96 protein-coding genes, 3 tRNA genes and 2 pseudogenes (1 of these 101 running past the window's edge) are annotated in these 115,343 nt (G+C 66.5%); 32 read left to right on the top strand and 69 right to left on the bottom strand.

Annotation, left to right across the window (positions count from 1 at the left end; genetic code table 11):
- The 14 genes and pseudogenes from cyoB to cysS all read right to left on the bottom strand — a co-directional run.
- Nucleotides 1–1,727, bottom strand: the 5' portion of a protein-coding gene (gene cyoB, locus C5F75_RS07655) for a cytochrome o ubiquinol oxidase subunit I (RefSeq protein WP_060966294.1). 280 nt of this gene lie to the left of the window's left edge; the window shows 1,727 of its 2,007 coding nt (coding positions 1–1,727); it begins with the start codon at nucleotides 1,725–1,727; its stop codon lies beyond the left edge, outside the window.
- A 3-nt stretch (nucleotides 1,728–1,730) separates the two neighbouring features.
- Nucleotides 1,731–2,618 carry a ubiquinol oxidase subunit II gene (gene cyoA, locus C5F75_RS07650; RefSeq protein WP_059608796.1) on the bottom strand — a complete coding sequence of 296 codons (888 nt, stop codon included), beginning with the start codon at nucleotides 2,616–2,618 and terminating at the stop codon, nucleotides 1,731–1,733.
- 285 nt (nucleotides 2,619–2,903) lie between these two features.
- Nucleotides 2,904–4,433 (bottom strand): complex I subunit 4 family protein, encoded by a 1,530-nt coding sequence (locus C5F75_RS07645; protein ID WP_059573654.1) that lies wholly within the window; start codon nucleotides 4,431–4,433, stop codon nucleotides 2,904–2,906.
- Nucleotides 4,434–5,028: 595 nt separating this feature from the next.
- Nucleotides 5,029–6,780: a ShlB/FhaC/HecB family hemolysin secretion/activation protein gene (locus tag C5F75_RS07640; RefSeq protein ID WP_373453008.1), complete on the bottom strand. Its 1,752-nt coding sequence runs from the start codon at nucleotides 6,778–6,780 to the stop codon at nucleotides 5,029–5,031.
- 65 nt (nucleotides 6,781–6,845) lie between these two features.
- A complete protein-coding gene (locus tag C5F75_RS07635; protein ID WP_081066511.1) occupies nucleotides 6,846–7,166 on the bottom strand; it encodes a hypothetical protein in 321 nt (106 codons plus the stop codon).
- Nucleotides 7,147–7,422, bottom strand: a complete 276-nt coding sequence (locus tag C5F75_RS37600; RefSeq protein WP_373453004.1) for a DNA/RNA non-specific endonuclease — start codon at nucleotides 7,420–7,422, stop codon at nucleotides 7,147–7,149. The genes C5F75_RS07635 and C5F75_RS37600 overlap by 20 nt, the downstream gene beginning before the upstream one ends.
- A 257-nt stretch (nucleotides 7,423–7,679) precedes the next feature.
- Nucleotides 7,680–8,150 carry a hypothetical protein gene (locus tag C5F75_RS36210; RefSeq protein WP_143328712.1) on the bottom strand — a complete coding sequence of 157 codons (471 nt, stop codon included), beginning with the start codon at nucleotides 8,148–8,150 and terminating at the stop codon, nucleotides 7,680–7,682.
- Between the two features lie 1,239 nt (nucleotides 8,151–9,389).
- Nucleotides 9,390–9,718, bottom strand: a pseudogene (locus C5F75_RS07625) (IS30 family transposase); the annotation flags it as partial.
- A 318-nt stretch (nucleotides 9,719–10,036) separates the two neighbouring features.
- Nucleotides 10,037–10,130, bottom strand: a tRNA-Ser gene (locus tag C5F75_RS07620).
- A gap of 110 nt (nucleotides 10,131–10,240) precedes the next feature.
- Nucleotides 10,241–11,494, bottom strand: a complete 1,254-nt coding sequence (locus C5F75_RS07615; RefSeq protein WP_012492698.1) for an aspartate kinase — start codon at nucleotides 11,492–11,494, stop codon at nucleotides 10,241–10,243.
- 342 nt (nucleotides 11,495–11,836) lie between these two features.
- Nucleotides 11,837–13,258, bottom strand: a complete 1,422-nt coding sequence (gene tilS / locus C5F75_RS07610; protein WP_059583391.1) for a tRNA lysidine(34) synthetase TilS — start codon at nucleotides 13,256–13,258, stop codon at nucleotides 11,837–11,839.
- A 46-nt stretch (nucleotides 13,259–13,304) separates the two neighbouring features.
- Nucleotides 13,305–14,276 carry an acetyl-CoA carboxylase carboxyltransferase subunit alpha gene (locus C5F75_RS07605; RefSeq protein ID WP_059583390.1) on the bottom strand — a complete coding sequence of 324 codons (972 nt, stop codon included), beginning with the start codon at nucleotides 14,274–14,276 and terminating at the stop codon, nucleotides 13,305–13,307.
- A gap of 103 nt (nucleotides 14,277–14,379) precedes the next feature.
- Entirely contained in the window at nucleotides 14,380–15,207 is an 828-nt protein-coding gene (locus tag C5F75_RS07600; RefSeq protein ID WP_059583387.1) for a DNA-3-methyladenine glycosylase family protein, read from the bottom strand.
- Between the two features lie 43 nt (nucleotides 15,208–15,250).
- Complete coding sequence (cysS, locus tag C5F75_RS07595; RefSeq protein WP_059583386.1) at nucleotides 15,251–16,648, bottom strand: cysteine--tRNA ligase; 1,398 nt, start codon at nucleotides 16,646–16,648, stop codon at nucleotides 15,251–15,253.
- 234 nt (nucleotides 16,649–16,882) lie between these two features.
- Between cysS and C5F75_RS07585 the strand changes: the two genes are divergently transcribed.
- From C5F75_RS07585 to C5F75_RS07570, 4 genes are all read left to right on the top strand, one after another.
- Entirely contained in the window at nucleotides 16,883–17,605 is a 723-nt protein-coding gene (locus C5F75_RS07585) for a tetratricopeptide repeat protein (protein ID WP_181035386.1), read from the top strand.
- A 39-nt stretch (nucleotides 17,606–17,644) separates the two neighbouring features.
- The gene (locus tag C5F75_RS07580) at nucleotides 17,645–18,220 is read left to right on the top strand and encodes a peptidylprolyl isomerase (RefSeq protein WP_059583382.1); all 576 of its coding nucleotides are present in this window, start codon (nucleotides 17,645–17,647) and stop codon (nucleotides 18,218–18,220) included.
- A gap of 88 nt (nucleotides 18,221–18,308) precedes the next feature.
- Nucleotides 18,309–18,800: a peptidylprolyl isomerase gene (locus C5F75_RS07575; RefSeq protein WP_059583381.1), complete on the top strand. Its 492-nt coding sequence runs from the start codon at nucleotides 18,309–18,311 to the stop codon at nucleotides 18,798–18,800.
- Between the two features lie 27 nt (nucleotides 18,801–18,827).
- Nucleotides 18,828–19,628: a UDP-2,3-diacylglucosamine diphosphatase gene (locus C5F75_RS07570; protein WP_089464936.1), complete on the top strand. Its 801-nt coding sequence runs from the start codon at nucleotides 18,828–18,830 to the stop codon at nucleotides 19,626–19,628.
- A 51-nt stretch (nucleotides 19,629–19,679) separates the two neighbouring features.
- Here the strand turns inward: C5F75_RS07570 and cysE are convergent, their stop codons facing one another.
- Together cysE and C5F75_RS07560 are read right to left on the bottom strand one after the other, a co-directional pair.
- Complete coding sequence (gene cysE / locus C5F75_RS07565; RefSeq protein ID WP_059583378.1) at nucleotides 19,680–20,453, bottom strand: serine O-acetyltransferase; 774 nt, start codon at nucleotides 20,451–20,453, stop codon at nucleotides 19,680–19,682.
- Between the two features lie 283 nt (nucleotides 20,454–20,736).
- Complete coding sequence (locus tag C5F75_RS07560) at nucleotides 20,737–21,561, bottom strand: RNA methyltransferase (RefSeq protein WP_104012030.1); 825 nt, start codon at nucleotides 21,559–21,561, stop codon at nucleotides 20,737–20,739.
- Between the two features lie 282 nt (nucleotides 21,562–21,843).
- Here C5F75_RS07560 and C5F75_RS07555 point away from each other — a divergent pair, with 282 nt between their 5' ends.
- Together C5F75_RS07555 and C5F75_RS07550 are read left to right on the top strand one after the other, a co-directional pair.
- Complete coding sequence (locus tag C5F75_RS07555) at nucleotides 21,844–22,647, top strand: inositol monophosphatase family protein (protein WP_059608913.1); 804 nt, start codon at nucleotides 21,844–21,846, stop codon at nucleotides 22,645–22,647.
- A gap of 304 nt (nucleotides 22,648–22,951) precedes the next feature.
- Nucleotides 22,952–24,574, top strand: coding sequence for an NAD(P)/FAD-dependent oxidoreductase (locus C5F75_RS07550; RefSeq protein ID WP_060310075.1), 1,623 nt, complete (start codon nucleotides 22,952–22,954; stop codon nucleotides 24,572–24,574).
- A 407-nt stretch (nucleotides 24,575–24,981) separates the two neighbouring features.
- Here C5F75_RS07550 and C5F75_RS36205 read toward each other — a convergent pair whose 3' ends face one another.
- Nucleotides 24,982–25,428: a hypothetical protein gene (locus tag C5F75_RS36205; RefSeq protein ID WP_146075173.1), complete on the bottom strand. Its 447-nt coding sequence runs from the start codon at nucleotides 25,426–25,428 to the stop codon at nucleotides 24,982–24,984.
- Nucleotides 25,429–25,540: 112 nt separating this feature from the next.
- On the bottom strand, nucleotides 25,541–25,774 hold the full coding sequence (locus tag C5F75_RS07540) for a hypothetical protein (RefSeq protein WP_059583372.1): 234 nt from the start codon (nucleotides 25,772–25,774) through the stop codon (nucleotides 25,541–25,543).
- Between the two features lie 344 nt (nucleotides 25,775–26,118).
- Between C5F75_RS07540 and mutS the strand changes: the two genes are divergently transcribed.
- Together mutS and C5F75_RS07530 are read left to right on the top strand one after the other, a co-directional pair.
- Entirely contained in the window at nucleotides 26,119–28,776 is a 2,658-nt protein-coding gene (gene mutS / locus C5F75_RS07535) for a DNA mismatch repair protein MutS (RefSeq protein WP_059583370.1), read from the top strand.
- Complete coding sequence (locus tag C5F75_RS07530) at nucleotides 28,757–30,028, top strand: hypothetical protein (protein ID WP_181035384.1); 1,272 nt, start codon at nucleotides 28,757–28,759, stop codon at nucleotides 30,026–30,028. Before mutS ends, C5F75_RS07530 begins: the two co-directional genes overlap by 20 nt.
- Here C5F75_RS07530 and C5F75_RS07525 read toward each other — a convergent pair.
- On the bottom strand, nucleotides 30,008–30,550 hold the full coding sequence (locus C5F75_RS07525) for an FKBP-type peptidyl-prolyl cis-trans isomerase (protein ID WP_059643952.1): 543 nt from the start codon (nucleotides 30,548–30,550) through the stop codon (nucleotides 30,008–30,010). The genes C5F75_RS07530 and C5F75_RS07525 overlap by 21 nt on opposite strands.
- A gap of 32 nt (nucleotides 30,551–30,582) precedes the next feature.
- Here C5F75_RS07525 and C5F75_RS07520 point away from each other — a divergent pair, with 32 nt between their 5' ends.
- The 3 genes and pseudogenes from C5F75_RS07520 to C5F75_RS37020 all read left to right on the top strand — a co-directional run bounded on the left by C5F75_RS07520 (nucleotide 30,583) and on the right by C5F75_RS37020 (nucleotide 32,299).
- Nucleotides 30,583–31,803 (top strand): cupin domain-containing protein, encoded by a 1,221-nt coding sequence (locus tag C5F75_RS07520; protein WP_104012028.1) that lies wholly within the window; start codon nucleotides 30,583–30,585, stop codon nucleotides 31,801–31,803.
- 56 nt (nucleotides 31,804–31,859) lie between these two features.
- Nucleotides 31,860–32,106: pseudogene (locus C5F75_RS37495) on the top strand (hypothetical protein).
- The gene (locus C5F75_RS37020) at nucleotides 32,036–32,299 is read left to right on the top strand and encodes a hypothetical protein (protein WP_021162672.1); all 264 of its coding nucleotides are present in this window, start codon (nucleotides 32,036–32,038) and stop codon (nucleotides 32,297–32,299) included. Before C5F75_RS37495 ends, C5F75_RS37020 begins: the two are co-directional and overlap by 71 nt.
- Nucleotides 32,300–32,413: 114 nt before the next feature.
- Here the strand turns inward: C5F75_RS37020 and C5F75_RS07505 are convergent, their stop codons facing one another.
- The 10 genes from C5F75_RS07505 to C5F75_RS07460 form a co-directional block, all read right to left on the bottom strand.
- Nucleotides 32,414–33,190 (bottom strand): MBL fold metallo-hydrolase, encoded by a 777-nt coding sequence (locus tag C5F75_RS07505; RefSeq protein ID WP_059583365.1) that lies wholly within the window; start codon nucleotides 33,188–33,190, stop codon nucleotides 32,414–32,416.
- Nucleotides 33,191–33,194: 4 nt separating this feature from the next.
- On the bottom strand, nucleotides 33,195–34,340 hold the full coding sequence (bamC, locus tag C5F75_RS07500) for an outer membrane protein assembly factor BamC (RefSeq protein WP_059583363.1): 1,146 nt from the start codon (nucleotides 34,338–34,340) through the stop codon (nucleotides 33,195–33,197).
- Nucleotides 34,341–34,451: 111 nt separating this feature from the next.
- Nucleotides 34,452–35,354, bottom strand: a complete 903-nt coding sequence (dapA, locus tag C5F75_RS07495; protein WP_059583362.1) for a 4-hydroxy-tetrahydrodipicolinate synthase — start codon at nucleotides 35,352–35,354, stop codon at nucleotides 34,452–34,454.
- A gap of 46 nt (nucleotides 35,355–35,400) precedes the next feature.
- Nucleotides 35,401–36,003, bottom strand: a complete 603-nt coding sequence (locus tag C5F75_RS07490; protein ID WP_059583360.1) for a class I SAM-dependent methyltransferase — start codon at nucleotides 36,001–36,003, stop codon at nucleotides 35,401–35,403.
- Between the two features lie 8 nt (nucleotides 36,004–36,011).
- Nucleotides 36,012–37,214, bottom strand: a complete 1,203-nt coding sequence (locus C5F75_RS07485; protein WP_006487046.1) for a tryptophan--tRNA ligase — start codon at nucleotides 37,212–37,214, stop codon at nucleotides 36,012–36,014.
- Nucleotides 37,215–37,222: 8 nt separating this feature from the next.
- Nucleotides 37,223–37,885, bottom strand: coding sequence for a site-2 protease family protein (locus tag C5F75_RS07480; protein WP_059583358.1), 663 nt, complete (start codon nucleotides 37,883–37,885; stop codon nucleotides 37,223–37,225).
- Nucleotides 37,886–37,932: 47 nt separating this feature from the next.
- A complete protein-coding gene (locus C5F75_RS07475) occupies nucleotides 37,933–38,565 on the bottom strand; it encodes an L-threonylcarbamoyladenylate synthase (RefSeq protein WP_059583357.1) in 633 nt (210 codons plus the stop codon).
- A gap of 72 nt (nucleotides 38,566–38,637) precedes the next feature.
- Nucleotides 38,638–39,468 carry a 3',5'-nucleoside bisphosphate phosphatase gene (locus tag C5F75_RS07470; RefSeq protein WP_041492088.1) on the bottom strand — a complete coding sequence of 277 codons (831 nt, stop codon included), beginning with the start codon at nucleotides 39,466–39,468 and terminating at the stop codon, nucleotides 38,638–38,640.
- Between the two features lie 82 nt (nucleotides 39,469–39,550).
- Nucleotides 39,551–40,441: an alpha/beta fold hydrolase gene (locus C5F75_RS07465; protein ID WP_059583355.1), complete on the bottom strand. Its 891-nt coding sequence runs from the start codon at nucleotides 40,439–40,441 to the stop codon at nucleotides 39,551–39,553.
- A 176-nt stretch (nucleotides 40,442–40,617) separates the two neighbouring features.
- Nucleotides 40,618–41,475 (bottom strand): ferritin-like domain-containing protein, encoded by an 858-nt coding sequence (locus tag C5F75_RS07460; RefSeq protein WP_104012027.1) that lies wholly within the window; start codon nucleotides 41,473–41,475, stop codon nucleotides 40,618–40,620.
- Between the two features lie 145 nt (nucleotides 41,476–41,620).
- On the opposite strand from C5F75_RS07460, the gene C5F75_RS07455 reads away from it, so the two are divergent.
- The 3 genes from C5F75_RS07455 to C5F75_RS07445 all read left to right on the top strand — a co-directional run bounded on the left by C5F75_RS07455 (nucleotide 41,621) and on the right by C5F75_RS07445 (nucleotide 43,635).
- Nucleotides 41,621–42,145 carry a gamma carbonic anhydrase family protein gene (locus tag C5F75_RS07455; RefSeq protein ID WP_034183575.1) on the top strand — a complete coding sequence of 175 codons (525 nt, stop codon included), beginning with the start codon at nucleotides 41,621–41,623 and terminating at the stop codon, nucleotides 42,143–42,145.
- Between the two features lie 25 nt (nucleotides 42,146–42,170).
- Nucleotides 42,171–43,121, top strand: coding sequence for an Hsp33 family molecular chaperone HslO (gene hslO / locus C5F75_RS07450; RefSeq protein WP_059583351.1), 951 nt, complete (start codon nucleotides 42,171–42,173; stop codon nucleotides 43,119–43,121).
- 148 nt (nucleotides 43,122–43,269) lie between these two features.
- Nucleotides 43,270–43,635, top strand: coding sequence for a hypothetical protein (locus C5F75_RS07445; protein ID WP_059583350.1), 366 nt, complete (start codon nucleotides 43,270–43,272; stop codon nucleotides 43,633–43,635).
- Nucleotides 43,636–43,724: 89 nt separating this feature from the next.
- Here C5F75_RS07445 and ftsB read toward each other — a convergent pair whose 3' ends face one another.
- The 9 genes from ftsB to C5F75_RS07395 form a co-directional block, all read right to left on the bottom strand.
- Nucleotides 43,725–44,150: a cell division protein FtsB gene (ftsB, locus tag C5F75_RS07440; protein WP_059583348.1), complete on the bottom strand. Its 426-nt coding sequence runs from the start codon at nucleotides 44,148–44,150 to the stop codon at nucleotides 43,725–43,727.
- Nucleotides 44,151–44,231: 81 nt separating this feature from the next.
- Nucleotides 44,232–45,515, bottom strand: coding sequence for a phosphopyruvate hydratase (gene eno / locus C5F75_RS07435; protein ID WP_006478406.1), 1,284 nt, complete (start codon nucleotides 45,513–45,515; stop codon nucleotides 44,232–44,234).
- A 106-nt stretch (nucleotides 45,516–45,621) separates the two neighbouring features.
- Nucleotides 45,622–46,476, bottom strand: coding sequence for a 3-deoxy-8-phosphooctulonate synthase (gene kdsA / locus C5F75_RS07430; protein ID WP_059583346.1), 855 nt, complete (start codon nucleotides 46,474–46,476; stop codon nucleotides 45,622–45,624).
- Nucleotides 46,473–48,131, bottom strand: a complete 1,659-nt coding sequence (locus tag C5F75_RS07425) for a CTP synthase (RefSeq protein ID WP_059583343.1) — start codon at nucleotides 48,129–48,131, stop codon at nucleotides 46,473–46,475. The genes kdsA and C5F75_RS07425 overlap by 4 nt, the downstream gene beginning before the upstream one ends.
- A gap of 179 nt (nucleotides 48,132–48,310) precedes the next feature.
- On the bottom strand, nucleotides 48,311–49,168 hold the full coding sequence (locus tag C5F75_RS07415) for an alpha/beta fold hydrolase (RefSeq protein WP_059583341.1): 858 nt from the start codon (nucleotides 49,166–49,168) through the stop codon (nucleotides 48,311–48,313).
- A 212-nt stretch (nucleotides 49,169–49,380) separates the two neighbouring features.
- Nucleotides 49,381–51,888: a DNA internalization-related competence protein ComEC/Rec2 gene (locus tag C5F75_RS07410; protein WP_059583339.1), complete on the bottom strand. Its 2,508-nt coding sequence runs from the start codon at nucleotides 51,886–51,888 to the stop codon at nucleotides 49,381–49,383.
- 57 nt (nucleotides 51,889–51,945) lie between these two features.
- Entirely contained in the window at nucleotides 51,946–52,734 is a 789-nt protein-coding gene (locus C5F75_RS07405; RefSeq protein ID WP_059583338.1) for a TatD family hydrolase, read from the bottom strand.
- 65 nt (nucleotides 52,735–52,799) lie between these two features.
- Nucleotides 52,800–53,495 carry a lipoprotein-releasing ABC transporter ATP-binding protein LolD gene (gene lolD, locus C5F75_RS07400; RefSeq protein ID WP_059583336.1) on the bottom strand — a complete coding sequence of 232 codons (696 nt, stop codon included), beginning with the start codon at nucleotides 53,493–53,495 and terminating at the stop codon, nucleotides 52,800–52,802.
- 58 nt (nucleotides 53,496–53,553) lie between these two features.
- Nucleotides 53,554–54,807 (bottom strand): lipoprotein-releasing ABC transporter permease subunit, encoded by a 1,254-nt coding sequence (locus C5F75_RS07395; RefSeq protein ID WP_060966326.1) that lies wholly within the window; start codon nucleotides 54,805–54,807, stop codon nucleotides 53,554–53,556.
- Between the two features lie 158 nt (nucleotides 54,808–54,965).
- Between C5F75_RS07395 and C5F75_RS07390 the strand changes: the two genes are divergently transcribed.
- From C5F75_RS07390 to C5F75_RS07370, 5 genes are all read left to right on the top strand, one after another.
- Nucleotides 54,966–56,042, top strand: a complete 1,077-nt coding sequence (locus tag C5F75_RS07390) for a hypothetical protein (protein WP_059583333.1) — start codon at nucleotides 54,966–54,968, stop codon at nucleotides 56,040–56,042.
- A gap of 13 nt (nucleotides 56,043–56,055) precedes the next feature.
- Entirely contained in the window at nucleotides 56,056–57,753 is a 1,698-nt protein-coding gene (recJ, locus tag C5F75_RS07385) for a single-stranded-DNA-specific exonuclease RecJ (protein ID WP_104012026.1), read from the top strand.
- 151 nt (nucleotides 57,754–57,904) lie between these two features.
- A protein-coding gene (gene prfB / locus C5F75_RS07380; protein ID WP_099316561.1) for a peptide chain release factor 2 occupies nucleotides 57,905–59,009 on the top strand; the annotation gives its coding sequence in 2 pieces (ribosomal slippage) (nucleotides 57,905–57,985 and nucleotides 57,987–59,009; 1,104 coding nt in all).
- A gap of 74 nt (nucleotides 59,010–59,083) precedes the next feature.
- Complete coding sequence (gene lysS / locus C5F75_RS07375) at nucleotides 59,084–60,610, top strand: lysine--tRNA ligase (protein WP_006478395.1); 1,527 nt, start codon at nucleotides 59,084–59,086, stop codon at nucleotides 60,608–60,610.
- 347 nt (nucleotides 60,611–60,957) lie between these two features.
- Complete coding sequence (locus C5F75_RS07370; RefSeq protein WP_059583328.1) at nucleotides 60,958–61,686, top strand: glycine zipper 2TM domain-containing protein; 729 nt, start codon at nucleotides 60,958–60,960, stop codon at nucleotides 61,684–61,686.
- A 155-nt stretch (nucleotides 61,687–61,841) separates the two neighbouring features.
- On the opposite strand, the gene iscX is transcribed toward C5F75_RS07370, so the two are convergent.
- The 12 genes from iscX to C5F75_RS07310 all read right to left on the bottom strand — a co-directional run bounded on the left by iscX (nucleotide 61,842) and on the right by C5F75_RS07310 (nucleotide 70,964).
- On the bottom strand, nucleotides 61,842–62,051 hold the full coding sequence (iscX, locus tag C5F75_RS07365) for a Fe-S cluster assembly protein IscX (protein ID WP_059583326.1): 210 nt from the start codon (nucleotides 62,049–62,051) through the stop codon (nucleotides 61,842–61,844).
- A 19-nt stretch (nucleotides 62,052–62,070) separates the two neighbouring features.
- Nucleotides 62,071–62,412, bottom strand: a complete 342-nt coding sequence (fdx, locus tag C5F75_RS07360) for an ISC system 2Fe-2S type ferredoxin (protein WP_059583325.1) — start codon at nucleotides 62,410–62,412, stop codon at nucleotides 62,071–62,073.
- An 88-nt stretch (nucleotides 62,413–62,500) separates the two neighbouring features.
- On the bottom strand, nucleotides 62,501–64,369 hold the full coding sequence (gene hscA, locus C5F75_RS07355) for a Fe-S protein assembly chaperone HscA (RefSeq protein WP_059583395.1): 1,869 nt from the start codon (nucleotides 64,367–64,369) through the stop codon (nucleotides 62,501–62,503).
- 54 nt (nucleotides 64,370–64,423) lie between these two features.
- Nucleotides 64,424–64,951: a Fe-S protein assembly co-chaperone HscB gene (hscB, locus tag C5F75_RS07350; RefSeq protein ID WP_006491598.1), complete on the bottom strand. Its 528-nt coding sequence runs from the start codon at nucleotides 64,949–64,951 to the stop codon at nucleotides 64,424–64,426.
- A gap of 96 nt (nucleotides 64,952–65,047) precedes the next feature.
- Nucleotides 65,048–65,371: an iron-sulfur cluster assembly protein IscA gene (gene iscA, locus C5F75_RS07345; RefSeq protein WP_011885413.1), complete on the bottom strand. Its 324-nt coding sequence runs from the start codon at nucleotides 65,369–65,371 to the stop codon at nucleotides 65,048–65,050.
- Between the two features lie 62 nt (nucleotides 65,372–65,433).
- The gene (gene iscU / locus C5F75_RS07340; protein ID WP_006478389.1) at nucleotides 65,434–65,841 is read right to left on the bottom strand and encodes a Fe-S cluster assembly scaffold IscU; all 408 of its coding nucleotides are present in this window, start codon (nucleotides 65,839–65,841) and stop codon (nucleotides 65,434–65,436) included.
- Nucleotides 65,842–65,908: 67 nt separating this feature from the next.
- Nucleotides 65,909–67,132 carry an IscS subfamily cysteine desulfurase gene (locus tag C5F75_RS07335; protein ID WP_059583323.1) on the bottom strand — a complete coding sequence of 408 codons (1,224 nt, stop codon included), beginning with the start codon at nucleotides 67,130–67,132 and terminating at the stop codon, nucleotides 65,909–65,911.
- Nucleotides 67,133–67,197: 65 nt separating this feature from the next.
- Nucleotides 67,198–67,737, bottom strand: coding sequence for a Fe-S cluster assembly transcriptional regulator IscR (gene iscR, locus C5F75_RS07330; RefSeq protein WP_006401955.1), 540 nt, complete (start codon nucleotides 67,735–67,737; stop codon nucleotides 67,198–67,200).
- A 117-nt stretch (nucleotides 67,738–67,854) separates the two neighbouring features.
- Nucleotides 67,855–68,337, bottom strand: a complete 483-nt coding sequence (locus C5F75_RS07325; RefSeq protein WP_104012025.1) for a low molecular weight protein-tyrosine-phosphatase — start codon at nucleotides 68,335–68,337, stop codon at nucleotides 67,855–67,857.
- Nucleotides 68,338–68,439: 102 nt separating this feature from the next.
- A complete protein-coding gene (locus C5F75_RS07320; RefSeq protein WP_059583320.1) occupies nucleotides 68,440–68,667 on the bottom strand; it encodes a hypothetical protein in 228 nt (75 codons plus the stop codon).
- 128 nt (nucleotides 68,668–68,795) lie between these two features.
- Entirely contained in the window at nucleotides 68,796–70,208 is a 1,413-nt protein-coding gene (locus C5F75_RS07315) for a lactate utilization protein B (RefSeq protein ID WP_059583318.1), read from the bottom strand.
- Between the two features lie 33 nt (nucleotides 70,209–70,241).
- Nucleotides 70,242–70,964, bottom strand: coding sequence for a (Fe-S)-binding protein (locus C5F75_RS07310; protein ID WP_059583317.1), 723 nt, complete (start codon nucleotides 70,962–70,964; stop codon nucleotides 70,242–70,244).
- Nucleotides 70,965–71,147: 183 nt separating this feature from the next.
- Here C5F75_RS07310 and C5F75_RS07300 point away from each other — a divergent pair, with 183 nt between their 5' ends.
- The gene (locus C5F75_RS07300) at nucleotides 71,148–71,957 is read left to right on the top strand and encodes an IclR family transcriptional regulator (protein ID WP_006478384.1); all 810 of its coding nucleotides are present in this window, start codon (nucleotides 71,148–71,150) and stop codon (nucleotides 71,955–71,957) included.
- Nucleotides 71,958–72,074: 117 nt separating this feature from the next.
- On the opposite strand, the gene pbpG is transcribed toward C5F75_RS07300, so the two are convergent.
- A complete protein-coding gene (pbpG, locus tag C5F75_RS07295; protein ID WP_059583315.1) occupies nucleotides 72,075–73,241 on the bottom strand; it encodes a D-alanyl-D-alanine endopeptidase in 1,167 nt (388 codons plus the stop codon).
- Nucleotides 73,242–73,895: 654 nt separating this feature from the next.
- On the opposite strand from pbpG, the gene C5F75_RS07290 reads away from it, so the two are divergent.
- Nucleotides 73,896–74,462: a phasin family protein gene (locus C5F75_RS07290; RefSeq protein ID WP_034188948.1), complete on the top strand. Its 567-nt coding sequence runs from the start codon at nucleotides 73,896–73,898 to the stop codon at nucleotides 74,460–74,462.
- Between the two features lie 191 nt (nucleotides 74,463–74,653).
- Here C5F75_RS07290 and lpdA read toward each other — a convergent pair whose 3' ends face one another.
- The 3 genes from lpdA to aceE form a co-directional block, all read right to left on the bottom strand.
- Nucleotides 74,654–76,420 carry a dihydrolipoyl dehydrogenase gene (lpdA, locus tag C5F75_RS07285; protein WP_059583314.1) on the bottom strand — a complete coding sequence of 589 codons (1,767 nt, stop codon included), beginning with the start codon at nucleotides 76,418–76,420 and terminating at the stop codon, nucleotides 74,654–74,656.
- A 287-nt stretch (nucleotides 76,421–76,707) separates the two neighbouring features.
- A complete protein-coding gene (aceF, locus tag C5F75_RS07275; RefSeq protein WP_104012024.1) occupies nucleotides 76,708–78,354 on the bottom strand; it encodes a dihydrolipoyllysine-residue acetyltransferase in 1,647 nt (548 codons plus the stop codon).
- Between the two features lie 69 nt (nucleotides 78,355–78,423).
- Nucleotides 78,424–81,120, bottom strand: coding sequence for a pyruvate dehydrogenase (acetyl-transferring), homodimeric type (gene aceE / locus C5F75_RS07270; RefSeq protein ID WP_059583310.1), 2,697 nt, complete (start codon nucleotides 81,118–81,120; stop codon nucleotides 78,424–78,426).
- 273 nt (nucleotides 81,121–81,393) lie between these two features.
- Here aceE and fixL point away from each other — a divergent pair, with 273 nt between their 5' ends.
- From fixL to C5F75_RS07250, 4 genes are all read left to right on the top strand, one after another.
- Complete coding sequence (fixL, locus tag C5F75_RS07265) at nucleotides 81,394–83,910, top strand: oxygen sensor histidine kinase FixL (protein WP_059583309.1); 2,517 nt, start codon at nucleotides 81,394–81,396, stop codon at nucleotides 83,908–83,910.
- Complete coding sequence (fixJ, locus tag C5F75_RS07260) at nucleotides 83,907–84,545, top strand: oxygen response regulator transcription factor FixJ (protein WP_006493245.1); 639 nt, start codon at nucleotides 83,907–83,909, stop codon at nucleotides 84,543–84,545. The genes fixL and fixJ overlap by 4 nt, the downstream gene beginning before the upstream one ends.
- 243 nt (nucleotides 84,546–84,788) lie before the next feature.
- Nucleotides 84,789–85,649: a bifunctional methylenetetrahydrofolate dehydrogenase/methenyltetrahydrofolate cyclohydrolase FolD gene (gene folD, locus C5F75_RS07255; RefSeq protein WP_059583307.1), complete on the top strand. Its 861-nt coding sequence runs from the start codon at nucleotides 84,789–84,791 to the stop codon at nucleotides 85,647–85,649.
- Nucleotides 85,650–85,941: 292 nt separating this feature from the next.
- Nucleotides 85,942–88,029, top strand: coding sequence for a M3 family metallopeptidase (locus tag C5F75_RS07250; protein WP_059583305.1), 2,088 nt, complete (start codon nucleotides 85,942–85,944; stop codon nucleotides 88,027–88,029).
- A 58-nt stretch (nucleotides 88,030–88,087) separates the two neighbouring features.
- Here C5F75_RS07250 and dinB read toward each other — a convergent pair whose 3' ends face one another.
- Nucleotides 88,088–89,260 carry a DNA polymerase IV gene (gene dinB, locus C5F75_RS07245; RefSeq protein ID WP_059583303.1) on the bottom strand — a complete coding sequence of 391 codons (1,173 nt, stop codon included), beginning with the start codon at nucleotides 89,258–89,260 and terminating at the stop codon, nucleotides 88,088–88,090.
- 217 nt (nucleotides 89,261–89,477) lie between these two features.
- Here dinB and C5F75_RS07240 point away from each other — a divergent pair, with 217 nt between their 5' ends.
- Nucleotides 89,478–90,170 (top strand): aspartate/glutamate racemase family protein, encoded by a 693-nt coding sequence (locus C5F75_RS07240; RefSeq protein WP_059583301.1) that lies wholly within the window; start codon nucleotides 89,478–89,480, stop codon nucleotides 90,168–90,170.
- A gap of 246 nt (nucleotides 90,171–90,416) precedes the next feature.
- Here the strand turns inward: C5F75_RS07240 and C5F75_RS07235 are convergent.
- Nucleotides 90,417–90,493 (bottom strand) — tRNA-Met (locus C5F75_RS07235).
- Between the two features lie 183 nt (nucleotides 90,494–90,676).
- Between C5F75_RS07235 and xth the strand changes: the two genes are divergently transcribed.
- Nucleotides 90,677–91,453 carry an exodeoxyribonuclease III gene (xth, locus tag C5F75_RS07230; RefSeq protein ID WP_059583299.1) on the top strand — a complete coding sequence of 259 codons (777 nt, stop codon included), beginning with the start codon at nucleotides 90,677–90,679 and terminating at the stop codon, nucleotides 91,451–91,453.
- Nucleotides 91,454–91,475: 22 nt separating this feature from the next.
- Here the strand turns inward: xth and C5F75_RS07225 are convergent, their stop codons facing one another.
- From C5F75_RS07225 to glnA, 4 genes are all read right to left on the bottom strand, one after another.
- Entirely contained in the window at nucleotides 91,476–93,584 is a 2,109-nt protein-coding gene (locus C5F75_RS07225) for a prolyl oligopeptidase family serine peptidase (RefSeq protein ID WP_059583297.1), read from the bottom strand.
- Nucleotides 93,585–93,672: 88 nt separating this feature from the next.
- Nucleotides 93,673–95,199 (bottom strand): nitrogen regulation protein NR(I), encoded by a 1,527-nt coding sequence (gene ntrC / locus C5F75_RS07220; protein WP_059583296.1) that lies wholly within the window; start codon nucleotides 95,197–95,199, stop codon nucleotides 93,673–93,675.
- Between the two features lie 36 nt (nucleotides 95,200–95,235).
- Nucleotides 95,236–96,378 carry a nitrogen regulation protein NR(II) gene (glnL, locus tag C5F75_RS07215; protein WP_059583294.1) on the bottom strand — a complete coding sequence of 381 codons (1,143 nt, stop codon included), beginning with the start codon at nucleotides 96,376–96,378 and terminating at the stop codon, nucleotides 95,236–95,238.
- Between the two features lie 161 nt (nucleotides 96,379–96,539).
- Nucleotides 96,540–97,955 carry a type I glutamate--ammonia ligase gene (gene glnA, locus C5F75_RS07210; protein WP_059583292.1) on the bottom strand — a complete coding sequence of 472 codons (1,416 nt, stop codon included), beginning with the start codon at nucleotides 97,953–97,955 and terminating at the stop codon, nucleotides 96,540–96,542.
- A gap of 404 nt (nucleotides 97,956–98,359) precedes the next feature.
- On the opposite strand from glnA, the gene C5F75_RS07205 reads away from it, so the two are divergent.
- Complete coding sequence (locus C5F75_RS07205) at nucleotides 98,360–98,824, top strand: rhodanese-like domain-containing protein (protein ID WP_104012023.1); 465 nt, start codon at nucleotides 98,360–98,362, stop codon at nucleotides 98,822–98,824.
- Between the two features lie 116 nt (nucleotides 98,825–98,940).
- On the opposite strand, the gene C5F75_RS07200 is transcribed toward C5F75_RS07205, so the two are convergent.
- The 5 genes from C5F75_RS07200 to hrpA all read right to left on the bottom strand — a co-directional run bounded on the left by C5F75_RS07200 (nucleotide 98,941) and on the right by hrpA (nucleotide 107,083).
- Nucleotides 98,941–99,756 (bottom strand): competence/damage-inducible protein A, encoded by an 816-nt coding sequence (locus C5F75_RS07200; RefSeq protein ID WP_059583289.1) that lies wholly within the window; start codon nucleotides 99,754–99,756, stop codon nucleotides 98,941–98,943.
- Nucleotides 99,753–100,580, bottom strand: a complete 828-nt coding sequence (locus tag C5F75_RS07195; protein WP_059583288.1) for an EI24 domain-containing protein — start codon at nucleotides 100,578–100,580, stop codon at nucleotides 99,753–99,755. Before C5F75_RS07195 ends, C5F75_RS07200 begins: the two co-directional genes overlap by 4 nt.
- 127 nt (nucleotides 100,581–100,707) lie before the next feature.
- Nucleotides 100,708–101,682 (bottom strand): sterol desaturase family protein, encoded by a 975-nt coding sequence (locus tag C5F75_RS07190; protein WP_059583286.1) that lies wholly within the window; start codon nucleotides 101,680–101,682, stop codon nucleotides 100,708–100,710.
- Nucleotides 101,683–101,698: 16 nt separating this feature from the next.
- Nucleotides 101,699–102,688, bottom strand: coding sequence for a YVTN family beta-propeller repeat protein (locus tag C5F75_RS07185; RefSeq protein ID WP_059583285.1), 990 nt, complete (start codon nucleotides 102,686–102,688; stop codon nucleotides 101,699–101,701).
- A 174-nt stretch (nucleotides 102,689–102,862) separates the two neighbouring features.
- On the bottom strand, nucleotides 102,863–107,083 hold the full coding sequence (gene hrpA / locus C5F75_RS07180; RefSeq protein ID WP_104012022.1) for an ATP-dependent RNA helicase HrpA: 4,221 nt from the start codon (nucleotides 107,081–107,083) through the stop codon (nucleotides 102,863–102,865).
- A gap of 23 nt (nucleotides 107,084–107,106) precedes the next feature.
- Here hrpA and argA point away from each other — a divergent pair, with 23 nt between their 5' ends.
- Together argA and C5F75_RS07170 are read left to right on the top strand one after the other, a co-directional pair.
- Nucleotides 107,107–108,486: an amino-acid N-acetyltransferase gene (gene argA / locus C5F75_RS07175; RefSeq protein WP_059583282.1), complete on the top strand. Its 1,380-nt coding sequence runs from the start codon at nucleotides 107,107–107,109 to the stop codon at nucleotides 108,484–108,486.
- Nucleotides 108,487–108,539: 53 nt separating this feature from the next.
- A complete protein-coding gene (locus C5F75_RS07170) occupies nucleotides 108,540–108,815 on the top strand; it encodes an oxidative damage protection protein (RefSeq protein ID WP_006478357.1) in 276 nt (91 codons plus the stop codon).
- A 216-nt stretch (nucleotides 108,816–109,031) separates the two neighbouring features.
- Here the strand turns inward: C5F75_RS07170 and C5F75_RS07165 are convergent, their stop codons facing one another.
- The 3 genes from C5F75_RS07165 to C5F75_RS07155 form a co-directional block, all read right to left on the bottom strand.
- Entirely contained in the window at nucleotides 109,032–110,444 is a 1,413-nt protein-coding gene (locus C5F75_RS07165) for an MFS transporter (RefSeq protein ID WP_059583393.1), read from the bottom strand.
- 158 nt (nucleotides 110,445–110,602) lie between these two features.
- The gene (locus tag C5F75_RS07160) at nucleotides 110,603–111,805 is read right to left on the bottom strand and encodes a CaiB/BaiF CoA transferase family protein (protein WP_104012021.1); all 1,203 of its coding nucleotides are present in this window, start codon (nucleotides 111,803–111,805) and stop codon (nucleotides 110,603–110,605) included.
- The gene (locus C5F75_RS07155) at nucleotides 111,802–113,553 is read right to left on the bottom strand and encodes an acyl-CoA dehydrogenase family protein (RefSeq protein ID WP_104012020.1); all 1,752 of its coding nucleotides are present in this window, start codon (nucleotides 113,551–113,553) and stop codon (nucleotides 111,802–111,804) included. Before C5F75_RS07155 ends, C5F75_RS07160 begins: the two co-directional genes overlap by 4 nt.
- Nucleotides 113,554–113,725: 172 nt before the next feature.
- Between C5F75_RS07155 and C5F75_RS07150 the strand changes: the two genes are divergently transcribed.
- Nucleotides 113,726–114,628, top strand: a complete 903-nt coding sequence (locus tag C5F75_RS07150; protein WP_104012019.1) for a LysR family transcriptional regulator — start codon at nucleotides 113,726–113,728, stop codon at nucleotides 114,626–114,628.
- 99 nt (nucleotides 114,629–114,727) lie between these two features.
- Nucleotides 114,728–114,802: transfer RNA gene (locus tag C5F75_RS07145), tRNA-Val, on the top strand.
- Between the two features lie 115 nt (nucleotides 114,803–114,917).
- Here the strand turns inward: C5F75_RS07145 and C5F75_RS07140 are convergent.
- Nucleotides 114,918–115,343, bottom strand: a 426-nt coding sequence (locus C5F75_RS07140) for an aminotransferase class III-fold pyridoxal phosphate-dependent enzyme (RefSeq protein WP_146075172.1), incomplete at its 5' end; no start/stop codon positions are given.

The raw sequence follows: 115,343 nt of genomic DNA, 5'->3' as shown, positions 1-115,343 counted from the left end.
GGCCGGCCTTCGCCGCGCGCCTTCATGTCCGCGTACGCGTCGAGCGTGCGCACCTGCGGGATCACCGCGAAGTTGTAGTCGGCCGGCGGCGACGACGTCGCCCACTCCAGCGTGCGGCCGCCCCACGGGTCGCCCGTCGTGTCGCGGTACGCGGGCAGGTTGCGATTGCGGATGCTGACCACCAGTTGCAGCAGCTGGCACGCGATGCCGATCGCGATCAGCACGGCGCCGAACGCGGCGACCAGCAGCCACGGATGCCATGCCGGGTTGTCGTAGTGGTTCAGGCGGCGCGTCATGCCCATGAAACCGAGCACGTAGAGCGGCACGAACGCGACGTAGAAGCCGACCTGCCAGAACCAGAACGCGGCCTTGCCGAGCTTCTCGTTCAGCTTGAAGCCGAACGCCTTCGGGAACCAGTAGTTGAAGCCCGCGAGATAGCCGAACAGCACGCCGCCGATGATCACGTTGTGGAAGTGCGCGATCAGGAACAGGCTGTTGTGCAGCACGAAGTCCGCGCCCGGAATCGCCATCATCACGCCGGTCATGCCGCCGAGCGTGAACGTGACCATGAAGCCGATCGTCCACAGCACGGGCGTCGTGAACTCGATCCGGCCGCGATACATCGTGAACAGCCAGTTGAATACCTTCACGCCGGTCGGGATCGCGATGATCATCGTCATGATCCCGAAGAACGCGTTCACGTTCGCGCCCGAGCCCATCGTGAAGAAGTGATGCAGCCACACGAGGAACGACAGCACCATGATCGCGCAGGTCGCGTACACCATCGTCTTGTAGCCGAACAGCGGCTTCTTCGCGAACGTCGCGATGACCTCCGAGAAGATCCCGAACGCCGGCAGGATCAGGATGTACACCTCCGGATGGCCCCACGCCCAGATCAGGTTCAGGTACAGCATCGCGTTGCCGCCGGCTTCGTTCGTGAAGAAGTGCATGCCGAGGTAACGGTCGAGGCCGAGCAGCGCGAGCGTCGCGGTCAGGATCGGGAACGATGCCATGATCAGCACGTTCGTGCAGAGGGCCGTCCACGTGAACACCGGCATCTTCATCAGCGTCATGCCCGGCGCGCGCATCTTGATGATCGTCACGAAGAAGTTCACGCCGGTCAGCAGCGTGCCGACGCCGGAGATCTGCAGCGCCCACAGGTAGTAGTCGACCCCTACCCCCGGGCTGAACTGCAGCTCCGACAGCGGCGGGTACGCGAGCCAGCCCGTCTGCGCAAACTCGCCGATCACGAGCGACACGTTGATCAGGATCGCGCTGACCGCCGTCATCCAGAACGACAGCGAGTTGATGAACGGGAACGCGACGTCGCGCGCACCGATCTGCAGCGGCACGACCAGGTTCATCAGGCCGACCATGAACACCATCGCCATGAAGAAGATCATGATCACGCCGTGTGCCGTGAAGATCTGGTCATAGTGGTGCGGCGGCAGGTAGCCGGGCGCGTTGTACGCGAGCGCGAGCTGCATGCGCATCATGATCGCGTCGGCGAAGCCGCGCAGCAGCATGATCAGCGCGACGATGATGTACATCACGCCGAGTCTCTTGTGGTCGACCGTGGTCAGCCATTCCGTCCACAGCCATTTCCAGCGGCCGGTGATCGTCAGCGCGGCGAGAATGCCCAGCACGACCAGCCCCATGAAGGCGCCGGCCCCCATGATGATGGGCTGATCGAACGGGATCGCCGAAAGTGTGAGTTTGCCGAACATGCGTTACCCCTTCGTGCCGCAGGCGGCGTCCTTCAGGTCGAGGACGTGGCCATCGTTGTATTTCGCGATGATGTTGTGGAAGAGCCGCGGATCGACCGACGAGAAATAGCGCACCGGCGCCTTCTCGCTCGGCTGCGCGACGGTGCCGTACACCGTCGCGTCGAGCCGTTCCGGCGACGCCTTCACCTTCTGCACCCACGCATCGAACTGCTCGCGCGGCTCGGCGAGCGTGCGGAACTTCATGTCGGAGAAACCGCGGCCGCTGAAGTTGGCGGACGTGCCCGCGTAGTTGCCCGGCTCGTCGGCGATCAGGTGCAGGCGCGTCTGCATGCCGGCCATCGCGTAGACCTGGCCGCCGAGCTGCGGGATGAAGAACGAATTCATCACCGAATCCGACGTGATGCGGAAGTTCACCGGCGTGCCGACCGGAATCGCGAGCTGGTTCACCGACGCGATGCCGAGTTCCGGATAGATGAACAGCCACTTCCAGTCGAGCGCGACCACCTCGACGTCGATCGGCTTCACGGCCGATTCGAGCGGCTTGTACGGATCGAGCTCGTGCGTGGTCTTCCACGTGAGCACGCCCAGGAACAGGATGATCAGCGTCGGCACCGTCCAGATCACGACCTCGATCGCGGTCGAGTGCGACCAGTTCGGCGCGTACGCGGCGTTGCGGTTCGACGCGCGGTAACGCCACGCGAACCACAACGTGAGCAGAATCACCGGCACGACGACGATCAGCATCGCCCAGGTGGACGTCGCGATCAGCGCCTTTTCTGCCGCGCCCACACTTCCTTTCGGATTTAGTACATCTAAATTACAACCTGACAGGCTCAACGCCGCGCCGATTGACATCAGCGCCGCCCAGCCTCTTGAAGCTCTTCTTCTCATCACACAGCCCCGCGGGTCATTGAATCCGTTTGCGTATGCCCGATGCGCATTCGATTCACGAAATTGGCCGAATCATACGTCGCGCGAGTGCGATGAAAAACCGGTGCATGCGGCAAATCATCATTGCAAAATCTGCCGTGAGTCACATTGTCGCGGGGCAATTTCACGCAGCCGGAAGCGGGCCCGGCACTTGCCGTGCCGGGCTGCGGATCGATGCGCGCGCAACCATGCGCGCCGCGCGATGCGGCGGGCTTGCGCGGCGTGGCGCGGCTCGACGTGCCGCGATCAGTCGTGCGTCGACGCCATGTACGACGGCAGCGCCGGCGCGGGAGCGTCCCCTGCCGGCACCTTCGAATGGCTCGCTTCCTGGATCAGCTTGCCGACGGTCGGATCGATCGCATCGGTGAACGGCTTCGGATCGATGCCGACCGCCAGCACGATCAGCGCGAGCGACGCGAACATCACGATCTCGCGACGGTTCAGGTCGGCGAGCTTCGCGATCTGCTGGCTCGCGACCTTGCCGAACACGACGCGCTTGAGCATCCACAGCGTGTACGACGCGCTGAGGATCAGCGTGAGCGCCGCGATCGCGCCAATCCAGAAGTTGAAGCGGATCGCGCCCATGATCACCATGAACTCGCCGACGAACCCCGACGTGCCCGGCAGGCCGACGTTGGCCATCGCGAACAGCAGCGTGAAGGTCGCGAAACGCGGCATCACGCCCGCCACGCCGCCGTACGCGGCGATCTCGCGCTGCCGGGTACGGTCCACGAGCACGTTCACGCACAACAGCATCGCGCCCGCGACGAAGCCGTACGACACGAGCTGCACGATCGCGCCTTCGACGCCGATCCGGTTGAACAGGAACAGCCCGAGCGTGACGATTCCCATGTGCGCGACCGTCGAATACGCGAGCAGCTTGCCGAGATCGGTCTGCGCGAGCGCGATCAGGCTCGCATAGACGATCGCGAACAGGGACAGCGCGATCACGGCCGGCGCGAAGAAATGACTCGCGTCGGGCGTGATCGGCAGCGCGAAGCGCAGGAACCCGTACCCGCCGAGCTTGAGCATCGCGAGCATCAGCGCGGCGCCCGTCGGGCCGTCGGTGTACACGTCGCTCAGCCACGTGTGGACCGGCCACATCGGCACCTTGACCGCAAACGCGGCGAAAAAGCCGACGAACACCAGCAACTGCGGCGCGAAGCCGAGCTGCAGCGTGCGCCACACGGCCATGTCGAACGTATGCGACTGCGCGTACAGGTACAGCATCGCCATCAGCAACAACAGCGAGCCGGCGAACGAGATGAAGAAGAACTTCACGGCCGCATACACGCGGCGCTCGCGCCCCCACGTGCCGATCAGCAGGTACAGCGGGATCAGCGTCGCCTCGAAGAAGATGAAGAACAGCAGCCCGTCCTGCGCGACGAACACGCCGACCATCAGCCCCGACAGGATCAGGAACGACGCGTAGTACTGCGCGACGCGCACCGTGACCGATTCCCACGACGCGACCACCACCACGAGCGTCGTGAACGCGGTCAGCACGACGAGCCACAGCGACGCGCCATCGATGCCGACCCGCCATCCGGCATTGAATGCCGCGAGCCAGTCGCGTCTTTCGACGAACTGCATCGCAGCCGAATGCGCGTCGAAGCCGGCAACCAGCGGCACGACGGGCGCCAGTCCGGCGATCGCGCCGACCAGCGCGATCAGCCGTATTCGCCGTGAATGCTGATCGGAACCGGCGCGCAGCAGGCCCGCGCCGAACAGTATCGGAACCCAGATGGCCAGGCTCAGGAAGGGAAAATCATGCATGTCAACAACGCCTTGAGGAAGTCGCACCCTGCATCGGGGACAGGCGCGACGAAAGGAACGAAATAAAATCGACAGGTAGATTTCGTGAATCGCCAATGTTGGCTAAATGTAAAGCGACATCAGCGAAAAACTTGATGCCGCTCAAACGCGATCGGGTTAACCAGCATAAGGCGATTGAATATTTTCTGCAGCGCAGCAGAATGTTGTTTCTTGGCGTCGGCGTAGTTCGCTGATTTTTATGAGTAATTTTTTGTATTGCCGGGCACTCTGCACGGCAAGAATAGACGCAGCGCCGCATTTTTGATGTCGACCGTTCGTTTCGAAGGGCCGGAATGACAAGGTCGGCATTCCGCGATCTTGCGATCGCCCGGCACTCCCTGCCTTACAGAAATGCTTTCATTCTTATTTCATTCGATTTGGTGCAGCGCATATCGGGCGATGAGGTGCCCTCGCCCGCCCCTTCTCGTGCGGCCGCGCCCTAATAACTCAAGCGGTCTCATAAGCCCCCGCTCGGCGGCAATCTCCATCAGACGAACATATGCCACATCGGGCCTGCGACGTGTGCGTGTCGAAGAAGTACCTTGGCTCATTGTCTTCAGAACTGAGCAGTCACCTGAAAACCGAGCGTCACTCGCACAGTCGGAAAACCCGATGGCTTGTAGACAGGCGTACCCGCGAAGAGATCGTACGCATAGGCTCCGAATCGCGTGCCCACGCTACCTTTTATGCCGATCACGGCGCCGGCCAATTGCGTCCCGACGAGAGCGACAGGCTGCGGGCCCCATACGCGACCGTAGTCGAGCCCCGCATAAATTGCCTGCCCCGTCTGCCCGATCGGCGCCTGCAGTTCGTTGCGCCAGTAGAAGCCGCGTGCCGCGGCGAGCATCGTTTCGCCATCGAAACCGCGCACTGTGTAGCGACTGCCAATCGTCAAATCGTCGATGTAGTAAAGCGTGTTTCCGGTGTACTGGCCGTGGAATGTGCCGACATAGCGGAATGGCTGCTTACCGATCGCAAAGGGCACCGACAGGTTCGCGTCGACTACCGCCATCTTGAAGCGATAGGTCGGTCCACCACCCGCTGCCATCGTATCGTCCTGAGCACCCAACCCACCGACGCCTTGACGATATGCAAGCGAGCCGTCGAACTGTGCGCCGCCGAAGTAGTGGCGATCGGTCAGGCCCAGTTCGATCATCGTGTTGTTGCGGCGCTGCTGCGAGATCTCGGTGTCTTCGATAAAGCTTTGTCCGAAACGACGCGACAGGCGAACGTAGGCGCCGAACACATCATTTTGATTACGCGACAGCACGCGGGCCAGCTTGAAATCGACCGTCTTGGAGTTGCCGCTTGCGATGAACGTCTGGTTCACGCCGGCGATCTGCTGGTAGTACGTGTTCGTGTAAGCCGAGAGCGTTGCCGTCCAGTAGCCCCACGGAATCGAATAGAAACCGTTCCAGCCGTGCGAGCCGAGGCGCTTGTCGCCGAATTCGAGATCCTGGCTGACGCCGACGTTGAACACGTCGCTCAGGCCGAGCGGGTTGTCGATGCCGAGCGACAGGTTGCCTTGCAGTTTGCTGGTGGCACGCGTGCCGGAATTGTCGATCGACGCGACGACTGTCCCCGGCTTGCCGCGCTTCACGTCGAGCACGACGTCGCTTTCGCCGGGAAGATCACCCGGAACAAGTTGCATCGAGACATCCTGACTCGATACGCGTTTCATTTGCTCAAGGCCTTGTTCGAGGTCGCGCAGGTTCAGCAGGTTGCCGTCGCGGGTCGGGAACGCGGTTTTCCAGGTGCCACGGAGCTTTTCGTCGGCGAAGCGGACGTGGCGGATCATGCCGGGGATCAGCGAGAGTTTGAGCGTACCGGTCGATAAGTCTTGCTCTGGAACGAGCACCCGCGTAGTGACGTAGCCCTTCGCCAAAATCGCCTGCGACGGTCCCTTGATCAGTACGTCAATACCTTGTTTGCCGACGCATTGCCCTGCGTAGTGGTTCAGCCATTCGCGTGCGAACGCAAAGCGATCCATCGGTAAGGCGGATGCCCCTTGGGCCTTCGCTGCATCGGACAATGAGCCAGGCACGTCGAGCGTAAAGCGGTCGATCGGGAAACATGGCGTTTCGGTAGGAAGTGCTGGATATGCTTCAGTGCGCGGCAATTCAGAACGAATTGAAGGCGCGCGCACCGCCGCGTCGCGTTGCTGCGCATCGCGTTGCTGCTGTGCTTGCCGATCCTGCTCCGCGTTCGCCCGCGCGGCGGCGGCCTGATCAGCAGGCAGCGGGGCCTGCTGAGCCGACACAGCAACCGACATCAACGTTGTGATCGACAGCGCCGGCAGGCCCTTCATTATCTTCATTTGTATCTATCCCTGATTCTGCCTAATCTCCATACAACCTATACGGGCATTCTGCTCTAGTCGTATTTCAATTCCAATGAAAATCTTCCTTTATTCACATCAACAACAAGGATGAACAATTTCCATTTTGGTTGATTTTGTGAGACAAAAAATCGACGATGCTCAACCAACAATTCCAATAGCCTACTGTTAAGACTAGCACTACCCAAAAACCATGAAGAATCTCCATTTTCCGCGACGGCATCAAACTCGAATTTCGCCTGATCGTCGTCATCCGCAAGTTGCGCTCGCATAACGATCGAATGCGATCCCGCCGGAGCGGCGTCATAAAGCAGCTGGCCAACCTCCTTGCATATATCAACATCTCGGCTGTCCATTACCTTTCTCCAGGCGAATTCCTAAAATACTGCTGCGCCGGTCGACCATTGCCACTACGTACGTGATGTTAAACCCTTCAGGTCTTCGACTATCCCCTTGGTATTGCGGTTCGATCGAAACCTTCACTTGCTTTCCCGCATTCAGCGCGTCGGCCCAACTATTCTCCAATTGCTTCCATGCTCCGCGATTCAAGTTTGAATCCATTGGAACTATGTTTAGCTTCTCTCCAGGCCCGTTCAATATGGACGCGATCAAATGACCGCCATCATCTCCACTATCTCCTTCGCGCCCCGCCTTGGATTGATGAACTGGCTTGTGATGTCAAAGCCGGCCTGGATCTTGGCCTTGTCGAAGATCGGCGCGAGTGCACGCCGGTGTTCGACGTATCGCGATTGGTGCTCGCGACCGCTTCGGCGGCCCGACCGAAATCAACGCGGCGAACGGCAGGGCCGCCAGTTGTTTGGTTATTGTCATTTGATGGTTAGTTCTTATGCTGGCCCGATACCGCGTGGCTATTTAGCCACTTTGCCGACCTCAATCGTAAACACAAGATCTTCGAAATCTGGATTACCCATGCCGTCGCTGCAATGGAATGAGATATGACGATCGTCTTTTTTCACCAACATGCCGGCATTTCCAATCCATGCATGCGAAACGCCATCATATTTCCAAACATTCCAAACTTTAAGGGCGGCCCTCCCACCCTTCTTAATCGCGACATTCAGCGGAATATGTTTCGGACCATGATCCGACCATATAAGAAAATCCGTCAAAATCTGATTATTAACCTCAACATTGCAATTCACCGCCTTTATGTTAACGCCTTGGACTGTCGACTTTTTAAATGATACAAAATCAGGGAACAGTACTGTTTCCCCCGAAGATACGTCGATCTCATACAAACCGTATATTTCCCGGCCGTCAACCACGATTTTGGGGGCTCTAGCTTCTTGGAAGCGCTGCGCTAATGAGATGTTCGTCATGTAAATATCCGGGTCTTCGATACCGATCTACCGTTGCATGGTCTTGCGGCCACCGAGGCACGAATTCCTTGCCACCATCATGGACCGGGACGGGTTCGTGACTCAGTTCGATCGGAATGTCATTCAAGACATCGATTGGCTCTCTCTCCACCACCTCTATTGAAGCAGAGACCCCGAAAATACAAACATGATCTTCAAATCATCTTCTACGGGCAAGGCACCCCGCCATCATTTACCTCGTCTAACGCTCTACTCACTCTCATCAAAAGGATTTTCCTTCATATATCTTTTAATATCACTTTCTGAAATTCCAGGCGCACCCGCGCTTAACCACCTATCGAATTCGTCAGGATATGACCTATACACCCTCCCCCCAGACGATTGAACCGATACATCACTCCCAAATTCCGCTAGAAAACGCAAATGATGTACCACCATAATCCAAATTCGCTTGAGTTCAGGATCCTGCGGCACGCCGCCTGACGCCTCCGAAAGATAACGCGACTCGCCCTCAACGAAGTCCAACAGATCCTTCGCCCTTCCAGCGCTCAGCATTAGCCTTATAATTTCAACTTTCCCCATGATCATCTACCGATAGAATTTAACGTTATACCCATTGACGTCAACACCCTTAAATCCGAGAGAGCTCATCGATTTCCCTAGTGGAGTAGCCCAAACTGCTTGAACCGGCGAAATCCCAGAAGAGGTCGCCGAATTGTAAGCATCACGGTTTGCATTACCCAACTGAGCAGACACAGTTTTCACCTTGTCTGCTCCGACGGATTCTATTGCCTTAGAAATCATATCTGTTCCAACACCTCGCCCAGACACCGTAGTCCCGTACCAGTCTATGTGAAAATTCCCATCTGGAGAGTAACGACCAATCAGATCACTTTGCGCAAACTTGCTATCCACAACAGAGCCATTTTTATCAAACTTCTATCTCGCGGATAACTCGACATCTACATAACCGCCATCCTTGGCTTCAACTTTCGTGTCAAAATTCAATCCTTCCTTACCCGATGGCGATGATCCATTCGAATGAAGAATATAGTCCACGAGGCCTTTGCCTGATCCGGAATGATTTCCGCGATCCAGTCACTGATCTTCTTGGCATCAGGCAACGGCGAAATCAACGAACCCGGTTTGATACTCGGATCGAGCTCCGTGGCCGAATCAGCAATCACACCATCGCCCTTGCCTGCTGTCTCGCCCTCATACCCTGGACGGTCTCAAGAATCAAGTGCAACGTTTAGCCAATCCGGCGGCAGCCAATTCCATCGCCATAGCCTCTTCAGGGGTTTTCCAGTTGAGGGTTTGACGGGGCGGCCGTTCATCCGTTTGGCAATGTCGTTCAATTGCATCTGGGTGACGCCTGACAGGTCGGCCCCCTTGGGCAGAAACTGGCGCAGCAGGCCGTTGGTATTTTCGTTGCCGCCCCGTTGCCAAGGAGCGTAGGGATCTGCGAACCAGATGTCCGGATTCAGTCGTTCAGCCAACTCGACATGGCAAGTCATTTCCGATCCACGATCGTACGTCAGGCTCTCACGCAGAAAGGCCGGGAGCTTTCAGCAGTAGTTCCCGGACGACACATGGCCCCAGGTTTCCGCAATTGCGTTGCAGAAGTGCCAAAATTCGAGCAGTGAATCGGATGGAAGTTTTACGCGGACTTGCGCTTGGACCTCGTTGGACGATCCGTCTTTTCCCGGGAGTATACGGGACGAGCAATCATCGAGCGTTGCCTTCACGCTCGGAGACAGCGCGCAACACCATGCGGCGCCAACGATCAGCTCCGCCCAGCACATTCTTGCTGATGGGCCTAGTGAGGGGCTGAAAAAGAAAAAGCCCCGCAAGTCCGAGAACTTGCGGGGCTTTGTCACCGCTTTTGGCGGAGACGGAGGGATTCGAACCCTCGATCCAGGTTTTGGCCCAGATGCTCCCTTAGCAGGGGAGTGCCTTCGACCTCTCGGCCACGTCTCCCAAACTTTCGCTCGCACCAGGGAGGCAGTGCGACGAGAACGAGATAATATAGGGTTTCGAACCGTACGTCAAATTCCGTGATGCATTTTCTTCAATGCATCACGAAAAATTCACGATGCCTGGTCGAGTTCGAAAGCCTTGTGCAGCGCGCGGACGGCCAGCTCCATGTATTTCTCGTCGATCAGCACCGAGATCTTGATTTCGGACGTCGAGATCATCTGGATGTTGATGCCCTCTTCCGAGAGCGTACGGAACATCTTGCTCGCGACGCCCACGTGCGAACGCATGCCGACGCCGACGACCGATACCTTCGACACCTTCGGATCGCCCTGCACGCGCTCGGCGCTCACATGGCCCTGCACCTGGTTGGTTAGGATGTCCATCGCCTTCTGGTAGTCGCCGCGACCGACCGTGAACGTGAAGTCGGTTTTGCCTTCGACGCTCTGGTTCTGGATGATCATGTCGACGTCGACGTTCGCATCGGCCACCGGGCCGAGGATCTGATATGCGATACCCGGCTTGTCGGGCACGCCCATCACCGCAATGCGTGCTTCGTCGCGCTGGAACGCGATGCCGGAAATGACTGCCTTTTCCATGGTCTCGTCTTCTTCAAAAGTAATCAGGGTGCCCGAGCGCATTTCTTCGTCGAGCGCAATCAGCGGATCGGTCAGGCTCGACAGCACACGTGTCTTCACCTGGTATTTGCCGGCGAATTCGACCGAGCGGATCTGCAGGACCTTCGAGCCGAGGCTGGCCATTTCCAGCATCTCCTCGAACGTCACGCGGTCGAGGCGGCGCGCCTCTTCGACGACACGCGGATCGGTCGTGTAGACGCCGTCGACGTCGGTATAGATCAGACACTCTTCGGCACCGAGCGCAGCCGCCACCGCCACCGCCGACGTGTCCGAGCCGCCACGGCCCAGCGTCGTGATGTGACCGTCCGGATCCACACCCTGGAAGCCCGTGATGATCACGACCTTGCCCGCGTTCAGGTCGTCCTTCACGCGCTCGTCGTCGATCGAGTGGATGCGTGCTTTCGTAAACGCGCTGTCGGTCTTGATCGGCACTTGCCAGCCGGCATAGCTCACGGCCTCGACACCGATTTCCTGCAGCGCGATCGACAGCAGGCCGACGCTGACCTGCTCGCCGGTCGACGCGATCATGTCGAGCTCACGCGGGCTCGGCTGGCTCGAAATCTCTTTCGCAAGACCGAGCAGACGGTTGGTTTCGCCGGACATCGCCGAAGGCACGACCACCATCTGGTGCCCGGCCTGATGCCATTTTGCGACGCGTTTCGCGACGTTCTTGATGCGCTCGACCGAGCCCATCGAAGTGCCGCCGTATTTGTGTACGATGAGTGCCATTGTCGTTCTGAACTGGAGGAGAAGCCGCACGGGCGCGCTGGGCAGGCCGCATAGCCGTTCGGTCACGCGGCTTGTGGCTGTGGACGGACGACAAGGGGAACGGCTGGGACGCAACACGCAAGCGTGACGGATTTTGCCCGGAAGGCCGATCAGGCCGCGCAAACCGGGTACGTCACGCGGAAAACCTGCACAAAACGCTCAAAAATCGAGCCGAGCAAACGACCGAGCGTACCCGATAGAAGCCCGCTTGACAAGCCGCGCGCCGTGGCGGCGACCGTTCCGGCGCTGTTTACCAAATGGTGAAAATGGGCGCGCCATCGCGCCGCCGGAAGCCTGCCGCCGTTACGCGATCAGCAGGTCGGGACGCCACTCGATCCGGCGCCATGCGGCGGCGCCGGGCGCCGCCCCGTCAGGCATGCCGATGTCGCGATTGACACCCAGCCGCGGCACGTAGATCAGCCGGTCGCCCGCGAACAGCAGCGGCACGTCGCGTTGCCAGGCCGGCACCCCGCGCTCCTGGAACAGGTTCTTCAGCGTTCGGCCCGGGCCGCCCGGCGACGTCCGCATCCGTTCGCCACCGGCCCGGGGGCGCACCGCCAGCCGCGCACCGCGCAGCAGCTCCTCCGGCACCGCGTCGGCGCTGCCCGCGTCGGCGGGCGCAAACACGAACGTGCCGCGCCATCCCGGCAGGTGCCACACTTGCTGTCCGTCCCATGCGAGCGCCGCCTCCGGTTGCAGCGTACCCGTACCGTCGTCGGCCGGTTCGCTGCTGTCGCCGGCTTCCCAGTAGACGACATCGCGATAGAGCCGCAGGCACTGCCCCGCGTGATCGACGCGCAGCGCATGCGCGTCGTGCGCCGCGCGCAGTTGTCGCATCATGTTGGCGAGCCGGGCGGCCGACGCGCCCGGCAAACCGAGCCGGCGCATCCAGAAGCGCAGCAGGTTCGCGCCGCGCGTGTCGTCGAATCCGATCAGCGCGTCGCGCGACAGCGCCTGCCCGTCATCGCGCGCGGCGACGGCGAAATCCAGCTCGGCCAGATCGTCGAGCAGCCGCTGAGCCGCCGCCGCGTGCTGCGCCGCGCGACCGAGCGCATCGCGAAAGCCCGGGAAATGCACGGCCAGCGCCGGCAGCACGTCGACGCGCAGCGCATTGCGCGCATAGCGCGTGTCACCGTTCGATTCGTCGTCGATCCAGGCGAGCGCGTGCTGCTCCGCATAGCGCTCGAGTTGCGCGCGCAACAATCGCAGCAATGGGCGCACGCGCTCGATGCTCACGCCGTCGGGGCGATAACGCGGCGCCATCGCGGCAAGCCCCGCGATTCCCGCACCGCGCAACAGTTGCAGCAGCACCGTCTCGGCCTGATCGTCCGCATGTTGCGCGAGCCACAGCGCCGCCACGCCGTGGCGTTCGCCCATCGCGTCGAGCGCCGCGTAGCGACGCTCGCGCGCCGTCGCCTCGATACCGAGCCCGCTGTCGCGCGGCACGTCGACGCGCATCGATTCGAATGCGACGCCGAGCCGCGCCGCCTCCGCTTCGGCATGCGCGACCCATGCGTCGGCATTCGCGCTCAGGCCGTGATGCACGTGCAACGCGACGCAGCGCGATGCGCCCGCGACGCGCACGGCCGCATCGAGCAGCACCGTCGAATCGAGGCCGCCGCTGTAGGCGATCGCGATGCGCGCATCCGGCCGCAGGCCGGAAAGCGCAACGCCGACCGCGTCGAGGACGACACGGTCGGCGGAGAATTCGGTGGGCGGGATCACGAGCGGGACGCGCGCGCCGCGGCGCGCGCATTGAATACACGGCCGGTCATGCGCTCGGCGTGGTTTCCTTGAACTTGCCGTAGGCCATCAGGCGCTCGAAGCGGCGCTCGCGCAGCGCATCGATGCTCATGCCCTGGAACTGGCGCAGCGAATCGGCCAGCGCACGGCGCAGCAGCGCGGCCATGCCCTTCGGATCGCGATGCGCGCCGCCGAGCGGCTCGTTGATGATCTTGTCGATCAGGCCGAGCGCCTTCAGGCGGTGCGCGGTCAGGCCCAGCGCTTCCGCGGCTTCGGGCGCCTTCGCAGCGCTCTTCCACAGGATCGACGCGCAGCCTTCCGGCGAGATCACCGAGTAGGTCGAGAACTGCAGCATCATCACGGTATCGGCCACGGCGATCGCCAGCGCGCCGCCCGAACCGCCCTCGCCGATCACCGTCGTGATGATCGGCGTCTTCAGCTCGGCCATCACGTACAGGTTGCGACCGATCGCCTCCGACTGGCCGCGCTCTTCCGCGCCGATGCCCGGGTACGCGCCCGGCGTGTCGACGAACGTGAAGATCGGCAGCCCGAACTTCTCGGCCAGACGCATCAGGCGCTCGGCCTTCCGATAGCCTTCCGGACGCGGCATCCCGAAGTTGCGCGCGGCGCGCTCCTTCGTGTCGCGGCCCTTCTGGTGACCGATCACCATGCACGGATGGCCGCCGAAGCGCGCGAGACCGCCGACGATCGACAGGTCGTCCGCGAACGCGCGATCGCCATGCAGTTCGTGAAAATCGGTAAACAGTTCCGCGACGTAATCGAGCGTGTACGGACGCTGCGGGTGCCGCGCGATCTGCGAAACCTGCCACGGCGTCAGGTTCGCGTAGAGGTCCTTCGTCAGTTGCTGGCTTTTCTTCGACAGCCGCTCGATTTCTTCCGAAATATCGACAGCCGAGTCGTCCTGCACGAATCGCAGCTCTTCGATCTTGGCCTCGAGTTCGGCGATCGGCTGTTCGAAATCCAGAAACGTGGTCTTCATGTGTTCGAATCCTTGGGTCTTGCGGCAGCGCGTATTCTACCCGCGCGGGCGGCGCGCAAAACCGGCTCTCAACTATTGATGTTCAAAATTCGATAGCCTGCACTCAGGCGTCGGCGTCGGGCGCATCGAGGCTGCGCCACATGTACCAGGTCGCGACGGTGCGCCACGGCTCCCAGTTGGCCGCGACCTCGCGCGCCTCGCTGCGCGTGACGGGTTCGCCGCTGAAGTAATTGACGCTGATCGCACGGATCAGACCCGGGTCGTCGAGCGGCAGCACGTCCGGCCGCGACAGGTTGAAGATCAGGAACATCTCGGCGGTCCAGCGGCTGATGCCGCGGATCTGCGTGAGTTCCGCGATCACGTCCTCGTCGTCCATCGACGTCCATTTGTCGACGTGCAGCGCCCCCGACACGAAATGTTGCGCAAGATCGAGGATGTATTCCGTCTTGCGCTTCGACAGCCCGCACGCGATCAGCTTGTCCGCGCCGAGCCGGATCACCGGTTGCGGCGCGAGCTTCGGGCAGGCGTCCTCGATGCGCGCCCACAGCGACTGCGCGGACGGCACCGAAATCTGCTGGCCGACGACCGAGCGCGCGAGCGTGACGAACGGGTCGCCGCGTTTCACGAGATGCGCGGGACCGAACTTCGGAATCAGCTTCTTCAGGATCCGGTCGCGCTTGACGAGGTCCGCGCATGCCTTGTCCCAATAGGCGGGACGCACGACGACCTCCTCGCCCTCCGCTTCGGACGCACGTGTCTTGCGGGCCGCGTCGGCGGCCGGCGGCGCGGCCGCCGGCTGCGCATGACCGTTCAGCGCGCCGTTCGGCACGGCGCGCGTCGCGTCCGCCTTCGCCGCCGGTACGCGCTTGGCTGCCGGACGCGCGGCGACCGGGGTCGCGCGCCTGACCGGCGCTTTTCTGGCCGTTGCCATCTTGCCTCCTACCTGACGGATCGGTCAGTGGAACGCACCGCGCTCATACGCGACGCCATTCGGTCGATCCGCCCGGTTTGTCTTCAAGTGCGATGCCGGCTTCGAGCAATTCCGCCCGGATCCGGTCCGCTTCGGCATAGTCCTTCGCTTGCTTCGCCGCGACGCGCGCGGCGATCTTCGCTTCGATCTCGTCGGCCGCGAGCCCGCCCGCCTGCGCGGCGCCAGACGCCTGCTGCAGGAACGCGCGCGGTTCGCGGCCCAGCAGGCCGAGCAGGCCCGCCAGCTGTTTCAGTTGCCGTGCGAGCGACGCGTCGCGCGTGCGGTTGACTTCACCCGCCAGCTCGAACAGCGTCGCCACCGCGACCGGCGTGTTGAAATCGTCGTTCATCGCGGCCGCGAAACGCTGTGCGTGCGCCTCGTTCCAGTCGAGCGCGAGCGTGTCGGGCTCGACGTCCTTCAGCGCGGTGTACAGACGCGTGAGCGATGCGCGTGCATCGTCGAGATGCACGTCGCTGTAATTGAGCGGCGAACGGTAATGCGTGCGCACGATGAAGAAGCGCATGACTTCCGCGTCGTAACGCTCGAGTACTTCCCGGATCGTGAAGAAGTTGCCGAGCGATTTCGACATCTTCTCGTTGTCGACCTGCACGAAGCCGTTGTGCATCCAGTAATTGACGAACGTCTCGCCGGTCGCGCCCTCGCTCTGCGCGATCTCGTTCTCGTGGTGCGGGAATTGCAGATCCTGCCCGCCGCCGTGGATGTCGAAATGATCGCCGAGCAGCGAGCAGCCCATCGCCGAGCATTCGATGTGCCAGCCCGGGCGGCCCATCCCGTACTTCGACGCCCACGACGCGCCTTCCGGATCTTCCCGCTTCGCGCGCTTCCACAGCACGAAGTCGAGCGGATCCTGCTTCGCATCGTTCGCGGCGACGCGCTCGCCCGCGCGGAGATCGTCGAGCGACTTGCCCGACAGCTTCCCGTAGCTCGCGAACTTGCGCACCGAGTAATTGACGTCGCCATCGGCCGCCTGATACGCGTAGCCGTTCGTCTCGAGCGTCTCGATCATGCCGAGCATCTGCGCAATGAACTGCGTCGCGCGCGGCTCGATGTCGGGCCGCTGGATGCCGAGCGCGGCTTCATCCTCGTGCATCGCGCCGATGAAGCGATCGGTCAGCGACTTGATCGTCTCGCCGTTCTCGACCGCGCGGCGGATGATCTTGTCGTCGATGTCGGTGATGTTGCGCACGTACGTGACCCGGTAGCCGATCGCACGCAGCCAGCGCTGGACGAGGTCGAACACGACCAGCATGCGCGCGTGGCCCACGTGACAATAGTCGTAGACGGTGATCCCGCATACGTACATCCGCACTTCGCCGGACTGGCGCGGCACGAAGACTTGCTTGTCACGCGCGAGCGTGTTGTAGATGCGCAGTGATTCCATAGAGATGAACCGTGAGCCGAAGGAAACCGCCCTGGCGAAGCTCGCCCAGCATGTGAAACGGACGGACCATCTGCTGCGGCGCCGGGCCGCGCGTCCTCGTTATCACATGGGGCGGTCAGGCTGCAAGCACAGCGGTGACGGCCACGAGAGGCTAAGAAAGACTGTCTGCCGCTCGCCGGAACGCGCAGACGTTTTGTTAGAATGGCTCGGAGTATAACATTCCGATTTACGCCTATGAAACCTCATCGCGGCCGCGCGCCGAGCGCTGCGACCCTCGTTGCGACCACCGTCATGGGCGTCGCGCTGACGCTTTTCGCGGCACCCGCGGCGCATGCGCAGAAAGCCCCGGCGGTCGCCGACGGCACGCCCGAAATCGACGCGTCGATCGGCGGCAAGCAGTGGAAGCAGGCGCTCGCGCAGCTCGACGCGCGCATCGCGTCGAACCCGCACGACGTGCAGGCGCAGTTCAAGCGCGGCACCGTGCTGGCCCGCCTGAACCGCGACGACGACGCGATCCAGCAGTTCGTCGCGATCACGCAGGCGTACCCCGAGCTGCCCGAGCCGTACAACAACCTCGCGGCGCTCTACGCGAAGCACGGCCGCTATGACGAAGCGCGCACCGCGCTCGTCACCGCGACGCAGTCGAACCCGAGCTACACGCTCGCGTACGAGAACCTCGGCGATCTCTACCTGCGCCTCGCGGCCGAATCGTACAAGCGCGCGCAATCGCTCGGCCGCACGAGCGGCGCGACCGCGCAGCGCCTCGCCGATCTGCAGAAAATCGTGTCGCCGTCGAAAGCCGCGCCGAACGCGCGCGCGACGACGCCCGCCACGCGCGATTACAGCGAGCGCGCCGCCGCGAACGTGAGCACCACCACGCTGCCGATGTCGCCGACGTTCCAGTTCAGCGGTCCGTCGGGCGCACTGGCGGCGCCGTACGTCGCGCCGTCGCGCTAAGCGGCGCGGCCTTCCTTCCCTCCCAACCTGAGGATCGCAATGAAACGTCTGTTGCTGGCGCTTGGCGGCGCCGCCCTTCTCGCGACCGCGCCCGCATTCGCGCAATCGGCCACCGCGCACCCCGTCGTGCAGCTGAAGACCTCGCAGGGCGACATCCGCGTCGAGCTCTACCCGGAGAAGGCGCCGAAGTCGGTCGCCAACTTCCTCGATTACGTGAAGGCCGGCCAGTACAACGGCACGATCTTCCATCGCGTGATCAAGGGCTTCATGATCCAGGGCGGCGGCTACAAGACCAACTTCGAGGAAAAGCCGACCCGCGCGCCGATCCCGCTGGAGAGCCGCAATGGTCTGAAGAACCTGACGGGCACGATCGCGATGGCCCGCACGAGCGACCCGAATTCGGCCACCGCGCAGTTCTTCATCAATACTGTCGACAACGGCGGCCTCGACTACCCGAACCCGGACGGCAACGGCTATGCGGTGTTCGGCAAGGTCGTGTCGGGACTCGACGTCGTGAAGAAGATCGAAGGCGTGGCGACGACCTCGCGCGGCCCGATGCAGGACGTACCGGCGCAACCGGTCGTGATCGAATCGGCGAGCATCGTCTCGAAGTAAGCACCTGCCGGCACGTCCGGCGCCTCACGCGGCCGCGTCGCACGACCGGCCGCGTGCCATTTAAACTGCCTCACCGAAGGAATTCATCATGGTTGAACTGCACACGAACCACGGCGTGATCAAGCTCGAGCTCGACGCCGCGAAGGCACCGAAGACGGTCGAGAACTTCCTGAACTACGTGAAGAAGGGCCATTACGACGGCACCGTGTTCCATCGCGTGATCAACGGCTTCATGATCCAGGGCGGCGGCTTCGAGCCGGGCCTGAAGCAGAAGCCGACCGACGCGCCGATCGACAACGAGGCGAACAACGGCCTGAAGAACAACAACTACACGATCGCGATGGCGCGCACGAACGATCCGCACTCGGCGACCGCCCAGTTCTTCATCAACGTGAACGACAACGACTTCCTGAACCACTCGTCGCCGACGCCGCAGGGCTGGGGCTACGCGGTGTTCGGCAAGGTCGTCGAAGGCCAGGACGTGGTCGACAAGATCAAGGGCGTCAAGACGGGCAACGCCGGCTTCCATCAGGACGTGCCGACCGACGACGTCGTGATCGAAAAGGCCGTGGTGGTCTGACGCACCCGCCGTTACGGAGGCACTTCGATGTTGCAGGAGAGTCCGCCGCGAAGCGTCTCCGCGGGCGTGCCGGGCGAGCGCGAGTACGCGCAAGCCGCACGCCCGTTCCTGTTTCTGTCCGATCTGCACCTGAGCGAGGCGATTCCGAAGACGGTCGCCGCGTTCGAGCATTTCGTCAAATACACCGCCGACAGCGCCGATTCGGTGTTCATCCTCGGCGACCTGTTCGAATACTGGATCGGCGACGACGTCCTCGACGACGATCCGTTCGCCGCACGCATGGCCGCGCTGATGCACACGTTCTCGGAACGCGGCATCGCGCTCTACGTGATGCACGGCAACCGCGATTTCCTGCTCGGCCGGCGCTTCATGAAGGCCGCCGGCGCGATGCTGCTGCCCGACCCTTCGCTGATCATGGCGTTCGGCCAGCGCATCGTGCTCGCGCACGGCGACGCGCAATGCACGGCCGACCGCGGCTACCAGGTGTTCCGTCGCTTCGCGCGCAACCGCGTCGCGCAATGGCTGTTTCTCGCGTGGCCGTTCCGGTGGCGCCGCGCGCTGGCGCAGCGCATGCGCTCGAGCAGCGAAGCGGGCCGCATGCGCCCTGCGTCGGCCATCTACGACGTCACGCAAGAAGGCGTGGCCGCGCTGTTCCGGAAGAGCCGCGCGAGCGTGATCATTCACGGCCACACGCACCGCCCCGCGCGCCACGCGGAGCCGGGCGGGATCCGCTGGGTGCTGCCCGACTGGGATCTCGATCACGGCACGCCGCGCGGCGGCTACCTGCGCGTCGACGCGGAAGGCATCCACCCGATGCCGCTCGACTGACGCCGCCGCTGCTATCGCACTGACGGCAGCGATCGGTGTCGATCGCGTTCGTTACGTCTGGCGTTCGACCGTCTTGCCTTCGAGCACCGCCGACAGCCTGCGCAGGTCGAGGCGCGCCGCGTCGGCGCCCTGCAGCGTTTCCAGATGCGTGCCGAGCCGCTCGAGCGCCGCGACGATCTCGTCGACGCGGCGGCTTTCCTTCGCCGCGTGATCGATCAGACCGTGAATCGCGAGCGACATCGGATCGTCGGCGTTCGGCGTGATCCCGTATGCGCTGAACGCCGCACGCTCGGCCTGCGGCTTCGGCTGCGCCGGCATCACGATGCGCGCCGGGTTGCCCACCGCCGTGCCCCCCGCCGGCACCGGCTTGACGACCACCGCGTTCGAGCCGATCTTCGCGCCCGCGCCGACCGTGAAACCGCCAAGCACCTTCGCGCCGGCACCGACGATCACGCCGGCCTCGAGCGTCGGGTGGCGCTTCGCGCCGCGCGTGAGCGACGTACCGCCCAGCGTCACGCCCTGATAGATCGTGCAGTCGTCGCCGATGATCGCCGTCTCGCCGATCACGACACCCATGCCGTGATCGATGAACACGCGCCGGCCAATCGTCGCGCCGGGATGGATCTCGATTCCGGTCAGGAACCGGCCGGCCTGCGACACGAACCGCGCGAGCCAGTAGCGTTTCGCGCGCCAGCATGCGTGCGCGAATCGGTGCAGCACGAGCGCGTGCAGCCCCGGATAACAGGTCAGCACTTCCCACGCACTGCGAGCGGCGGGATCCCGCTCGCGAATCGTTGCAACGTCTTCGCGCAGTCTCGTGAACATGATGTGGTCTGGGAAAAGGCCGGCGCGCATCGCCGGCAATGCCGGCCGTTATCGCACCGGGTCATTTGCTTATGATGTCCGGCGATTGTAGGGCCAGTCGCGCGCGGCCGCACGCGGCCGCGCGTTCACCCCGCCGTCGGCGCGGGTATTCGACCGGGACGCTTGCCGTGGCGGCGTTTGCAGGGTGGGTCGGTCGGAGAAATAGAAGCTTCGACGCTTCCGGTGGGTCGAGGCACGGCCTGCCACCGGATTCCCCGCGCCCGGCAATCGGAGCGTCGGCCGCTTACGCGTCGCCGCCCGGCTTGCCCGACTTCAGCAGGATGTGCTTCGCGATGCCGCGCAGGATATTGACCTCCTCGCGCTCGAGGCCGGTGCGCGCGAACAGGCGCCGCAGCCGCGGCATCAGCTTCTTCGGATTGCGCGGATCGAGGAAGTCGAGCGCGATCAATGCGTTCTCGAGGTGCACGTACATCCGCTCGATCTCGTCGCTCTGCGCGAGCGTGCCGGCTTCGGCCGGCGGCTGCGCCGACGGCTCGCTCGCCTGCTCGAGAAACGCGACGCGCAACTCGTACGCGAGCACCTGCACGGCCTGCGCGAGGTTCAGCGAACTGTAGGCCGGGTTGGCCGGAATATGCGCGAGCGCGCTGCATTGGTCGACATGCTCGTTCGCGAGACCGGTGCGCTCGTTGCCGAACACGAGCGCGATGTCGCCCGCGCCGACCTGCGCGCTCGCCTGCGCGGCGGCCGCGCGCGGTGCAAGACGCGGCGGCCCGTATTCGCGCGTGCGCGCGGTCAACGCGATCGACCAGTGAACGCCGGACAGCGCTTCGCCGAGCGTCGGCACGACATGCGCGGACGCGAGGACGTCGTCCGCGCCGCTGGCCATCGCGATCGCCTCGGGGTCGCGCTGCACGTGCGGCACGCGCGGCGCGACCAGCACGAGGCGCGAGAAGCCCATCGTCTTCAGCGCGCGGGCAGCCGCCCCGACGTTGCCGGGATGGCTCGGCTCGACGAGCACGAAGCGGGTGGACGTGAAGCCGCCGGACGGCGGCGCGGACGAGGCTGCGCCCGATTCGGACGGCGCGGCGGTGTTCTGCGGGGTTTCCACTACGATACGACTCGGTTCATCAGAATGGCCGTATGGTATCGCCATCGCCCGCGCAAACCCACTCGTCCGGACGGCCAGTGGGGGTTTCCCCGCATGCCGGTCGCCTGAAACCGCCGAAAATCGGGTAAAATCATGCCTTTACGCGTTGCGCCCGGCGCAGCGCGGGTCGTACCCCGCTCTTTGTCAATTCGCGTCTCACCTCGCCCCGGCACGCTTGCGCCGTTCCGGGCGGTTGTCCCACTTCGTGGCGGCCCCGTGCCGCCGGCTACAGGATCCAGGCTCATGCATCCCATGCTCAACATTGCTGTCAAGGCTGCGCGCCGCGCCGGACAGATCATCAATCGCGCGTCCCTCGATCTCGACCTGATCGAGATCCGCAAGAAGCAGCAGAACGACTTCGTCACCGAAGTGGACAAGGCCGCCGAAGACGCGATCATCGAGACGCTGAAGACCGCCTACCCCGATCACGCGATCCTCGCGGAGGAATCGGGCGAATCGGAGAACGAATCCGAATTCAAGTGGATCATCGATCCGCTCGACGGCACGACCAACTTCATCCACGGCTTCCCGTACTACTGCGTCTCGATCGCGCTCGAGCACAAGGGCGTCGTCACGCAGGCCGTCGTCTACGATCCGAACAAGAACGACCTGTTCACGGCCACCCGCGGCCGCGGCGCGTACCTGAACGACCGCCGCATCCGCGTCGGCCGCCGCGACCGCCTGTCGGACGCGCTGGTCGGCACGGGCTTCCCGTTCCGCGAGAAGGACGGCCTCGACGCCTACGCGCGCCTCTTCACCGAAATGACGCAGGCCTGCACGGGCCTGCGCCGCCCGGGCGCGGCGGCGCTCGATCTCGCGAACGTCGCGGCCGGCCGCCTCGACGCGTTCTTCGAGCAAGGCATCAACGTGTGGGACATGGCGGCGGGCAGCCTGCTGATCACGGAGGCCGGCGGCCTCGTCGGCAACTACACGGGCGACGCCGATTTCCTGCACCGCCACGAGATCGTCGCCGCGAACCCGAAGATCTACGCGCAGATGATCCCGATCCTGAACCGCTACAGCCGCGTGCATCCGGCAGCGGAGTAAGCCCGGGCCGCGCCCGCGTGGCGCGGCTTTCGCGCAAACCGCTCGCGCGGCATCGTCACGATGGCGCGCCGATCGTCTGGCGCACGGATAAATCTTCCGTGCACACGGATCGCTTCGTGCGCCTATCCTGAAGTTGCTCGCGCGGCGCGTGCGGGTCGGCGTATTGCCGCTCGCTCCGCTTCTGCCGCAACGACGGCGAATGGTTTGCGTCCGGCATGCGCGCGCGGCGAACGAGGCCGCCAGCATGCCGGCCCCGCCTGTATCAACACCGCCACGGCGCCGTGGCAATCGCATCCGAGTCCCCATGTTACGGCTAAGCGAAATCAAACTCCCCCTCGACCACCCCGAGAGCGCACTCGAGGCCGCGATTCGCGCGCGCCTCGCTGAGCTCGGCGTGGCGCCAGACGGGTTGCTCCGTTACACCGTGTTCCGCCGCGCGCACGACGCGCGCAAGCGTGCCGACATCAAGCTCACGTATATCGTCGACGTCGAAGTCAAGGACGAGGCGGCCGCGCTCGAGCGCATCGCCGGCAAGCCGCATTGCGGCGTGACGCCCGACATGACGTACCACTTCGTCACCAAGGCGCCCGAGCACGCCGATTTCCTGCGCCCGGTCGTCATCGGCATGGGCCCGTGCGGGCTGTTCGCAGGGCTGATCCTCGCGCAGATGGGGTTCCGTCCGATCATCCTCGAACGCGGCAAGGCCGTGCGCGAGCGCACCAAGGACACCTTCGGCCTGTGGCGCAAGAGCGTGCTCAATCCCGAATCCAACGTGCAGTTCGGCGAAGGCGGCGCGGGAACGTTTTCCGACGGCAAGCTGTACAGCCAGATCAAGGATCCGAACCACTATGGCCGCAAGGTGCTGGACGAATTCGTCAAGGCCGGCGCACCCGACGACATCCTGTACCTGAGCCGCCCGCACATCGGCACGTTCCGCCTCGTCAGCATGGTGGAAAAAATGCGCGCGTCGATCCACGAACTCGGCGGCGAAGTGCGCTTCGAAACCCGTGTCGACGACATCGAAATCGACCAGGGCAAGGTGCGCGCGCTCAAGCTGTCGAACGGGGAAACATTGCGGTGCGACCGCGTGGTGCTGGCCGTGGGCCACAGCGCGCGCGATACGTTCCAGATGCTGCACGACCGCGGCGTCTATATCGAAGCCAAGCCGTTCTCGCTCGGGTTCCGGATCGAGCATCCGCAAGGCGTGATCGATCGCAGCCGCTTCGGCAAGTTCGCGGGCCACAAGCAGCTCGGCGCAGCCGACTACAAGGTGGTCCACCACGCAAGCAACGGGCGCGCGGTCTACAGCTTCTGCATGTGCCCGGGCGGCACGGTGGTCGCCGCGACCTCGGAGCCCGGCCGCGTGGTCACCAACGGAATGAGCCAGTATTCCCGCGCCGAGCGCAATGCGAACGCGGGCATCGTCGTCGGCATCACGCCGGACGACTATCCGGGCGGCCCGCTCGCCGGCATCGCGTTCCAGCGTAAATGGGAAACGCGCGCGTTCGAACTCGGCGGCGGCGATTACCGCGCGCCCGGCCAGCTGGTCGGCGACTTCATCGCGGGCCGGCCGTCGACGTCGCTCGGTGCGGTGGAGCCGTCGTACAAGCCCGGCGTGACGCCGACCGATCTCAGTACCGCGCTGCCGGACTACGTGATCGAAGCGATCCGCGAAGCGCTGCCCGAGATCGACAAGAAGATCGCCGGCTTCGCGATGCACGATGCCGTGCTCACCGGCGTGGAGACGCGTACGTCGTCGCCGATCCGGATTCGGCGCAAGGACGACTACCAGAGCATGAACGTCGAAGGCCTGTATCCGGCCGGCGAAGGCGCCGGCTATGCCGGCGGCATCTATTCGGCGGCGATCGACGGTATCGAAGTCGCGCAAGCGGTCGCGCTCAGCCTGACGTCGGGGCACGCGTCCTGATTAGCGGCACGGGGTCGGCGCGCGCAGGCTCGCCAGCCGAGCGCCGCCGGGCCCGCCCCGCTCGTTGCAACGCTTCGGAAGGGCGAAAGACGCGCCGCCCACGGCCATGCGCCCTTCTTCGGTGCCTCGTGGGAAGCGCTCGCGAGCGACCGCGCGAACTCGGCTGCCGCTGCAAGACAGCGCCGGCAGTCGACCAAACGGCCAACTTCGCGCGTTCACGTCGATGCCACTGGTAAACTCGGGCAACCCAAGCAACAACTTCATGCCTGACCTATGACCACGCTGTCGCCCGAAGCCTTCGCAGGCCACACTCCGATGATGCAGCAGTACCTGCGCCTTATCTGACGCGGGTCAGCGAAAAAAACCTACGCCAAGACTTACGCCTGCTGTTTTGAGAAGCCATTAGCTCAGTCCATCAAGAATCTAGATTCTGGACAAACCCACGGCCGGCCATTACCGATGAAGAAGATGTAGCGAGTGCCTCGTTCTGAAATCGAATTTCTAGCATCCGGCCTTCGCAAGAAACGAATTTTAACCGCCTTAGCAACAACACCCACCTCTGCTTTCAGGGTTGCACTTTCCGGGCTTCCTTCGACTGCTTCAAGGCGACCAAATCTGTATCCAATTGCCATGTAGAAGTGGGCAACCGCGACAACGAATAAGCAAATACCCGCGCCCCCAAACGCTACTCCTCCTACTGAATCACCAGTGATGCCAAAGTACGCAATAGTGCGCTCCAATGCATAGCTACCCAGCAAGGTAGATCCCAGGCCCATGATCGCGTAAGCATTTGCGCGTGACTCTGGTCTCATTTGTAGCCTCACTGAACCGTGATTGATAATTTCAAGAAGCACACCGCCCCCTGATGCGTCCCTGGCTATCGACGAACCCAAACAGTCATAATCTAGGCGATCTAGCAGAGTCGTCCAACGGGAAGTGGTCGCGTTGCGCGTTGTCGCCCCCCTTTCACTCGGACGCTTCCTCGATAGCCTTCAAAATTATTTGCTGCTCGTCAATTACACTCTCATCTCCGGAAAAGCGGGACATTTCCATATGTCCATCGTCGAACACGTCGATCTCGATACGCTCGCCTGGCACAGTTATGGAAATCAGAATGGTGTCCGGGCGATGCCGGCCCAATGTATAAAAGAGGCGGCGTTCGTCCAGGTTGCTAAGCAATTCGTACAAAGGATGCGTCATATATCCTCCGTCACGGTCAGCAGATCACGACAAAGCCGAAAATGACGCGGTAGATCGATTCGTTCACGTAGCGGTCTCCGGTCGACATATCGAGGAAATGGACAGAACGTCCGATGCTCGATCAATGAACCCCTACAGTCACAATCTAGACTGTCGACCGCAACTGGCGTGTCGGGGTTAGCACTATGTGGCGGGTTGTGCCCGCAGCGCTACGCGCGTGAGGCAGGACAGGCCCCTGACGCTGCCGAGTCCCCCTACAGCTGGCCAAACGGCCAACTTCGCGCGTTCACGTCGAAGCCACTGGTAAACTCGGGCAACCCAAGCAACAACTTCATGCCTGACCTATGACCACGCTGTCGCCCGAAGCCTTCGCAGGCCACACTCCAATGATGCAGCAGTACCTGCGCATCAAGGCCGATCATCCGGACACGCTCGTCTTCTACCGGATGGGCGACTTCTACGAGCTGTTCTTCGAGGATGCGGAAAAAGCGGCACGCCTGCTCGACCTGACCCTCACGCAGCGCGGCGCGTCGGCCGGCACGCCGATCAAGATGGCCGGCGTCCCGCATCACGCGGTCGAGCAATATCTGGCGAAGCTCGTGAAGATGGGCGAATCGGTCGCGATCTGCGAGCAGATCGGCGATCCGGCCACGTCGAAGGGCCCGGTGGAGCGCAAGGTCGTGCGCGTCGTCACGCCCGGCACGCTGACCGATGCCGCGCTGCTGTCCGACAAGAACGACGTCTACCTGCTCGCGATGTGCACCGGCCACAACAAGCGCGGCGTCGCGGTCAACATCGGCCTCGCGTGGCTGAACCTCGCGAGCGGTGCGCTGCGGCTCGCCGAAATCGAGCCCGAGCAGCTCGCCGCCGCGCTCGAACGCATCCGGCCGGCCGAAATCCTGACGCCTGACGGGGCAACCGACGCCATTCCCGCCGGCGCGGGCGCAACCAAGCGCGTGCCGGCCTGGCACTTCGACATCGCATCGGGCACGCAGCGTCTGTGCGACCAGCTCGACGTCGCGAGCCTCGACGGTTTCGGCGCGCATTCGCTGACGAGTGCGTGCGGCGCGGCCGGCGCGCTGCTGCTTTATGCCGCGGCCACGCAAGGCCAGCAACTGCGGCACGTGCGCAGCCTGAAGGTCGAGAACGAAACCGAATACATCGGGCTCGATCCGGCCACGCGCCGCAATCTCGAACTGACCGAGACGCTGCGCGGCACCGAGTCGCCCACGCTGTATTCGCTGCTCGACACCTGCTGCACGACGATGGGCAGCCGCCTGCTGCGTCACTGGCTGCATCATCCGCCGCGCGCATCGGTCGCCGCGCAGTCGCGCCAGCAGGCAATCGGCGCGCTGCTCGATGCGCCGGCCAGCGCGAGCCTCGATGCGCTGCGCAGCGCACTGCGCCAGATCGCCGACGTCGAACGGATCACCGGGCGGCTCGCGCTGCTGTCCGCGCGCCCGCGCGACCTGTCGAGCCTGCGCGACACGTTCGCCGCGCTGCCGGCGCTGCGCGAGCGCATCGGCGCGATCGTCGCGAACGCGGATGCGCTCGCGCGCGTCGACGCGGCGCTCGCGCCGCCCGCCGAATGCCTCGACCTGCTGACGAGCGCGATCGCCACCGAGCCGGCCGCGATGGTGCGCGACGGCGGCGTGATCGCGCGCGGCTACGATGCCGAGCTCGACGAGCTGCGCGACATTTCGGAGAACTGCGGGCAGTTCCTGATCGACCTCGAAGCGCGCGAGCGCGCGCGCACCGGCATCGCGAACCTGCGCGTCGAATACAACAAGGTGCACGGCTTCTACATCGAGGTCACGCGCGGCCAGACCGACAAGGTGCCCGACGACTACCGCCGCCGCCAGACGCTGAAGAACGCCGAGCGCTACATCACGCCGGAACTGAAGACCTTCGAGGACAAGGCGCTGTCCGCGCAGGAACGCGCATTGGCGCGCGAGCGCGCGCTGTACGACTCGGTGCTGCAGGCGCTGCTGCCGTTCATCCCCGAATGCCAGCGCGTCGCCTCGGCCCTCGCCGAGCTCGACCTGCTCGCCGCCTTCGCCGAACGTGCACGCGCGCTCGACTGGGTCGCGCCCACCTTCACCGACGAGATCGGCATCGAAATCGAACAGGGGCGCCATCCGGTCGTCGAAGCGCAGGTCGAGCAGTTCATCGCGAACGACTGCCGGTTCGGCCCCGAGCGCAAGCTGTTGTTGATCACCGGGCCGAACATGGGCGGTAAGTCGACGTTCATGCGGCAGACCGCACTGATCGCGCTGATGGCGTACGTCGGCAGCTACGTGCCGGCGAAGTCCGCGTGCTTCGGCCCGATCGACCGGATCTTCACGCGCATCGGCGCGGCCGACGATCTCGCGGGCGGCCGCTCGACCTTCATGGTCGAGATGACCGAGGCCGCGGCGATTCTCAACGACGCGACGCCGCAAAGCCTGGTGCTGATGGACGAGATCGGCCGCGGCACGTCGACCTTCGACGGCCTCGCGCTCGCCTGGGCCATCGCGCGCCACCTGCTGGCGCACAACGCGTGCTACACGCTGTTCGCGACGCACTACTTCGAGCTGACGCAACTGCCGGCCGAATTCCCGCAAGCGGCCAACGTCCATCTGTCGGCGGTCGAGCACGGCCACGGCATCGTGTTCCTGCACGCGGTCAACGAAGGCCCGGCGAACCAGAGCTACGGTCTTCAGGTCGCGCAGCTCGCGGGCGTCCCGGCGCCGGTGATCCGCGCCGCACGCAAGCACCTCGCGTATCTCGAACAGCAGTCGGCCTCCCAGCACACGCCGCAACTCGATCTCTTCAGCGCGCCGCCGGCGGCCGTCGACGATCTCGAATGCGCGGATGCGCCGGCGCTGCCCGACACGCCGCACCCGGCGCTCGAAAAACTGCGCGACATCGATCCCGACGATCTCAAGCCGCGCGAGGCGCTCGACCTGCTGTACGAACTGCGCACGCTGGTCCGGTCGCACGATGCCGACGGGCACGCGTAAGCGCATTGCGCGGGGCCTGCCGGCCCGCGCCGCCGCCGCGCTCGTCGCGGCGGTTCTTGCGTTCGCGCAGGCCGGTGCGCTGGCCGCGCCGCCCAAGCGCAGCGCCGCGCCCTATTCGTTCGCGGTCGTGTCGGGCGTCATCAACGCCCCGGCGGACGAACCGGCCGCGCAGCGGCTGCTCGATGCGATCGCACGGGAGCGCAACCTCGCGTTCGTCGTCTATGCGGGCGATCTCAAAGGCTCGAAGGAAGCATGCCGCGACACGCTGTATTCGCAGCGCGGCGCGATCCTGGATTCGGCGCGCGTGCCGCTCGTGTTCATTCCCGGCCACGACGACTGGATCGCCTGCAACACCGCGGCGGGAGGCGGCTACGACCCGGTCGAGCGGCTCGATTTCCTCCGGCAGACGCTGCTCGCCGATTCCGCGCTGCCCGACCCGCGTGCGCTGCAGATTACGCGGGAGAGCGAAGTCGCACGGTTTCGGCCGTATCGCGAGAACGCACGCTGGATGCGCGACGACATCGTCTACGTCGCGCTCAACGTGCCGGCGCCGAACAACCATTATTTGACGGCGGGCGGCCGCAACGGCGAATTCGAGGACCGCGTGATCGCGAACAGCTTCTGGATCGACCACGCGGCCGAATATGCGAAGCGGCGCGAAGCGCGCGCGATGGTCGTGATTTTCGAAGGCGATCCGCAGTTCGAACGCTATGAACGCTCGGAGCGCTTCGCGTGGCTGCGCTTCAACCGGCCGCGCGTGCGCGACGGCTTCCGCGAGCTGAAACGAACGCTGGTGAAGGCCGCGGGGGCGTTCCGGGGCCCGATACTGGTGGTGCACGCGAGCGGCGAACCGCTGGCGAACGGCTTTCTGATCGACCGTCCGCTGCATGGCGACGACGGTAAGCTGGTAGGAAACGTGACGCGCGTCGCGATCGGACCGCGCCATCCGGGGAATCAGTGGGTGAAGGTAAGCGTATCGCCGGCACGGCAGACGATCTTCAACGTGAGCCTGCAGGAAGTACCGAAGAATCTGCCGGTGCCGCCCACGCTGCCGCTCGTGCCGCGCGACGACGTGCCGCTGCCGCAGATGCCGGAAATCCCCGCGCTGCCGGCGCTGCCCGATGCGTCGTCGGTCGCGCCGCCGTTGCAGGGCGACGGCGCCGCACCGGGCGGCGCGTCGTGGCCGGCACCGCCCCCTGCATCGGGGCCGGTGCCGGGCCTGCCGGCAAGCTCAGTGCAGGGTGCGCCCTGACGGCGCTTCGCCGTCTTCGTCGTCGTCCTCGTCGAGGATCTCGAGCCCTTCCGCGCCATGCGCGTGCTCGTGCTCGATTTCGTCTTCGGTGGCTTCGCGCACGTCCTTCACGGTCAGCGCGAAACGCAGCGCCATGCCCGCCAGCGGGTGGTTGCCGTCGAGCACGACCTTGTCTTCGGCGATATCGGTGACCGTATAGATCAGCGAGTCGACTTCCTCGTCACCGTCTTCCGGCGTGCCTTCGAACTGCATGCCCACTTCGAGCGGCTCGGGAAAACGGTCGCGCGGCTCGATCTTCACGAGTTCGGGATCGTAGTCGCCGAACGCGTCCTGCGGCTCGAGCTGGATCTGCGCCTGGTAGCCCGCCTCGTGGCCGTCGAGCTGTTCCTCGATCTTGGGGAACGTGCCATCATAGCCGCCGTGCAGATAGACCATCGGCTCGTCGCTTTCCTCGATCAGGTTGCCCTGTGTGTCCGACAGCTTGTAAGTGACCGACACGACGGTGTTTTTTGCGATTTTCATCCAATTCTCCCAAATACAAGTCTCATTATACGATGCGCAACCGGTCTCAAGCCGAACCGCGGCAAGCCGCTGCCGCCCCGCTCGGCGCGCCGCCCACCGATCTTCCCACGCCGCTGCTCGGCGGCCTTACGCCGGCGCAATTCATGCGCGGCTACTGGCAAAAGAAGCCGCTGCTGATCCGCCAGGCGATTCCCGGCGTCGCGTCGCCGGTCACGCGCGATGCATTGTTCGAGCTCGCCGCCGACTATGACGCGGAATCGCGATTGATCACCCATTTTCGTAACAAGTGGCAACTGGCGCACGGTCCGTTCGAGCCCGACGCGCTGCCCGCCGTTACGCGCAAATCCTGGACCCTGCTCGTGCAGGGGCTCGATCTGCACGTCGACGCGGCGCGCGCGCTGCTCGACCGCTTCCGCTTCATCCCCGACGCGCGGCTGGACGACCTGATGATCTCGTACGCGACGGACGGGGGCGGCGTCGGCCCGCACTTCGATTCGTATGACGTATTCCTGCTGCAGGTCGAGGGCCGGCGCCGCTGGCGGGTCGGCGCGCAGAAGGATCTGTCGCTGCAGCCGGACGTGCCGCTGAAGATCCTCGAAAACTTCGAGCCGAGCGACGAATGGGTGCTGGAGCCCGGCGACATGCTGTATTTGCCACCGCACATCGCGCATGACGGCGTCGCCGAGGGCGAGTGCATGACCTGCTCGATCGGCTTCCGGGCCCCGTCCGCGGGCGAGCTGGGCGCCCAGTTCCTGTACTACCTTGCGGAGCGCGGCGGCCTGCGCGACGCGGGCGGCGACGATCTCTACCGCGATCCGAAGCAGCCGGCCGTCGATGCGCCCGCGCAACTGCCGCCGGCCATGGTCGAACGTGTCGCCGAGATCGTCGACGCGATCCGCTGGCGCAAGCGCGACGTCGCCGAATTCCTCGGCTGCTACCTGAGCGAGCCCAAATCGAACGTCGTTTTCGACCCGCCCGAGCGCCCGCTGTCCGAGGCGGCGTTCGTCACGCAGGCATCACGCCGTGGCGTGCGTCTCGACAGAAGGGCCGCATTGATGTATAACGCGCGCTCGTACTTCATTAATGGCGAGGAAGGACCACTCGAGCAAGCCGGTGAATGGCTGCCCGAACTGGCCAATCAACGCCAGATGGAGGCGAAACGGTTTGTAACACTATCCCGGGTTCCCTCGATGACAGCCTTGTTGCACGAGTGGTATCGTGCGGGCTGGATACGGGTCGGATGCCGGAATTAGTGTGAGTCGCCCCGTATGCCCGTACAGATCAAATTCTGTATGGGAAAGACAACGTATTGACCCCGCATTTGTCGACGGTCGATAGGAAAGTGCATATAATTTCCGCCCAAGCCGTAGGGAAGATTCACGCTCTAAGAAGTGCATCTCCACCAGCGGCCCAGGTCGGTGTTGGAGCACATTACCGGTATTGTTTCGCGCTGTTGCTTACCTTTAACCATAAAAGGACGTGATCATGAAGAAATCCCTCCTCGTAGCTTCCCTGTTGGCTGCTGTTGCACTGGCTGCTTGCAACAAGAGCGCTGATCAAGCTGCTTCGTCGGCTGCAAGCGACGCGGCTGCTGCTGCTTCGTCGGCTGCTTCGGCAGTTGCTGGTGCTGCGAGCGACGCTTCGGCTGCTGCTTCGTCGGCAACGGCTGCTGCGAGCGACGCTGCTGCTGCAGTGGCGTCGGCTGCTTCGGCAGCGACGGCTGCTCCGGCTTCGGGCGCAAGCCAGTAAGCCTTCAGCGTCAGCTGAAAAAAAACCGGCCCGAGGGCCGGTTTTTTTACGTCTGCCGCTTTGGAATCGAGCGCCCAGCAGTCGCTTCGGGCCGCCGCGGCGGCCCCGCGCTGCTCATCCGAGCGTCAACCAGTCGAAACCCGCGTCCTGCGAGGCCACGATCACGTCTTCCCCGTCCGTCCCGAGCACGCCGCCAAACGCCTGGCGAGCCAGTTCCGGCAGATTGTTCTGCTGGCTCAGATGGGCCGCGACCAGGTGCTGGAGACGGCTGCGTTCGAGCGACGCGAGGATGTCGGCCGCCGCGTCGTTGCTTAGGTGGCCGTGGTTGCCGCCGATCCGCGCCTTCAGCGACTGCGGATAGCGGCTGGCGGCCAGCATCGCGGTATCGTGGTTGGATTCGAGCACCAGCGCGTCACAGCCGCTCAGGACGGCCGTGATGTGCGGCGTGGCCATCCCGACGTCCGTCAGCACGCCGAGCCGTCGGCTTCCGTCCATGAACACGAACTGGAGCGGTTCCCGCGCATCGTGGGGAACCGTATAGGGCATCACGGCCAGATCGCGTATCGCGGCCGTCTCGTCGCCCCACAGCACGTGCAGATCGACATCGGCCTCGTCCGCGCCGACCGCGCGCGCGGTGCCCCAGCTCATGTAGAGCGGCAGCGACGCGCGGCGCGCGAGCGTCAGCGCGCTGCCGACGTGGTCGCTGTGTTCGTGGGTAATGAGGATCGCATCGAGATCGGCGATGCAGAGATTCAGTCGGCCGAGCCGGCGCTCGACCTCCTTGGCGGAAAAGCCGCAGTCGAGCAGCACGCGGGTGGTCGTCGTGCCGCTCGAGGCCTCGACGACCAGCGCGTTGCCTTCGCTGCCGCTTCCGAGGCTGGCGAATCGCACGCGTTCAGTTCAGTTGCGCGTGCAGCAGCGAGATGATCCGCTGCGCGTCCGACGAGTTGTCGATCTGGCCATTCGCGCCGATCACCGCGACCTGCGTGCCGCCGGTGCCTTGGGCGCGCACGTTGACGAGGAACTCCTTGCCCGGCTTCGCCGCCGACGGGCCGCCGTAGAACAGCTTGCCGAACAGGCCGTCACGCTTGAGCTCTTCCATCGAATTCGCATAGCGCACGGTGTACACGCCCTTCTCGCGGTCGCGATTGTCGACCGTGAAGTTGGTCCGGTCGAGCGCGAGGCCCACGCGCAGCCAGGCGCGATCGAACGACTCGGCCAGTTGCAGCGTCGCCGCGCCGCCGCTCGTGTCGCTGACCTGCGCCGGCGCCGTCGCGGGGCGCGCATCGGTCAGCAACTGCTTTGCCTGCGCGTCGGTCAGCCCGAACTTCTGCATCAGCTTCGACAGGAACACGGCTTCGAGCACCGGGTTGCGCGGCCGCTCTTCCCAGCGCGACGACGTGCCGCCCTGCGGGCCGACCATCATTTCTTCCATCGCGCTGTGCGTGATCGAGATGTCGGTGTTGCCGTCCGGCGTGCGGTTCACGAGCGTGCGGAAGCGGTCGCGCGTACCCGACGAATACGCGAAATCGATGACCTTGCCGATCGTGCGGCGGAACCAGTCGTCCGGAATGTTCGCGCGGTTCTCGGCCCAGTCGGTGGCCATGATGCCCGTCGACGGCGCATCGGTCTTCAGCGAGAAGCCGTTCTCCTGCCAGAACTCCTTCAGGATCGGCCACAGCTGCTCGGGCGTGCGGCCGTCGACGACGAGCCAGCGGCGGTCGCCGTCGCGCTCGATGTGCATGCCGAGCGGATCCTGCGCGCTCGGGATGCCGTCGGTCGCGTTGCCGGCCTTCGTCGTGGCCCGCGGCGGCAGCGTGCCGAGCCCGGCGTTGGTCGGCGGCGCGACGAACTGCTGCGTCGTCGGCACCGGCTTCAGGTCGCTCGGCACCGCGAGCGGCGGCGCCGAACCGGTGTTCTTGTAGTTGACCCGGTCGGGGGCCAGGTAATCGTTCAGCGTATCGCAGCCAGCGAGCGCGCCCAGCGCCAGCGCCACCACCGACAACTGGATGGCGCGAGAGGAAAAGGCGAAACGTTTCATGAAATCCTTCGTCTTGCTAGAACGCTCGTCAGGAGCGGCGCCGGACGGAGCCGGCCGGTGCGGGTTGATCAGGGGTCGAGCCGGCGGCCGCAGGACGCGGCCGCCTTGCCATCAGAGAACGCCGGCCTCGACGAGGGCCGAACGCACGGCATCGTGGCAGCGCTCGTCGAGCGCCGTGAGCGGCAGCCGGATACCGCCCTGCATCTTGCCCATCGCCTGCAGCGCCCACTTCACCGGGATCGGGTTCGCTTCGATGAACAGGTTCTTGTGCAGCGACAGCAGCTTCATGTGCAGCGTGCGGGCCGTCTGCACGTCGCCGGCCAGCGCCGCGCGGCACAGCTCGCTCATCGCGCGCGGCGCGACGTTCGCGGTCACCGAGATGTTGCCGTGGCCGCCGAGCAGCATCAGCGCGATCGCGGTCGGATCGTCGCCGCTGTAGATCGCGAAATGCTTCGGCGCGGCCTTGATCAGGTGCGCGGCGCGATCGATGTTGCCGGTCGCTTCCTTCACGCCGATGATGCCCGGGACTTCCGCGAGGCGCAGCGTCGTCTCGTGCGCCATGTCCGCGACCGTCCGGCCCGGCACGTTGTACAGGATCACCGGCAGGTCGACCGCTTCGGCGATCGTCCGGAAGTGGCGGTACATGCCTTCCTGCGTCGGCTTGTTGTAGTACGGCACGACCTGCAGCGTCGCGTCCGCGCCGACGGCCTTCGCGTGCTTCGTCAGCTCGATCGCCTCGGCGGTCGAATTGCCGCCCGCGCCCGCGATGATCGGGATGCGTTTCGCCGCATGCTCGACCGCCGTGCGGATCATCAGGATGTGCTCTTCGACGTTGAGCGTTGCCGACTCGCCGCTCGTACCGACGACGACGAGCGCATCGGTGCCTTCCGCGATGTGCCAGTCGATCAGTTTGCGAAACGCCGGCAGGTCGAGACTGCCGTCTTCGAGCATCGGGGTGACGATCGCGGGGATGCTGCCGCGGATTTGAATGCCGTCTTGGGTGCCGTTAGCCATGAAACGCGATTGATTGTGTACCGGTAAACGTTGAGATTGTAGCGGATTAGCCGGGCAGTTCGTAACGTGGAATTCCCGCCCCCGCCTTCGGGGTCGCGCCCTCGCGCACCGCGCAAAGACGCTGGACGAACGCCTCGCGCGGCGCGGCGACGAAACCGTCCTCGTATGCGACCACCCGCAGGTGCCCGCGCACGGCGTCCAGCAACTCGCCCGGAGCGAGCAGGAACGCGGGGTTGGACGGCTTCCCGACCGTTTCGTTTCCTTGCGCGAAGGTTTCGTAGACCAGCACACCGCCCGGCGCCACGGCATCGAATAGATGGGGCCAGAGCGGGCGATGCAGATAGTTCGTAACGATCACGGCCGCGAACCGCTCGTCGGCCGACAGCGGCCATGGCGCGCCTTCGAGATCGGCCACGCGGGCGTCGACGCCGGCAATCGCGCGCAACGCGGCCAGTGCGACCGGATCGCGGTCGAGCGCGACGACCGGATGGCCGCGCGACGCGAACCAGCGTGCATGGCGGCCGCCGCCGGCGGCAACGTCGAGCACCGCACCGCCGGCCGGCACGAGCCGCGCCCATTGCGCGACCCAGCGCGACGGCTCGGCCTGGCCGACGTGGCCGCCCGCGGCGGCGATGACGGATTCGCTCATGCGCCGGATCAGTTGTACGACAGGCCCATCGCGTCGCGCACGTCGCGCATCGTTTCCGTCGCGTACTTGCGCGCCTTGTCGCAACCGTCCGCGACGATCGCACGCAGCAGCGACGGGTCGTCCATGTACTTCTGCGCGCGCTCGAGCATCGGCTGCTGTTCGCGCAGGATGCCCTCGACGACCGGCTGCTTGCAGTCGAGACAGCCGATGCCCGCCGAGCGGCAGCCCTTCTGCACCCACTCGTGCGTCGCTTCGTCCGTGTAGACCTGGTGAAGCTGCCACACCGGGCACTTGTCGGGATCGCCCGGATCGGTGCGGCGCACGCGCGCGGGATCGGTCGGCATCGTGCGGACCTTCTTCGTGATCGTCTCGGCGTCTTCGCGCAGGCCGATCGTGTTGCCGTACGACTTCGACATCTTCTGCCCGTCGAGGCCCGGCATCCGCGACGCCTCGGTCAGCAGCGCCTGCGGCTCGACCAGGATGATCTTGCGCGCGCCTTCGAGATAGCCGAACAGGCGCTCGCGATCGCTCATCGACAGGCTTTGCGATTCCTGCAGCATCGCGCGCGCCTGTTCGAGCGCCTCGTCGTCGCCTTCCTGCTGATACGCGTTGCGCAGCTCGTGATAGAGCTTCGCGCGCTTGCCGCCGAGCTTCTTCGCGGCTTCGAGCGCCTTCTCCTCGAAACCGGGCTCGCGGCCGTACAGGTAGTTGAAGCGGCGCGCGATCTCGCGCGTCATCTCGACGTGCGGCACTTGATCCTCGCCGACCGGCACGAGCGAGCCGCGATACAGCAGGATGTCGGCGGCCATCAGCACCGGGTAGCCGAGGAAGCCGTAGGTGGACAGGTCCTTGTCCTTCAGCTTCTCCATCTGCTCCTTGTAGGTCGGCACGCGTTCGAGCCAGCCGAGCGGCGTGCTCATGCCGAGCAGCAGCGCGAGTTCCGCGTGCTCGGGCACCTTGCTCTGGATGAACAGCGTCGCCTGCGCCGGATCGATGCCGGACGCGAGCCAGTCGATCAGCACGTCCCATACGTTCTTCTCGATGACCTCGGGCGTCTCGTAGTGCGTCGTCAGCGCATGCCAGTCGACGACGCAGAAGAAGCACGGGTACTCGGACTGCAGCTTCACCCAGTTTTTCAGCACGCCGTGGTAATGACCGAGGTGCAGCGATCCGGTGGGTCGCATGCCGGAGAAAATACGTTCTGGGAACATGATTGTCGTTAGAAAAGCGAGGCGAAGGGAGACAGGATGGCGCTCAGCACGGCATAGCCGACATTGACGAGCGGACGCAGCCAGAAGTTCGTCAGCACGCCCGTCGTGACGAGCACGAGGACGATGATGAAACCGTACGGCTCGATGCGCGACAGCGCGATCGATTGCCGGGTCGGCAGCAGCGCCGCCAGGATGCGGCCGCCGTCGAGCGGCGGCAGCGGAAACAGGTTCAGCACGCCGAGCACGAGGTTCGCGCTGACGCCGGCCAACGCCATGCGCGTGAAGAACGGCTCGTCGACGCCGACGGCCGGCAGCACGAGGGTCAGCACGCCCCAGACGAGCGCCTGCACGAAGTTGCAGGCCGGGCCCGCGAGCGCGACCCACAGGCTGCCCCAGCGCGGATTGCGCAGGTTGCCGAACGACACCGGCACCGGCTTCGCATAGCCGAACAGGAACGCGCCGCCGGTGAGGAAGTACATCGCGAGCGGAATGGCGATCGTGCCGAGCGGATCGATGTGACGCATCGGATTGAACGACACGCGCCCCATCGCATAGGCGGTATTGTCGCCGAGCAGACGCGCGGCATAGCCATGCGCGGCCTCGTGCAGCGTGATCGCGAAGATCACGGGTAGCGCGTAGACGGCGATGGTCTGTATCAGGGAAGCATCCATATCGCGTTATTGTAACAAGCGCACTCGCGCAAAAATGGCACGGCGCGTCATGCGGCCGAGAGCCCGAAGGGTTCGAGGGAGCCGCGCCCCGCGCGGATGAGTTCGGGCGCATCGCCGGTCAGGTCGATCACCGTCGACGGCTCGCGCGGGCACGCGCCGCCGTCGATCACGAGGTCGACCTGTTTCTCGAGCCGCGTGCGGATTTCCTCGGGATCGTTCAGCGGTTCGTCGTCCGGCGGCAGGATCAGCGTCGTGCCGAGCAGCGGCTGGCCGAGCGACTCCAGCAGCGCGAGCGTGATCGCGTGATCGGGCACGCGCAGCCCGATCGTCTTGCGCGACGGGTGCGACAGCCGGCGCGGCACTTCCTTCGTCGCCTGCAGGATGAACACGTACGGGCCCGGCGTCACCGACTTGATCTGCCGGTACTGGCGGTTGTCGACCATCGCGAAATTGGCGAGCTCCGACAGGTCGCGCACGAGCAGCGACAGATGCTGCTTTTCGTCGAGGCCGCGAATCCGGCGCACGCGCTCGACCGCGTCCTTGTCGTCGAGATGGCACGCGAGCGCATAGCTCGAATCGGTCGGCATCGCGATCACGCCGCCCTTGCTGACGATCTCCACCGCCTGCTTGATCAGGCGCGGCTGCGGATTATCCGGATGAATCCTGAAGAACTGGGACATGGGGACACGTAAAGAGGGAGAAGTCGGATGCGCGCAACGGCGGCGACACGGGCGGCCCGAAGCCGCCCGGCGTCAGAGCCAGCGCTCCCAGACCGGCGTCAGGTCGGGCGGCAGCGGCGGCAGGCTGCCGAGCTCGATGCGGCCCTCGCCCGGCGCATGGAAATCCGAGCCGCGCGATACTTCGAAGCCGAAGCGGCGCGCGACGTCCGCGTATTCGCGGTACTGGTCGGGCGTGTGGCTGCCCGTGATGACCTCGATCGCGCGGCCGCCGAGATCGATGAACTCGCCGAAGAACGCGTCGAATTCGACCGGCGTATAGCGATAGCGGCCCGGATGCGCGACCACCGCTTCGCCGCCTGCCGCGCGGATCCAGCCGACCGCGTCGGACAGCGACGCCCAGCGATGCGGGACGAAGCCGGGCTTGCCGTCGCCCAGCAGGCGGTCGAACACGTCGGACGTCGACTCGGCATGGCCGTTTTCGACGAGAAAGCGGGCGAAGTGCGTGCGCGAGATCAGGTCGGGATTGGACACGTATTTCAGCGCGCCTTCGTAGGCGCCGGGAATGCCGAGCGTCGCGAGCTGCTCCGCGATCGCCAGCGCGCGCGCCGCGCGGCCGTGGCGCGTGCGGTACAGGCCGTCGACCAGCGCCGGATGGGCGGGATCGATGTTCAGACCGACGATGTGCACGGTGCGCGACGCCCACGTGACCGAAATCTCGACGCCGCTCAGGTAGCGCATGCCGAGCGCTTCCGCCTCGCTGCGCGCCGCCGCCTGGCCGCCGATCTCGTCGTGGTCGGTCAGCGCCCACAGGGTCACGCCGCCCGCATGCGCGCGGCGCGCGACGTCGGCAGGCGACAGCAACCCGTCGGAAACATTGGAATGGCAGTGGAGATCGGCGTTCATTATCAGCATCGCAGGTAAGGCCTCATTCTACTGCAACGCCGCAATTGCGCCGCCCGCGTGCCCTGCCGCCGGCGCCACGCGCCTATGCGCAGAACGCCTCGATCAGCGCCGCGATCTGCTCGGGCTGGTCGTGATGCACCATGTGGCCGGCATCCTCGACGAGCTTCTCGCGCCAGTCGGGGAATGCATTGAAGCGCGCCTTGAATTCGGGCAACGGGATGTCGCCGGCAAGGTGCGCAAGCGTCGGCGAATTGACGGCCTCGACGTGCAGCACCTTCGCACGCACCTGCTTCCAGATCGCCATGACTTCGTCGAGCCGGTACAGCAGCGGGCCCGGCATCTTGTGCGCCGGGTCCGCCAGCAGATGGTAGAGGCCGTCGTCGCCGCGTTTCGACCAGTGGGCGGCCAGAAACGCGGCGCGGCGCGGGTCGAGCCGCGGATTGGTCTTGATCAGGCGCGCCGCCACGTCGTCGAGCGAGGCGTACGGCCGCAGCGCGGGCGGCTCGCGCAGTTCGTCGAGCCAGCCGCGCAGTCGGCGCGGCGCCTGGTCGGCTCGCGCCGGCGCGAGCCCGAAACCTTCGAGGTCGACGACGCGCCGCACGCGTTCCGGCCGCGCGCCGGCATACAGGCACACGACGTTCGCGCCCATGCTGTGTCCGACCAGGTTGATCTCTCCGGTCGGTGCGTAGCGGTCGACGAGCGCATCGAGGTCGCCCAGGTATTCGTGGAACCAGTAGTGACCGCCGCCCTGTCGCGCGACCGGCCAGTCGGACAGCCCGAAGCCGCGCGCGTCGGGCGCGATCACCTGCCAGTCGCCGGCGAGCGCATCGACGACGAACTGGAACGACGCCGCGACGTCCATCCAGCCGTGCAGCATGAACAGCGTCGGCGCGTCGGGCCGGCCCCAGCGCCGCACATGCAGCCGGACGCCGCGCACCGTGACGAAATCGGAAACAGAACTCGAGGCACTCATCGCAGCCGCCAAAAAAAGAATGGTCGTTCGATTATAACGGCGACGCTCCGGTTCCGGCGGCCGGCAATCGAGGTGCCGCTCTAGCGGCGAGGTCGTTCGAGGGCCGGGCGGCAGACACCATCGGCGAGACACGCGAGCCGGCCCACGCCCACCCGGACGCGGCCAACGCGATCCGGCTAATGCGCGGGGCGCCCGTCCACCGCGTCCTGCGCGGCCAGTTCGTCGAGTTCGGCCTGCTCGAAGCCGGCATCGCGCCGCGCATCGAAATTGAACGGGCCACGCAGCCGCGGCGCGTGGTACTGCTCGGCGAGCTGCCGATAGGTCGGCACGGGGTCGCGCCCGGCTGCGTCGCACAGATGGCGGAACCAGCGGTTGCCGATCGCGACATGGCCGATTTCGTCGCGCAGGATCACGTCGAGAATCGCGGCCGACGCATCGTCGCCCGCCTGCACGAGCCGCGCGCGGATCGGCGGCGACGCGTCGAGCCCGCGGGCCTCGAGCGTGCGCGGCACGAGCGCCATGCGCGCCAGCACGTCGCCCTTGGTCCGCTCGCACATCTCCCACAGCCCGTTGTGCGCGGGAAAATCGCCGTATGCATGCCCGAATGCCGCGAGACGATCGGACAGCAGCGTGAAGTGATAGGCCTCCTCGGCCGCGACCTTCAGCCAGTCCGCGTAGAACGCGTCGGGCATGCCCGCGAAGCGCCAGACCGCGTCGAGCGCCAGGTTGATCGCATTGAACTCGATATGGGCGAGCGCGTGCAGCAGCACGACGCGCCCTTCGGGCGATCGCATGCTGCGCCGCTGCAACTCGCGCGGCTCGACGAGCGGCGGCCGCGCCGGGCGCCCCGGCAGATCGGCCGGTTCGCGCAGTTGAAGCAACGGCACGATCGCGGCCTGCCCGGCCCGCAGCGCATCGTGCAGCGCGCGTACCTGCGCGGCTTTCGCCGCCGGCTCGGCAGCTCGCAGCGCATCGAGCGCCACGCTGCGCACGCAGGCGGGCGCCGTGCCGAAAGAAGAAGACGCGATGCTCATAAACAGGGACACCTTGCGTACGCGGCGTGGGAGCACAGGCACGCGACGGTTTACAATATGCGTTTGTTCCGCGGCGCCAGGCGCCGGGCAAACCGGACGCGCCATTCTACCGGCGCCCGTCATCGAAGATCACCAAGGAGACTCCGTGACGATCTACAAGCTGGGCGATACGGCCCCGACGATCCACGAAAGCGTATTCGTCGCCGATACGGCGGCCATCATCGGCAAGGTCGTGCTCGAGGAAAACGCGAGCGTATGGTTCGGCGCGACGATTCGCGGCGACAACGAGACGATTGCGGTCGGCGCCGGCAGCAACGTCCAGGAAGGCGCCGTTTTGCATACCGACCCGGGCTTTCCGCTGACGATCGCCGAGAACGTGACGATCGGGCACCAGGCGATGCTGCACGGCTGCACGATCGGCGAAGGTTCGCTGATCGGGATTCAGGCGGTGGTCTTGAATGGCGCGGTCATCGGCCGCAACTGTCTGGTTGGTGCCGGCGCGGTCGTGACGGAAGGCAAGACGTTCCCGGACAACTCGCTGATCCTCGGCGCACCGGCGAAAGTCGTGCGCGAGCTGTCGGCAGAAGACATCGCGCGGCTGCGCGCAAACGCGAAGACGTATGTCGAGCGGCGCGCGCATTTCAAGGAGCAACTCGTGCGGATCGGGTGATTCGCACGGATTTCAAGGAAGAAGAGTGAGCGACCAGTTACAGAAATTCATGTTCAATGCGGCGCCCGTGCGCGGCGAGATCGTTTCGCTGCGCAACACGTGGCAGGAGGTGCTCGCCCGCCGCGACTACCCTGCCCCCGTGCGCACAGTGCTCGGCGAGATGATGGCCGCGTGCGCGCTGCTGTCCGCGAACCTGAAATTTCACGGCACCCTGATCATGCAGATCTTCGGCGACGGGCCGGTCCAGATGCTGGTCGTCCAGTGCGGGTCCGATCTGTCGATGCGTGCGACCGCGAAGTTCTCGGGTGACGCCGCGCAGACGATCGGCGACGACACGCGCTTCGCGTCGCTCGTCAACGCGAGCGGCCACGGCCGCTGCGTGATCACGCTCGACCCGGCCGACAAGCTGCCGGGTCAGCAGCCGTATCAGGGCATCGTGCCGCTGAACGGCGTCGACGGCCCGCTCGAATCGGTGTCGCAAGTGCTCGAGCAGTACATGCGCCACTCGGAACAGCTTGACACGCGGCTGTGGCTCGCCGCCGATCGCGACCGCGCGGTCGGCATGCTGCTGCAGAAGCTGCCGGGCGACGGCGGCATCGTGCCGCGCAACGCCGAAACCGATATCGACACGTGGGAACGCGTGTGCACCCTCGGCGGCACGCTGTCCGCGAAGGAACTGCTGGAGGTCGAACCGGAAGTGGTGTTCCGGCGGCTGTTCTGGCAGGAAAACGTCCAGCACTTCGAACCGGCCGGCACGCGCTTCCAGTGCTCGTGTTCGCGCGAGAAGGTCGGTGCGATGCTGCGCATGCTCGGTCGTGAAGAAGTCGACAGCGTGATCGTCGAGCGCGGCCACGTCGAGATCCACTGCGAATTCTGCAACCAGCGCTATGAATTCGATCCGGTCGACGTCGCGCAACTGTTCGCGGCGCCCGGTGTCGAAACCGGTATCGCGCCCGCGACCGACCAGCGTCACTGAGCCGCGCGTGGGCCGAGCGCCCGTGCCCGCCACCGGCGCGGCACGGGCGCATAATGACGCACGAGCGCCGCATGCGCGGCTCAGGCGCCGGAGGTTCGGCCTTCGGCACAAGCCGCTTTCCACGGTCGGCGCACCGCAGGAGAAACACATGAATCGCCGCCCCTTTTGCGCCATCCGCACCATCGTCCTGACGAGCATGGCCGCCGGCACGCTCGCGCTTGCCGGCTGCGCGATGCCGCCGCCGACTTCCACGATCCTGAGCCGCCTGCCCGAACCGGGCGCGTCGGGTGGTCAGCCGCCCGTGCTGTCGAGCGCCGAACGCAAGCGCTACGACGAGATCGATCGGCAAGTCCTGCGCGAGCAGAACAGCGCGATGGCGGCGGAAGCGGCCGCGCGCGCGTGGGCTTATTACTCGCCGCCGCCCGTGACGGTCTACGGCGGATATTACGGCGGCGGATGGGGCAATCGCTGGGGCTCGGGCATCAGCTACGGCTACCCGGGCTGGTGGTGGTGAGCAGGCATCGCCCGATCGATTGACGACTGGCAGGAAATAAAAAAGCGCGGCATTTCCCGCGCTTTTTCAATGGGTTCGAGGTATCGCGCTCAGTGATGCGCGGCCTTGCCCTTGTCGCCGCCATGATGCCGCGACGGCTTCGCGATCGACTGCGGATTCGGCACGACCCGCACGGGCGCCGCCGAGACGGTACCGCGCGTCGACGTATTCGCCGGCGTGTTGTTCGTCGGCCCCGCAGGCGCATTCGGCGATACGAACTGCACGAATACTTCGCCGTCCTTGACCATGCCCATCTCGTAGCGTGCACGCTCCTCGATCGCCGCGGTGCCGCTCTGCAGATCCTGCACTTCGCCGGCGGTGCGCTCGTTGCGCAGCTTCTCGTCCGCGTTCTTCCGGAGCTGGTCGTCGAGCTGCTGACGCAATTCATGCACCCGCAGCCAGCCGCCGTGTCCCCACCATAGGGGGTACTGAATGAGCGCCAGCAAGGCAATCAGGACGACAGTGACAAGCCGCATGTAAGAGACGCAGATATAAGAAGCGCCGCTCCGCGCACAGGCACAGAGCGGCGTCGAGATGACGAACCCGATAGTAGCGCGTTAGCGCAGGTTATAGAAAGCCGATTTACCCGGGTAGCTCGCGATGTCGCCGAGGTCTTCCTCGATGCGCAGCAGCTGGTTGTACTTCGAGATACGGTCGCTGCGCGACAGCGAACCCGTCTTGATCTGGCCGGCATTCAGGCCGACCGCGATGTCCGCGATCGTCGAATCTTCGGTTTCGCCCGAGCGGTGCGAGATCACGGCCGTGTAGCCCGCGCGCTTCGCCATTTCGATCGCCGCGAACGTTTCGGTCAGCGTACCAATCTGGTTGATCTTGATCAGGATCGAGTTCGCGATGCCCTTCTCGATGCCTTCCTTCAGGATGCGCGTGTTCGTGACGAAGAGATCGTCGCCAACGAGCTGCACCTTCTTGCCGAGGCGGTCGGTCAGCAGCTTCCAGCCGTCCCAGTCGCTTTCGTGCATGCCGTCCTCGATCGACACGATCGGGAACTTGTCGGCGAGCGTCGCGAGGTAGTCGGTGAATTCGGCCGACGACAGTTGCAGGCCTTCGCCCGCGAGCTGGTACTTGCCGTCGTGGTAGAACTCGGATGCCGCGCAGTCGAGCGCGAGCAGCACGTCTTCGCCCGCACGGTAGCCGGCCTTCTCGATCGCCTGCAGGATCGTCGACAGGCACTCGTCGTTGCTGCCGAAGTTCGGCGCGAAACCGCCTTCGTCGCCGACCGCCGTGCTCATGCCGCGGTCGCTGAGGATCTTCTTCAGCGCGTGGAACACTTCGGCGCCGCAACGCAGCGCTTCACGGAACGTCGGCTGGCTGACCGGGACGATCATGAATTCCTGGATGTCCAGGCTGTTGTTCGCGTGCGCGCCGCCGTTGACGATGTTCATCATCGGCACCGGCAGTTGCATCGCGCCCGAGCCACCGAAGTAGCGGTACAGCGGCAGGCCGGCCTCTTCGGCGGCGGCCTTCGCGACGGCCATCGACACGGCCAGCATCGCGTTCGCGCCGAGGCGCGACTTGTTGTCGGTGCCGTCCAGCTCGAGCAGCGTCTTGTCGAGGAACGCCTGTTCCGACGCGTCGAGGCCCATGATGGCTTCGGAGATTTCGGTGTTGATGTGCTCGACCGCCTTCAGCACGCCCTTGCCGTTGTAGCGGCCGGCTTCGCCGTCGCGCAGCTCGATCGCTTCACGCGAGCCGGTGGACGCGCCCGACGGCACCGCCGCGCGGCCCATCGTGCCCGATTCGAGCAGCACGTCGCATTCGACGGTGGGGTTGCCGCGCGAATCCAGAATCTCGCGGCCGATGATATCTACGATTGCACTCATGGGTTTCCTCTGAGAATGACGATGGATTCTTCAAACTGCGACGGCGTGCGTGCCGGAACCGCTTTCGCTACAGACGCGCGAAGCCGTCGCAAGGTTCATTCGATCTTTAATTGAAATCGTTTTCCAGGAACGGATTGCGCTTCACCGCCTGGTCGAGCGTGACGAGGGTCTCCAGCAGCGCGCTCATCCGGTTCAGCGGCACCGCGTTCGGGCCGTCCGATTTCGCCTCGGCCGGATTCGGGTGCGTTTCCATGAAGAGGCCCGCGACGCCCGTCGCGACCGCCGCACGGGCGAGCACCGGCACGAATTCGCGCTGGCCGCCCGAGCTCGTGCCCTGCCCGCCCGGCAACTGCACCGAGTGGGTCGCATCGAACACGACCGGCGCGTTCGTCTCGCGCATGATCGCGAGCGAACGCATGTCCGACACGAGGTTGTTGTAGCCGAACGAGACGCCGCGCTCGCACGCCATGAAGCGGTCTTCCGACAGCCCGGCTTCACGCGCCGCGTCGCGCGCCTTGTCGATCACGTTCTTCATGTCGTGCGGCGCGAGGAACTGGCCCTTCTTGATGTTCACGGGCTTGCCCGAGCGCGCGCACGCATGGATGAAATCGGTCTGGCGGCACAGGAACGCCGGCGTCTGCAGCACGTCGACGACCGACGCGACCTGCTCGATCTCGTCGATCGAATGCACGTCGGTCAGCACCGGCAGGCCGAGCTGGCGCTTCACCTCGCCGAGGATCCGCAGCCCCTCGTCCATTCCGAGACCGCGAAACGACTTGCCCGAGCTGCGGTTCGCCTTGTCGTAGGACGACTTGTAGATGAACGGAACGTTCAGCTTCTCGCAGATTTCCTTCAGGCGGCCGGCCGTGTCGATCGTCATTTGCTCCGATTCGACGACGCAGGTACCCGCGATCAGGAAGAACGGTTGATCGAGACCGACCTCGAAATCGCACAGCTTCATGCTTGCACTCCGCGCGCTTGCTTGTTGGCGAGCGCGGCTTCGACGAACGACTTGAACAGCGGATGACCGTCACGCGGCGTGGACGTGAATTCCGGGTGGAACTGGACGCCGACGAACCACGGGTGCATCGAACGCGGCAGCTCCATCATCTCCGGCAGATCCTCGCTCGGGGTACGGGCGCTGATGATAAGGCCGCCGGCTTCGAGCTGGGGCACGAAGCGGTTATTGACTTCATAACGGTGGCGATGGCGCTCGTTCACGTCCTTGCCGTAGATTTCCTCGGCCATCGTGCCCGGCTTGATCGGGCAGCGCTGCGAACCCAGACGCATCGTGCCGCCGAGGTCGGATTCCTCGGTGCGCGTCTCGACCTTGCCTTCGCGGTCGTACCATTCGGTGATCAGCGCGACCACGCGCTCGGGCGTGTCCGGATCGAATTCCGTGCTGTTCGCCTGCTTCAGGCCGACGACGTCGCGCGCGAATTCGATCACCGCGAGCTGCATGCCGAGACAGATGCCGAGATACGGCACCTTCGACTCGCGCGCGTAGCGAACCGCGGCGATCTTGCCTTCCGTGCCGCGACGGCCGAAACCGCCCGGCACCAGCACGGCGTCGAGATGCTTGAGGCTGTCGACGCCGTTCGTCTCGAGCTCTTCCGAGTCGATGTATTCGATGTTGACCTTGGTCGACGTGTGGATCGACGCATGGCGCAGCGCCTCGATCAGCGACTTGTACGACTCGGTCAGGTCGACGTACTTGCCGACCATGCCGATCGTCACTTCGTGCTCCGGGTTTTCGAGCTTCTCGACGAGCGTCGACCACATGCTCAGGTCGGCGTCCTTCGGCGACAGCTTCAGCTCCTCGCAGATGATCCGGTCGAGGCCCTGGTCGTGCAGCATCTGCGGAATCTTGTAGATGCTGTCGGCGTCCCACACCGAGATCACGGCGTCTTCCGGCACGTTCGAGAACATCGAGATCTTCTTCGATTCGTCGTCGGGAATGCGGCGGTCGGCACGGCACAGCAGCACGTGCGGCAGGATGCCGATCTCGCGCAGCTTCTGCACGCTGTGCTGGGTCGGCTTCGTCTTCAGCTCGCCGGCCGTCGCGACGTACGGCACGAGCGTCAGGTGCACGAAGCACGCGCTGTTGCGGCCGAGGCGCAGGCTCATCTGGCGTGCGGCCTCGAGGAACGGCAGCGACTCGATGTCGCCGACCGTGCCGCCGATCTCGACGATCGCGACGTCCGGCTCGCCGCAGGTGGCCGATGCCGCCCCGCGCTCGATGAACGCCTGGATTTCGTTCGTGATGTGCGGAATGACCTGCACGGTCTTGCCGAGATAGTCGCCGCGGCGCTCCTTGCGGATCACCGATTCGTAGATCTGGCCGGTCGTGAAGTTGTTGGCCTTGCGCATCTTCGTGCTGATGAAGCGCTCATAGTGGCCGAGGTCGAGGTCGGTCTCCGCTCCGTCTTCCGTCACGAACACTTCGCCGTGCTGGAACGGGCTCATCGTGCCGGGGTCGACGTTGATGTAGGGATCGAGCTTGAGGAGGGTGACTTTCAGACCGCGCGATTCGAGGATCGCGGCGAGAGAGGCGGCGGCAATACCCTTGCCGAGGGAAGAAACTACGCCGCCGGTGACGAAAACATATTTGGTCATCGCTGGATGCTCGCGGGAAAAACGGATTATACCGTAAAGCCCGCCCTTTTCTCAGCAATTGACGCGATGATCGCGCCCTTTCGTACCGCCCCGCGCGGCGGTGCGCGCCGGCGCGAACCGGCCGGCCGGTCGGCGCCACGCGCATGCGCCGGCGGGCGCTCGGCGCACGGGACGAAACGTCAGGCGCGCCTCGCGAGCGGCGCGCCGGCCTGCGAAATGCCGCCCGAAACGCCGCCCTCTTCCGCCTTCAGCGAATTCAGCATCCGCTGCAATGCGCGGGCGGTCTCGATCGGCCGCTCCATCGGGAACAGGTGACTGCCTTCCAGCCATTCGATGCGCCCGCGCGTCGCACGGCGCGTCGCGTCGAGCCCGACCTGCCGCACCTCGCGCGAGCGCGTGCCGGCGAGAAAGCCGAGCGGCACCGGCGCGCCGTGCGCGAGCCGCGGGCCGAGCGTGTGCGGCAGCGTCCGGTAGATCAGGTATTCGACCTGCCGGTCGAACGCGAGCGCGCGTGCGCCGTCGGGGCCGGCCTGCGGGATGCCGTAGTCGATATAGTCGGCGAGCATCCGTTCGTCCCAGCGCGCGAACGCGGGCTTCTCGCGGAAGTGCCGCCAGACTTCGTCGCGGCTCATCCAGCGCGTGCGCCGGTTGCGCGTCGCCGCGGCGGGCGACAGCCGCTCGTCGAGCCCCGCCCACTGGCTCGCGCGCAACGCGCCGGCACGCCAGCCCGCGATGATCGGCGAATCGATCATCACGACGCCGCGCACCCACTGCGGCTTCTTCAGCGCGGCCATCAGCGACAGGTAGCCGCCGAGCGAATGGCCGACGAGCCAGACCGGGCGCTCGTAGCGGCTGCCGATATCGTCGAGCAGTTGTTCGACGAGATGCGGCCAGTCGCGCGTCACCGGGTAGCGGCGGTCGTGGCCGATCCGTTCGATGTAGCGCAGCTCGTAGTCGTCGGCGAGTTCGGCGAAGATCGTCCGGTACGTCGACGCCGGGAAGCCGTTCGCGTGCGAGAAGTGGAGGATGTCCTTCAAATGCCGGTGTCTCCTTTGTCGACGAGAGTTAGCGCTTTAGCGCTTACTCTCGTCCCATGCTTCGCGGTCGACGAGAGTTAGCGCTTTAGCGCCTACTCTCGTCCCATGCTTCGCGGTCGACGGGAGGGGGTGCGTCAGCGCTTGTGCCATTCCCATGCGTCATATTTCTGTCGGAACCGGGCTTCGGCACGGCACGCCGGCCGTCGCCACGCTTACCGGTCCATCCAGTACCGGCGCCGTTCGTCGCGATAGCGCGCGAATGCGAACCCGCCGCCGGCCGGCGCGACGTCGAACCGCACGGCGCCGTCGCGATCGGTGCGCGGCAGCGGAATCCCGCGCGCCTCGTAGCGGGCGAGCACGGTCCGGTGCGGATGCCCGAAACGATTGCGATAGCCTACAGGAAATACCGCGACGCGCGGCCCGACCGAATCGAGGAAAGGCTCGACCGACGACGTGCGGCTGCCGTGATGCGGAACGACCAGGATCTGCGCGGGCAGCGCATCGCGCGCATCGGCCACCAGCCGGCGCTCGGCGGCCGCCTCGATGTCGCCCGTCAACAGGGCCGACGTGCCGCCCGCGTCGATGCGCAGCACGCACGATTGCCCGTTCGACGAACCCGTGCCCACCCCGTCCGGCGGCCACAGCATCGTAAAGACGACACCGTCCCAGGTCCAGCGCTGCCCGGCCGCGCAAGGCAGCCGATCGGCCACGCCGGCCGCCTGCGCCTCGCGCCACAACCGGTGCCGCGGCGCAATGCCGGCCAGCAGCTGGCGCACGTCGGTCGCCGCATAGACGGCCGAAGCACCGCCTGCATGATCGGCATCCGCATGACTGAGCACGAGCGAATCGATCGCCGCGATGCCGCGCGCCCGCAACGCCGGCGCGACGATCCGCGTACCGGCATGCGTCGATTCCGCGCCGGGCCCCGCATCGAACAGCAAGGTCCGCCGCGCGGTTTCGACCAGCACCGCCGCGCCCTGCCCGACGTCGAGCACGGTCAGCCGGAAGCCGCCCGCCGGCGGCGCGTCGGGCGCCGGCGCGACGAGCGGCAGCCACGTGAGCGGCGCCGCCCAGCGCAACGGCCAGCCGCGCGGCATCAGCGCCCAGGCGACGCCCACGCATGCCAGCGCCAGTACCGGCCACTCGGGCATGCGCAGCCACAGCACGCCGGCCGGCCAGTCGGCCAAGTGCCCGAGCAGCGTCATCATCGGTGCGAGCGCCGTATGGGCGAGCATGAACGCACCGGCATCGAACGGCGCCGGCAACGCGATGCCGGCCAGCACGACGGGCGTGACGACCGAGCTGACCCACGGAATCGCGAACGCATTGCCGAACGGGCCCGACAGGGAAACCTGAGCGAACCATGCGGCGGTGAGCGGCGCGAGACCGATCGTCACCGCGTACTGCACGCGCGTGGCCTCGGCGATGCGGCGCCGGCAGCGCGTCGCCCACCCGCGCAATCGCCTCCGCAAGCCGGCCGTGCGGCTTTCCGCGCCCGTTTCGTCGTTCTCGTCGATCCCGTCGTTCTCATCGAGTTCGCGCACCGCGCGCCAGCCGGCGACGGCCTGCAGGATCACGGCGACCGCGCCGAACGACAGCCAGAATCCGGCCGACAGCACGGCCCACGGATCGGCGAGCAGCACGCCGCCGAGCGCCGCGCACAGCACCGCGGAGGTCGGCACACTGCGGCCGGCCAGATACGCGACGCCGCCGCCCGCGATCATCCACCACGCGCGCTGTGCCGGCACGTTGAAGCCGGCGAGCGCGGCGTAGCCCGCAGCAGCGACCAGCGCGGCAAGCGCGGCCGCGTACGGCGCCGGCAACACGAGCGTCGCGGCCCGCGCGCGCCAGCGCATGCGGCGCCAGACCATCGACACGAGCCAGCCGGCGATCGCGCCGACCAGCCCGACATGGAGACCCGAAATCGCGACCAGATGGCTCGTGCCCGTATTGCGCAGCACGCGCCAGTCGTCGTCGCCGATGCCCGACTGGTCGCCGATCGCCAGCGCGGCGACGATGCCGCGGTGCGCCGCATCGGTGCCGAGCACCTCGCCGATGCGTGCCCGCAGCGCGTCGCGCACCCGGTCGATCGATGCACGCCATCCCGCCGCGCGCGCATCGAGCAATACGGCCCGACGCGGCGCACTGACATAGCCGATCGCGCGAATGCCCGCCGCGAGCCACGCCGCCTCGCTGTCGCGCACGCCGGGATTGGCCTCGGCATGCGGACGCTTGAGACGCACGACGAAACGCCAGCGCTGGGCCGCCCGCAAATCGGGAAGCGCATCGCGTGTCGCGGGTGCGCCGTATGCGCGCCACGACAAGCGGATCAATGGCGGAAAACGGGCGAGCCCCGCATCGTTCGATTCGACCGCGAACAGCAGCCGCGCCCCCGTCTCGTCGACGACCGGCAATCCGCGGATCACACCCGTGACGACGATGTCGCGCCCTTCCCACTCCGGCGGGAGGCTGTCGCCGAGCCGCCACTCGGCCCGCGCGGCCGCATAGCCGAACCCCGCGACGCAGGCCGCGAACACACACAGCATCCAGCCGCATGCCACGACCGCACGCGTGCGCCGTCGACGCATGCACCACGCGCCCAGCGCCGCGCAGCCCGCGAGCACGGCTGCTCCGACCGTCCATGCGATCGCCCCCGGCAACGCCGCCTGCCGCTGCAGCACGACGACGCCGAGCGCGAACGCGATCCACCACACGCGCATTCCGCCTCCTCGTCGACCCGGCGCCAGCCCTGCCCGGGCGGCGCCTTCCGGCAACGATTATGCGGACGAAAGTGCGAGTCGCGGCAGCGCGGCGAGCGCGTTAGCCGAAGTGCATACGGCCAGTTCGCCAGTATCGAGCCCGCGCAATTCGGCGAGCACGCCGCCGATGCGCGGCACCTGGTCGGGTGTGTTGCGGGATTTGTATGCCCATTCGGGCGCGATGTCGGGCGCGTCGGTTTCGACGACGAGCGCGTCGAGCGGCAACTCGGTGGCGAGCCGGCGGATCTGCCGCGCGCGCGTGAAGGTCACGTTGCCGCCGAAGCCGAGATGCAGGCCTTGCGCCAGATACGCTTCGGCCTGCTGGAAACTGCCGTTGAACGCATGCGCGATGCCGCGCCGCACGCCGAAACGGCGCAGCCCGGCCAGCACGCGGTCCTGCGACTTGCGCACGTGACACAGCACGGGCAAGTCGAGTTCCCGCGCGAGCCTGAGCTGGCCCTGGTAGAAGAACTGTTGGCGCTCTTCATCGAGACCCGGCACGAAATAGTCGAGCCCGATTTCGCCGATCGCGACGAAACGCGGATCGTCGAGACTCGCCTCGATCTCCATGCGCAGCCGGTCGAGATCGGCGTCGCGCGCCTGCGGCGTATACATCGGATGGATGCCGAGCGCATACGCCGCGCCGGGCGTGCGCTGCGCGAGTTCGCGCACCGTCGTGAAGTTGTCGCGCCCGATGCTCGGGATCACGATGCGCGACACGCCGGCCGCGCGCGCGGCGTGCGCGACCGCGTCGCGGTCGGCGTCGAATTCGGCGGCATCGAGATGGCAATGCGTGTCGATCCACATGGCAGCGGTCCTGCACCGTTGTATCGTGCCGGGGCGAACCCGGCACGGCCAATGGCGTGGCTTTTTTACACCGGCAGCGCCGGCTCCTCGTGCAACACGCCGTCGCGCAGCCGCATGATGCGGTCGCAGCGCGCGGCGAGATCGGGGTCGTGCGTGACGATCACGAAACTCGTTTCGAGCGTCTCGGACAGTTCGAGCATCAGGTTGAACACCGTGTCGGCCGTCGTGCCGTCGAGGTTGCCGGTCGGCTCGTCGGCGAGCACGCACGCGGGCTTCGTGACCAACGCACGCGCGATCGCGACGCGCTGCCGTTCGCCGCCCGACAATTCGCCCGGCCGGTGCTTCGCACGCGGGCCGAGACCGACGCGTTCGAGCATCGCCTGTGCCTGCCCGCGTGCGTCCTCGGTCGTCATCCGGCGGATGCGCAGCGGCATCGCGACGTTGTCGAGCGCCGTGAACTCGGGCAGCAGGTGATGGAACTGGTAGACGAAGCCAAGCGCGCGGTTGCGCAACTCGTTGCGCTCGCGCTCCGCGAGCTGCGTAAACGGCTTGCCGAGCAGCGACACTTCGCCGGCGCTCGGCTCGTCGAGCCCGCCCAGCACGTGCAGCAGCGTGCTCTTGCCGGAGCCCGACGCCCCGACGACCGCGAGCTTCTCGCCGCGCCGCACCGTCAGCTCGGTGTTGTTGAGCACCTGCACGTTGAAGCCGCCCTGCACGAACGCCTTCGTGATCCCGCGCGCCTGAAGCACGTATTCCTGCATACCTGCCGAATCCTGTCCGTTGTGTTGTTGTCGTGAATCCGCGAATGCGGCCGCGCGGTCATTCATAGCGGAGCGCCTCCGCCGGCTTCACCTTCGCGCCGCGCCAGCTTGGATAAAGCGTCGCGACGGCCGACAGCGCGAACGCGATCAGCCCGATCCGGATCACGTCGCTCGCGACGAGTTCGGACGGCAGCTCGCTGATGAAGTACACCGACGGCGGCAGGAACTGCACGCCGAACAGGTGCTCGATCATCGGAATCAGCCACGGGATGCTCCACGCGATCAGGCAGCCGAGCGCGACGCCGGACGCAGTGCCGACGAAGCCGATCGTCACGCCCTGCACGACGAAGATCTTCATGATCGACCCCGGCTGCGCGCCGAGCGTGCGCAGGATCGCGATGTCCGCCTGCTTGTTGGTCACCGTCATCACGAGCGACGACACGAGGTTGAACGCGGCCACCGCGATGATCAGCGTGAGGATGATGAACATCATCCGCTTCTCGATCTGCACGGCCGAGAACCACGTCTTGTTCTGCTGCGTCCAGTCGCGGATGTACAGGCTGCCCGACAGCGTATGCGACAGCTCGAGCGCGACCTGCGGCGCCTTCTGCATGTCGGTGAGCCGCAGCCGCACGCCGGTCGGCGCGCTCATCCGGAACAGCGCCTCGGCGTCGCGGATGTTGATCATCGCGAGCGTGCTGTCGTATTCGTAGTGGCCGGACTCGAACACGCCGACGACCGTGAACTGCTTGAGCCGCGGCATCATGCCGGCCGGCGTGATCGAGCCTTCGGGCGCGACCAGCGTGATCTTGTCGCCGACCGTCACGCCGAGGTTGCCGGCGAGCGCGTCGCCGAGCACGATGCCGAACTGGCCGGGCACGAGCGCGGCCAGTTGCCCCGCCTTCATGTCCTTGCCTATGTCCGACACCTGCGGTTCGAGCGACGGCTCGACGCCGCGCAGCATCACCCCGCTCACCGCGTCCTGGCGCGTGAGCAGCGCCTGCGCGTCGACGTACGGCGCGGCGCCGATCACCGACGGATTGCGGCGCGCTTCCTGCGCGGTCAGTTGCCAGTCGGGCATCGAGCCCGTCGGCGAGAACACCTCGACGTGCGCGAGCACCGACAGCATGCGGTCGCGCACCTCCTTCTGGAAGCCGTTCATCACCGACAGCACGACGATCAGCGCCGCGACGCCGAGCGCGATCCCGAGCATCGACACGAGCGCGATGAAGGAAATGAAGCCGTTGCCGGTCGTGCGTTTGCCGGCGCGCGTGTAGCGCCAGCCGATCTGCCATTCGTACGGAAGTTTCAAGCGAATCCTTTCTGCTGGTTACGGCGGACAGGTGCGCGGCGGCCGGACCGCCGCCGGGTCGTGGCCGGTAGCGGCCGGCCCCCGGCACGGTCGAAAAACGGCCGCCGGACGCGAACGGGCCGTCAGCCGGCCCGATCACGCGCGCAGTTTGCCATACAATGCGCACCATCATGCACGACCGACGCCTCCATTTTCTCGTTCCGTTCGCGCTGCCGTCGGCGGCCGATGCGGCCTCGTCCCTGCACACGCTGGACAGCCCCGCGCTTCAAAAGTTGCTCGCTCGCGCAAGCCTCGTCGAGCGCGTGGCCGGCGAGGACTTCCAGCGCACGCTGCCGCACGAGCGCTGGCTGGCAAGCCGGTTCGGCGCCACGCAGGGCAACGCCGCGGACGAGGCGCCGCTCGCGCCCTACATGCTGCTGGCCGACGGCGGCGACCCCGGCACGCACGCGTGGGCATGCGTCGAGCCCGTGCACGTCGAAATCGCGCACGATCACCTGGTGCTCGTCGACCCGGCCGCCCTCGCGCTCGACGACGGCGACGCGGCCGCGCTGCTCGCGGTCGCGCGGCCGCTGATCGAGGAGCTCGGCGTGCGGCTCGAAGCGCCAAACCCGGCGCGCTGGTACCTGTCGAGCGACCAGCTCGCGCGCCTCGCCGGCGCCGCGCCGCTGCGCGCCAGCGGCCGCAACATCGAGATCTGGCTGCCGCACGAGGCCCATACGGGCGAGCGCTCGCGGATGTGGATGAAACTGCAGAACGAAGTGCAGATGGCGTGGTTCCAGCATCCGGTCAACGAAGCCCGCGAGGCGCGCGGCCTGCCGGCCGTCAATTCGATCTGGTTCCATGCGCAGGGTACGCTGAAGCCGGTCGGCAAGCCGTTCGCGCGCGTGCTGTCCGCGTCGCCCGCCGCGCTCGGCCTCGCGCGCGCCGCGCAAACCGAAGCCGGCCGCCCGCCCGCGACGTTCGGCGCGCTGCCCGCCGCCGACGGCGCGACGCTCGTCGATCTGCCGGCGCTGACCACCCCGTTCATCGAGCAGGACTGGGCGCGCTGGCACGACGGCCTCGCCGCGCTCGAGCGCGACTGGTTCGCGCCGGCGCTCGCCGCGCTGCACAACGGCGAGCTGGCGAGCGTCGATTTCACGCTGTGCGGCGACACGAGCTCCGTGACGCTGCACGCGACGCGCGGCGACCTGCGCAAGTTCTGGCGCCGCCGCGCGCTCGCCTCCCTGTTCGAATAACCAGCCACCCCGTATGACCCGGATCGTTACCCGCCCCGTCGCGCCCGCCGACGCCGAAGTGCTCGCGCGCCACGGCCTGCACCCCGTCCTCGCGCGCCTGTACGCGTCGCGCGGCGTGCAGTCGCCCGCCGACATCGAGACCGCGCTCGCGCGCCTCGTTCCGCCCACCGAGCTGAAAGGCTGCGCCGATGCGGCGTCGCTGCTCGCCGACGCGATTGCCGACAAGCGGCGCCTGCTCGTCGTCGCCGACTACGACTGCGACGGCGCGACCGCCTGCGCGGTCGCGGTGCGCGGCCTGCGCATGTTCGGCGCGCAGATCGACTACCTGGTGCCGAACCGCTTCGAATACGGCTACGGCCTCACGCCGGAGATCGTCGAACTCGCGGCCGCGTGCAAGCCCGACCTGCTGATCACCGTTGACAACGGGATCGCGAGCGTCGCCGGCGTCGAAGCCGCGAACGCGCGCGGCATCGACGTGCTCGTGACCGACCACCACCTGCCCGGCGACGCGCTGCCCGCCGCGCGCGCGATCGTCAACCCGAACCAGCCCGGCTGCGCGTTCCCGAGCAAGCATCTCGCCGGCGTCGGCGTGATGTTCTACGTGCTGCTCGCGCTGCGCGCCGAGCTGCGCCGCCGCGGCGCGTTCGCGAGCAAGGAAGCCGAGCCGCGTCTCGACGGCCTGCTCGACCTCGTCGCGCTCGGCACCGTCGCCGACGTCGTGCGGCTCGACGGCAACAACCGCGTGCTCGTGGCGCAGGGCCTGCAGCGCATCCGCAACGGCCGCATGCAGCCAGGCGTCGCCGCGCTGTTCCGCGCCGCCGCGCGCGAAGCGCGCACCGCGTCGGGGTTCGATCTCGGCTTCGGCCTCGGTCCGCGCCTGAACGCGGCCGGCCGGCTGTCCGACATGTCGCTCGGCATCGAGTGCCTGATCACCGACGACATCGGCCGCGCGTGGGATCTCGCGCAGCAGCTCGACGTGATGAACCGCGAACGCCGCGAGATCGAGGCCGGCATGCAGCAGCAGGCGCTCGCCGATCTCGCCGACGTCGATCCGGCCGACGCGTGCACGATCACGCTGTTCAATCCCGCGTGGCACCAGGGCGTGATCGGCATCGTCGCCGGCCGGCTCAAGGAGAAATTCCACCGTCCGTCGTTCACGTTCGCGCACGCCGACGACGAAGGCCGGCGCGTCAAGGGTTCCGGTCGTTCGATCGCCGGCTTCCACCTGCGCGACGCGCTCGACCTCGTGTCGAAACGCGAACCGGACCTGATCGTCGCGTTCGGCGGCCATGCGATGGCGGCCGGCCTCACGCTCGACACCGAAAACGTGCCGCGCTTCGCGGCCGCGTTCGAGGCCGTCGCGCGCGAATGGCTGTCCGACGACGCGCTGGCCCGCGTGATCGAGACCGACGGCGAGCTCGAGGATGCGTACTTCACGCCGCAGTTCGTCGGCCTGCTGGACGAAGCCGTGTGGGGGCAAGGGTTTCCGGCCCCGCTTTTCTCGGGCGAATTCGACGTCGTGTCGCAGTCGCTCGTGAAGGAAAAGCACCTGAAGCTGCAGCTCGCGCGCAGCCGCCAGCGCTTCAACGCGATCTGGTTCAACCACACCGAGCCGCTACCGGCGCGCGCGCTGGTCGCGTACCGGCTCGTCGCCGATACGTGGAACGGCGTCACGCGCGTGCAGCTGATCGTCGAACACGCGGCCGGCTGAGCCGGCGACCGTCCCGCGACGCGCCGCCGCACGCTCGCGCGCCGCGTTGGACGGGCCCTCCACGCATGCGCGAGCACCGTTTGCGTCACCGGGCAAGTTTGCCGATCGGCTATAATTCCGCTTTTTTACGAAGCCGGAACAGCGAACGATCATGGAAGCGGAACGTCTCAACGCGATCGAAAGCTCCCTGCTCGACCTGCGCAATCGCGCGGGCGAGCTTCGGGGGTATCTTTGACTACGACGCCAAAGCCGCGCGTCTGACCGAAGTCAACAAGGCACTCGAAGACCCGAACGTCTGGAACGATTCGAAGAACGCCCAGGCGCTCGGCCGCGAGAAGAAACTGCTCGAAGGCGTCGTCATGACGCTCACCGCGCTCGATAGCGACCTGCGCGACGCGCTCGACCTGTTCGAGCTGGCACGCGAGGAAGGCGACGAGGACACGCTTCTCGCGTCGGAAGAAGACGCCGCGAAGCTCGAGGCGCGCGTCGGCGACATCGAGTTCCGCCGGATGTTCTCGAACCCGGCCGATCCGAACAACTGCTTCATCGACATCCAGGCCGGCGCCGGCGGCACCGAGGCGTGCGACTGGGCGTCGATGCTGCTGCGCCAGTACCTGCGCTACTGCGAACGCAAGGGCTTCAAGGCCGAAGTGCTCGAAGAGTCCGACGGCGACGTCGCCGGCATCAAGAACGCGACGGTCAAGGTCACGGGCGAATACGCGTACGGCTTCCTGCGCACCGAAACGGGCATCCACCGCCTCGTGCGCAAGTCGCCGTTCGACTCGTCGGGCGGCCGCCATACGTCGTTCTCGTCGGTGTTCGTCTATCCGGAAATCGACGACTCGATCGAAGTCGAGATCAACCCGGCCGACCTGCGCATCGACACGTACCGCGCATCGGGCGCGGGCGGCCAGCACATCAACAAGACCGACTCCGCGGTGCGGATCACGCACATGCCGACCGGCATCGTCGTGCAGTGCCAGAACGACCGCTCGCAGCACCGCAACCGCGCGGAAGCGATGGCGATGCTGAAGTCGCGCCTGTACGAAGTCGAAATGCGCAAGCGCCAGGCCGAGCAGGACAAGCTCGAATCGAGCAAGACCGATGTGGGCTGGGGCCACCAGATCCGCTCGTACGTGCTCGACCAGAGCCGCGTGAAGGACCTGCGTACGAACGTCGAAATGAGCAACACGCGTGCGGTGCTCGACGGCGACCTCGACGACTTCATCAGCGCGAGCCTCAAACAGGGCGTGTAAGCGCCGCGGCGCGGCCTGCCCCGCGCCGCCCTTTCCGTTTGCGTTGCCGCACCCCACTCCGAATTCCGACCATCATGACCGAACCGACCCAAACGCAGCCCGCCGTCACGGCGGACGAAAACCAGATCATCGCCGAGCGCCGCGAGAAGCTGCGCGCGTTGCGCGAGCAAGGCGTCGCCTATCCGAACGACTTCCGGCCCGAGCACCACGCAGCCGACCTGCAGGCGAAATTCGCCGATTCGGACAAGGCCGCGCTCGAAGCGAACCCGGTCGAGGTGTCGGTGGCCGGCCGCATGATGCTCAAGCGCGTGATGGGCAAGGCGAGCTTCGCGACGGTGCAGGACGGCTCGGGCCAGATCCAGTTCTTCGTGACGCCGAACGACGTCGGCGCCGACACCTACGACGCGTTCAAGAAGTGGGACCTCGGCGACATCGTCGCCGCGCGCGGCGTGCTGTTCCGCACCAACAAGGGCGAGCTGTCGGTCCAGTGCAAGGAGCTGCGCCTGCTGTCGAAGGCGCTGCGTCCGCTGCCGGACAAGTTCCACGGCCTGTCCGACCAGGAAATGCGCTACCGCCAGCGCTACGTCGACCTGATCGTCACGCCGGAAACGCGCGACACGTTCCGCGCCCGCACGAAGACGATCGCGTCGATCCGCAAGTTCATGGACAACGCCGACTTCATGGAAGTCGAGACGCCGATGCTGCACCCGATCCCGGGCGGCGCGGCCGCGAAGCCGTTCGTCACGCATCACAATGCGCTCGACATGCAGATGTTCCTGCGCATCGCGCCGGAGCTGTACCTGAAGCGCCTGATCGTCGGCGGCTTCGAGCGCGTGTTCGAGATCAACCGCAATTTCCGGAATGAAGGCGTGTCGCCGCGGCACAACCCGGAATTCACGATGATGGAGTTCTACGCCGCGTACACCGACTACCGCTGGCTGATGGACTTCACCGAGCAACTGATCCGCCAGGCGGCGATCGACGCGCTCGGCACCGCGACGATCCAGTATCAGGGCCGCGAACTCGACCTCGCGAAGCCGTTCCATCGCCTGACGATCACGCAGGCGATCCAGAAGTACGCACCGGACTACACCGACGGCCAGTTGTCGGACGACGCGTTCCTGCGCACCGAGCTGAAGCGCTTCGGCGTCGACGTGTCGCAGCCGGCGTTCCTGAACGCGGGCATCGGCGCGCTGCAGCTCGCGCTGTTCGAGGAAACGGCCGAAGCGCAGCTGTGGGAACCGACGTTCATCATCGACTACCCGGTCGAGGTGTCGCCGCTCGCACGCGCATCGGATACGGTGCCGGGCATCACCGAGCGTTTCGAGCTGTTCATGACCGGCCGCGAGATCGCGAACGGCTTCTCGGAGCTGAACGATCCGGAAGACCAGGCCGCGCGCTTCAAGAAGCAGGTCGAGCAGAAGGATGCAGGCGACGAGGAAGCGATGTTCTTCGACGCCGACTACATCCGCGCGCTCGAATACGGGATGCCGCCGACCGGCGGCTGCGGGATCGGCATCGACCGTCTCGTGATGCTGCTGACCGACAGCCCGACGATCCGCGACGTGCTGCTGTTCCCGCATCTGCGCCGCGAGGACTGACAGCCGCAACCGCGTGTGCGCCGCGCCCCGTGGCGCGCACGCGTCGCCTTTGTAACGACGCGTAAATCCCGCCAGCCGGCGTCCGCCGGCCTTCGATCCTCCCCCGTTTTATTCCCTCGTCGCGACGCCCTTCTGCGGGTTTTCCCGGAAACCGCCGCCGACGCCCCGCTGCAATTCGTTACACCTTGATACGGCGTGCCCCGGGGCCGTGGACGACACTCCTGTTGCGTCACCACGCATGACCACGGGACCAGAACGAGGCGCAGGAACGCCGAGTCTGATCGCTCCCGAGCGTGGGATCCAGCTCCGGCGCCACGCGCCGATCCGGATCGACATTGGAGAAAAAAATGGACAACCAGAATCAGACCACGCCGCAAAAGCAACGCCTCCACCCGCTGATCGCCACCGCGGCGGGCGCCGTCATCGTCGCCAGCCTCGCGGCGACGGCAGCGATCACGGGCGTCTTCCCGAAAGCCACCAGCAGCAGCGAACAGAACGGCCAGACCCAGGCCGCGCTGATCGCGTCGCAGCCGGCGGTCGATACGGCCGCGGCCGCCAGCGCCGCGCTGGCCGCGCAAGCGCAGCGACAGGCCGCGGAACAGGCCGCCGCGCAGCAGAAAGCCGCCGTCGCGCAGGCCGAGCCGAAGCCCGCGCCGCGCCCGGCTGCGCCGCACCGCCGTCACACGACCGCCCCGCAGCCGCCGCAATATGCGCAGCAGCCGTCGGCGCCTGCGCAAGCCTACTGCCAGAGTTGCGGCACGGTCGTCTCGATCACGCAAACGCGCACGCCGGGCCAGAGCTCGGGCATCGGCGCCGTGGGCGGCGCGGCGGCCGGCGGCCTGCTCGGTAACCAGTTCGGCCACGGCAACGGTCGCACCGCGATGACGATCATCGGCGCGCTGGGCGGCGGTCTCGCCGGCAACCAGGTCGAGAAACAGGTCCGCGCGGAAACCGACTATCAGGTGCAAGTGCAGATGGAAAGCGGCGCGATGCGCACGTTCACGTATCGCAACCCGCCGCCGTTCGGCCAGGGCCAGCGCGTACGGATCGAGAACGGCACGCTGGTCGGCGCGTAAGCTCCCGATCGCGTCATCGCCGGCGTCGCTGCCCACGCGTCGCGCGCGGGCACTTCGCCCAAAACGAAAACGGCTCGCGAGCAGGCGCTCACGAGCCGTTTTTTCATTGGCGCGGCGTACACCATTGCAGCGTACGCCGTGGCCGGCCGGGTCGGTCAGTCCTCGTCGTCGAAGTCGGATTCGTCGATCCAGTGCGCCTGGATCGCCTCGAGGATCTTCTCGCCCGAGTGCGCCGGATCGTCGTCGAAGCCGTCGAGCTCCAGCACCCATTGGCGCAGGTCGACGAAGTTGATCCGCTGCGGGTCGATGTCCGGGTGCTTGTCCGCCAGTGCAATGGCTATTTCACGCGAATCGGTCCATTTCATCGCCTGCCTCCGGTTTCGGTCAGTGATTTTCCTTCGCGTGGTTGATCGAGTACTTCGGAATCTCGACCACCAGGTCCGAATCTTCCTTCACGATCGCCTGGCACGACAGGCGCGACGTCGGCTCGAGGCCCCACGCCTTGTCCAGCAGATCGTCCTCGTCCTCCTCGGACGGCGCGAGATCGTTGAAGCCTTCGCGGATCACCACGTGGCACGTCGTGCATGCGCACGACTTCTCGCATGCGTGCTCGATCTCGATCCCGTTGTCGAGCAGGTTGTCGCAGATACTCTTGCCGGGCGTCGCGTCGATCACCGCGCCATCCGGGCACAGTTCGACGTGAGGCAGCACCACCAGTTGAGGCATGTCCGTTCCGTCAGTCAGGGTGCGGCGCCAGGCGCCGCGTGGTTCATTAGCGCGCGGGCCGTGGCCGGCCGATGCGCGGTTCGTGGGTTCAGATCTCGTCGAGCCGGCGGCCCGACAGCGCGCGCTTGATGCTCTTGTCCATCCGGCGCGCCGCGAATTCGTCGGTACCGTCGGCCAGCGCCTTGGTTGCCTCTTCGATCGCATTCGTATCGTCGCCCTGCGCGACCGCGCGCAGCGCGGCAGCCAGCGCGTCGACCTGCGCGCGCTCGCCGGCATCGAGCAGTTCGCCGTCGGCCGCCAGCGCGGCCTGCGTCGCCTCGAGCATCCGCTCGGCCTCGACCTGCGCTTCGCGCAGCGCACGAGCGCGCATGTCGATTTCGGCGGTCTTGAAACTGTCTTCCAGCATCTTCGCGATGTCGTCGTCGGCGAGGCCGTACGACGGCTTCACGACGACCGATGCCTCGACGCCCGACAACTGCTCGCGCGCAAACACCGACAACAGGCCGTCCGCGTCGACCTGATAGGTCACGCGAATGCGTGCGGCGCCCGCCGTCATCGGCGGAATGCCGCGCAGCTCGAAGCGCGCGAGCGACCGGCAGTCGGCGACGAGCTCGCGCTCGCCCTGCACGACGTGGATCGCCATCGCGGTCTGGCCGTCCTTGAAGGTCGTGAATTCCTGCGCACGCGCGATCGGAATCGTCGAGTTGCGCGGAATGATCTTCTCGACGAGGCCGCCCATCGTCTCGACACCGAGCGACAGCGGAATCACGTCGAGCAGCAGCCAGTCGTCGCCGGTGCCGCGATTGCCCGCGAGCAGATCGGCCTGGATCGCCGCGCCGAGCGCGACGACCTGATCCGGATCGAGATTCACGAGCGGCGGCTGGCCAAAGTATTTGGCGACCGCGTCGCGGATCACCGGCATGCGCGTCGCGCCGCCGACGAGCACGACGCCCTTAATGTCGGCCGGCGTGACCTGTGCATCGCGCAGCGCCTTGCGGGTCGGCGTGAGCGTACGCTGCACGAGCGGCTCGACGAGCGACGCGAACGTGTCGTGCGAAATCGTCTGCACGAGGCGTGCGCCGCTCGACAGCGTCACGTCGAGCGCCGCCTCGGGCGCGGACGACAGCGCTTCCTTCAGCACGCGCACGCGATCGAGCAGCAAGCGCACGTCCTCGGGCGCGAGCGTCTTCGCGTCGATACCGGCCTGCGCGAGCACGTGATCGAACAGCGCGTGGTCGAAATCGTCACCGCCGAGCGCGGAATCGCCGCCCGCGGCCAGCACTTCGAACACGCCCTTCGTCAGCTTCAGGATCGACAGGTCGAACGTGCCGCCGCCGAGGTCGTACACCGCGTACAGGCCTTCGGCCGCGTTGTCGAGACCGTAGGCGATCGCCGCGGCGGTCGGTTCGTTCAGCAGGCGCAGCACGTTGAGGCCGGCGAGGCGCGCGGCGTCCTTGGTCGCCTGGCGCTGCGCGTCGTCGAAGTAGGCGGGCACCGTGATCACCGCGCCGACCAGCTCGTCGCCGAGCGTGTCTTCCGCGCGATAGCGCAGCGTCGCGAGAATCTCGGCCGACACTTCGACCGGGCTCTTCACGCCGTCGATCGTGCGGATCTGCACCATGCCCGGCGCGTCGACGAATTCGTACGGCGCGTTCGCCGCGCCTTCGACCTCGGCCTTGCCGCGGCCCATGAAGCGCTTGACCGACACGATCGTATTGCGCGGATCGGTCGCGGCCTGCTCCTTCGCTTCGTGGCCGATGCGGCGGCCGCCCTTCTCGAGGTAACGGACCACCGACGGCAGCAGCAAGCGGCCGGCTTCGTCCGGCAGGACTTCGGGCACGCTGTTGCGCACGGCGGCGACGAGCGAGTTCGTCGTGCCGAGATCGATCCCGACGGCGAGTCGCCGCTGGTGCGGCGCCGGCGCCATGCCCGGTTCGGAAATTTGCAGTAAAGCCATCTTGGTTCGTTCGGGCGCTCGGCCCGTTTGCTGCGCGTGCCGCAAGGCACGCGGTTAAGTTTCGAGGCGCTCGATCTGCGCGCCCACTTCCGACGCGACCCGTTCGATGAACATCAGCTGACGCACGGCTTCCGCGGCGGCCTGGTCGGCACCGCTGTCGAGCAGCGTGCCGAGGCGCTCGACGCGCACGCGCTTCTCGTCGCGCAACTCGGCGAGCAACGCATCGAGCGCGTCGACATTGCGGGCGGCCGCGGCATCCTCGATGCCCTCGCGCCACTCCATCTGCTGCATCAGGAACGCCGGCTCCATCGCCGTGTTGTTTTCCGCGCCGATGTCGACGCCGCGCAGCGACAGCAGATAGGACGCGCGCTTCAGCGGATCGCGCAGCGTGCGGTACGCCTCGTTCGCGCGCGTGGCCCATTGCATCGCGATGCGCTTTTGCGCATCGCCGGCCGCCGCGAAGCGGTCCGGGTGCACCTGCGTCTGCACCGTCCGGTAGGCGGCGTCGAGCGCCGTCTCGTCGAGCGCGAATTGCGCCGGCAGGTGAAACAGGTCGAAATGGCTGTCTTTCAGCGAAACCATCGTCGCGTTCAATTCCGGTTCGTCGCGCGGCAAACGCCGCACATTAAAAAGGCGGCCCGTGCCGCCTCTTGCCCGCATCGCGCGGAGGGAGCCGCGTCACACGCGGAACGATTCCCCGCACCCGCACTCGTCCTTCACGTTCGGGTTGTTGAACTTGAACCCTTCGTTCAGGCCTTCGCGGGCGAAGTCGAGCTCGGTGCCGTCGATATAGGCGAGGCTCTTCGGATCGACGACGACCTTCACGCCATGGCTCTCGAACACCTGATCCTCGGGAGCCAGCTCGTCGACATACTCGAGCTTGTACGCGAGCCCCGAGCACCCGGTCGTGCGAACGCCAAGCCGCAGGCCCACACCCTTGCCGCGGCGGACGAGGTATTTCTGGACGTGTTGTGCTGCTTTTTCGGTCAGTGTAATTGCCATGATGTCCTTGCCGCGGGGCGCCTGGACGACGCACCGCGTTCCTTCACAACGCTCGATGCCGCTCAGGCTGCTGCCTGATCGCTTTCCTTGGTGTCGTGGCGCTTCTTGTAGTCGGCCACGGCTGCCTTGATCGCGTCTTCCGCGAGGATCGAGCAGTGAATCTTCACCGGCGGCAGCGCGAGTTCCTCGGCGATCTGCGTGTTCTTGATCGACAGTGCCTCGTCGAGCGTCTTGCCCTTCACCCATTCGGTGACGAGCGAGCTCGATGCGATCGCCGAACCGCAGCCGTAGGTCTTGAACTTCGCGTCTTCGATCACGCCGTCCGCGCCGACGCGGATCTGCAGCTTCATCACGTCGCCGCACGCCGGCGCGCCGACCATGCCCGTGCCGACCGTGTCGTCGTCCTTCGCGAACGAACCGACGTTGCGCGGGTTTTCGTAGTGATCCAGAACCTTGTTGCTGTAAGACATGACTCAGACTCCTTGACTCGTTACGTCTGCGTGCGTCAATCCGCCCGCGGTTGCATTCAATGCGGTATCAGTGCGCGGCCCATTCGATCGTCGACAGATCGATGCCTTCCTGGTGCATTTCCCAGAGCGGCGACAGTTCGCGCAGCTTCGCGATCTTGCTGTTCAGCAGATCGATCACGAAGTCGACTTCCTGCTCCGTCGTGAAGCGGCCGACCGTGAAGCGGATCGAGCTGTGCGCGAGCTCGTCGTTGCGGCCGAGCGCGCGCAGCACGTACGACGGCTCCAGCGACGCCGACGTGCACGCGGAGCCGGACGACACCGCGACGTCCTTGATCGCCATGATCAGCGACTCGCCTTCGACGAAGTTGAAGCTGATGTTCAGGTTGTGCGGGACACGGTGGTCCATGTCGCCGTTCACGTAGGTTTCCTCGATCTGCGACAGGCCGCGCAGCAGCTTGTCGCGCAGCATGCGGATGCGCTCGTTCTCGGTCGCCATTTCCTCGCGCGCGATGCGGAACGCCTCGCCCATGCCGACGATCTGGTGCGTCGGCAGCGTGCCCGAACGCATGCCGCGCTCGTGGCCGCCGCCGTGCATCTGCGCCTCGATGCGCACGCGCGGCTTGCGGCGCACGTACAGCGCGCCGATGCCCTTCGGGCCGTACGTCTTGTGGGCCGAGAACGACATCAGGTCGACCTTCAGCTTCGCGAGGTCGATTTCGACCTTGCCGGTCGACTGCGCGGCATCGACGTGGAACACGATGCCCTTCTCGCGGCAGATTTCGCCGATCGTCTCGATGTCCTGGATCACACCGATCTCGTTGTTCACGTGCATCACCGACACGAGGATCGTGTCCGGGCGCAACGCGGCCTTGAGCACGTCGAGATCGATCAGGCCGTCTTCCTTCACGTCGAGGTAGGTGACTTCGAAACCGTCGCGCTCGAGCTCGCGGCACGTGTCGAGCACGGCCTTGTGCTCGGTCTTCACCGTGACGATGTGCTTGCCCTTGCCCTTGTAGAAGTTCGCGGCGCCCTTGATCGCGAGGTTGTCCGACTCGGTGGCGCCGGACGTCCAGATGATCTCGCGCGGATCGGCGTTCACGAGTGCGGCCACCTGTTCGCGCGCTTCCTCGACCGCACGCTCCGCGTCCCAGCCATAAGCGTGGCTGCGCGACGCCGGGTTGCCGAACTGCTCGCGCAGGTACGGCACCATCTTGTCGACCACGCGCGGATCGACGGGCGTCGTCGCGCTGTAATCCATATAGATGGGCAGGTGGAGAGTCTCTTGGGTCATCTGTCGCTCCGGGTATTCTGTGCAGGGACTATGTGCGTTATGGGGTGTGACGGGCGCCTTCGCGCTCACGAACTCGCGATGTTGAACACCGAATTGGGGCCGAGCGGCATCGTGCGCACGGGCTCGGCCGGTGCGGCGACGGGCTCCGGCGCGCGACGGTCGCGCAGCACCGCAGGGGCGCCCTCGCGTGCGCGCTGCTGATCGACGAGATCCTGCAGCGACACCGAATCGAGGTATTCGACCATTTTCTGGTTCAGCGTCGACCACAGCTCGTGCGTCATGCAATGGCCGTCGGGCTGCTTCGAGCCGTCGCACGTGCCTTTGCCGCCGCACTGCGTGGCGTCGAGCGGTTCATCGACCGCGATGATGATGTCGGCAACGGTGACGTCCTGCGCGCGACGCGCGAGGTTGTAGCCGCCGCCCGGGCCGCGCACGGATTCGACGATTTCATGCCTGCGCAGCTTGCCGAACAGCTGTTCGAGATACGAGAGCGAAATCCGCTGGCGCTGGCTGATGCCTGCAAGCGTCACCGGGCCCTGCTCCTGGCGCAGTGCCAAGTCAATCATCGCCGTGACGGCGAAACGGCCTTTGGTGGTGAGTCTCATGGTGTCTAGGGGACTGCAATCTTGACGATTTTGGTCAAGTATAAATATTTGACGATTTTAGTCAAGTATCCATGTCTTCGACAGGGTATTCGCAGACCGCTGAATTTCCCGTGTCGATCAGCGCGCGGCGCGGCTGCGCAGCGTGTCCAGCAGGCCCGCGCACGCGCGCTCGACCTGATCGAGCACCTGTTCGAAGCCCTGCTCGCCGCCGAAATAAGGATCGGCCACCTCGGTCTCGGCGACGCCCGGCGCGAATTCCATCAGCAGGCGCACCTTGTCGCGATGCGCCGGCGGACAGCGCCGGCGCAATTCCGCGAGGTTGGCTTCGTCCATCGCCAGCAGCAGGTCGAAACGCTCGAAATCCGCCGCGCTCACCTGCCGCGCCCGCAGCGCCGACAAGTCATAGCCGCGGGTGCGGGCCGCCGCCTGCGCGCGCGAGTCGGGCGGCTCGCCGACGTGCCAATCGCCGGTGCCGGCCGAATCGATCGCGATCCGGTCGGCCAGCCCGGCCGCGCCCACCTGGTGGCGCATCACGCCTTCCGCCGTGGGCGAACGGCAGATATTGCCGAGACAGACGAAACAGATCGCTACGCGGGTCATCGCACTATCGGAAAACCGCGGCGAACCGCGTGGGAAGAAGAACGCGCCATTATACAAAGGCGCCCGAAATCGCGCCGCCGCGCGAAGCGACGGCGACGTGCCTTACAGCGCCTTGGGCGCAGCGATCACGACGTCGCCGGATGCGGCCGGCAGCGGCTTCGCCGCGTCGTCGACCAGCCCGAACGACACCGCGCGCGCCAGTTCGGCGGACGCCTGATGAGCCGCGAGCGGGCCGCGCGACGGCGCATCGGACATCGCATGCAGATAGGCAGCCGCCGCCAGCGGAACCACGATTGCCAGCGGCCAGTACATCGATATTGTCTTTTTCATGATGCGTACCTCCTTGACCTCGTACCCCGAAACCCGATTCCGGGGACTACAGCCGAGATTCTATAGATCGCATCTATCGAGATAAATATGCGAATAGCGAACGCACTGTTGCTGCTCGCTGAACAGTGTCAGCCGAGGTGGCTTTGCGACGCCGCGTACAGTTCGCGGAACGTGCGCCCGGTCGGTGTCGGCATGTCGCGCGTGTCCATCCAGCCGCCCATCAACGGCAGGCGCCGCAGCATGCCGCCGTTGCCGCCCAGCCGCTCGAGGACGCGCACCGCCAGCTTGGTCGTCAGCGCATACAGCATCGGCCGCCGCGCGAGGAAACCCCACGCGGCGAGCGCCGCCCGCTCGCGCCACGGCCGCAGATGGCGCTCGACCTGCTTCTCGCGCAGCGTGCGCAACAGGTGCGACAACGGAATCCCGACCGGACATACGCTGTCGCATTCGCCGCACAGCGTCGCCGCCTGCGGCAGGTCGAGCGCGCGATCGAGCCCGACGTAGCTCGGCGTCAGCACCGATCCCATCGGCCCCGGATAGACCCAGCCGTACGCATGACCGCCAACCTTCTGGTACACCGGGCAATGGTTCATGCACGCGCCGCAGCGGATGCAGCGCAGCATCTCCTGGAATTCGCCGCCGATCAGGCCCGTGCGGCCGCCGTCGACGAGCACCACGTAGTTGTGCTCGGGGCCGTCCTCGTCGCCGGGCCCGCGCGGCCCGGTCAGCAGCGAGAAATAGTTCGACGTCTTCTGCCCGGTCGCGGAACGCGGCAGCAGCCGCATCGCGGTCGCGAGATCCTCGAGCGTCGGCAGCACCTTCTCGATGCCCGTCACCGCGACATGCACGCGGGGCATGACCGTGCACATGCCCTCGTTCCCTTCGTTCGTCACGATCGCCACCGAACCCGTCTCGGCGATCACGAAGTTGCCGCCCGTCACGCCCATGTCGGCCGACATGAAATGCGGGCGCAGCACCTCGCGCGCCTCGCGCGTCATGTCCGGAATCTCGGTGAGCCGCTCGCGCCGGTGCGTGCGCGCGAACAGGTCGGCGATCTCGTCCTTGTCCTTGTGCACGACGGGCGCAATGATGTGGCTCGGCGGCTCGTTGTCGTTGATCTGCAGGATGTATTCGCCGAGGTCCGTCTCGATCGACTGCACGCCCATCTCGGCGAGCACCGCGTTCAGCCGCATTTCCTCGGACACCATCGACTTGGTCTTGATGACCTTCTTCACGTCGTGCCGGCGCGCGATGTCGGCCACGAGCCGCGCGGCGTCGGCGGTCGTTTCGGCGAACAGCACCGTCGTGCCGCGCCGCGTCGCCTCGCGCTCGAATGCCTCGAGCCACACGTCGAGATTCTCCAGCGCGCGGTTGCGGCGCGCCTCGAGCGCGGCGCGCGTGGCCGGGAAGTCGATCAGGGTCATCGCGTCGGCGCGGGCGGACACGAACTTCGTCGACAGTTTCTTCAGGTTCTGCTGCAGGCGCTGGTCGGCCAGCTTCTGGCCGGCGCGCGCCTTGAAATGCATCGATTGGACTTGCATCGCGGTATCGGGGAAAGTGAGCGGAACCGGGCGTCAGACGTCGCCCGCCAGCACCTGCGCGACGTGCAGCACGCGCGTGTCGCGGTCGCCGGTGCGGCGCAACCGCCCTTCGATGTTCAACATGCAGCCGAGATCGCCGAGCACGACCGTGCCCGCGCCCGACGCGCGCACGTTCGCGCATTTCTCGTCCGCGATGGCCGCCGAGATGTCGCCGTACTTGACCGCGAACGTGCCGCCGAAGCCGCAACAGTGCTCGCAATCCTTCATCTCGGTCACCGCGACGCCGCGCTGCGCGAGCAGCGCGCGCGGCTGCGCCTTCACGCCGAGCTCGCGCAGGCCCGAGCACGAATCGTGATAGGTGACCGGCCCGGCGAACTCGCCCGGCGCGAGCGACACCTTCGCGACGTTCGCGAGGAAGTCGGTCAGTTCGTGGACTTTCTGCTGGAACCGCGTGTAGCGCCCCATCAGTTCGGGATCGTCGCGAAATAGGTCGCCGTAGTGCGCGCGGATCATCCCGCCGCACGAACCCGACGGCGCGACGATGTAATCGAACTGCTCGAACTCGCGCAGGGTCTTTTCCGCGAGGTCGCGCGCCAGCGCGCGGTCGCCCGAGTTGTAGGCCGGCTGGCCGCAGCAGGTCTGCGCGGGCGGCACGATCACCTCGTAGCCGGCGTCGCGAATCAGCTTGAGCGCCGAAAAACCGATTTCGGGGCGCATCAGGTCGACCAGGCAGGTCACGAACAAACCGACTCGCATACGTGCTCCTTCGAGAAAACGGCTCTCATTATCCGACGTTTGACCGGCAAGACCAACGCCGGCCCGCGCGCAAGCCCGCGGCGCACGAAACGAGGACTTCCTCGAACGGCGTTCGCTTTTTTCACGATACGAGATACAATCGGTCCAACACCGCCTGACGCGTCAATCGATTCCTCCCCCGACATGAGCCAACCCACCCCCGATTCAAAAACGTCGATCCAGGTGATCGAACGCATGATGCGGTTGCTGGACGCGCTCGCCGCGCACAGCGACCCCGTCAGCCTGAAGGAACTCGCGCAGCGTACGGAACTGCACCCGTCGACCGCGCACCGCATCCTCAACGACATGGTGACCTGCCGCCTCGTCGACCGCTCCGATCCCGGCACCTACCGTCTCGGCATGCGGCTGCTCGAGCTCGGCAATCTCGTGAAGGCGCGCCTGTCGGTGCGCGACGCGGCGCTGATGCCGATGCGCGAGCTGCACCGCCTCACCGGGCAGACCGTGAACCTGTCGGTGCGCCAGGGCGACGAGATCGTCTATATCGAGCGCGCGTACTCCGAGCGCTCGGGAATGCAGGTCGTCCGCGCGATCGGCGGCCGCGCGCCGCTGCATCTCACGTCGGTCGGCAAGCTGTTCCTCGCGGCCGACGAGACGTCGCGCGTGCGTGCCTATGCGACGCGCACGGGGCTGTCGGGCCATACGCAGAACAGCATCACCGATATCGCGAAGCTCGAGCGCGAGCTGACGATCGTCCGCCAGCAGTCGTGCGCGCGCGACAACGAGGAGCTCGAACTCGGCGTGCGCTGCATCGCGGCCGGCATCTACGACGATTCCGGGAAGCTCGTTGCCGGCCTGTCGCTGTCGGCGCCGGCCGACCGGCTGCAGGACGCGTGGCTCGGCCAGTTGAGCCGGACGGCACTCACCATCTCGGAATCGCTCGGCTACCGGCCGGCGCCCGAGAAAGACGTGGACGGGCTGCAGCGGCAGGCGTAAGCCTCGCCGTCGGCCCGGCACCGGCCCCGGCTCCCGATTCGTCGGACAAAAAAAGCCCCGCGATTGCGGGGCTTCTTCGTTGCGGCGATCGGCATGGCGGCGAACCGCCGTGGACGATCAGGTACCGCCGTTCGGCGTGTTGGCCGCCGTCAGGCGCTCGCCGCCGCCGGCATCGAGCCAGTTGCGCAGGCGCGAGGCGTCGGCGAAGCGCGAGTACTTGCCGAACGAATCGAGCAGCACCATCACCATCGGCCGGCCGTGGATCGTCGCCTGCATCACCAGGCATTCACCCGCTTCGTTGATGAAGCCCGTCTTCTGCAGGCCGATGTCCCACGAGCCGTTGCCGCGGATCAGCGCGTTGGTGCTGTTGTAGACCAGGTTGCGCTTGCCCGTGTACACCTCGTAGGTGCGATCGGTCGAGAACTGACGGATCATCGGATACTGGTACGCCGCATTGACCATCTTCACGAGGTCGCGCGCACTCGACACGTTCGAGCTCGACAGGCCGGTGGAATTCTCGAAGTGCGTGTCGGTCATGCCGAGCGACTTCGCCTTCGCGTTCATCGCCGCGATGAACGCCGGACGGCCGCCCGGGTAGTAACGCGACAGCGCTGCCGCCGCGCGGTTTTCCGACGCCATCAGCGCGATGTGCAGCATGTCCTCGCGCGACAGCACCGAGCCGACCGACAGGCGCGAGCCCGTGCCCTTCTCGTAGTCGCGGTCTTCGTCGGTGACTTCGATCTGATCGGCCATCGGCGCTTTCGAGTCGAGCACGACCATTGCCGTCATCAGCTTCGAGATCGACGCGATCGGCACGACCGCGTGCGAATTCTTGTCGAACAGCGGCTCGCCGGTATTCTGGTCGACGACGTACGCGACGCTCGAGCGCAGCGCGAGCGCGTCCGGCGTGTCGTGCAGGCCGAACGCCTGGCCGACCGTCGGGCGGCGCGGCTGGAACGCGACCTTGCGCACCGCGCCGCGATGGCCGCCGTGCACGCTGTTCGCCGCGAGCGTCACGCGCTTTCGCGACGCCTTCGCGCGCGGCGCATCGGCCGACGCGACCTTGGCGGATTTGTCGGAGGTCGCCCCGGCCGACTTCTTCTTCGCGGACGAAGCAGGAGCGACGGCCTTTTTCTTGGCGGCTTGGGTCTTCGCAGTGGCGGCGAAGGCGTCAGCAGGCGTGACGGACGCGGTGGTCGCCAGCAACGCGACTGCGACCGACACAGCGGTGCCGAGCGTCATGCTCTGCAACAATCTGCGCGGTGAAAACGATTCGGCTTTCATTGGGGTCTGGACAAAGCGGGCGGGAGGTTTCCGCAAGTGTAGTTAAAGCTTAAAAAAAGAGCAATATTAGGCACTTACCGATCGTCTTTAAACCGGAATGTAAGAGTCGGCCAACCTCTGGCCAATCAACTCTCCCGCTCCCATCGAAAAAATCCATGGGACGCACTGCCCGACAGCGCCCGTCTCCCGATTACCGCACGGTTAATTGAGATAACGTCACTTTGGAGGCGATTTAAAGCGGGGAAACTACGTATCCGGGGCTCGGCGTGCCAAGGGCGCCGGTCTCGACCGTGGCGGCGGCACGTCGCCACGGCACGCGCATCGAAACGGCGCGTTTTTCGACAGGAACAGAAGGATAACGTTCCATGGGCCTGTCAGGTTTACCTGTGCATGATCATGGTGCGACGCGTTTGCCCCGCCGCCGTGCGCACCATGTGGGAACGCGCCTGAAACCGATTCCGAACGGGCGCGATAACTCGTTGTTTTATCGATAATTTGTCGCGATTGTGCAACGCACAAAAAATGCTTGACATCCGCTTTCTCTGCCCTAAAATAGGCCTCATTGCTGCGTTGCACAAAGCACGCGGCGCCGAAGTTCCCCAGCGTAGTGCCCTTTATCCTGCGATCGACGCGATCGCTTTTCAGGAGCCTGACATGTCCTTGCTGACCCCCGAGCAAATCGCCGCCGCCCAAAAAGCCAACCTCGAAAGCCTGTTCGGTCTGACGACCAAGGCGTTCGAAGGCGTCGAGAAGCTGATCGAACTCAACCTGCAAGTCGTGAAGTCGACGCTGGCCGAAGGCCAGGAAAATGCACAGCGCCTGCTGTCGGTGAAGGACGCGCAGGAACTGATCGCGCTGCAGGCGAGCCTGTCGCAGCCGGTCGCGGAAAAGGTGCTGTCGTACGGCCGTCACCTGTACGAAATCGCATCGTCGACGCAAGCCGAATTCGCGAAGGTTGCCGAAGCGCAATTCGACGAGCAGAACAAGAAGGTCCAGGCGCTCGTCGACAACGTCGCGAAGAACGCCCCGGCTGGTTCGGAAACGGCCGTCGCCGCACTGAAGTCGGCACTGAACGCTGCGAACACCACGTACGAAACGGTTCAGAAGGCCACGAAGCAAGCAGTGGAAATCGCTGAAACGAACTTCAACGCCGCTGCCGCCGTCGCCACGAAGGCTGCCACCGCCGCTGCCGCACGTCGTTCGAGCAAGCCGGCCGCGTAAGCGTCCCCTGCTCCTGAAAGAGCCGCGCGCAGCGCGGCTTTTTCGTTTCCGGCGCCGGAACGTGCGCGGGCGGCAACTGCCCGCCACATTCGAGCCTGTCGCGCGCCGGGCAAATGAAAACGCCGTCGGCCGGATGACCCGGGCGACGGCGTTTTTTCACGGCCGGCGCGTGGCCGGCCGTACCGCTCGCGTTACTTCTTGCGTTGCGGCGGCAGGTCCGTACAGACGCCTTCGTACAGTTCGGCGGCCATGCCGACCGATTCGCCGAGCGTCGGGTGCGGATGGATCGTCTTGCCGATGTCTTCCGCGTCCGCGCCCATCTCGACCGCGAGGCACACTTCGCTGATCAGGTCGCCCGCGTTCAGGCCGACGATGCCGCCGCCGATCACGCGATGGGTTTCCTCGTCGAAGATCAGCTTCGTGAAGCCTTCGTCGCGGCCGTTCGCGATCGCGCGGCCCGACGCGGCCCACGGGAACACGGCCTTGCCGTACTTGATGCCTTCGGCCTTGCACTGGTCTTCCGTCTTGCCGGCCCACGCCACTTCCGGATCGGTGTACGCCACCGACGGGATCTGCAGTGCGTCGAAATACGCCTTCTCGCCGTGCGCGGCTTCCGCGGCGACGTGGCCTTCGTGCACGGCCTTGTGCGCGAGCATCGGCTGGCCGACGATATCGCCGATCGCGAAGATGTGCGGCACGTTCGTGCGCATCTGCTTGTCGACGTCGATGAAGCCGCGATCCGTGACCGCGACGCCGGCCTTGTCGGCGCCGATCTTCTTGCCGTTCGGGCTGCGGCCCACCGCGACGAGCACGAGGTCGTAGCGCTGCGCTTCCGCGGGCGCCTTCTCGCCCTCGAACTTCACGTAGATGCCGTCTTCCTTCGCTTCCGCGCCGACCGTCTTGGTCTTCAGCATCACGTTGCCGAAGCGCTTCGCGTTGTACTTTTCCCAGACCTTCACGAGATCGCGGTCGGCGCCCATCATCAGGCCGTCCATCATTTCGACGACGTCGATCTCCGCGCCGAGCGTCGCGTACACCGTGGCCATTTCGAGGCCGATGATGCCGCCGCCGATCACGAGCATGCGCTTGGGCAACTGGCGCAGTTCGAGCGCGCCCGTCGAATCGACGATGCGCGGGTCTTCCGGCATGAACGGCAGTTTCACCGCTTGCGAGCCGGCGGCGATGATCGCCTGCTTGAACTTGACGACCTTCTTGCCGTTTTCGCCCTGCACTTCCATGTGGAACGGATCGACGAACGCACCGACGCCGGTGACCACTTCGACCTTGCGCGCCTTCGCCATGCCGGCGAGACCCGTCGTCAGTTTCTTGACGACGCCGCCCTTGAAGTCGCGCAGTTTGTCGAGATCGACTTGCGGCTTGCCGAACGTGATGCCGTGCGACGCGAGCGCCGCGGCTTCGTCGATGACGAGTGCCGTGTGCAGCAGCGCCTTCGACGGGATGCAGCCGACGTTCAGGCACACGCCGCCGAGCGTCGAATAGCGTTCGACGAGCACGGTCTTCATGCCGAGATCGGCGGCGCGGAACGCGGCCGAGTAGCCGCCGGGGCCGGCGCCGAGCACGAGCATGTCGCACTCGATGTCGGCGGCACCTGCGTAGCTGCCGGCTTGCGGCGCGGGTGCCGGCGCGGCTGCGGCCGGCGCCGGTGCGGCGGCTGCGGGCTTCGGCGCTTCGGGTGCTTTCGCGGGAGCGGCTGCGCCTGCCGAGGCTTCGACGATGGCGATGATGGTGCCTTGCGAGACTTTCTCGCCGGCTTTGACCTTGACTTCCTTGACGGTGCCGGCGACGTCGCTGGGCACTTCCATGGAGGCTTTATCGGATTCGAGCGTGATGAGGGTTTGTTCTTTTTCGATCACGTCGCCGGGTTTGACGTTGACTTCGATGACATCGACGCCGCTGAAATCGCCGATATCCGGAACCTTGACTTCGATGAGACTCATGACTGTCCCCTTCTTGATTGACTGCGGAGAGAGAGGGAGGGGCTGGCGAAAAAGCGGATCCTGACGCCATGCGGCCTGACAAGAGCACGGGACGTTGGGCAGGACCACCTTTGCCGTCCGCCCAAGGACGCGCCTTTCTTTTGGTTACTTTTCTTTGGAAGACAAAGAAAAGTGACCGCCGCCCCGCGCAGGGGCGACGCTAGCAGACCGTTGGCAAAACAGGTTCAACGAAAGGGCGTGGAGCACCAAAAACAAACCCACGCCCTCGCGAGCCCCCTCCCCGCTCATCAAAGAATGATGCGACGGAAATCGGCGAGCAACGCCCCGAGATACGCATTGAACCGCGCGGCCTCGGCGCCATCGATCACGCGATGGTCATACGACAGCGACAGCGGCAGCGTGAGCCGCGGCACGAACTGCTTGCCGTCCCACACCGGCTTCATCTGGCCGCGCGACAACCCGAGGATGGCGACTTCCGGCGCATTGATGATCGGCGTGAAGTGCGTCCCGCCGATGCCGCCGAGCGACGAGATCGAGAAGCAGCCGCCCTGCATCTGGTCCCGCTTCAGCTTGCCGTCGCGCGCGGCCTTCGACAGCTCGGCCATTTCCTTCGCGATATCGACGAGCCCCTTCTTGTCCGCATCGCGGATCACCGGCACGACGAGACCGTTCGGCGTGTCGGCTGCAAACCCGATGTGGTAGTACTGCTTGAACACCAGGTTGTCGCCGTCGAGGCTCGCGTTGAAGGTCGGGAACTTCTTCAGCGCGGCGACGACTGCCTTGATCACGAACGCGAGCATCGTGAACTTCACGCCCGCCTTCTCGTGTTCCTTGTTCAACTGGACGCGCAGCGCTTCGAGCTCGGTGATGTCCGCTTCGTCGTTGTTCGTGACGTGCGGGATCATCACCCAGTTGCGATGCAGGTTCGCGCCCGAGATCTTCTTGATGCGCGACAGCGGCTTCGCCTCGAACGGGCCGAACTTCGAGAAGTCGACCTTCGGCCACGGCAGCAGGTTCAGCTCGCCGCCGCCTGCCGGCGCGGCTGCCGCGGCCGGTGCCGCGCGCTGGCCGGTCATCACGCCCTTCACGAAACCCGTGATGTCTTCCTTCGTGATGCGTCCCTTCGGACCGCTACCCTGCACGCGCGCGACTTCGACGCCGAGTTCGCGTGCGAACTTGCGCACGGACGGCGACGCGTGGCTCGCGCGGTATTCACCCGACGGCGCAGCGGCCGGCGCGGCAGCAGCCGGTGCGGGCGCGGCCTGCGCGGGCGCCGGTGCGGCAGCAGGCGCGGGCGCCGGCGCGGCCGGAGCCGGCGCGCTGGCCTGCGGCGCGGCGGCAGCCGGTGCACCCGCGGTTTCGAGCAGCACGATCAGCGTGCCTTCCGACACCGAATCGCCCACCTTCACCTTGATGTCCTTCACGACGCCAGCGGCCGGGCTCGGCACGTCCATCGTCGCCTTGTCCGATTCGAGCGTGACGAGCGACTGTTCCTTCTCGACCGTGTCGCCGACCTTCACGCCGATCTCGATCACCGGAACGTCCTTGTAGTCGCCGATGTCGGGCACCTTCACCTCGAGCGTACCGCCGGCGGCTGCCGGGGCGGCGGCGGGCGCCGCGGCGGCCGGTGCCGGCGCTGCTGCCGGAGCCGGAGCCGCGGCCGGCGCAGCCGCGCCGTTCGCCTGGGCGCCTGCGCCGCCTTCGAGCAGCACGATCAGCGAACCTTCCGACACGGAATCGCCGACCTTGACCTTGATTTCCTTCACGACGCCGCCGACCGGGCTCGGCACGTCCATCGTCGCCTTGTCGGACTCGAGCGTGACGAGCGACTGCTCGGGCTCGACCGTATCGCCGACCTTCACGCCGATCTCGATGACCGGCACGTCCTTGTAATCGCCGATATCCGGCACCTTCACTTCGATCGCTTGACTCATCTGTTTCTGTCTCCATGGCCGCGCGCGCTCCTCGCGGGAGCGGCGCGCGGCATTACACGGCGTGTGCGTTTAAACGGTCATCGGGTTGGGCTTGGACGGATCGAGGTTGTACTTGGCGATCGCATCCGCGACCACCTTGCGCTCGATCGTGCCTTCGTCGGCCAGCGCGTTGAGCGCGGCGACGGTGACCCAGTGACGGTCGACCTCGAAGAAGTGACGCAGCTTCTCGCGGGTGTCCGAACGACCGAAGCCGTCGGTGCCCAGCACGACGAAGCGGCGGTCGATCTGGCCGCGGATCTGGTCGACCAGCGCACGGACGTAGTCGGTCGACGCGATGACCGGGCCCTGCGTGTCCTTCAGGCACTTCTGCACGTGCGACAGGCGACGCTCCTCGGTCGGATGGAGCAGGTTCCAGCGCTCGACGTCGTGGCCTTCGCGCGCGAGCTCGGTGAAGCTCGGCACGCTCCACAGGTCGGCGGCGACACCCCAGTCGTTCTTCAGCAGGTCGGCGGCGGCGATCACTTCGTTGAAGATCGTGCCCGCGCCGAGCAGCTGGACGCGCGGCGCCTTCTTGTCGGCGTCGGCCTTCCTGAACGCGTACATGCCCTTGATGATGTCGGCCGCCACGTGCTCGCCCTGCGGAATCGCCGGGTGCTCGTAGTTCTCGTTCATCACCGTGATGTAGTAGTACACGTCTTCCTGGTCCTGCACCATGCGGCGCAGGCCGTCCTGGATGATCACCGCGAGTTCGTAGCCGAACGTCGGATCGTAGCTCACGCAGTTCGGCACCGATGCCGCCCACAGCAGCGAGTGGCCGTCTTCGTGCTGCAGGCCTTCGCCGTTCAGCGTCGTGCGGCCCGCCGTGCCGCCGAGCAGGAAGCCGCGCGAGCGCATGTCGCCCGCGGCCCAGGCGAGGTCGCCGATCCGCTGGAAGCCGAACATCGAGTAGAAGATGTAGAACGGCACCATGATCTCGCCGTGCGTCGAATACGACGTCGCCGCCGCGATCCAGTCGCACATGCCGCCCGCTTCGTTGATGCCTTCCTGCAGGATCTGGCCGGTCTGCGATTCCTTGTAGAACATCAGCTGGTCGGAATCTTCCGGCACGTACTTCTGGCCTTCCTGGTTCCAGATACCGATCTGGCGGAACAGGCCTTCCATGCCGAACGTACGCGATTCGTCCGGAACGATCGGCACGACGCGCTTGCCGAGCGCCTTGTCCTTCAGCAGGATGTTCAGGATCCGCACGAACGCCATCGTCGTCGAGATCTCGCGACCTTCGCCCGTGCCCTTCAGGAGCGGCTCGAACGCGTCGAGCGCCGGCACCGGCAGCGACGTCGCCTTCTCGCGGCGGTGCGGCAGGTAGCCGCCGAGGTCCATGCGCTTCTGGCGCATGTATTCGAGTTCCTTCGAGCCTTCCTCGAACTTCAGGTACGGCACGTCGGCGATCTGCTCGTCGGTGATCGGCAGGCGGAACTGGTCGCGGAACTTCTTCAGTTGCTCGACCGGCAGCTTCTTCTGCTGGTGCGTGATGTTCATCGCCTGGCCCGACTCGCCCATCCCGTAGCCCTTGATGGTCTTCGCGAGGATGACGGTCGGCGCGCCCTTCGTGTTCGTGGCTTCGTGGAACGCCGCGTAGATCTTGTGCGGATCGTGGCCGCCGCGGTTCAGCGCCCAGATGTCGTCGTCCGACCAGTCGGCGACGAGCGCCTTCAACTCAGGCGTGTTGAAGAAGTGCTCGCGAACGTACGCGCCCGACTCCGACTTGTACGTCTGGTATTCGCCGTCGACGCACTCCATCATGCGGCGCATCAGCGCGCCCGACTTGTCGCGCGCGAACAGCGCATCCCAGCGGCTGCCCCAGATGACCTTGATCACGTTCCAGCCGGCGCCGCGGAATTCCGATTCCAGTTCCTGGATGATCTTGCCGTTGCCGCGCACCGGGCCGTCGAGACGCTGCAGGTTGCAGTTGATCACGAACACGAGGTTGTCGAGCTTCTCGCGGCTCGCCATGCCGATCGCGCCGAGCGATTCCGGCTCGTCCGTCTCGCCGTCGCCGAGGAACGCCCACACCTTGCGGCCTTCCGTCTTCGCGATGCCGCGCGACTCGAGGTACTTCATGAAGCGCGCCTGGTAGATCGCCATGATCGGGCCGAGGCCCATCGACACGGTCGGGAACTGCCAGAAATCCGGCATCAGCCACGGGTGCGGGTACGACGAGATGCCCTTGCCGTCGACTTCCTGGCGGAAGTTGTCGAGCTGCTCTTCCGACAGGCGGCCGAGCAGGAACGCGCGCGAGTACACGCCCGGCGACGAGTGGCCCTGCACGAACACGAGATCGCCGCCGTGCTGGTCGGACGCCGCGTGCCAGAAGTGGTTGTAGCCGACGTCGTAGAGCGTCGCGGCCGATGCGAACGATGCGATGTGGCCGCCGACGTTCGTGTCCTTGCCTGCACGCAGCACCATCGCGAGCGCGTTCCAGCGCGTGTACGAACGGATGCGGTGCTCGATGTCCTGGTCGCCCGGAATCTTCGCCTGGGCTTCGACCGGAATCGTGTTGATATACGGGGTATTGGCGGAGAACGGCAGGTGTTCGCCGTGCATGCGGGCGAATTCGATCTGCTTTTCGATCAGGTAGTGCGCGCGGCCAGTGCCCACGGAGGAGATCACGCCATCGAGCGACTCGAGCCACTCGACGGTTTCTTGCGGGTCGTCGTCACGTTCGGCGGCGACATATTTCATCACTTCGTTCGGTACAGCGGACATTCTCGTCTCCTGGGTCCTGGAATGTGAGGATCGCTCTCGTGCAGACGACGCGACGCGACCGGCTGCGGGCAAGCTCCGACGGATTGTAATGAGCGTGGACGGGCCTGCGCAACAAAATTTTCGAATTGTGAGATCTTTTCTCGCCATGCGGAATATTGCTGCGCTGCACCCTTGTTTCGGGGCTCCGCGGCCCGTCTCGTCGGAACAAAACCGTTTCCGTTCAACATATCCGGTAGCGGTTTTCCATGTATTGCGCTGCGCTACAATCCTGCCATGTTGACCGATCGGCTTTTCGCACGCTCGGCGCGACCGCCGGGCCCGCCGGCGGAGTCGCAGCCGTCCCGTTGGCACCACGGACCGTGGTGGTCCAACTCCTATCTGCTGACGCCGCTGCTGTCGATCCTGGTGTTCCTCGTCGTGATGAGCCTCATCCTGTGGAGCCTCAACCGGCGCGAACAGCAGCAGCAGGAAGACACCCTCTTTCGCAACGTCGCGTGGGCCCAGCAGCAGATCCGCCTGTCGATGACGGGCGCGCAGGAACAGTTGCAGGCGCTGTCGCGCGACCTCGCATCCGGCCGGCTCGACCAGAACGCATTCCAGATGGCCGTCGCGGACGTCATGCAGACGCATCCGGAAATCCTCTACCTGAACTGGTACACCGCGCCCGGCGTGCAGCGCTGGCCGACCGTGCATCCGCCGCTGCTCGGCCAGCGGCTCGCGAAGCCCGGCGACGCGCAGATGCAGGAGGCCGTGCGCGGCGCGTACGACGAGGCGCGCAGCACGCGCCGCCAGGCCTATTCGCCGCTGATCTACGACGACTTCGGCAACGGCTTCATCACGTTGCAGACGCCCGTGATGCGCGGCGACCGCGAATATCTCGGCGCGATCGCCGCGGTGTTCTCGGTCGAAGGGATCCTGAAGCACGACATCCCGCAGGAATTGTCGTCGAAGTACAAGATCTCGATCACCGATTCCAACAACCGCGAGCTATCGTCCACGTCGACGCGCCCGCGCCTGCCGCGCGACTCGCACTACGACCTGCCGCTCGATCCGCCCGGCCAGGGGCTGACGGTGCGTGTGTATGCGTTCCCGCAGCTCACGAACCTCACCAACAACACGCTCGTGTGGCTCGTCGCCGGCCTGTCGTGCTTCGTGCTGTGGAGCCTCTGGAGCCTGTGGAAGCACACACGCCAGCGCTTCGAGGCACAGCAGGCGCTGTACGCGGAGGCGTTCTTCCGCCGCGCGATGGAAAACTCGGTGCTGATCGGCATGCGGGTGCTGGACATGCACGGCCGCATCACGCACGTGAACCCGGCGTTCTGCCGGATGACGGGCTGGGACGAAACCGATCTCGTCGGCAAGGTCGCGCCGTTCCCCTACTGGCCGCGCGACGCGTACCCGGAAATGCAGCGCCAGCTCGACATGACGCTGCGCGGCAAGGCGCCGAGCTCGGGCTTCGAGCTGCGCGTGCGGCGCAAGAACGGCACGCTGTTCCATGCGCGCCTGTACGTATCGCCGCTGATCGACAGCTCGGGCCGCCAGACCGGCTGGATGTCGTCGATGACCGACATCACCGAGCCGAAGCGCGCGCGGGAGGAACTCGCCGCCGCGCACGAGCGCTTCACGACGGTGCTCGAAAGCCTCGACGCCGCGGTGTCGGTGCTCGCCGCCGACGAAGCCGAGCTGCTGTTCGCGAACCGCTACTACCGCCACCTGTTCGGCATTCGCCCGGACGGCCATCTGGAGCTGTCGGGCGGCGGCTTCGACCGCGCGCAGGCGTCGTCCGACTCGATCGACATGGTCGACGCGTTCGCGGGCCTGCCGGCCGCCGCGCTGACGAGCAGCACCGCCGACGCGCAGGAGGTGTACGTCGAGAGCATCCAGAAGTGGTTCGAGGTGCGCCGCCAGTACATCCAGTGGGTGGACGGCCACCTCGCGCAGATGCAGATCGCGACCGACATCACGACCCGCAAGAAGGCGCAGGAGCTCGCGCACCAGCAGGAAGAAAAGCTGCAGTTCACGAGCCGATTGATGACGATGGGTGAAATGGCGTCGTCGATTGCTCACGAATTGAATCAGCCGCTCGCCGCGATCAACAACTACTGCTCGGGCACGCTCGCGCTCGTGAAGAGCGGCCGCGGCACGCCCGAGACGCTGCAGCCCGCGCTGGAAAAGACCGCGCAGCAGGCGCTGCGCGCGGGGATGATCGTCAAGCGGATCCGCGAATTCGTGAAGCGCAGCGAGCCGAAGCGCCAGCCGGCGCGGGTCGCGGACATCGTCGCCGACGCGGTCGGGCTCGCCGAAATCGAGGCCAGAAAGCGCAGGATCCGGATCGTCACGGAAATCCTCGCAAGAATGCCTATTATTTATGTCGACCCCGTGCTGATCGAGCAGGTGCTGGTGAACCTGATGAAGAACGCAGCCGAGGCGATGGCCGACGTGAAGCCGGCGTCGGTGGACGGCGTGATCCGCGTCGTCGCCGACATCGATGCGGGCTTCGTCGACATCCGTGTGATCGACCAGGGCCCGGGCGTCGACGAAGCGACCGCCGAGCGCCTGTTCGAACCGTTTTACAGCACCAAGTCCGACGGCATGGGCATGGGGCTGAACATCTGCCGTTCGATCATCGAATCGCATCGGGGGCGTCTGTGGGTGGTCAACAACGTCGAGCCGGATGGCCGCATTTCCGGCGCGACGTTCCACTGCAGCCTGCCCATTGGGGAACCCGCTGATCTCGGCCAAGGGGGGCGCGAGGCATCGGCATCACATACCGTTACGGGAGAACTATGAATAGCCCTGTCACCACCACTCAGGAAACCGTCTTTGTCGTCGACGACGACGAGGCCGTACGGGACTCGCTGCGCTGGCTGCTGGAGGCGAACGGCTATCGCGTGCAATGCTTCTCGAGCGCCGAGCAGTTCCTCGATGCGTACCAGCCGGCGCAGCAGGCAGGCCAGATCGCGTGCCTGATTCTCGACGTGCGGATGTCGGGCATGAGCGGCCTCGAGCTGCAGGAACGCCTGATCGCCGACAACGCCGCGCTGCCGATCATCTTCGTCACCGGTCACGGCGACGTGCCGATGGCCGTGTCGACGATGAAAAAGGGTGCGATGGACTTTATCGAGAAACCGTTCGACGAAGCCGAGCTGCGCAAGCTCGTCGAGCGGATGCTCGACAAGGCCCGAAGCGAAAGCAAGAGCGTGCAGGAGCAGCGTGCCGCGAGCGAACGCCTGTCGAAGCTGACCGCGCGCGAGCAGCAGGTGCTCGAGCGGATCATCGCGGGCCGCCTGAACAAGCAGATCGCCGACGATCTCGGCATCAGCATCAAGACGGTCGAGGCGCACCGCGCGAACATCATGGAAAAGCTCAACGTCAACACGGTGGCCGACCTGCTGCGCCTCGCGCTGTCGAAGAAACAGGCCTGAGCGTGTTCCCGGGCCTCGGCGGCAGCGCCGCCCGGCCCGCAACCGGCGCTTGCCGCCCCGCGCGATGCGGCCCACTCGCGCGGCGGCGCGCCGTTTTTCCCGGCGCGCGCGCGCCGCGGCCATGACGCTTCCCGTTGATTCGCTGTCGGACGGCAGCAGGCGAACGGTATAATTACGTGCTTTGCTACGGCGCTTTCGGGCGCCGTACGCCCGCATCCCAACTTCCCGGCAGAACCCACCACCATGACAGCCCTCCTCATCGACGGCAACGCCCTTTCGAAGACCCTGCGCGCCCAGGCCGCCGAACGCGCCGCCGCGCTGACCGCACGCGGCCACCAGCCCGGTCTCGCGGTGATCCTCGTCGGCGCCAACCCGGCGAGCGAAGTCTATGTGCGCAACAAGATCAAGGCGTGCGAGGACAACGGCTTCTTCTCGCAGAAGGATGCCTACCCGGACACGCTGTCGGAAGCCGACCTGCTCGCGCGCATCGACGAGCTGAACCGCGATCCGAAGATCCACGGCATCCTCGTCCAGCTGCCGCTGCCCGCGCATATCGACAGCCACAAGGTGATCGAGGCGATCGCGCCGGAAAAGGACGTCGACGGTTTTCACGTCGCGAACGCGGGCGCGCTGATGACCGGCAAGCCGCTGTTCCGCCCGTGCACGCCGTACGGCGTGATGAAGATGTTCGAAGCGCACGGCATCGCGCTGCAAGGCGCGAACGCGGTCGTGATCGGCCGCTCGAACATCGTCGGCAAGCCGATGGCGATGATGCTGCTCGACGCCGGCGCGACCGTGACGATCTGCCACAGCAAGACGCGCGACCTCGCCGCGCATACGCGCCAGGCCGACGTCGTGGTCGCCGCGGTCGGCAAGCGCAACATCCTGACCGCCGACATGGTGAAGCCGGGCGCGACGGTGATCGACGTCGGCATGAACCGTGACGACGCAGGCAAGCTGTGCGGCGACGTCGATTTCGCGGGCGTGAAGGAAGTCGCCGGCTACATTACGCCGGTGCCGGGCGGCGTCGGCCCGATGACCATCACGATGCTGCTGATCAACACGATCGAATCCGCCGAACGCGCGGCTGCCGCCGCGGCCTGACGCACTACCCGCTCAGCCGGCGCGCGCTTGCGCGCGCCGGTGTCCCGCCAGCCGCGCTCGCCCCGGCTGCGCCGCCCCGGCCCGCGGCGGCCTACCGTCGGGCCGCCGGCCGCCGAATGCCGTTCCCGGCCACGCCCGTCGCTGCGCATCCGACCCTGCGTCAATCGCGTCATTAGAAACTAACGATTGGAAAGCGCACGATGCGCCCCAATAATGTCGGTACCGGGCGCGCTCGCGCCCAGCCGCCGTTACCCTTTTCATCCCGGTCATCCGGCAACAGACAGGGAGTCTTATGTCCGCCAGCGCCCATACCAATCCGCTCCTCGACTTCTCCGGCCTGCCCCGTTTCGGCGAGATTCGCCCGGAACACGTGACGCCCGCGCTCGATACGCTGCTCGATGCCGCCAACCGCGCAGTCGAAGCCGCGAGCGCCAGCGAGACGCCGGCGACCTGGGCCGCCGTCGTCGAGACGGTCGAGCAGGCCACGGAGCCGCTCGGCCGCGCATGGGGCATCGTCGGCCACCTGAACGCGGTCGCCGACACGCCCGAACTGCGCGCTGCCTACGGCGAAAACCTGCCGCGCGTGACCGAGTTCTGGTCGAGCGTCGGCCAGAATCTCGCGCTGTACGAAAAGTACAAGGCGATCGCCGCGAGCGCCGAATACGCGACGCTGTCCGCCGAGCGCAAGAAGATTCTCGACAACGCGCTGCGCGACTTCCGCCTGTCGGGCGCCGAGCTGCCCGAGGAGCAGAAGCCGCGCTTCGCGGAGCTGCAGGAACAACAGGCCGCGCTGTCGAAGGCGTTCTCCGATCACGTGCTCGACGCGACCAACGCGTACGCGTACTTCGCGAAGGACGAAGCCGAACTGGCCGGCCTGCCCGGCGATGCGATCGAGGCCGCCCGCGAGGCCGCGCAGAAGGACGGCAAGGAAGGCTGGAAATTCACGCTGCATTTCCCGTCGTATTTCCCGGTGCTGCAGTACGCGAACAACCGCGCGCTGCGCGAGACGCTCTATCGCGCTTATGCGACGCGCGCGTCGGAACTCGGGCCGCAATACGGCGACGGCAAGGCCGAATGGGACAACACGGCGATCGTCGCCGACGCGCTCAAGCTGCGCCGCGAAGAGGCGCAGATGCTCGGCTACCGCAACTTCGCCGAAGTGTCGCTCGCGCCGAAGATGGCCGAATCGCCGCAGCAGGTGATCGCGTTCCTCGAGGATCTCGCGACGCGCGCCCGCCCGCACGCGGAGAAGGACTGGGACGAGCTGCGCACGTTCGCCGCGAAGGAGCTCGGCCTCGCCGAACTCGCACCGTGGGACGTCGCGTACGCGGCCGAAAAGCTCCGCCAGCAACGCTATGCGTTCTCGGAAAACGAGGTCAAGCAGTACTTCCCGGAACCGGCCGCGCTGAAGGGCCTGTTCACCGTCACCGAAACGCTGTTCGGCGTCAAGATCAAGCCGGACGACGCGCCGGTGTGGCACAAGGACGTGCGCTTCTTCCGCGTCGAGAACCGCGACGGCTCGCTCGTCGCGCAGTTCTATCTCGACCTGTACGCCCGCGAAGGCAAGCGCGGCGGCGCGTGGATGGACGACGCGCGCTCGCGCGCGAAGCGCGGCAGCGACGTGCAGACGCCCGTCGCGTACCTGACCTGCAACTTCTCCGCGCCGGTCGGCGGCAAGCCCGCGTGCTTCACGCACGACGAAGTCATCACGCTGTTCCATGAATTCGGCCACGGGCTGCACCACATGCTCACGCGCGTCGACGAGCTCGGCGTGTCGGGCATCAACGGCGTCGAATGGGATGCGGTCGAACTGCCGTCGCAGTTCATGGAAAACTTCTGCTGGGAATGGGACGTGCTGTCGTCGATGTCGTCGCACGTCGATACGGGCGCCGCGCTGCCGCGCGAGCTGTTCGACAAGATGATCGCCGCGAAGAACTTCCAGAGCGGGCTCGGCACGCTGCGCCAGATCGTGTTCTCGATGTTCGACATGCTGCTGCACGTCGATTTCGACCCGGCCGGCGCCACCGGCGTGACCGCGTTCGCGCGCGAGATCAACGAGCGCTATCACGTGATCCCGCAGGCGGCGTTCTCGCGCTGGCCGAACACGTTCAGCCATATCTTCGCGGGCGGCTATGCGGCCGGCTACTACAGCTACAAGTGGGCCGAGGTGCTGTCGGCCGATGCGTACGCGGCGTTCGAGGAAGCCGCCGCCGCCAGCGGCAGCGTGCTCGATGCGGCAACCGGCACCCGCTATCGCCGCGAAATCCTCGAGGTCGGCGGCAGCCGCCCCGCGATGGAATCGTTCAAGGCGTTCCGCGGCCGCGAGCCGCAGATCGACGCGCTGCTGCGCCACAACGGGATGGCGGCGTCCGCGCACTGAGCGCGCTGCCCGCTTCGTCCGGCTGCATCGACAGGCACCGCTTCGGCGGTGCCTTTTTTCATGGCGCGGGCGTGTCGTCGCCCACTTCGTCGTCGAACAGCAGGAATTGCCCGTGGCGCTCGGCCGTGTCCTCGTCGATGCGCACGCCGACGCCGAGCAGCCGCACCGGCTGCGCGCGCCGCAACAACCCCTTCGCGAGCAGCGTGACGGCCGTCTCGGCATTCGTCGCGTCGGCCACGCACTCGACCGTCGTGCGCTGGAAATCGGCGAAGCGGATCTTCACGTACAGCTTGCGAATCGATCGCGCGGCGCCCGCGCGCTCGATCCGCGCGTCGAGCTGCACGACGAGGCGGCGGATTTCGTCCGCGCATTGCTCGAGCGTCGTCAGGTCGGTCACGTAGGTCGTCTCGACACTGACCGACTTGCGCTCCTGGTCGGCCTGCACGGGCCGTTCGTCGATCCCGCGCGACAGTTCGTACAGGCGCCGCCCGAACGCGCCGAATTCGCGGTGCAGGTCGATCAGCGGCCAGTCGCGCAATTGCGCGCAGGTCTGGATGCCAAGCCGGTCGAGCCGCGCGGCCGTCACCTTGCCGACGCCGTGCAGCTTGCGCACCGGCAGCGCCGCGACGAACGCGTCGATCTCGTGCGGCCGCACGACGAACAGCCCGTCGGGCTTGTTCCAGTCGGACGCGATCTTCGCGATGAACTTGTTCGGCGCGACGCCCGCCGACACGGTCACGCCGACCGTGTCGCGCACCCGTTCGCGGATCTCGCGCGCAATCAGCGTCGCACTGCCCTGGCAACGCGACGACCCGCTGACGTCGAGGTACGCCTCGTCGAGCGACAGCGGCTCGACGTCGGGCGTGTAGTCGCGATAGATCGCCATGATCTGTCGCGACGCCGCGCGATACTTGTCCATCGCGGACGGCAGGATCAGCAGGTCCGGACACTTGCGCATCGCCAGCGCCGACGACATCGCCGAATGCACGCCGTAGCGCCGCGCCTCGTAGTTGCAGGTCGCGATCACGCCGCGCTGGTCGGGGCGGCCGCCGACCGCGAGCGGCCGGTTGCGCAGCGACGGGTCGTCGCGCATCTCGACCGACGCGTAGAAGCAGTCGCAGTCGCAATGAATGATCTTGCGCATGCGCGGCGGCGCGTCGCCGGACGGTGCGTGCGGATCGGCAGGCGGGATGGTGGTCGGGTTCACGGTGCCGATACTGTACAAAAACACAGTGCCGGTTTCAACTGCCGCGTACGTCCGGGGCCGGCTGCGCGAACCGGCCGTCCGGCAGCGGCCCCCTCGCCCGTCGCCTCAACCGGCCGTCCGGCAGCGGCCCTCCGCCAGCGGCTGCGCCGTACCGGCCCGGTTTGTGCGGATCGTACCGGCCAGGCACGGGCGGCCGCACCTATACTCGTCTGCCGCGATACACGAAACGCAAAGGTGACAGATGAAGACGATCGGACTGATCGGCGGCATGAGCTGGGAATCGTCGGCCGAGTACTACCGGATGATCAACCGGCACTCGAAGGCATTGCACGGCGGGCATCACAACGCGAAGAGCGTGCTGGTCACGGTCGACTTCGCCGAAATCGAAGCGCTGCAGCGCACGCACGACTGGGCCGCGCTCGGCGAACGGATGGCCGACGCCGCCCGGCAGCTCGAAGCGGCCGGCGCCGATCTCGTGGTCCTGACGACCAATACGATGCATCGCGTGCACGACGCGATCGAAGCCGCGGTGACGCTGCCGTTCCTGCACATCGCCGACCCGACCGGCAGCGCGCTGCGCGACGCGGGCGTCGAGCGCGTCGCGCTGCTCGGCACGCGCTACACGATGGAGTTGCCGTTCTATGCGGCGCGGCTGCGCGAAAAGTTCGGGCTCGACGTGCTCGTGCCGGACGAGCGCGGGCGCGACGACGTGCACCGCATCATCTACGACGAGCTGTGCCACGGCGTCATTTCGGCGGAATCACGCACGACGTATGTGTCGATCATCGACGCACTGGCGAAGCGCGGCGCGCAGGCCGTGATCCTCGGCTGCACGGAAATCACGCTGCTGATCGGCGCGGACGACTCGCCGCTGCCGGTCTTCGATACGACCGCGCTGCACGCGAAGGCGGCCGTCGAGTGGGCGGCGCGCTGAACGACGCGCGCCGGCGCGGATCGACAATTGCCGCCCGAGAGCATCGCCGCATTGTTCCGTGCGGCAGGATTCACGCTCCCGGCGGGCGCGTCGCCGCGCGCCCCGCCCGCGAATCACGCGACTCGCTTCACGCGGGCGCACCGAAATAACGGGCGGGCGCGGAAAACAAAAAACCCGGCATGGAGCCGGGTTTTTCGTAGACGAAGTGCGCATCGGTCAATTGCGCGGCACATCGTCTGGTGTGCTTGGTTGCGGGGACAGGATTTGAACCTGTGACCTTCGGGTTATGAGCCCGACGAGCTGCCAGACTGCTCCACCCCGCGTCAGAGAAATAAATTATAGGGTGACGAAGTACTCACGTCAATACCTTTGTCACAGTTTCTGCTTCCGCTGCCCGGGCGACGATGCGCGGCCCCAGGCACGCATCGCATGACGCGCGCGTTCGCACCCCATGCTCGCGGTAAGATGGCGGCCTTCGCATTCACGCCGCACGCACGCTCCCGTTCATGAAAATCGCCACCTGGAACGTCAACTCGCTCAACGTCCGTAAACAGCACGTGCTCGACTGGCTCGCGCAAAGCGGAGCCGACGTACTGTGCCTGCAGGAACTGAAGCTGCCGGACGAGAAATTCCCGCGCGCCGATCTCGAGGCGATCGGCTACCGCAGCTGGTTCGCCGGCCAGAAGACCTACAACGGCGTCGCGATCCTCGTGCGCGACACGCTCGCCGTCGACGAATCGGACGTCGTGCGCAACATCCCCGGCTTCGACGATCCGCAGCAGCGCGTGATCGCCGCGACGGTCGACGGCGTGCGCATCGTATCCGCGTACTTCCCGAACGGCCAGGCGCTCGACTCCGACAAGTTCGTCTACAAGATGCAATGGCTCGACGCGCTGCAGGCGTGGCTGCGCACCGAGCTGCAACGCTATCCGAAGCTCGCGCTGCTCGGCGACTACAACATCGCGCCGGAAGACCGCGACGTGCACGATCCCGCGAAATGGGAAGGCCAGAACCTCGTGTCGCCGCAGGAGCGCGCGCACTTCAAGCAGTTGATCGAACTCGGCTTCGTCGATGCGTTCCGCCGCTTCGAACAGCCGGAAAAAACCTTCACGTGGTGGGACTACCGGATGATGGCGTTCCGCCGCAACGCGGGGCTGCGCATCGACCACATCCTGCTGTCGCCGGCGCTCGCGGCGACCTGCGCGTCGTGCGAAGTCGATCGCACGCCGCGCACGTGGGAACAGCCGTCCGACCACACGCCCGTCGTCGCGATCGTCGGCTGATCGCGCACGCGCCCGCGCGCGATCAGCGCCGCGCGGGCGCCGGCCCGAGATGGGCCCACAGGAAACCGAATTCGGCTGCGTCGGCTTCCGCACGTTCGAGATCGTCCGCAGTGCCGTGGCCACCGTCGGTGTTCTCCCAGTACCACACCCGTTCGTGACCGAGCGCCTGCATGCGCGCGGCCATCTTGCGCGCATGCGCGGGATGCACGCGGTCGTCGCGCGTCGACGTCGTCAGCAACAACGGCGGGTACACGACACCTTCGCGCACGCGGTGATACGGCGAATACGCGGCCAGAGCCGCGCCCTCGCGCGGATCGTCCGGGTCGCCGTATTCGTCGAGCCATGCGGCGCCCGCGTGCAGCTTCGGATAGCGCTGCATGTCGAGCAGCGGCACGCGGCACAGCACCGCACCGAACAGCTCCGGCCGCTGCATCATGCACGCGGCGACCAGCAACCCGCCGTTGCTGCCGCCCTCGATTCCGAGCTGCGCGGCGGTCGTCACGCCGGTCGCGGCCAGATCCTCGGCGACCGCGATGAAATCGTCGAACGAACGCTGCCGGTGTTCGCGCTGCGCGTCGACGTGCCAGCGCGGCCCGAATTCGCCGCCGCCGCGGATGTGCGCGAACGCCATCACGCCGCCGCGTTCGAGCCAGCCGATGCCGAACGCATCGCTGTAACCCGGCAGGTTCGGGATCGCGAAGCCGCCGTAGCCCGACAACAGGCACGGCCGCGCGACCCGCGCCATGCCCTCCGTCGGGTCGAGCGCATCGCGCGGCCCAATCAGCGTGTACGGCACCACCGTGCCGTCCCGCGAACGCGCGCTCGCGCGGCGTACGACGAGCCCGGCCGCATCGAACTGCACCGGCGGCCGGTCGAGCAGCACGCGGCGCGCGCCCGCATCGTCCGCGCGGTCGGCCAGATCGGCCAGCCAGCATTCGGGCGGATCGAGATACGTATCGACGTCGACGTACACCTCGTCGTTCAGCGTCGCTTCGACGGGCTCGACGTCGATTTGCGCATCGCCCGGCCATTCGAACGGCCGCGCATCCCACGTCCACGACCCGTCGTCGCGCTGCCGCGGCTGCCACAGCATCGTGCGGTTGTGCACGTCGTCGAGCCAGCTTGCGATCAGCGTCGTGCGCGTGTGCGTCCACGTACAGGCGGACGTCGTCGGCTGCGGCGCGAACAGCGTCGTGAAGTCGCGCGCGCCGGCGAGGAACGCCTGCTCGCGGATCGCGAGCAGCGAGCCGCCCGCGTGGCGCGCGCCGTCGCAATCCCAGTCGAGGCGCGGCTCCAGCACGAGCCAGCCTTCCCAGAACCCGACCTCGACGTGCGTCGGCACGTCGTAGCGCGCCCATTCGCCCGCGTCGGTCAGCCGGTACGCGTGTGCATCGAAGAAATCGACGCTGCGCCACGCGACGTGGCGGCCGTCGATCGGATCGAACCACGCACCCGCGCTGATGTCGTCCGGCTCGCCCTTGAACACGACCGGCGCGTCGGCGAGCGCCGTACCGCGCACCCAGCGCCGCGCTTCATACGGATAACCGGCCGCGGTCGCATGCGCTTCGCCGCGATCCCAGCTCACGTAAACGGTGTCGCGATCGATCCAGCCGACCGTGTGATGGCCCGGTTCGTCGATCGTGAAGCCGCCATCGACGAACCGGCGCTCGACGAGATCGAATTCGCGCACGACGACCGCGTCGGCGCCGCCCGGCGACAGCGACAGCAGCGCGCGATCGCCGTCCGGATACAGGATCGCCTCCTGCTCGAACACCCACGACTCGCCCTCTTCGGCGCCGAGGGCGTCGATATCGAGCAGCGTTTCCCAGTCGGGACGGCCGGCACGCCAGTCGTCCCAGCGCGTGCGGCGCCACAGCCCCTTCGGGTGGAGATCGTCCTGCCACAGGTCGTACGCCCAGTCGCGCCAGCGGGTCGGAATCACCGGGCGTTCGCGCGGCAGATACGCTTTCGCGAGACGCGCGGTCAGCGCGCGATAGGCATCGTCGTCGCGCAGCGCGGCGCGCGTGCGCGCATTCTGCTCGTCGACCCACGTGCGGGCGCGCTTGCTGTCGAGCGCTTCGAGGAAACGGAACGGGTCGGCCCCGGCGGGCCAGCGGAAGGAATCGGACATGGAGGAGCGGCGGAATGGCAAACTGCGTGCAAACCGCGATTATGTCCGATCGCGGCATGCGCGGGCCCGCGCATGCCATGAATCGAGCTCAGGGCTCCAGATGGAGTTCCTGGATCTTGCGCGTGATCGTGTTGCGGCCGATGCCGAGCCGCTCCGCGGCCTCGACCTTGCGGCCGCGCGTGAAGTCGAGCGCCTCGCGGATCACGGCCGCCTCGAAGCGGCGCGCGAGCTCGTCCATCACGTCGGCCGAGTTCTCGCGCAACAGCCGCGCGACTTCGGTGCGCAACCCGTGCTCCCACACCGGGTAGCCGGCAGGCGCACCGCCGTTCGCCGCGCTCGCGACGGGCGCGGACGCCGCCGGCGCGGCACCGACCGCGGCAGGCACGGCCGCAGCATGGCCGCCGCTGCCGAGCGCTTCCGTGCCGTCGCCCGTCGCGGCGGCCGGCGCAGCGGGCGCGCCGGCCGGCACGAGATCGGGCGGCAGATCCTTGATCTCGACCGTCTGCGCGGGCGCCATCACGGTCAGCCAGTTCGCGAGGTTCTCGAGCTGCCGCACGTTGCCGGGAAACGGCAGCGAGCTCAGGTACGCGAGCGCGTCGTCGGACACGCGCTTCGGCTCGACGCCGAGATCGCGCGCGCTTTTCTGCAGGAAGTGGCGCGTGAGCAGCGCGATGTCCTCGCTGCGTTCGCGCAGCGGCGGCAGGCGCAGCCGGATCACGTTGAGCCGGTGGTAAAGGTCCTCGCGGAACAGCCCCTGCCGCACGCGCGACTCGAGATTCTGGTGCGTCGCGGCGATCACGCGCACGTTCGCGCGCAGCGGGTTGTGGCCACCGACCCGATAGAACTGCCCGTCCGACAGTACGCGCAACAGGCGCGTCTGCAGGTCGAACGGCATGTCGCCGATTTCGTCGAGGAACAGCGTGCCGTTCTCGGCCTGCTCGAAGCGGCCCTGCCGCGTCGTCTGCGCGCCGGTGAACGCGCCGCGCTCGTGGCCGAACAGTTCGGATTCGAGCAGATCCTTCGGAATCGCCGCCGTGTTCAGCGCGATGAACGGCCCGTTCGCGCGCGGGCTGTGACGGTGCAGCGCCCGGGCGACGAGCTCCTTGCCGGTGCCCGACTCGCCGGTGATCAGCACGGTCGCGGCCGAATGCGACAGCCGGCCGATCGCGCGAAACATGTCCTGCATCGCGGGCGCCTGCCCGAGCATCTCGGGCGCCTCGGCCACGCGCTCGTCCTGCGGCGCGCCGCCGCGCAGGCTTTCTTCCACCGCGCGGCGGATCAGCTCGACGGCCTTGTCGACGTCGAACGGCTTCGCGAGGTATTCGAACGCGCCGCCCTGGAACGCCGCGACGGCGCTGTCGAGATCGGAGAACGCCGTCATGATGATGACGGGCAGGCCCGGCAGGCGCTCGTGCATCGCCTGCAGCAACTCGAGGCCCGAGCCGCCCGGCATCCGGATGTCGGACACGAGCACCTGCGGCGTCTCGTGGTCGAGCGCGGCCAGCGCGTCGCGCACGTTCGCGAAGCTCTTCGTCGCGAAGCTGTCCCGGGCGAGTGCCTTCTCAAGCACCCAGCGGATCGATTGGTCGTCGTCTACTATCCAGATCGGCTTCATAGGTCGGTCAGGTATGGGTGAATCGCATGTCGCCGCTCAATGGTCGAGCGGCAACAGAATCTGAAATTCGGTACGGCCGGGCCGGCTTTCGACCTCGATCATCCCGTCGTGCTGCTGCACGAACGTCTGGGCGAGCGTGAGGCCGAGGCCACTGCCGTCGTCGCGCCCGGACACGAGCGGATAGAAGATCCGGTCGCGGATCTCTTCCGGAATGCCGGGCCCGTTGTCGATCACGTGCAAGTCCAGTGCCAGCCGGTACAGGCGCTTGGCGATCGTCACCTTGCGCGCGATGCGCGTGCGCAGCTCGATCTTCGCGTCGCCCTGCGCGATTCGTTCGCGCAGCGCCTGCGCGGCGTTGCGCACGATGTTCAGCAGCGCCTGGATCAACTGCTCCTTGTCGCCGCGCAGGTCCGGCACGCTCACGTCGTAGTCGCGCTCGATCGTGAGCCCGCGCGGGAATTCCGCGAGCATCACCGCGCGCACGCGTTCGCACACTTCATGAATGTTCACGTCGCCGACGATATGCGGATGCCGGTGCGGCTCCAGCAACCGGTCGACGAGCGTCTGCAGGCGGTCGGACTCCTTGATGATCACCTGCGTGTATTCGCGCAACTCGCCGCGCTCGCGCTCGCCCAGTTCGAATTCGAGCAGCTGGGCTGCGCCGCGAATGCCACCGAGCGGGTTCTTGATCTCGTGCGCGAGGTTGCGGATCAGTTGCTTGTTGACCGCGGTCAGGTCGTGGATGCGCTCTTCGCGGTCGGTGCGCGACTGCCGTTCGTTCTCGAACAGCTCGACGAGCACGAAATCGGGCGCGTTCTCGAGGAAGCCGACGATCGCATGCACATGCAGCGGTTCGCGGCCGGGCCGGTCGAGCACGGTATCGAGGTGCGTCGCGTGAAAGCGTTCCTGGCCGATCGCGGTGATCGTCGACGCGAGCTCGTTCGCGTTCGGGAAAATCTCGCCCCACGGCCGCTGCGCGAGCTGCCGCCGCGAGATGTCGAGCATCGCCTCCGCGGACGGGTTCGCGAACGCGACCCGCAGCGTCTTGCGGTCGAGCACGATCACGACCGTCGGCAGCGCTTCGAGCCCCGCCAGCAGACCCGAGCGCGCGAGCCGCTCGTCGTCCGTCAGTCGTTCGGGCTGCCCCGTTTTCGCCTTGATCAGATTCTTCAGAACCATCTGCGTGCTTGTCGCGCCTCACCGGGCCAGAAAATGAAAATCGTCGGAACAAAAAAGGGACGGCCGGACGCCGTCCCCTTTCAGACTCCGCCGTTCCCGCCGCAAGCCGCGCGACGGGAACGAACCGGCATGACGGCGCTGAATCGAAGCGCCATCGCCGATTAGAGCGAGTAGTACATCTCGAACTCGATCGGGTGCGTCGTCATGCGGAACTTCGCCAGCTCCTGCTCCTTCAGCGCGAGGTACGCGTCGATCATGCCGTCCGTGAACACGCCGCCGCGCGTCAGGAACTCGCGATCCTTGTCGAGCGCTTCGAGTGCCTGGTCGAGGCCCGCGCACACGGTCGGGATCTTGGCATCCTCTTCCGGCGGCAGGTCGTACAGGTTCTTGTCCGCTGCTTCGCCCGGATGGATCTTGTTCTGGATCCCGTCGAGGCCGGCCATCATCAGCGCCGTGAAGCACAGGTACGGGTTCGCCATCGGATCCGGGAAGCGCGTTTCGATACGGCGGCCCTTCGGGTTCGACACGTGCGGAATGCGGATCGATGCCGAACGGTTGCGCGCCGAGTACGCGAGCTTGACCGGTGCCTCGAAGTGCGGGACCAGACGCTTGTACGAGTTCGTCGTCGGGTTCGTGATCGCGTTCAGTGCACGGGCGTGCTTGATGATGCCGCCGATGTAGAACAGCGCCAGTTCCGACAGGCCGGCATAGCCGTTGCCCGCGAACAGGTTCTGGCCGTCCTTCCAGATCGACTGGTGAACGTGCATGCCCGAACCGTTGTCGCCGACGACCGGCTTCGGCATGAACGTCGCCGTCTTGCCGTACGAGTGCGCGACGTTATGGATGATGTACTTCGACCATTGCGTCCAGTCGGCGCGCTGAACCAGCGTCGAGAACTTCGTGCCGATTTCGTTCTGGCCCTGGCCCGCCACTTCGTGGTGGTGCACTTCGACCGGGATGCCGAGCTGTTCGAGCAGCAGGCACATTTCCGAACGCATGTCCTGGAACGTGTCGACCGGCGCGACCGGGAAGTAGCCGCCCTTCGTGCCCGGGCGGTGGCCCGTGTTGCCGCCTTCGAATTCCTTGCCTGCCGACCACGGCGCTTCTTCCGAGTTGATCTTCACGAAGCAGCCCGACATGTCCGTGTTCCACTGGACCGAGTCGAAAATGAAGAATTCCGGTTCCGGACCGAAGTAGGCCGTGTCGCCGATGCCCGTGCTCTTCAGGTACGCTTCACCGCGCTTCGCGAGCGAACGCGGATCGCGCTCGTAGCCCTTGCCGTCGGCCGGCTCGACCACGTCGCAGGTCAGCACGAGGGTCGACTCTTCGTAGAACGGGTCGACGAACGCTGCGTTCGGGTCCGGCATGAGCAGCATGTCCGACGCCTCGATGCCCTTCCAGCCCGCGATCGACGAACCGTCGAATGCATGCCCGCTTTCGAACTTGTCTTCGTCAAACGCCGAAACCGGCACCGACACGTGCTGCTCCTTGCCGCGCGTATCCGTGAAGCGGAAATCGACAAACTTGACGTCCTCGTCCTTCACGAGCTGCATGACGTCGGCGACGGTTTTACTCATAACCTCTTCTCCTGATTGAACAATTCCGGCGGACTGGGAAACCGCCTCGTTTATCGAGCTGACCGGGGTCTTGCTTTGGCGCAGCGCGCCCCGATTCGACCGAATTCTATATAGCAGCTTCCGTGCCAACCATCGCAAAACCGACGCGGATCACGCCAGCCCGCGCCCTGGCGGGGCTCGCCTGCGCAATTGCAGGGCTCTCCGCCGTACTGGCGCTGGCGGGGGCACACCGAAATGGTGCGCTCGTGCGGATACGGCGGCGCAGCCGAATCATCCTGGTGCATTCGCGCCATTTTGCACTTTTTTGGTGAACGCGTGGTCCGTGCCTGCACCACCGCTCACGCCGGCATCCGCGCGACGCCGCCGCGCTAGAATGCTCGTTTGACCGATACGGAGACCCTGCCATGAGTACGCTCGACCAGCTTTACGCGAAGGCCGACGAACGCCGCGCACAAGGCGCGCTCACCTACGCCGGCGCGCTGCTGCCGGTCGAGGCGTTCGAACTGCTGCAGCTCGACCCGTCGGCGCGCCTCGTCGACGTGCGCACGCGCGCCGAGCTCGACTGGGTCGGCCGCCCGCTCGTCGGCGACGGCCAGTACCTGCACGTCGAATGGACGCGCTACCCGGGCGGCGTGCCGAACGCCGAATTCGTCAACGAACTGAAGGCGGCCCTCCCGGCCGATACGCCCATCCTGTTCCTGTGCCGCAGCGCCGCGCGCTCGAAGCTCGCCGCGGTCGCGTCCGCGCAGGCCGGTTTCACGAAGGCCTTCGATCTGCTGGAAGGCTTCGAGGGCGCCAAGGACGCCGAAGGCCACCGCAAGACGGTCGACGGCTGGTGCTTCCGCAAACTGCCGTGGATCGGCGCCTGACGGCGCGCCACGCCCGCCGGTTGCGACAGCCTCATCGTCGAGCCGGGCGATGACATGCCGATGACGGGCCGCATTGCGCGGCCCGTTGTTTTTGGTACGGCCCCGTTGCAGGCCGCTCAGGCGCGCGGCGTATCGGGCTCGACGACGTCGCCGCCGAGCAGGTGCACGCCTTCGCGCAGCTTCACGAACGCGGCCGCGACTGCTTCCGGCTCGCCCTTCACGCCGAGGTCGATGTGACGGCGCGCGTAGATGCCGCCGCGCTCCGCGTCGCCGACGCTCGGCAGGCTGAATACGCGCACGCCGGGGAAATCGCGCTCGATCTTCTCCATCAGCGGCGTCAGCGTCGATTCCGGCAACTCGAACACGACCAGCGAGCGCTCGGCATGCGGCGTCGCGTGATGCAGATGCGCGTACTTCGTATCGAGCACCCATTCGATCATCGGCCACGCCATCACCGGGAAGCCCGGCACGAAGTGGAGATGGCCGACCGAGAAGCCGGGAATCCGGTTGTAGCCGTTCGGGATGATCGTCGCGCCCGCCGGAAACACGCCCATGTTGAATCGATGCTGGTTCTCCGGCGATTCGAAATCGACCGGCGTGGCCGGGTCGGCGTGCGTCTCGCGAATGCGTTCCGAAATCAGCGCCTTCGCTTCCGGATGCAGCTCGAGCGGCACGCCGAGCGCGGCGGCCGCGCACTGGCGCGTATGGTCGTCGGGGGTCGCGCCGATCCCGCCCGTCGAGAACACGATGTCGCCCGACGCGATCGCGCGCGCGAGCGTCGCGGTGATGCGCGCCGGATCGTCGCCGACGTATTCGGCCCAGTCGAGCGCGAGGCCGCGCGCGCCGAGCAGCTCGATGACCTTCGCCAGATGCTTGTCCTGCCGGCGGCCCGAAAGGATTTCGTCGCCGATGATGATGATGCCGATGCTCATGCCTGCCCCATGTCGATTGCGGTGGCGCGCGCGCTGGCGCGCAGGTCCTCCAGCGCGCGCAGGCAGTAGTGCCCGAACCACAGCGCCGAGAAGACGAGGATGAAAGCGTATACCCAGATCATGGCGGCCGCGACGAACGGGAACAGCACCATCATCCAGACCGACGAAACCCACACGAAGGTCGGCACGGTGCCGAGCAGCCCGGTCGCGACGCCGATGCCGATCAGCGGCCAGCGATGCCGGCGCACGAGCGCGCGGCGCTCGTCGCGGCTCGCGTGCAGCGCGAGCGCGTCGTAGGTCATCATGCGATACGTGAGCCAGCCCCAGATCACCGGCGGCAGCAGCGCGAAGAACGGCGGAATCAGCCACAGCGGGATCGTGACGACGAGCAGCACGACGCCGACGATCGCCGCGCCGAGCGAATTGACCACGCTGCCGAAGAACGTGCCGCCCCGCTTCGGCTCAAGCGCCGCGAACTGCCGGTTCGACAGGTGCTTGATCACGACCGGCATCGAGATCGTCGCGATCAGCAGCAGCACGGTCAGCACGATCAGCGGAATCGCGAGCGACACGACCACGAACGGCGCGACGACCGCGTGCAGCTGCGACATGCCGATCGCATCGAACGCGCGATACAGCGCGGCCGTCAGCACGAACCCGTCGAGCGCGCCGCGCGCGACGTCGATCAGCGTCTGCCACGAGAACCACAGCACGGCGCCCCACAGCAGCGCCGAGACGACGAACGGCATCAGCGTGAGCCACAGCATGCGCGGGTGCAGCGCGCTGGCGAGCGCCCGGACGAAGGAACGCAGCAAGTCGTTCATGCGAGCCTATGGAGTGTGGATTGACGGAGAAAAACGGGGAAAGGATAAACCACACGGCCCGCCTGCGCCAAAGCGCCTGCGGGCCGCGTGGAAGCGTCGCTCGACGGGAGACAGGCCGGAATCGGGATCAGGCCGACGCCGCGCCGCGCTTCGCGGGGAACAGGCGCCGGAAGATCCGCACGAACGCCAGGCCGTGCTGCGACCAGAAGCCGTCGCCGTAGGACACGCCCTCGACCTGCTCGCGGATGCCGGTCGGCTCGACCGTGCGGTTCCACGACGCGGTGCCGAACATCATGTCCCACCACGGGAACAGCACGCCGAAGTTGCAGCCGTACTTGGTGCCTTCGTGGCCGTAGCCGACCGCATGGTGCCGGCGGTGGAAGATCGGGCTGACGAGCAGGCGCTCGCCGATGCGGCCGTACGACAGCCGCGCATTCGTATGCTGGATGCTCTGCAGGAAGTTCGTGACCGCGGTCAGCACGACGAACTGCGACGGCGTCACGCCGATCACGAGCGCGATCGCCGCGAAGAAACACGACTGGATCACGTCGTCGAGCAGGTGGTTGCGGTCGTCGCACCACAGCGACATCTGACGCTGGCTGTGATGAACCGCGTGCAGCTCCCACCAGATGCCGAACTTGTGCTGCCAGCGGTGATACCAGTAGCCGGCGAAATCGAGCACGACGAGGTAGATCGCGAACGCGACGATCGGCTGCGAGGTCACGCCCGGCCACAGGTAGTCGAGGTTGACGTTCGACACGCCATGCAGGCGCAGCCACGCCTGGAAGTTGTCGAACACCGGCTGCAGCGCGAAGAAGAAGAACAGCGTGTAGATGCCGAGCTTCGAGATCGCCGTGTAGATCACGTCGACCCGCACCGCGCGGCGGTTCTTCCAGCGCTCGACCGGCAGCAGCGCCTCGAGCGGGCGCAGCAGCGCGAACATCAGCACCATCTGCAGCGCGCCGATGATCACCCAGTACAGCGCGTCGTAGGTGTCCTCGTCGTAGTCCATCAGGTTGAACTTGAAGAGGAGCGGCTGCACGACGTCGACGTACAGCCAGGTCTGGATGTCCGACACGAACGCGTCGATCAGGTGCAGCATCGTCCGCCTCCGCCCGTCACGCGCCGTTCGCCGCCTTCCACGGCGCGCGGTCGTAGAAGTAGATGCCGTGCGGCGAGCGGCCGACGGCGATCGTCTGCACCAGCTTGCGCGAGGCCAGATCGATGATCCCGACCTTCTTCGCGAAACGGAACGTCACCCACAGCGTCTTCTTGTCGGCGGACAGCTCCATGTCGTCGGGGCCCGGCAGCAGGCCGGTGATGTCGCCGACGTTGGTGAGCGCGTTCTCGTCGATGATGCTGATCGTGTTCGCGACGCGGTTGGTGACCGCGACGTGCGTGCCGTCGGCGAGCGAGCGGAAGTTGTGCGCGCCCTTGCCCGTGTAGATCTGCTTGACGACCTTCTGGTTGCGCCAGTCGACGACTGCGACGTAATCCGCGCCGGTCATCCCGACCAGCAGGAACTTGTCGTCGGGCGTGAGCCACAGGCCGGCCGGCACCTTGCCGACCTTCATCTTCCACTTGACCGTCTGCGTCGGCAGATCGATCGCCGCGATCTCGCCGGACACCTGCAGCGACACGAGCAGCGTCTTGCTGTCCTTCGTGAACGCGAGGTGGCTCGGCATCACCGCGAGCGGCACGCGCTTCACGAGCTTCAGGTCGCGGCCGTCGTAGCCGTAGATGTCGACGCGATCGAGCCGCAAACCGGCCGCCGCGAACCACTTGCGGTCGGGCGAGAAGCCAAGCTGGTAAGGATCGTCGATCCCTTCGACGGTGCGCTGCAGCTTGCCCGTCTTCGGATCGAGGAACATCAGGCTGTTCGAGACCGAATTCGCGACGATCAGCGATGCATTGTCGGGCGTCGCCATCAAATGGTGCGGTTCCTTGCCGGTCGGCATCGTGGAAACGACTTCGCGGGTCTGCTGGTCGATCAGGGAAAGCGTCGCTTCGGCCGAATTGAGGACGATCACGTTATTCGCGTGTGCGGCGGGCGCCAGCACGGCGGCGGCCAGCGCAAGCGTGCGGCCGAAGGAAAGGAAAGTGCGCATGAAGACTCACGTCGTGGAACAGCAGTGATTGTAGAACGTTCGGCGGGCCCCTCCGGTTGACCCATGCCGGGATTGCGCCGCTTTTGCGCCACCTTGCCGCACGCCGGGCGGCCGCACGGGCCGCCGCGGCGCAGGCCTGGGCTGCCCGTGCAGGCCCGGCCGACCGATGTCGCGCTAGCGCTGCATCGACTCCCAGACCTTGTGCAGACGCTTGACAGAGACCGGCATCGGCGTGCGCAGTTCCTGCGCGAACAGCGAAATCCGCAGTTCCTCCAGCAGCCAGCGGAATTCCGCGAGCCGCGCATCGGCGACGCCGCCGCGCTGCGACACCGCGCGCTGGTACTGCTGGACGAGCGGCAGCAGCTCGGTCGACTGCTTCGCGTCGCGCGCCGGATCGGCCTTCAGCTTGTCGATCCGCAGCGCGATGCCCTTCAGATAGCGCGGGAAATGCGCAAGCTGCGCGTAAGGCGTGTCGATCACGAAGCGCTTGCCGACCAGCGCGGCCAGTTGCTGCTGCAGGTCGGCATGGGCCTGCGCGAACGGCTTCGCCTGCGCGAGCTTCTTCACGAGGCCCGCGTATTCGGCCAGGATCTGCCCGACGAGCCGCGCGATTTCCTGCGCGAGCAGGTTCAGCCGGCTCCTGCCCTCGTCGCGGCGCGTGTGGAAGCTCGCGTCGTCGTCGGGCAGCGGGTCCTGCAGGCACGCGCGGTCGAGCGCCGTGTCGATCAACTGGTCGCGCAACTCGTCCTGCGTGCCGAGCGACATGTACTGCATCGCCATCTCGCGCAGGCCCGGCAGGTTCTTTTCCAGGAACTTGATCGGCTCCTTCAACTGCAGCGCGAACAGCCGCCGCAAGCCGGCCCGGTGGATGCGCGCGGCCTCCTCCGGCGAATCGAACACCTCGACGTCGCAATGCGTGCCGCGGTCGACGAGCGCCGGATACCCGTACAGCGTCTGGCCACGCCGGCGGATTTCCAGCAGCTCGGGCAGCTTGCCGAAATTCCACGTCGTCAGGTTCTCGTACAACGCCGTCGCGCCGGTTTCCGTCGGGGCGGCCATCCGTGGGGCGGCCGTCTGCGGCGCGGCGCCCTTGCCCGGCTTGCCGCCCTTCGCGGCCGAAGCCTGCGCGGCGGCCGGCGCCGGCGCGCCGACTGCATCGCCCGCGCCGGCGTCGCCGCCCGGCGCGAGCGTCGACGCCGCCGCGATCTTCTGGAACTGCTGCTGCGCCTGCGCGCCGAGCTCCTGGCGAAGCTGCGCGAGATTGCGCCCCATCGCGAGCTGGCGGCCGTGCTCGTCGATCACCTTGAAATTCATGAACAGATGCGCGGGCAACGTCTCGAGCTTGAAATCGGCCGACTTCATCGCGACCTGCGTCTCGCCGCGCACGTCGGCGATCAGCGCCTCGACGAGCCCGCCCGCGCCAAAGCGCTCGCGCCCCATCCGCTCGACGAAGCCCGCCGCGTACTCGGGCAGCGGCACGCAGTGCCGGCGCAGCTTCTGCGGCAGCGACTTCAACAGCAACTGCACCTTTTCCTTCAGCATCCCCGGCACGAGCCACTCGCAGCGGCGCGCATCGACCTGGTTCAGCGCGAAGAGCGGCACCGCGAGCGTCACGCCGTCGCGCGGCGTGCCGGGCTCGAAGTGATACGTGAGCGCCATCTCGACGCCGGCCATCGTCGCGCGCTTCGGGAACAGATCGGTCGTCACGCCGGCCGCCTCGTGGCGCATCAGGTCGTCGCGCGACAGGTACAGCAGCCGCTGCTTGTCGTCGGGCTGGCCGGCCTTCTTCACCTCGTCGCGATACCAGCGCTCGAACGCGGCGCCCGTATGGATGCCTTCCGGAATCGCATGGTCGTAGTACGCGTAGATCAGCTCGTCGTCGACCAGCACGTCCTGGCGGCGCGACTTGTGTTCGAGCTGCTCGATGTCGGCGAGCAGCTTGCGGTTGTGCGCGAAGAACGGCAGCTTCGTGTCGAATTCGCCCTCGACCAGCGCGCCGCGGATGAACAATTCGCGTGCGCGCGCCGGGTCCTGCTTGCCGAACGCGACGCGCCGCCGGTGGTAGATCGGCAACCCGTACAGCGTCGCGCGCTCGAACGCGCTCACCTGCGCCGGGCGCTTTTCCCAGTGCGGCTCCGACAGCGATTTTTTCAGCAGATGCGCGCCGACCTTCTCGACCCACTCGGGCTCGATCTTCGCGAGGCATCGCGCGTACAGCCGGCTCGTCTCGACGAGTTCGGCCGCCATCACCCAGCGGCCGGCCTTCTTCGCGAGCGCGGAGCCGGGCCACAGGTAGAACTTGATGCCGCGCGCGCCGAGGTAATGCGGATCGTCATCCGCTTTCATCCCGATGTTGCCGAGCAGGCCCGTCAACAGGGCCAGATGAATCTGTTCGTAGGTGGCCTCGACTTCGTTGAGTCGCCAGCCGTGCTCGCGCACGACCGTCAGCAGCTGCGAATGAACGTCGCGCCACTCGCGCAGCCGCAGGTGCGACAGGAAATTCTGCCGGCAGGCGTCGACGAGCTGGCGATTCGACTTCCTGTGCGCGACGGCTTCCTCGAACCACGCCCAGATCTTCAGCCACTGCAGGAATTCGGAGCGCTCGTCGGCGAACCGGCGGTGCGCCTGGTCGGCCTGCTCCTGCGCTTCGATCGGGCGGTCGCGCGGATCCTGCACGGACAGCGCGCTCGCGATGATCAGCACCTCGCGCAGCGACTGCTGGTCGCGCGCGGCCAGAATCATCCGGCCGACGCGCGGGTCGAGCGGCAGCCGCGCGAGCTCGCAGCCGAGCGGCGTCAGCGCGTTGTCGTCGTCGACCGCGCCGAGCTCGTTCAGCAACTGGTAGCCGTCCGCGATCGCGCGGCCGGGCGGCGGTTCGAGGAACGGGAACGATTCGATCGCCGTCAGGTGCAGCGACTTCATCCGCAGGATCACCGACGCGAGCGACGAACGCAGGATTTCCGGATCGGTGAAGCGTGCGCGCGCCTGGTAGTCGCTTTCCTCGTACAAGCGGATGCACACGCCGTCGGCCACGCGGCCGCAACGGCCCGCGCGCTGGTTCGCGGCCGCCTGCGAGATCGACTCGACCTGCAGCTGCTCGACCTTGTTCCGGTACGAATAGCGCTTCACGCGCGCGAGACCGGTGTCGACCACGTAGCGGATGCCCGGCACCGTCAGCGAGGTTTCGGCCACGTTGGTCGCGAGCACGATGCGGCGCGCGTTCGACGCCTTGAACACCTTGTCCTGGTCAGCCGCCGACAGCCGCGCGAACAGCGGCAGGATCTCGGTATGCGGCGGATGGTGCTTGCGCAGCGCCTCGGCCGCCTCGCGGATCTCGCGCTCGCCGGGCAGGAACACCAGCACGTCGCCGGGGCCTTCGCGGCACAGCTCGTCGACTGCGTCGACGATCGCGTCCATCAGGTCGCGCTCGGCCTCGCGCGCGGTCTTCACGCGATCGCGGCCGCCCGTGCCTTCCGCGTTCTTCACCGCCGGGCGATCCTCGGCCACCGGGCGGTAACGCATCTCGACCGGATACAGCCGCCCGCTCACCTCGATCACGGGCGCCGGGCGTTCGTCGGTGCCGAAATGGCGCGCGAAGCGGTCGGCGTCGATCGTCGCGGACGTGACGATCAGCTTCAGGTCCGGCCGCCGCGGCAGGATCTCCTTCAGATAGCCGAGCAGGAAGTCGATGTTCAGGCTGCGCTCGTGCGCCTCGTCGATGATCAGCGTGTCGTACGCCTTCAGCAACGGGTCGGTCTGCGTCTCGGCGAGCAGGATGCCGTCCGTCATCAGCTTCACGGACGCGCCCGGCGCGAGATTGTCGGTAAAGCGCACCTTGTAGCCGACCACCTCGCCGAACGGCGTGCCGAGTTCCTCGGCGATCCGGCGGCCGGTGGACGATGCGGCCAGGCGCCGCGGCTGCGTATGGCCGATCAGGCCCGTGCCGCCGGCGCCGAGCCCGCGGCCGAGATCGAGACAGATCTTCGGCAACTGCGTGGTCTTGCCCGAGCCCGTTTCACCGCAGACGATGACGACCTGGTGGCCGGCGATCGCGCGCGCGATTTCGTCGCGCTTGCCCGACACGGGCAGGCTTTCGGGGTATGTGATCGGCGGGACGGGGTTCGGTGCGACGGCGGCCCGCGGCGCACGCTCGCGGCGCGGGGCACGCTCGCCCGCGGCCTGCGGCGCGCCCTTCGCGGCCGGCTGGCGCGCGTCGCCGCGCCGTTCGTCATTGCGCGGCCCGCGCGGCGCATGTGCCGGCGTGCCCGCCGGCTTGTCCTGCTGCCGGCGCGGCGGCTGGCCGGGCTGCTCGCGCACGTCGGCCGCACCATCCGGGTGCTTCGCCGACGGCGTATTGGCCCGCGTCGGCGCGGGACTTTTAGAAACATTCGACATGGGGGCGCATTATAATCCCGCCCATGAATTCCCAAACCGACCTCCCTCCCGCCCAGACCGGCGCCGCGACGCCGCCGGCCGCCGACGATTCGGCCGCCAGCCACGCGCAGTTCGTCGACTGGATGCGCTCCGTCGCGCCCTATATCCACAAGTTCCGCAACAGCACGTTCGTCGTGGGGTTCGGCGGCGAGGTGGTGCAGCAGGGGCTGCTGAACGCGCTCGTATCGGACATCGCGCTGTTGCAGGCGATGGGCATCCAGATCGTGCTGGTCCACGGCTCGCGCCCGCAGGTCGAGGAGCAGTTGAGCCTGCACGGTGTCGAATCCGAGTTTTCGCACGGGCTGCGCATCACCGATGCGCGCGCGCTCGAATCCGCGAAGGAAGCGGCCGGTGAAGTGCGTCTCGACATCGAGGCCGCGATCAGCCAGGGTCTGCCGAACTCGCCGATGGCGCACGCGCACATCAGCGTCGTGTCGGGCAACTTCGTGACCGCGCGGCCGGTGGGGATTCTCGATGGAGTCGATTTCGCGCACACGGGCATCGTGCGCAAGATCGACGCCGAATCGATCCGTCATTCGCTCGCGAGCCGCAAGCTCGTGCTGCTGTCGCCGCTCGGGTTCTCGCCGACCGGCGAGGCGTTCAACCTGTCGATGGAGGACGTCGCGTCGGCGGCCGCGATCGCGCTGCGCGCCGACAAGATCATCTTCCTGACCGAAGGCCCCGGCATCGTCGACGACGAAGGCGACCTGGTCCGCGAAATGTCGCTCGACGCGGCCGCCGAGCTGCTCGATTCCGGCAACATCCAGGGCGACGACGCATTCTTCCTCAAGCATTCGATCCGCGCGTGCCGCGGCGGCGTGACCCGCGCGCACCTGATTCCGCAATCGCTCGACGGCAGCATGCTGCTCGAACTGTTCCTGCACGACGGCGTCGGCACGATGATCTCGTACGAGAACCTCGAAAGCCTGCGCGAAGCGACGCCGGACGACGTCGGCGGCATCCTGTCGCTGATCGAGCCGCTCGAATCGGACGGCACGCTGGTGCGGCGCGGCCGCCACCAGATCGAACGCGACATCGACCACTTCTCGGTGATTGAGCACGATGGCGTGCTGTTCGGCTGCGCGGCGCTGTACCCGTACCAGCAGGAGAAGATCGGCGAGATGGCGTGCCTGACGGTCGCGCCGGAAGCGCAGGGCTCGGGCGACGGCGAACGCCTGCTCAAGCGCATCGAGCAGCGCGCCCGCGCGCGCGGCCTCACGCACATCTTCGTGCTCACGACGCGCACCGAGCACTGGTTCCTCAAGCGCGGCTTCGTCAAGGTCAGCGTCGACGACCTGCCGGAAGACCGCCGCAAACTCTATAACTGGCAGCGCAAGTCGCTCGTGCTGATGAAGCAGCTCTGAGCACCGGCACGACTGCCCTTCCCCCCAGACACCGATTACAGGAGAAGTACACGATGGCTCGAATGATCCAATGCGCGAAGCTCGGCAAGGAAGCCGAAGGCCTCGATTTCCCGCCGCTGCCGGGCGAACTCGGCAAGCGCATTTACGAGAGCGTCTCGAAGGAAGCGTGGCAAGGCTGGCTCAAGCAGCAAACGATGCTGATCAACGAAAACCGCCTGAACATGGCCGACCCGCGCGCGCGCCAGTATCTGATGAAGCAGACGGAGAAGTACTTCTTCGGCGACGGCGCGGACCAGGCGTCCGGCTACGTACCGCCGACGGAAGGCTGAGCGACGACGCGACTCGCGACGGCCGGCCATGCCGGCGGCGTCGCGAGGTGAAGCAAAAGCCCCAAGCAAACGGCACCGTGTATCGCACGGTGCCGTTTGCTTTTGGGACGCCTGATCTGGCGCGAGCGAAGGCAAACAAGACGCGCGGCCCGCCCGGCGCCCGATGCCGCGGAATCGCCGCGCCGCCGCCTCGGCGCATCGCGCCGGCCTGCCGGCTCAACCCGCGGGTTTCAACGTGCCGCGATCGTCGGGTGGCGCGGCTTCGCCGCCCGGGTTCCCTGCGCCCGTATGCTCGGTGCCCCACTCGGCCGCATCGCTGCGCTCGGCGCTCGACAGTTCGTCGGCGCGATGTCCGGTGCGATTGAGCAGCGCCACCATGCAGACAAGCGACACGAGCGCATAGAGACCCGACGCGATCGCGACGCCGACGATGCTGCCCGTCGCATTGAGGATCGCCTGCGCGAGCACCGGCGTGCCGCCGCCGACGACGAGCGCGCTCAACTGATACGCGAGCGACAGGCCCGTGTAGCGGATGTTGGCCGGGAACACGCGCGCGAGCACGCCGCCGACCGCGCCGTAGAACATCGCCGACGGAATCGTCGAGATGCACATGCCCGCGACGGCGACCCAGTACGAACCCGTCGCGAGCGCATGAAACATCACGGGCATCAGCACGATTTCCGGGATCAGAATCCAGCACATCGCGCGCCGCATGTCGACCTTCGACACGAACCATGCGCCGACCGGCTGCATCAGGAACTGCACGACGAGCGAGATCGACAGGATGCCGAGGAACGTACCCTGCGCATAACCGAGTTCCTTGGTCGCCCACGACAGCGCGAACGTGCTGCGGAAATACGTGACGTTGATCACCGGCAGCGTGCCGGCCGCGAGCAGCACGACGACCCAGTGGTCGCGCACGACGTCGCGCAGCGGCAGCTTCACCGTGCGCTTGCGCGCGAGCACGCGCTGCATGTCGACCGATTCCTCGAGCTTCAGCCGGATCACCATCCCGATGATCACGAGCACGGCCGACAGCAGGAACGGAATGCGCCAGCCCCACATCAGGAACGACGGCGTCGGCAGCGCGCTCAGCGCGAAGAACGCGGCCGTGGCCAGCAGGTTGCCGGTGGGCGAGCCCTGCTGCGCGAACGCCGCATACAGGATGCTGCGATGCTTCGGCGCATTCTCGCTCGCGATCAGCACCGCGCCGCCCCACTCGCCGCCGACCGCGATGCCCTGCAGCACGCGCAGCACGACGAGGCCCGCGGGCGCCCACACGCCGATCGACGCATAGCCGGGCAGCAGCCCGATGCCGGTCGTCGCGAGCCCCATCATCACCAGCGTGATCACGAGCGCCGTCTTGCGGCCGACGCGATCGCCGAGATGCCCGAACACGATCCCGCCGAGCGGCCGCGCGGCAAAGCCGGCCCAGAACGTGACGAACGCGAGCAGCGTCGCGACGCCGGGGTCCATCGTGCTGGAAAAGAACACCTTGCCGAACACGAGCGCCGCGGCCGTGCCGTAGATGTAGAAGTCGTACCACTCGATCGTGGTGCCGACGAACGCCGCGAGGGCGGCGCGGCCAGGCCGCGGCTGCGCGGCGGGCGGGGATTGCGGACGGCTCATCGATGTCTCCATGTTTGTGATCGGCGGCGCGACGGTCGCGCGCGTTGCCGGAGGGCCGGCCTTGCGCCGCCGGCTGGCGGGGTTGCGCTACGTTGCGTTGCTTGATGTCGGCGTCGGTCCGTTCGGGACGACGTTCGTTTGCGGGCGCCCTCGGCCCGTCACGTCTCGTGCGGCCCGACCTTCAGCACGCCGGCATCGAGCAATTGCTGCTGAAGCGCGCGATCGACGCCGAGCCGATCGAGCACCGCGCGCGTGTCGCGGCCGAGCGCGGGCGGCGCCGACCGGTAGGTGGCCGGCGTGCGCGACAGCTTCACCGGCGACGCGGTGCCGCGATACGCGCCGATCTCGACGAACAGCTCGCGATGCAGCGCATGCGGATCGTGCGCGACGTCGGCCACCGTGCGCACCGGCCCGCACGGCACACCGGCCGCCATCAGGTCGCGCGCGAGCGGCTCGCACGCGTGCGCGCCGAGCCGCGCTTCCAGTTCGGCCTTCAACTCCGGGCGATGCGCGCAGCGGCTGCGGTTGTCGACGAAGCGCGGATCGCCGGCGAGCGCCGGTGCGCCGAGATGCGCGACGAGCCGCGCGAACTGCCGGTCGTTACCGACCGCGAGGAAGATCGGCACGGTCGCCGTGCGGTAGCTGTCGTACGGCGCGATGTTCGGATGCGCGTTGCCGCTGCGTTCCGGCACGCGGCCCGACCCGAAGAAGTTCGGCAGGTGCGGATGCAGCAGCGACACGCCGCAGTCGTACAGCGCCACGTCGATCGACTGCCCGCGCCCGCTCTTCTCGCGCTCCGCGAGCGCCAGCAGGATGCCGGCGAGTGCGTTCAGCCCCGTGACCATGTCGACGATCGGCAGGCCGATGCGGGTCGCGTCGCCGTCGCGTTCGCCGTTCACGCTCATCAGCCCGGCCGTCGCCTGGATCACCGCGTCGTAGCCCGGCAGCCCGCCGAGCGGGCCGTCGTCGCCGAAGCCCGTCACCGCGCAGTGGATCAGGCGCGGAAAGCGCGGCTGCAGGTCGCGTGCGTAGTCCATCCCCCAGCGCGCGAGCGTGCCCGGCTTGAAGTTCTCGACGAGCACGTCGGCTTCTTCGAGCAGGCGCCACAGGATCGCGCGCCCTTCTTCGCGCGACAGGTCGAGCGCGAGCCCTTCCTTGTTGCGGTTCACGCCCATGAAGTACCAGGCCGTGTCGCCGAGGAACGGCGGCCCCCAGCCGCGCGTCTCGTCGCCGGCGGGCGGCTCGATCTTGACCACCGTCGCGCCGTGATCGGCGAGCGCCTGCGTGCAATACGGGCCGCCGAGCACCCGGCTCAGGTCGACGACCTTCAGGCCGTCCAGTGCGCCACGCGTCGCGTTCATCGCTCGACCTCCGGCAGCAGGTCGAGGGCCGTGTCGAGCGCGACCGGCAGGCCGCGCAGCAGCGCGTCGGACGCGGCCGATTCGTCGTCGCGCGGCGCCGGCGCGAGCGGATCGACCGGCAGCAGCTTGTGACGCACGATCAGGTGCGCGAGCGCGAGACGCCTGAAATCCGGTGCGAGCCGTGCGCCCTCGCAGGCCATCAGCACGGCCGCGCTCGCGTAATACAGCGCGGACGCGGCCTGCCGCACGCGCGCGTCGTCGCCTTCTCCGGCCACCCTCGCGAGCGCATCGCACGCCCGCGCGAGGATGCGCCGCAGCGCCGTGCGGCTCGCGTCGGGCAGCGGCGCCGCGCCCAGACGATCGCCGAGGAACGTGCGCAGCGCGTCGAGCGCATGCTCGCGCTGCGCGGCGCGTGCGACGTCGAGCGCGACGATGTTGCTCGTGCCTTCCCAGATCGAACCGAGGTGCGCGTCGCGCACGAGCCGCGCGTCGCTCCATTCCTCGATATAGCCGGTGCCGCCGCGCACTTCCATTGCGTCGCCCGTCACGCGGCGCGCGTCGCGACAGGCGCGGAACTTGATCAGCGGCGTCAGGATCCGCACGCAGCGCGCCGCCTGCTCGTCGCCCGCGTCGGCCTGCGGCAACAGCAACGCGATCTGCATGAACATCGCGCGCGCGGCTTCGGCCGGCAGCAGCATCTTCATCAACTGGCGCTGCATCAGCGGCATCTCGATCAGCTTGCGCCCGAACGCCTCGCGATGCGCGGCGACGTGCAGCGCCTCGTTCAGCGCGCGCCGCATCAGCCCCGCCGCGCGCACGCCGTTCGACAGCCGCGACATGTTGATCATGTCGGCCATCTGGTGAAAACCGCGGCCAATCTCGCCGATCAGCCAAGCCTGCGCGCCTTCGAGCACGATCTCGCCGCTCGCCATCGAACGGCTGCCGAGCTTGTCCTTCAGGCGCACGATCCGGTAGCGGTTGCGCGTGCCGTCCGGCAGCGTCTTCGGCAGCAGGAACAGCGCGAGGCCCTTGATGCCGTCCGGCGCGCCGTCGGGCCGTGCGAGCACCATCGCGAGATCGGCGTCCGCGTTCGAGCAGAACCACTTGTCGCCGGTCAGGCGCCAGACGGTGTCGCCGTGCGCGTCGGTTTCGCGGGTCGCGCGCGTCGCGATCCGGCCGACGTCGGAGCCGGCCGCCTGCTCGGTCATGAACATCGCGCCCTGGTACAGCGTGTCGAAGTCGCGCGACGCGAGCCTCGGCAGGTAGCGCGCGACGAGCGCCGGATCGCCGAAGCGGCGCAGCGTGCGCGTCAGCGAATCGGTCATGCTGACCGGGCAGCACAGCCCGAATTCCGCCTGCACGAACAGGAACGTCAGCGCGTACTTGACGAGCGGCGGCACGGTTTCGGATCCGTGGCTGAGCGACGCGAGCCCGAGTTCCGCATACGCGACGCGTTCGAGCGCGACGTAGGCCGGATCCTTGTCGATCCGCTGCACGGCCTCGCCGCGCCGATTGCGGTGCTCGAGCACGGGCGGACGCTTGTCCGCGCGCGACGCCCATTCGTCGAGTTCGCCCGATACGCGGGCGCCGAGCGCGCGCAGCCGCGGCTCGAGTTCGGCATAGCACGCGTCGCCGAGATGCAGCTTCAGCAACGCGCCGAGATCGGGATCGACGGTGAAGAAATTGAGGCCCCGGCTGTCGGGGATATTGGATGCGCCGGTGTCCGGCGTGCGAGCGGTATCGTTCATGCGTGCGTCTCCTGGGTTGCCCGCGCATTGGCCGGGCCGGGTGCCGCAGCACCGGCCGGCCCTGCGTCAAGCCTCCCGCAGAGCGTAGGCGCGCGATCGATAAGCGTCCAATACAGGATTTGTCCGGTACGATAGATGTCGCTTATCGATGCCGCCGCCGGGAGGAGACACCATGGAACTGAGGCAGTTGCGCTACTTCGTGGCCGTTGCCGAGGAGCTGCATTTCGGGCGCGCGGCGAAGCGCCTGTTCATCTCGCAGCCGGCGCTGAGTTTCGACATCCGCAAGTTCGAGGACGCACTCGGCGTGCAGCTCTTCTCGCGCACCAACAAGACGGTCGCGCTGACCAACGCGGGCGAGGTGCTGCTCGGCGAGGCGCGCCGGCTGCTGCTGCAGGCGGACGAAGCGGAGCGCCTGACGGTGCGCTCCGCGTCGGGGCTCGCGGGCCGGCTGCGGATCGGCTTCGTCCACTCGATGCTGTATCGCGGGCTGCCGGACGCGGTGCGGCGCTTCGAGGCCGACTATCCGGGCGTCGAGGTCGTGTTGAGCGAGATGAACACGCACGCGCAGGTGCAGGCGATCCAGCGCGGCCAGATCGATCTCGGCTATGCGCACTGGGGCCACTTCCCGCCCGACGTCGAATCGGCGCCCGTCTATGCGGAGCCGTTCGTGTGCTGCCTGCCGGCCGCGCATCCGCTCGCGCGGCGCAGGCAGGTCGCGCTCGCCACGCTCGCGACGGAACCGTTCATCCTGTTTCCGCGCGACGCCGCGCCGCACTATCACGACCTGATCATCGCGCAGTGCGTGAACGCGGGGTTCAGTCCGCTGATCCGCCACGAGGCACGGCTATGGCAGACGATCCTGTCGATGATCGAGTTCGGAATGGGCATCGCGCTGGTGCCGCAGGTGCTGCAGCGGGCGAAAAGCGATCGGCTCGCGTTCCTGCCGCTGAAGGATGCGTCGCTCGAATCGCGCACGCTCGCGCTGAAACGCAGCGGCACCGCCGAACCGGTGGCGCTGCGCTTTGCCGGCTACGTGCTCGCATCGATCGATGCGCTGCCCGCGCTCGCGGGCTGAGCGCGCGGCGCGTGCAATGGCGTTGGCAGCTGTTTGAAAAAAATTTGCACAAAGGGCTTTACGAACCCAAAAAGCTCTGACATAATTTGATTCTTCTTTGGGCGGTTAGCTCAGCGGTAGAGCACTGCCTTCACACGGCAGGGGTCACTGGTTCGATCCCAGTACCGCCCACCAAAGAATTCAAAAGCCTGCGCCTCACGACGCAGGCCCTTTTCGTTTTGGCGTCGCGCGTGTCCTGCACGACGCGGCGCCACGTCATGCGCCGCCGCGTCCGCTCGCAGGTAACGCCTTACCGCACGCCCCCCACCCGCTGCGCCGTCGCATCGAATGCACGCCTCGCCTTGTCGACGATCTCGTCGACCTCCGCCTCGCGAATCACGAGCGGCGGCGACAGTAGCATCCGGTCGCCGGTCGCGCGCATGATCAGGTTGCCGTTGAAACAGAAGTCGCGGCAGATCGTGCCGATATCGACACTCGCATCGAACCGTTCGCGCCGCTCACGATCGCGCGCAAGCTGAACGCCCGCGACGAGCCCTGCCCCGGCAATCTCCCCGACGATCGGATGATCGCCCAGCGCGTCACGCAGCCGGCGCTGGAAATACGGGCCGATATCGGTCCTCACGCGCTCGACGATTCCCTCGTCGCGCAGCAGCTTCAGGTTCGCGACCGCGACGGCCGCCGCCACCGGGTGGCCCGAATACGTGAGGCCGTGGTT

Origin of the sequence: Burkholderia anthinoferrum, assembly GCF_002925705.1 — a bacterium.
Classification (GTDB): Bacteria; Pseudomonadota; Gammaproteobacteria; order Burkholderiales; family Burkholderiaceae; genus Burkholderia; species Burkholderia semiarida.
This window is presented reverse-complemented; position numbering and strand designations above follow the sequence as displayed.

Coding starts and splice junctions, on each gene's coding strand:
- iscU (WP_006478389.1), bottom strand. CDS start 65,841: ATGTCTTACAGCAACAAGGTTCTGGATCACTACGAAAACCCGCGCAAC.
- lysS (WP_006478395.1), top strand. CDS start 59,084: ATGACCGAACCGACCCAAACGCAGCCCGCCGTCACGGCGGACGAAAAC.
- C5F75_RS07600 (WP_059583387.1), bottom strand. CDS start 15,207: ATGGCAACGGCCAGAAAAGCGCCGGTCAGGCGCGCGACCCCGGTCGCC.
- C5F75_RS07485 (WP_006487046.1), bottom strand. CDS start 37,214: ATGTTCCCAGAACGTATTTTCTCCGGCATGCGACCCACCGGATCGCTG.
- C5F75_RS07460 (WP_104012027.1), bottom strand. CDS start 41,475: ATGAGCATCGCGTCTTCTTCTTTCGGCACGGCGCCCGCCTGCGTGCGC.
- C5F75_RS07525 (WP_059643952.1), bottom strand. CDS start 30,550: ATGAAAATCGCAAAAAACACCGTCGTGTCGGTCACTTACAAGCTGTCG.
- fixJ (WP_006493245.1), top strand. CDS start 83,907: ATGAATAGCCCTGTCACCACCACTCAGGAAACCGTCTTTGTCGTCGAC.
- iscX (WP_059583326.1), bottom strand. CDS start 62,051: ATGAAATGGACCGATTCGCGTGAAATAGCCATTGCACTGGCGGACAAG.
- C5F75_RS07605 (WP_059583390.1), bottom strand. CDS start 14,276: ATGAAGACCACGTTTCTGGATTTCGAACAGCCGATCGCCGAACTCGAG.
- ftsB (WP_059583348.1), bottom strand. CDS start 44,150: ATGCGGCTTGTCACTGTCGTCCTGATTGCCTTGCTGGCGCTCATTCAG.
- argA (WP_059583282.1), top strand. CDS start 107,107: ATGAATTCCCAAACCGACCTCCCTCCCGCCCAGACCGGCGCCGCGACG.
- C5F75_RS07370 (WP_059583328.1), top strand. CDS start 60,958: ATGGACAACCAGAATCAGACCACGCCGCAAAAGCAACGCCTCCACCCG.
- C5F75_RS07195 (WP_059583288.1), bottom strand. CDS start 100,580: ATGAACGACTTGCTGCGTTCCTTCGTCCGGGCGCTCGCCAGCGCGCTG.
- dapA (WP_059583362.1), bottom strand. CDS start 35,354: ATGGCTAACGGCACCCAAGACGGCATTCAAATCCGCGGCAGCATCCCC.
- ntrC (WP_059583296.1), bottom strand. CDS start 95,199: ATGAAGCCGATCTGGATAGTAGACGACGACCAATCGATCCGCTGGGTG.
- C5F75_RS07310 (WP_059583317.1), bottom strand. CDS start 70,964: ATGCGAGTCGGTTTGTTCGTGACCTGCCTGGTCGACCTGATGCGCCCC.
- C5F75_RS07250 (WP_059583305.1), top strand. CDS start 85,942: ATGTCCGCCAGCGCCCATACCAATCCGCTCCTCGACTTCTCCGGCCTG.
- pbpG (WP_059583315.1), bottom strand. CDS start 73,241: ATGAAAGCCGAATCGTTTTCACCGCGCAGATTGTTGCAGAGCATGACG.
- iscA (WP_011885413.1), bottom strand. CDS start 65,371: ATGGCAATTACACTGACCGAAAAAGCAGCACAACACGTCCAGAAATAC.
- C5F75_RS07205 (WP_104012023.1), top strand. CDS start 98,360: ATGAGTACGCTCGACCAGCTTTACGCGAAGGCCGACGAACGCCGCGCA.
- hscA (WP_059583395.1), bottom strand. CDS start 64,369: ATGGCTTTACTGCAAATTTCCGAACCGGGCATGGCGCCGGCGCCGCAC.
- C5F75_RS07580 (WP_059583382.1), top strand. CDS start 17,645: ATGAAACGTCTGTTGCTGGCGCTTGGCGGCGCCGCCCTTCTCGCGACC.
- cyoA (WP_059608796.1), bottom strand. CDS start 2,618: ATGAGAAGAAGAGCTTCAAGAGGCTGGGCGGCGCTGATGTCAATCGGC.
- C5F75_RS07575 (WP_059583381.1), top strand. CDS start 18,309: ATGGTTGAACTGCACACGAACCACGGCGTGATCAAGCTCGAGCTCGAC.
- kdsA (WP_059583346.1), bottom strand. CDS start 46,476: ATGAAGCTGTGCGATTTCGAGGTCGGTCTCGATCAACCGTTCTTCCTG.
- C5F75_RS07165 (WP_059583393.1), bottom strand. CDS start 110,444: ATGAGCCGTCCGCAATCCCCGCCCGCCGCGCAGCCGCGGCCTGGCCGC.
- C5F75_RS07490 (WP_059583360.1), bottom strand. CDS start 36,003: ATGAGCGAATCCGTCATCGCCGCCGCGGGCGGCCACGTCGGCCAGGCC.
- C5F75_RS36210 (WP_143328712.1), bottom strand. CDS start 8,150: ATGACGAACATCTCATTAGCGCAGCGCTTCCAAGAAGCTAGAGCCCCC.
- aceE (WP_059583310.1), bottom strand. CDS start 81,120: ATGTCCGCTGTACCGAACGAAGTGATGAAATATGTCGCCGCCGAACGT.
- fixL (WP_059583309.1), top strand. CDS start 81,394: ATGTTGACCGATCGGCTTTTCGCACGCTCGGCGCGACCGCCGGGCCCG.
- lpdA (WP_059583314.1), bottom strand. CDS start 76,420: ATGAGTCTCATCGAAGTCAAGGTTCCGGATATCGGCGATTTCAGCGGC.
- C5F75_RS07315 (WP_059583318.1), bottom strand. CDS start 70,208: ATGCAAGTCCAATCGATGCATTTCAAGGCGCGCGCCGGCCAGAAGCTG.
- bamC (WP_059583363.1), bottom strand. CDS start 34,340: ATGAAACGTTTCGCCTTTTCCTCTCGCGCCATCCAGTTGTCGGTGGTG.
- C5F75_RS07465 (WP_059583355.1), bottom strand. CDS start 40,441: ATGAGTGCCTCGAGTTCTGTTTCCGATTTCGTCACGGTGCGCGGCGTC.
- C5F75_RS07240 (WP_059583301.1), top strand. CDS start 89,478: ATGAAGACGATCGGACTGATCGGCGGCATGAGCTGGGAATCGTCGGCC.
- C5F75_RS07480 (WP_059583358.1), bottom strand. CDS start 37,885: ATGGATGCTTCCCTGATACAGACCATCGCCGTCTACGCGCTACCCGTG.
- recJ (WP_104012026.1), top strand. CDS start 56,056: ATGACCCGGATCGTTACCCGCCCCGTCGCGCCCGCCGACGCCGAAGTG.
- C5F75_RS07390 (WP_059583333.1), top strand. CDS start 54,966: ATGCGCACCATCATGCACGACCGACGCCTCCATTTTCTCGTTCCGTTC.
- C5F75_RS07150 (WP_104012019.1), top strand. CDS start 113,726: ATGGAACTGAGGCAGTTGCGCTACTTCGTGGCCGTTGCCGAGGAGCTG.
- aceF (WP_104012024.1), bottom strand. CDS start 78,354: ATGAGTCAAGCGATCGAAGTGAAGGTGCCGGATATCGGCGATTACAAG.
- C5F75_RS37020 (WP_021162672.1), top strand. CDS start 32,036: ATGAAGAAATCCCTCCTCGTAGCTTCCCTGTTGGCTGCTGTTGCACTG.
- mutS (WP_059583370.1), top strand. CDS start 26,119: ATGACCACGCTGTCGCCCGAAGCCTTCGCAGGCCACACTCCAATGATG.
- C5F75_RS07615 (WP_012492698.1), bottom strand. CDS start 11,494: ATGGCACTCATCGTACACAAATACGGCGGCACTTCGATGGGCTCGGTC.
- C5F75_RS07470 (WP_041492088.1), bottom strand. CDS start 39,468: ATGAACGCCGATCTCCACTGCCATTCCAATGTTTCCGACGGGTTGCTG.
- lolD (WP_059583336.1), bottom strand. CDS start 53,495: ATGCAGGAATACGTGCTTCAGGCGCGCGGGATCACGAAGGCGTTCGTG.
- hrpA (WP_104012022.1), bottom strand. CDS start 107,083: ATGTCGAATGTTTCTAAAAGTCCCGCGCCGACGCGGGCCAATACGCCG.
- C5F75_RS07185 (WP_059583285.1), bottom strand. CDS start 102,688: ATGCGCACTTTCCTTTCCTTCGGCCGCACGCTTGCGCTGGCCGCCGCC.
- C5F75_RS07300 (WP_006478384.1), top strand. CDS start 71,148: ATGAGCCAACCCACCCCCGATTCAAAAACGTCGATCCAGGTGATCGAA.
- C5F75_RS07520 (WP_104012028.1), top strand. CDS start 30,583: ATGCGCAACCGGTCTCAAGCCGAACCGCGGCAAGCCGCTGCCGCCCCG.
- folD (WP_059583307.1), top strand. CDS start 84,789: ATGACAGCCCTCCTCATCGACGGCAACGCCCTTTCGAAGACCCTGCGC.
- C5F75_RS07325 (WP_104012025.1), bottom strand. CDS start 68,337: ATGACCCGCGTAGCGATCTGTTTCGTCTGTCTCGGCAATATCTGCCGT.
- C5F75_RS07405 (WP_059583338.1), bottom strand. CDS start 52,734: ATGTGGATCGACACGCATTGCCATCTCGATGCCGCCGAATTCGACGCC.
- C5F75_RS07320 (WP_059583320.1), bottom strand. CDS start 68,667: ATGAAAAAGACAATATCGATGTACTGGCCGCTGGCAATCGTGGTTCCG.
- C5F75_RS07570 (WP_089464936.1), top strand. CDS start 18,828: ATGTTGCAGGAGAGTCCGCCGCGAAGCGTCTCCGCGGGCGTGCCGGGC.
- C5F75_RS07540 (WP_059583372.1), bottom strand. CDS start 25,774: ATGACGCATCCTTTGTACGAATTGCTTAGCAACCTGGACGAACGCCGC.
- C5F75_RS07225 (WP_059583297.1), bottom strand. CDS start 93,584: ATGTCCGATTCCTTCCGCTGGCCCGCCGGGGCCGACCCGTTCCGTTTC.
- C5F75_RS07335 (WP_059583323.1), bottom strand. CDS start 67,132: ATGACCCAAGAGACTCTCCACCTGCCCATCTATATGGATTACAGCGCG.
- C5F75_RS07170 (WP_006478357.1), top strand. CDS start 108,540: ATGGCTCGAATGATCCAATGCGCGAAGCTCGGCAAGGAAGCCGAAGGC.
- C5F75_RS07635 (WP_081066511.1), bottom strand. CDS start 7,166: ATGGACAGCCGAGATGTTGATATATGCAAGGAGGTTGGCCAGCTGCTT.
- C5F75_RS07530 (WP_181035384.1), top strand. CDS start 28,757: ATGCCGACGGGCACGCGTAAGCGCATTGCGCGGGGCCTGCCGGCCCGC.
- fdx (WP_059583325.1), bottom strand. CDS start 62,412: ATGCCTCAACTGGTGGTGCTGCCTCACGTCGAACTGTGCCCGGATGGC.
- C5F75_RS07190 (WP_059583286.1), bottom strand. CDS start 101,682: ATGCTGCACCTGATCGACGCGTTCGTGTCGGACATCCAGACCTGGCTG.
- C5F75_RS07425 (WP_059583343.1), bottom strand. CDS start 48,131: ATGACCAAATATGTTTTCGTCACCGGCGGCGTAGTTTCTTCCCTCGGC.
- C5F75_RS07640 (WP_373453008.1), bottom strand. CDS start 6,780: ATGAAGGGCCTGCCGGCGCTGTCGATCACAACGTTGATGTCGGTTGCT.
- glnL (WP_059583294.1), bottom strand. CDS start 96,378: ATGGTTCTGAAGAATCTGATCAAGGCGAAAACGGGGCAGCCCGAACGA.
- C5F75_RS07160 (WP_104012021.1), bottom strand. CDS start 111,805: ATGAACGCGACGCGTGGCGCACTGGACGGCCTGAAGGTCGTCGACCTG.
- glnA (WP_059583292.1), bottom strand. CDS start 97,955: ATGAGTAAAACCGTCGCCGACGTCATGCAGCTCGTGAAGGACGAGGAC.
- cysS (WP_059583386.1), bottom strand. CDS start 16,648: ATGGAATCACTGCGCATCTACAACACGCTCGCGCGTGACAAGCAAGTC.
- C5F75_RS07585 (WP_181035386.1), top strand. CDS start 16,883: ATGAAACCTCATCGCGGCCGCGCGCCGAGCGCTGCGACCCTCGTTGCG.
- C5F75_RS07475 (WP_059583357.1), bottom strand. CDS start 38,565: ATGTCCCAGTTCTTCAGGATTCATCCGGATAATCCGCAGCCGCGCCTG.
- eno (WP_006478406.1), bottom strand. CDS start 45,515: ATGAGTGCAATCGTAGATATCATCGGCCGCGAGATTCTGGATTCGCGC.
- hscB (WP_006491598.1), bottom strand. CDS start 64,951: ATGGTTTCGCTGAAAGACAGCCATTTCGACCTGTTTCACCTGCCGGCG.
- iscR (WP_006401955.1), bottom strand. CDS start 67,737: ATGAGACTCACCACCAAAGGCCGTTTCGCCGTCACGGCGATGATTGAC.
- C5F75_RS07155 (WP_104012020.1), bottom strand. CDS start 113,553: ATGAACGATACCGCTCGCACGCCGGACACCGGCGCATCCAATATCCCC.
- xth (WP_059583299.1), top strand. CDS start 90,677: ATGAAAATCGCCACCTGGAACGTCAACTCGCTCAACGTCCGTAAACAG.
- C5F75_RS07445 (WP_059583350.1), top strand. CDS start 43,270: ATGAATCGCCGCCCCTTTTGCGCCATCCGCACCATCGTCCTGACGAGC.
- C5F75_RS07645 (WP_059573654.1), bottom strand. CDS start 4,433: ATGCATGATTTTCCCTTCCTGAGCCTGGCCATCTGGGTTCCGATACTG.
- C5F75_RS07555 (WP_059608913.1), top strand. CDS start 21,844: ATGCATCCCATGCTCAACATTGCTGTCAAGGCTGCGCGCCGCGCCGGA.
- C5F75_RS07410 (WP_059583339.1), bottom strand. CDS start 51,888: ATGCGCGTGTGGTGGATCGCGTTCGCGCTCGGCGTCGTCGTGCTGCAG.
- C5F75_RS07200 (WP_059583289.1), bottom strand. CDS start 99,756: ATGAGCATCGGCATCATCATCATCGGCGACGAAATCCTTTCGGGCCGC.
- C5F75_RS07550 (WP_060310075.1), top strand. CDS start 22,952: ATGTTACGGCTAAGCGAAATCAAACTCCCCCTCGACCACCCCGAGAGC.
- C5F75_RS07290 (WP_034188948.1), top strand. CDS start 73,896: ATGTCCTTGCTGACCCCCGAGCAAATCGCCGCCGCCCAAAAAGCCAAC.
- cysE (WP_059583378.1), bottom strand. CDS start 20,453: ATGTTCACGAGACTGCGCGAAGACGTTGCAACGATTCGCGAGCGGGAT.